This is a genomic window from Bradyrhizobium sp. 160, from assembly GCF_023073735.1.
Lineage (GTDB): Bacteria > Pseudomonadota > Alphaproteobacteria > Rhizobiales > Xanthobacteraceae > Bradyrhizobium.
This window is the reverse complement of sequence record NZ_JADPKD010000008.1, coordinates 277,860-392,243: the sequence shown is the minus strand read 5'-3', so window position 1 is coordinate 392,243 and position 114,384 is coordinate 277,860. Positions and strand designations below refer to the sequence as shown.

96 protein-coding genes, 3 tRNA genes and 3 pseudogenes (2 of these 102 running past the window's edge) are annotated in these 114,384 nt (G+C 64.2%); 46 read left to right on the top strand and 56 right to left on the bottom strand.

From position 1 onward, the window contains the following. The 4 genes from IVA98_RS04615 to IVA98_RS04600 all read left to right on the top strand — a co-directional run. Positions 1–1,841, top strand: the 3' portion of a protein-coding gene (locus tag IVA98_RS04615; protein ID WP_247354343.1) for a VTT domain-containing protein. Its footprint begins 307 nt before the window's first position; 1,841 of the gene's 2,148 nt are visible here — the last part of the coding sequence; its start codon lies beyond the left edge, outside the window; it ends in the stop codon at positions 1,839–1,841. After that, entirely contained in the window at positions 1,841–2,515 is a 675-nt protein-coding gene (locus IVA98_RS04610) for an endonuclease/exonuclease/phosphatase family protein (RefSeq protein ID WP_247297610.1), read from the top strand. Before IVA98_RS04615 ends, IVA98_RS04610 begins: the two co-directional genes overlap by 1 nt. Positions 2,516–2,890: 375 nt before the next feature. After that, complete coding sequence (locus IVA98_RS04605; protein ID WP_247281133.1) at positions 2,891–3,082, top strand: hypothetical protein; 192 nt, start codon at positions 2,891–2,893, stop codon at positions 3,080–3,082. Positions 3,083–3,328: 246 nt separating this feature from the next. Continuing rightward, on the top strand, positions 3,329–3,646 hold the full coding sequence (locus IVA98_RS04600) for a DUF1476 domain-containing protein (RefSeq protein ID WP_247297613.1): 318 nt from the start codon (positions 3,329–3,331) through the stop codon (positions 3,644–3,646). Between the two features lie 18 nt (positions 3,647–3,664). Here the strand turns inward: IVA98_RS04600 and IVA98_RS04595 are convergent, their stop codons facing one another. Further along, entirely contained in the window at positions 3,665–4,255 is a 591-nt protein-coding gene (locus IVA98_RS04595) for a TIGR00645 family protein (protein WP_247297615.1), read from the bottom strand. 187 nt (positions 4,256–4,442) lie between these two features. Continuing rightward, the gene (locus tag IVA98_RS36900) at positions 4,443–4,571 is read right to left on the bottom strand and encodes a hypothetical protein (RefSeq protein WP_256466438.1); all 129 of its coding nucleotides are present in this window, start codon (positions 4,569–4,571) and stop codon (positions 4,443–4,445) included. An 803-nt stretch (positions 4,572–5,374) separates the two neighbouring features. Here IVA98_RS36900 and IVA98_RS04590 point away from each other — a divergent pair. Then, positions 5,375–6,310, top strand: coding sequence for a septal ring lytic transglycosylase RlpA family protein (locus IVA98_RS04590; RefSeq protein WP_247297617.1), 936 nt, complete (start codon positions 5,375–5,377; stop codon positions 6,308–6,310). On the opposite strand, the gene IVA98_RS04585 is transcribed toward IVA98_RS04590, so the two are convergent. Further along, a complete protein-coding gene (locus IVA98_RS04585) occupies positions 6,304–7,260 on the bottom strand; it encodes an alpha/beta fold hydrolase (RefSeq protein ID WP_247332441.1) in 957 nt (318 codons plus the stop codon). The genes IVA98_RS04590 and IVA98_RS04585 overlap by 7 nt on opposite strands. 154 nt (positions 7,261–7,414) lie before the next feature. On the opposite strand from IVA98_RS04585, the gene IVA98_RS04580 reads away from it, so the two are divergent. The 9 genes from IVA98_RS04580 (at position 7,415) to IVA98_RS04540 (ending at position 17,112) form a co-directional block, all read left to right on the top strand. Then, positions 7,415–8,677, top strand: a complete 1,263-nt coding sequence (locus IVA98_RS04580; RefSeq protein ID WP_247354342.1) for a D-alanyl-D-alanine carboxypeptidase family protein — start codon at positions 7,415–7,417, stop codon at positions 8,675–8,677. A 2-nt stretch (positions 8,678–8,679) separates the two neighbouring features. Further along, a complete protein-coding gene (gene tmk / locus IVA98_RS04575) occupies positions 8,680–9,366 on the top strand; it encodes a dTMP kinase (protein WP_247297623.1) in 687 nt (228 codons plus the stop codon). Continuing rightward, positions 9,363–10,409 carry a DNA polymerase III subunit delta' gene (locus IVA98_RS04570; RefSeq protein ID WP_247297625.1) on the top strand — a complete coding sequence of 349 codons (1,047 nt, stop codon included), beginning with the start codon at positions 9,363–9,365 and terminating at the stop codon, positions 10,407–10,409. The genes tmk and IVA98_RS04570 overlap by 4 nt, the downstream gene beginning before the upstream one ends. A gap of 47 nt (positions 10,410–10,456) precedes the next feature. Next, the gene (metG, locus tag IVA98_RS04565) at positions 10,457–12,421 is read left to right on the top strand and encodes a methionine--tRNA ligase (protein ID WP_247354341.1); all 1,965 of its coding nucleotides are present in this window, start codon (positions 10,457–10,459) and stop codon (positions 12,419–12,421) included. Between the two features lie 12 nt (positions 12,422–12,433). Further along, on the top strand, positions 12,434–13,210 hold the full coding sequence (locus tag IVA98_RS04560) for a TatD family hydrolase (RefSeq protein WP_247297629.1): 777 nt from the start codon (positions 12,434–12,436) through the stop codon (positions 13,208–13,210). 13 nt (positions 13,211–13,223) lie between these two features. Beyond that, positions 13,224–14,021 carry an MBL fold metallo-hydrolase gene (locus IVA98_RS04555; RefSeq protein ID WP_247332443.1) on the top strand — a complete coding sequence of 266 codons (798 nt, stop codon included), beginning with the start codon at positions 13,224–13,226 and terminating at the stop codon, positions 14,019–14,021. A 164-nt stretch (positions 14,022–14,185) separates the two neighbouring features. Continuing rightward, positions 14,186–14,779 (top strand): TRAP transporter small permease, encoded by a 594-nt coding sequence (locus tag IVA98_RS04550; protein ID WP_247297632.1) that lies wholly within the window; start codon positions 14,186–14,188, stop codon positions 14,777–14,779. A 2-nt stretch (positions 14,780–14,781) separates the two neighbouring features. Next, complete coding sequence (locus IVA98_RS04545) at positions 14,782–16,095, top strand: TRAP transporter large permease (protein WP_247354340.1); 1,314 nt, start codon at positions 14,782–14,784, stop codon at positions 16,093–16,095. A gap of 39 nt (positions 16,096–16,134) precedes the next feature. Beyond that, positions 16,135–17,112 (top strand): TRAP transporter substrate-binding protein, encoded by a 978-nt coding sequence (locus IVA98_RS04540; protein WP_247297636.1) that lies wholly within the window; start codon positions 16,135–16,137, stop codon positions 17,110–17,112. Positions 17,113–17,175: 63 nt separating this feature from the next. On the opposite strand, the gene IVA98_RS04535 is transcribed toward IVA98_RS04540, so the two are convergent. The 3 genes from IVA98_RS04535 to IVA98_RS04525 are packed head-to-tail and all read right to left on the bottom strand — an operon-like array spanning position 17,176 to position 21,771. After that, positions 17,176–18,825 (bottom strand): acyl-CoA synthetase, encoded by a 1,650-nt coding sequence (locus tag IVA98_RS04535; RefSeq protein WP_247297638.1) that lies wholly within the window; start codon positions 18,823–18,825, stop codon positions 17,176–17,178. A gap of 20 nt (positions 18,826–18,845) precedes the next feature. Beyond that, entirely contained in the window at positions 18,846–20,735 is a 1,890-nt protein-coding gene (locus tag IVA98_RS04530; RefSeq protein ID WP_247297640.1) for a TRAP transporter large permease, read from the bottom strand. A 16-nt stretch (positions 20,736–20,751) separates the two neighbouring features. Beyond that, positions 20,752–21,771: a TRAP transporter substrate-binding protein gene (locus IVA98_RS04525; RefSeq protein WP_247297643.1), complete on the bottom strand. Its 1,020-nt coding sequence runs from the start codon at positions 21,769–21,771 to the stop codon at positions 20,752–20,754. Positions 21,772–22,302: 531 nt separating this feature from the next. On the opposite strand from IVA98_RS04525, the gene IVA98_RS04520 reads away from it, so the two are divergent. The 8 genes and pseudogenes from IVA98_RS04520 to IVA98_RS04490 all read left to right on the top strand — a co-directional run bounded on the left by IVA98_RS04520 (position 22,303) and on the right by IVA98_RS04490 (position 30,803). Then, positions 22,303–23,241 carry a LysR family transcriptional regulator gene (locus IVA98_RS04520; RefSeq protein ID WP_249816779.1) on the top strand — a complete coding sequence of 313 codons (939 nt, stop codon included), beginning with the start codon at positions 22,303–22,305 and terminating at the stop codon, positions 23,239–23,241. Positions 23,242–23,494: 253 nt separating this feature from the next. Then, positions 23,495–24,448 carry a hydroxymethylglutaryl-CoA lyase gene (locus IVA98_RS04515; RefSeq protein WP_247354339.1) on the top strand — a complete coding sequence of 318 codons (954 nt, stop codon included), beginning with the start codon at positions 23,495–23,497 and terminating at the stop codon, positions 24,446–24,448. Between the two features lies 1 nt (position 24,449). After that, on the top strand, positions 24,450–25,685 hold the full coding sequence (locus IVA98_RS04510; protein WP_247332452.1) for a CaiB/BaiF CoA transferase family protein: 1,236 nt from the start codon (positions 24,450–24,452) through the stop codon (positions 25,683–25,685). 208 nt (positions 25,686–25,893) lie between these two features. Continuing rightward, positions 25,894–26,560 (top strand): annotated as a pseudogene (locus tag IVA98_RS36830) (MFS transporter). 20 nt (positions 26,561–26,580) lie between these two features. Further along, the gene (locus tag IVA98_RS36825) at positions 26,581–27,357 is read left to right on the top strand and encodes an MFS transporter (RefSeq protein ID WP_346657677.1); all 777 of its coding nucleotides are present in this window, start codon (positions 26,581–26,583) and stop codon (positions 27,355–27,357) included. 88 nt (positions 27,358–27,445) lie between these two features. Beyond that, a complete protein-coding gene (leuC, locus tag IVA98_RS04500; RefSeq protein WP_247354338.1) occupies positions 27,446–28,831 on the top strand; it encodes a 3-isopropylmalate dehydratase large subunit in 1,386 nt (461 codons plus the stop codon). After that, a complete protein-coding gene (leuD, locus tag IVA98_RS04495; protein WP_247332462.1) occupies positions 28,828–29,460 on the top strand; it encodes a 3-isopropylmalate dehydratase small subunit in 633 nt (210 codons plus the stop codon). The genes leuC and leuD overlap by 4 nt, the downstream gene beginning before the upstream one ends. Before the next feature lie 143 nt (positions 29,461–29,603). Then, complete coding sequence (locus tag IVA98_RS04490; RefSeq protein WP_247332466.1) at positions 29,604–30,803, top strand: M24 family metallopeptidase; 1,200 nt, start codon at positions 29,604–29,606, stop codon at positions 30,801–30,803. A gap of 139 nt (positions 30,804–30,942) precedes the next feature. Here IVA98_RS04490 and fsrB read toward each other — a convergent pair whose 3' ends face one another. The 4 genes from fsrB to IVA98_RS04470 form a co-directional block, all read right to left on the bottom strand. Continuing rightward, complete coding sequence (gene fsrB, locus IVA98_RS04485) at positions 30,943–32,235, bottom strand: siderophore utilization protein FsrB (RefSeq protein ID WP_247332469.1); 1,293 nt, start codon at positions 32,233–32,235, stop codon at positions 30,943–30,945. A gap of 56 nt (positions 32,236–32,291) precedes the next feature. Continuing rightward, a complete protein-coding gene (locus IVA98_RS04480; protein WP_247332603.1) occupies positions 32,292–34,286 on the bottom strand; it encodes a TonB-dependent siderophore receptor in 1,995 nt (664 codons plus the stop codon). 522 nt (positions 34,287–34,808) lie between these two features. Further along, positions 34,809–35,474: a methionine ABC transporter permease gene (locus tag IVA98_RS04475; RefSeq protein WP_247332471.1), complete on the bottom strand. Its 666-nt coding sequence runs from the start codon at positions 35,472–35,474 to the stop codon at positions 34,809–34,811. Then, positions 35,464–36,615 (bottom strand): methionine ABC transporter ATP-binding protein, encoded by a 1,152-nt coding sequence (locus IVA98_RS04470; RefSeq protein ID WP_247332473.1) that lies wholly within the window; start codon positions 36,613–36,615, stop codon positions 35,464–35,466. The genes IVA98_RS04475 and IVA98_RS04470 overlap by 11 nt, the downstream gene beginning before the upstream one ends. 335 nt (positions 36,616–36,950) lie before the next feature. Here IVA98_RS04470 and nthA point away from each other — a divergent pair, with 335 nt between their 5' ends. Genes nthA through IVA98_RS04455 form a run of 3 tightly spaced genes read left to right on the top strand, consistent with a single transcriptional unit; the run spans position 36,951 to position 38,619 of the window. Next, positions 36,951–37,583, top strand: coding sequence for a nitrile hydratase subunit alpha (nthA, locus tag IVA98_RS04465; RefSeq protein ID WP_247332475.1), 633 nt, complete (start codon positions 36,951–36,953; stop codon positions 37,581–37,583). Beyond that, on the top strand, positions 37,580–38,239 hold the full coding sequence (gene nthB / locus IVA98_RS04460; RefSeq protein ID WP_247332477.1) for a nitrile hydratase subunit beta: 660 nt from the start codon (positions 37,580–37,582) through the stop codon (positions 38,237–38,239). Before nthA ends, nthB begins: the two co-directional genes overlap by 4 nt. Then, positions 38,239–38,619 carry a nitrile hydratase accessory protein gene (locus IVA98_RS04455; RefSeq protein WP_247332479.1) on the top strand — a complete coding sequence of 127 codons (381 nt, stop codon included), beginning with the start codon at positions 38,239–38,241 and terminating at the stop codon, positions 38,617–38,619. Before nthB ends, IVA98_RS04455 begins: the two co-directional genes overlap by 1 nt. A gap of 145 nt (positions 38,620–38,764) precedes the next feature. Here IVA98_RS04455 and queC read toward each other — a convergent pair whose 3' ends face one another. Further along, entirely contained in the window at positions 38,765–39,481 is a 717-nt protein-coding gene (queC, locus tag IVA98_RS04450; protein WP_247332481.1) for a 7-cyano-7-deazaguanine synthase QueC, read from the bottom strand. A 126-nt stretch (positions 39,482–39,607) separates the two neighbouring features. On the opposite strand from queC, the gene mazG reads away from it, so the two are divergent. Next, positions 39,608–40,462 (top strand): nucleoside triphosphate pyrophosphohydrolase, encoded by an 855-nt coding sequence (gene mazG, locus IVA98_RS04445; RefSeq protein ID WP_247297670.1) that lies wholly within the window; start codon positions 39,608–39,610, stop codon positions 40,460–40,462. A gap of 59 nt (positions 40,463–40,521) precedes the next feature. Here the strand turns inward: mazG and hflX are convergent, their stop codons facing one another. The 4 genes from hflX to IVA98_RS04425 form a co-directional block, all read right to left on the bottom strand. Further along, complete coding sequence (hflX, locus tag IVA98_RS04440) at positions 40,522–41,919, bottom strand: GTPase HflX (RefSeq protein ID WP_247297671.1); 1,398 nt, start codon at positions 41,917–41,919, stop codon at positions 40,522–40,524. Positions 41,920–41,930: 11 nt separating this feature from the next. Further along, the gene (gene hfq, locus IVA98_RS04435) at positions 41,931–42,179 is read right to left on the bottom strand and encodes an RNA chaperone Hfq (RefSeq protein ID WP_007591126.1); all 249 of its coding nucleotides are present in this window, start codon (positions 42,177–42,179) and stop codon (positions 41,931–41,933) included. 247 nt (positions 42,180–42,426) lie between these two features. Then, positions 42,427–43,797 carry a nitrogen assimilation response regulator NtrX gene (gene ntrX / locus IVA98_RS04430; RefSeq protein ID WP_247297674.1) on the bottom strand — a complete coding sequence of 457 codons (1,371 nt, stop codon included), beginning with the start codon at positions 43,795–43,797 and terminating at the stop codon, positions 42,427–42,429. Between the two features lie 17 nt (positions 43,798–43,814). Then, positions 43,815–46,226 carry a sensor histidine kinase gene (locus IVA98_RS04425; RefSeq protein WP_247332483.1) on the bottom strand — a complete coding sequence of 804 codons (2,412 nt, stop codon included), beginning with the start codon at positions 46,224–46,226 and terminating at the stop codon, positions 43,815–43,817. A 174-nt stretch (positions 46,227–46,400) separates the two neighbouring features. Here IVA98_RS04425 and IVA98_RS04420 point away from each other — a divergent pair, with 174 nt between their 5' ends. Then, the gene (locus IVA98_RS04420) at positions 46,401–46,547 is read left to right on the top strand and encodes a hypothetical protein (protein ID WP_247281085.1); all 147 of its coding nucleotides are present in this window, start codon (positions 46,401–46,403) and stop codon (positions 46,545–46,547) included. A 166-nt stretch (positions 46,548–46,713) separates the two neighbouring features. Here the strand turns inward: IVA98_RS04420 and ntrC are convergent, their stop codons facing one another. Genes ntrC through dusB form a run of 3 tightly spaced genes read right to left on the bottom strand, consistent with a single transcriptional unit; the run spans position 46,714 to position 50,333 of the window. After that, positions 46,714–48,156 carry a nitrogen regulation protein NR(I) gene (gene ntrC / locus IVA98_RS04415; RefSeq protein ID WP_247281084.1) on the bottom strand — a complete coding sequence of 481 codons (1,443 nt, stop codon included), beginning with the start codon at positions 48,154–48,156 and terminating at the stop codon, positions 46,714–46,716. A 9-nt stretch (positions 48,157–48,165) separates the two neighbouring features. Beyond that, positions 48,166–49,335 carry a two-component system sensor histidine kinase NtrB gene (locus IVA98_RS04410; protein WP_247332485.1) on the bottom strand — a complete coding sequence of 390 codons (1,170 nt, stop codon included), beginning with the start codon at positions 49,333–49,335 and terminating at the stop codon, positions 48,166–48,168. Next, entirely contained in the window at positions 49,332–50,333 is a 1,002-nt protein-coding gene (gene dusB, locus IVA98_RS04405; protein WP_247332487.1) for a tRNA dihydrouridine synthase DusB, read from the bottom strand. Before dusB ends, IVA98_RS04410 begins: the two co-directional genes overlap by 4 nt. A gap of 281 nt (positions 50,334–50,614) precedes the next feature. On the opposite strand from dusB, the gene IVA98_RS04400 reads away from it, so the two are divergent. Further along, positions 50,615–51,796, top strand: a complete 1,182-nt coding sequence (locus IVA98_RS04400; RefSeq protein WP_247354337.1) for a bifunctional 2-C-methyl-D-erythritol 4-phosphate cytidylyltransferase/2-C-methyl-D-erythritol 2,4-cyclodiphosphate synthase — start codon at positions 50,615–50,617, stop codon at positions 51,794–51,796. Positions 51,797–51,800: 4 nt separating this feature from the next. Then, entirely contained in the window at positions 51,801–52,409 is a 609-nt protein-coding gene (locus IVA98_RS04395; protein WP_247332492.1) for a CinA family protein, read from the top strand. Between the two features lie 7 nt (positions 52,410–52,416). Here the strand turns inward: IVA98_RS04395 and IVA98_RS04390 are convergent, their stop codons facing one another. From IVA98_RS04390 to lipA, 3 genes are all read right to left on the bottom strand, one after another. Then, positions 52,417–53,193, bottom strand: a complete 777-nt coding sequence (locus tag IVA98_RS04390; RefSeq protein WP_247354336.1) for a mechanosensitive ion channel family protein — start codon at positions 53,191–53,193, stop codon at positions 52,417–52,419. A gap of 902 nt (positions 53,194–54,095) precedes the next feature. After that, the gene (locus IVA98_RS04385; protein WP_247332496.1) at positions 54,096–54,566 is read right to left on the bottom strand and encodes a type II toxin-antitoxin system RatA family toxin; all 471 of its coding nucleotides are present in this window, start codon (positions 54,564–54,566) and stop codon (positions 54,096–54,098) included. A 6-nt stretch (positions 54,567–54,572) separates the two neighbouring features. Then, the gene (lipA, locus tag IVA98_RS04380; protein ID WP_247300805.1) at positions 54,573–55,529 is read right to left on the bottom strand and encodes a lipoyl synthase; all 957 of its coding nucleotides are present in this window, start codon (positions 55,527–55,529) and stop codon (positions 54,573–54,575) included. 130 nt (positions 55,530–55,659) lie between these two features. Between lipA and IVA98_RS04375 the strand changes: the two genes are divergently transcribed. Next, positions 55,660–56,262: a DNA-3-methyladenine glycosylase gene (locus IVA98_RS04375; RefSeq protein WP_247332498.1), complete on the top strand. Its 603-nt coding sequence runs from the start codon at positions 55,660–55,662 to the stop codon at positions 56,260–56,262. Positions 56,263–56,351: 89 nt separating this feature from the next. Here IVA98_RS04375 and IVA98_RS04370 read toward each other — a convergent pair whose 3' ends face one another. The 7 genes from IVA98_RS04370 to IVA98_RS04340 form a co-directional block, all read right to left on the bottom strand. Then, the gene (locus IVA98_RS04370; protein WP_247332500.1) at positions 56,352–59,228 is read right to left on the bottom strand and encodes a valine--tRNA ligase; all 2,877 of its coding nucleotides are present in this window, start codon (positions 59,226–59,228) and stop codon (positions 56,352–56,354) included. A gap of 126 nt (positions 59,229–59,354) precedes the next feature. Beyond that, positions 59,355–60,107, bottom strand: a complete 753-nt coding sequence (locus IVA98_RS04365; protein WP_247332502.1) for a PopZ family protein — start codon at positions 60,105–60,107, stop codon at positions 59,355–59,357. A 303-nt stretch (positions 60,108–60,410) separates the two neighbouring features. Further along, positions 60,411–61,796 carry a TolC family outer membrane protein gene (locus IVA98_RS04360; RefSeq protein WP_247300809.1) on the bottom strand — a complete coding sequence of 462 codons (1,386 nt, stop codon included), beginning with the start codon at positions 61,794–61,796 and terminating at the stop codon, positions 60,411–60,413. A gap of 202 nt (positions 61,797–61,998) precedes the next feature. Next, complete coding sequence (locus IVA98_RS04355; RefSeq protein ID WP_247332504.1) at positions 61,999–62,661, bottom strand: protein-L-isoaspartate O-methyltransferase family protein; 663 nt, start codon at positions 62,659–62,661, stop codon at positions 61,999–62,001. A 150-nt stretch (positions 62,662–62,811) separates the two neighbouring features. After that, positions 62,812–62,991, bottom strand: coding sequence for a hypothetical protein (locus IVA98_RS04350; protein ID WP_247300811.1), 180 nt, complete (start codon positions 62,989–62,991; stop codon positions 62,812–62,814). 211 nt (positions 62,992–63,202) lie between these two features. Next, a tRNA-Asn gene (locus IVA98_RS04345) sits at positions 63,203–63,277 on the bottom strand. A 357-nt stretch (positions 63,278–63,634) separates the two neighbouring features. Then, entirely contained in the window at positions 63,635–63,895 is a 261-nt protein-coding gene (locus tag IVA98_RS04340) for a hypothetical protein (protein WP_247332506.1), read from the bottom strand. A 256-nt stretch (positions 63,896–64,151) separates the two neighbouring features. Between IVA98_RS04340 and IVA98_RS04335 the strand changes: the two genes are divergently transcribed. Together IVA98_RS04335 and IVA98_RS04330 are read left to right on the top strand one after the other, a co-directional pair. Continuing rightward, a complete protein-coding gene (locus tag IVA98_RS04335) occupies positions 64,152–64,346 on the top strand; it encodes a hypothetical protein (protein ID WP_247332509.1) in 195 nt (64 codons plus the stop codon). A gap of 208 nt (positions 64,347–64,554) precedes the next feature. After that, positions 64,555–64,707, top strand: a complete 153-nt coding sequence (locus IVA98_RS04330; protein ID WP_247354335.1) for a hypothetical protein — start codon at positions 64,555–64,557, stop codon at positions 64,705–64,707. A 263-nt stretch (positions 64,708–64,970) separates the two neighbouring features. Here IVA98_RS04330 and IVA98_RS04325 read toward each other — a convergent pair. The 6 genes from IVA98_RS04325 to IVA98_RS04300 form a co-directional block, all read right to left on the bottom strand. Then, positions 64,971–65,044, bottom strand: a tRNA-Cys gene (locus IVA98_RS04325). A 123-nt stretch (positions 65,045–65,167) separates the two neighbouring features. After that, positions 65,168–65,905, bottom strand: a complete 738-nt coding sequence (locus IVA98_RS04320; RefSeq protein WP_247354334.1) for a tRNA-uridine aminocarboxypropyltransferase — start codon at positions 65,903–65,905, stop codon at positions 65,168–65,170. Positions 65,906–65,941: 36 nt separating this feature from the next. After that, on the bottom strand, positions 65,942–69,046 hold the full coding sequence (locus IVA98_RS04315; protein WP_247332512.1) for an efflux RND transporter permease subunit: 3,105 nt from the start codon (positions 69,044–69,046) through the stop codon (positions 65,942–65,944). Next, entirely contained in the window at positions 69,046–72,195 is a 3,150-nt protein-coding gene (locus tag IVA98_RS04310; protein WP_247354333.1) for an efflux RND transporter permease subunit, read from the bottom strand. The genes IVA98_RS04315 and IVA98_RS04310 overlap by 1 nt, the downstream gene beginning before the upstream one ends. A 37-nt stretch (positions 72,196–72,232) precedes the next feature. Continuing rightward, entirely contained in the window at positions 72,233–73,624 is a 1,392-nt protein-coding gene (locus IVA98_RS04305) for an efflux RND transporter periplasmic adaptor subunit (RefSeq protein WP_247332517.1), read from the bottom strand. Next, complete coding sequence (locus IVA98_RS04300) at positions 73,614–75,065, bottom strand: efflux transporter outer membrane subunit (RefSeq protein ID WP_247332608.1); 1,452 nt, start codon at positions 75,063–75,065, stop codon at positions 73,614–73,616. The genes IVA98_RS04305 and IVA98_RS04300 overlap by 11 nt, the downstream gene beginning before the upstream one ends. 773 nt (positions 75,066–75,838) lie before the next feature. Here IVA98_RS04300 and IVA98_RS04295 point away from each other — a divergent pair. Beyond that, positions 75,839–76,873 (top strand): cysteine synthase A, encoded by a 1,035-nt coding sequence (locus IVA98_RS04295; protein ID WP_247332610.1) that lies wholly within the window; start codon positions 75,839–75,841, stop codon positions 76,871–76,873. Between the two features lie 16 nt (positions 76,874–76,889). On the opposite strand, the pseudogene IVA98_RS04290 reads toward IVA98_RS04295, so the two are convergent. The 5 genes and pseudogenes from IVA98_RS04290 to IVA98_RS04270 form a co-directional block, all read right to left on the bottom strand. Further along, positions 76,890–77,077: pseudogene (locus IVA98_RS04290) on the bottom strand (hypothetical protein); the annotation flags it as partial. Positions 77,078–77,116: 39 nt separating this feature from the next. Next, positions 77,117–77,854 carry an amino acid ABC transporter ATP-binding protein gene (locus IVA98_RS04285; RefSeq protein ID WP_247300820.1) on the bottom strand — a complete coding sequence of 246 codons (738 nt, stop codon included), beginning with the start codon at positions 77,852–77,854 and terminating at the stop codon, positions 77,117–77,119. Between the two features lie 11 nt (positions 77,855–77,865). Next, positions 77,866–79,386, bottom strand: a complete 1,521-nt coding sequence (locus tag IVA98_RS04280) for an amino acid ABC transporter permease (RefSeq protein ID WP_247354332.1) — start codon at positions 79,384–79,386, stop codon at positions 77,866–77,868. Continuing rightward, positions 79,383–80,588: an amino acid ABC transporter permease gene (locus tag IVA98_RS04275; RefSeq protein WP_247332521.1), complete on the bottom strand. Its 1,206-nt coding sequence runs from the start codon at positions 80,586–80,588 to the stop codon at positions 79,383–79,385. The genes IVA98_RS04280 and IVA98_RS04275 overlap by 4 nt, the downstream gene beginning before the upstream one ends. A 24-nt stretch (positions 80,589–80,612) precedes the next feature. Then, positions 80,613–81,629, bottom strand: coding sequence for an amino acid ABC transporter substrate-binding protein (locus IVA98_RS04270; RefSeq protein WP_247281058.1), 1,017 nt, complete (start codon positions 81,627–81,629; stop codon positions 80,613–80,615). Between the two features lie 397 nt (positions 81,630–82,026). Here IVA98_RS04270 and metC point away from each other — a divergent pair, with 397 nt between their 5' ends. After that, a complete protein-coding gene (gene metC, locus IVA98_RS04265) occupies positions 82,027–83,211 on the top strand; it encodes a cystathionine beta-lyase (RefSeq protein WP_247332523.1) in 1,185 nt (394 codons plus the stop codon). Positions 83,212–83,365: 154 nt separating this feature from the next. Then, on the top strand, positions 83,366–85,057 hold the full coding sequence (locus tag IVA98_RS04260) for a Na/Pi cotransporter family protein (protein ID WP_247332524.1): 1,692 nt from the start codon (positions 83,366–83,368) through the stop codon (positions 85,055–85,057). A gap of 9 nt (positions 85,058–85,066) precedes the next feature. Here the strand turns inward: IVA98_RS04260 and IVA98_RS04255 are convergent, their stop codons facing one another. The 6 genes from IVA98_RS04255 to IVA98_RS04230 form a co-directional block, all read right to left on the bottom strand. Then, positions 85,067–85,405: a lipid-A-disaccharide synthase N-terminal domain-containing protein gene (locus IVA98_RS04255; protein WP_247332526.1), complete on the bottom strand. Its 339-nt coding sequence runs from the start codon at positions 85,403–85,405 to the stop codon at positions 85,067–85,069. Further along, on the bottom strand, positions 85,402–86,139 hold the full coding sequence (locus IVA98_RS04250) for a glycosyltransferase family 2 protein (RefSeq protein ID WP_247332528.1): 738 nt from the start codon (positions 86,137–86,139) through the stop codon (positions 85,402–85,404). The genes IVA98_RS04255 and IVA98_RS04250 overlap by 4 nt, the downstream gene beginning before the upstream one ends. Before the next feature lie 63 nt (positions 86,140–86,202). Then, a complete protein-coding gene (locus IVA98_RS04245) occupies positions 86,203–87,048 on the bottom strand; it encodes a phosphatase PAP2 family protein (RefSeq protein ID WP_247332531.1) in 846 nt (281 codons plus the stop codon). After that, the gene (locus tag IVA98_RS04240; protein WP_247332534.1) at positions 87,049–88,791 is read right to left on the bottom strand and encodes an ArnT family glycosyltransferase; all 1,743 of its coding nucleotides are present in this window, start codon (positions 88,789–88,791) and stop codon (positions 87,049–87,051) included. Between the two features lie 50 nt (positions 88,792–88,841). Further along, positions 88,842–90,896, bottom strand: coding sequence for a penicillin-binding protein 1C (pbpC, locus tag IVA98_RS04235; protein WP_247354440.1), 2,055 nt, complete (start codon positions 90,894–90,896; stop codon positions 88,842–88,844). 144 nt (positions 90,897–91,040) lie between these two features. Continuing rightward, on the bottom strand, positions 91,041–96,245 hold the full coding sequence (locus tag IVA98_RS04230; protein WP_247354331.1) for an alpha-2-macroglobulin family protein: 5,205 nt from the start codon (positions 96,243–96,245) through the stop codon (positions 91,041–91,043). 289 nt (positions 96,246–96,534) lie between these two features. On the opposite strand from IVA98_RS04230, the gene IVA98_RS04225 reads away from it, so the two are divergent. Next, a tRNA-Arg gene (locus IVA98_RS04225) sits at positions 96,535–96,611 on the top strand. 55 nt (positions 96,612–96,666) lie between these two features. Here IVA98_RS04225 and IVA98_RS04220 read toward each other — a convergent pair. Beyond that, the gene (locus tag IVA98_RS04220) at positions 96,667–97,950 is read right to left on the bottom strand and encodes a hypothetical protein (protein WP_247332538.1); all 1,284 of its coding nucleotides are present in this window, start codon (positions 97,948–97,950) and stop codon (positions 96,667–96,669) included. Between the two features lie 124 nt (positions 97,951–98,074). On the opposite strand from IVA98_RS04220, the gene IVA98_RS04215 reads away from it, so the two are divergent. Next, a complete protein-coding gene (locus tag IVA98_RS04215; protein ID WP_027574503.1) occupies positions 98,075–98,302 on the top strand; it encodes a DUF2171 domain-containing protein in 228 nt (75 codons plus the stop codon). Positions 98,303–98,730: 428 nt separating this feature from the next. Here the strand turns inward: IVA98_RS04215 and IVA98_RS37460 are convergent, their stop codons facing one another. Together IVA98_RS37460 and IVA98_RS04205 are read right to left on the bottom strand one after the other, a co-directional pair. After that, positions 98,731–99,069 (bottom strand): hypothetical protein, encoded by a 339-nt coding sequence (locus IVA98_RS37460; protein ID WP_524536344.1) that lies wholly within the window; start codon positions 99,067–99,069, stop codon positions 98,731–98,733. A gap of 123 nt (positions 99,070–99,192) precedes the next feature. Beyond that, a complete protein-coding gene (locus tag IVA98_RS04205; RefSeq protein ID WP_247332539.1) occupies positions 99,193–99,381 on the bottom strand; it encodes a hypothetical protein in 189 nt (62 codons plus the stop codon). A gap of 245 nt (positions 99,382–99,626) precedes the next feature. On the opposite strand from IVA98_RS04205, the gene IVA98_RS04200 reads away from it, so the two are divergent. Next, entirely contained in the window at positions 99,627–99,788 is a 162-nt protein-coding gene (locus IVA98_RS04200; RefSeq protein ID WP_247332541.1) for a hypothetical protein, read from the top strand. A gap of 282 nt (positions 99,789–100,070) precedes the next feature. Here the strand turns inward: IVA98_RS04200 and IVA98_RS04195 are convergent, their stop codons facing one another. From IVA98_RS04195 to IVA98_RS04185, 3 genes are all read right to left on the bottom strand, one after another. Continuing rightward, on the bottom strand, positions 100,071–100,832 hold the full coding sequence (locus IVA98_RS04195; protein ID WP_247332543.1) for a hypothetical protein: 762 nt from the start codon (positions 100,830–100,832) through the stop codon (positions 100,071–100,073). 195 nt (positions 100,833–101,027) lie between these two features. Beyond that, positions 101,028–101,240, bottom strand: coding sequence for a hypothetical protein (locus tag IVA98_RS04190; RefSeq protein ID WP_247281046.1), 213 nt, complete (start codon positions 101,238–101,240; stop codon positions 101,028–101,030). 76 nt (positions 101,241–101,316) lie between these two features. Next, positions 101,317–101,544 (bottom strand): hypothetical protein, encoded by a 228-nt coding sequence (locus IVA98_RS04185; RefSeq protein ID WP_247332544.1) that lies wholly within the window; start codon positions 101,542–101,544, stop codon positions 101,317–101,319. Positions 101,545–101,807: 263 nt separating this feature from the next. Between IVA98_RS04185 and IVA98_RS04180 the strand changes: the two genes are divergently transcribed. Further along, the gene (locus IVA98_RS04180; RefSeq protein WP_247300834.1) at positions 101,808–102,155 is read left to right on the top strand and encodes a DUF6481 family protein; all 348 of its coding nucleotides are present in this window, start codon (positions 101,808–101,810) and stop codon (positions 102,153–102,155) included. Between the two features lie 157 nt (positions 102,156–102,312). Here the strand turns inward: IVA98_RS04180 and IVA98_RS04175 are convergent, their stop codons facing one another. Next, positions 102,313–102,555 carry a pentapeptide MXKDX repeat protein gene (locus IVA98_RS04175; protein WP_247332546.1) on the bottom strand — a complete coding sequence of 81 codons (243 nt, stop codon included), beginning with the start codon at positions 102,553–102,555 and terminating at the stop codon, positions 102,313–102,315. A 324-nt stretch (positions 102,556–102,879) separates the two neighbouring features. Between IVA98_RS04175 and IVA98_RS04170 the strand changes: the two genes are divergently transcribed. Genes IVA98_RS04170 through IVA98_RS04160 form a run of 3 tightly spaced genes read left to right on the top strand, consistent with a single transcriptional unit; the run spans position 102,880 to position 105,808 of the window. Beyond that, positions 102,880–103,902, top strand: a complete 1,023-nt coding sequence (locus IVA98_RS04170; RefSeq protein WP_247332548.1) for a TRAP transporter substrate-binding protein — start codon at positions 102,880–102,882, stop codon at positions 103,900–103,902. Then, positions 103,899–104,453: a TRAP transporter small permease gene (locus tag IVA98_RS04165; protein WP_247300836.1), complete on the top strand. Its 555-nt coding sequence runs from the start codon at positions 103,899–103,901 to the stop codon at positions 104,451–104,453. The genes IVA98_RS04170 and IVA98_RS04165 overlap by 4 nt, the downstream gene beginning before the upstream one ends. Continuing rightward, the gene (locus tag IVA98_RS04160) at positions 104,450–105,808 is read left to right on the top strand and encodes a TRAP transporter large permease (RefSeq protein ID WP_247281040.1); all 1,359 of its coding nucleotides are present in this window, start codon (positions 104,450–104,452) and stop codon (positions 105,806–105,808) included. Before IVA98_RS04165 ends, IVA98_RS04160 begins: the two co-directional genes overlap by 4 nt. A gap of 136 nt (positions 105,809–105,944) precedes the next feature. Here the strand turns inward: IVA98_RS04160 and IVA98_RS04155 are convergent, their stop codons facing one another. After that, on the bottom strand, positions 105,945–106,637 hold the full coding sequence (locus IVA98_RS04155) for a GntR family transcriptional regulator (protein ID WP_247332550.1): 693 nt from the start codon (positions 106,635–106,637) through the stop codon (positions 105,945–105,947). A 226-nt stretch (positions 106,638–106,863) separates the two neighbouring features. On the opposite strand from IVA98_RS04155, the gene IVA98_RS04150 reads away from it, so the two are divergent. The 4 genes and pseudogenes from IVA98_RS04150 to IVA98_RS04135 all read left to right on the top strand — a co-directional run bounded on the left by IVA98_RS04150 (position 106,864) and on the right by IVA98_RS04135 (position 110,746). After that, positions 106,864–107,472, top strand: coding sequence for a TRAP transporter small permease (locus IVA98_RS04150; RefSeq protein ID WP_247332617.1), 609 nt, complete (start codon positions 106,864–106,866; stop codon positions 107,470–107,472). Continuing rightward, entirely contained in the window at positions 107,472–108,737 is a 1,266-nt protein-coding gene (locus IVA98_RS04145) for a TRAP transporter large permease (RefSeq protein WP_247300839.1), read from the top strand. The genes IVA98_RS04150 and IVA98_RS04145 overlap by 1 nt, the downstream gene beginning before the upstream one ends. Before the next feature lie 23 nt (positions 108,738–108,760). Further along, a complete protein-coding gene (locus tag IVA98_RS04140; RefSeq protein ID WP_247332552.1) occupies positions 108,761–109,744 on the top strand; it encodes a TRAP transporter substrate-binding protein in 984 nt (327 codons plus the stop codon). A gap of 75 nt (positions 109,745–109,819) precedes the next feature. Next, positions 109,820–110,746, top strand: a pseudogene (locus IVA98_RS04135) (dihydrodipicolinate synthase family protein). 6 nt (positions 110,747–110,752) lie between these two features. Here the strand turns inward: IVA98_RS04135 and IVA98_RS04130 are convergent. The 3 genes in view from IVA98_RS04130 to IVA98_RS04120 are tightly spaced (at most 4 nt apart) and all read right to left on the bottom strand, a layout consistent with a single transcriptional unit that may run on beyond the window. Continuing rightward, complete coding sequence (locus tag IVA98_RS04130; protein WP_247332558.1) at positions 110,753–111,664, bottom strand: hydroxymethylglutaryl-CoA lyase; 912 nt, start codon at positions 111,662–111,664, stop codon at positions 110,753–110,755. A gap of 1 nt (position 111,665) precedes the next feature. Then, positions 111,666–113,669 carry an acetyl/propionyl/methylcrotonyl-CoA carboxylase subunit alpha gene (locus IVA98_RS04125; RefSeq protein WP_247332561.1) on the bottom strand — a complete coding sequence of 668 codons (2,004 nt, stop codon included), beginning with the start codon at positions 113,667–113,669 and terminating at the stop codon, positions 111,666–111,668. A 4-nt stretch (positions 113,670–113,673) separates the two neighbouring features. Next, positions 113,674–114,384: the 3' end of a carboxyl transferase domain-containing protein gene (locus tag IVA98_RS04120; RefSeq protein ID WP_247332564.1), read on the bottom strand. 894 nt of this gene lie beyond the right edge of the window; only the last 711 of its 1,605 coding nucleotides appear in the window; its start codon lies beyond the right edge, outside the window; its stop codon occupies positions 113,674–113,676.

Genomic DNA, 114,384 nt, shown 5'->3' with positions numbered 1-114,384 from the left:
CCGCCCTGTGGATCAATATTCTGACCTGGGACTTCGTCTCGTTTTACGCGTCCGAAAGGGAATGGAATTCCGCAGCAAAATTCACCGCCGGAACATGTGGCCGCGTCCGATTTCATCTGGATTCCACACTTCCGTTTGGTTCGGCCCAACACCAGAAGATCGTCTGCGTCGACGGTTCATTGGCGTTCGTTGGCGGGCTCGACCTGACGATCAGGCGCTGGGACACGAGCGACCATCGCGCCGATCACGCGTTGCGCTGCGACCCTGCGGGTAAGCCATACCCGCCGTTTCATGATGTTCAATGCATGGTCGACGGGGATGCTGCGGCATGGCTATCCGACCTCGCGGAGGAACGCTGGCGTGCGGCAGGTCAACAGGTTCATCCTCGGCGCGCGCTGAAGAGCATTCGGTGGCCGGCGAATGTGCCGGTTGAGGCGGAGCACGTGCCGGTGGGTATCGCCAGGACAGAGATCGTGTGTCCGGCAGGTTCGAGGATCAAGGAGGTCGAGCGCTCACTGGTTGCAGCGATCCGGTCAGCGACGAGCTTCGTTTACATCGAAAACCAGTTTACCAGCGCTATCAAGATAGCGCGGGAATTGGCCGAGCAGATGCTTCGCGCGCCTTCGCTTCGGGTTCTCGTCGTCACTCCCAAACTGCATTCGTCCTGGGTAGAATCCCAAGCCATGCAAAACGGCCGTGGTGCCTTCATCGACTGCTTCAATCAGGCCGGAGTGGCAGATCGTATCCGCTTCGTCTACCCGGTCTCACGCAACGCGGATACCGAAGCTGCCGTGATGGTGCACAGCAAGCTGATGACCGTCGACAATCGGATCTTGAGGATCGGCTCGGCTAACCTGAACAATCGGTCGATGGGTGCCGATAGTGAGTGTGACCTTATTTTTGAAGCTGCATCCGACGAGCATAGAAACTTCATCGCTTCGGTCCGCCGTCGCCTGATTGCCCATTTCTGCGATCTCGACGAACAGACCATAACGCGAAATGAGGATCGTCTTTTTGCCCTCCGGGACGACCTGTCGAGAGCTGATGGGGCGAAGGCGCTGCGGGAAGTGGAGTCCTCGGTTCTGACCAGTACTCTGGCCACAATGGTTCAGCCGGTGGCCGACCCTGAGCGGCCTCTTCATCTCGAGCGGGCGGCATCTCGCATGTGGAGCACGAAGACTCTAATAGGGATCGTATCGATAGCCGTGGCGCTTTTTGGACTGGGGGTGGCTTGGTCGTACACGTCTCTGAGCGATTTCGCCGACGCGAGTCGTATTTCGACGTTCCTGTCTGCCTACTCGCAGTCTATCTGGGGGCCGCCATTCGCGATCGCAGCTTTCGTCGTCGGCGGGCTGGTCGTGTTTCCGGTTCTCGTACTCATTGCAGCAACTGCTGCCGCGCTTGGGCCCTGGCTAGGCTTCATCACCGCAATGGCCGGCGTCTTGCTCAGCGCGCTCGTGCTTTTTGCGATCGGGCGGGCACTCGGACGACAGCGACTCCAGCGTTTACTCGGACGACGTGCAGCGCGCATCCAGGAACGCGTCGTAGGCAAGGGTATTCTGGCTGTCGTCGTCATCCGGATGATTCCCATAGCACCGTTCTCGGTGGTGAATGTCGTGGCTGGTGCGAGCACGCTGCCTCTTCGCGACTTCATGGTTGGAACTCTGCTGGGCATGATGCCCGGTATTCTCGCCATGGCAGTTCTGGGGGCTCAAATCGCAGATTTGGCCAGGGATGCATCCTGGAGCAACATATTGCTATTGGTCTTGGCGTTTTTGGGCTGGCTCGGAATCTGCGTGGGCGCACAATTCGTCGCGACCTGGCTCGCCGGGAGGCGCTGATGGCGGCGATGCGTTTCATGACATGGAATGTGCATGGCACGTTCAATCTCAATACGAAGTTCGATTTGGAGGGTGTTTGCTCGATCGTTCGCAGGTGGGCCCCCGATGTCCTCGCGCTTCAGGAGGTGGATTCGCGATCGCGGTCAGACGATCCATTCGCGAAGTTGGCGATTGCTGTCGGCGACCACCGCGTTCACGCGAAGTCGATTGTCACTCAGGATGGCGACTACGGTCAGATGCTCCTGAGCCGCTTTCCGTTCTCTGATGTGCCCGAGATCGTCGACGTGTCGTATCGGGAGCGGGAGCCCCGTAGGGCGATTGCCACGGGACTGCTGACACCTGTCGGCGATGTGCGCGTGGTGGCTACTCATCTCGGCTTGAGTATCCATGAGCGGTATGCGCAAGCTCAAGCCCTGGTCAGCCTTGTGAAGCCCGGAAAGACCGTCGTCCTCGGCGACTTCAATGACTGGTTTTGGGTCAAATCGGTGCGGCGCGTGCTCGCGCAGGTTTGCCCAAACCGGACACGCTTGCGGACTTTCCCGGCGCGTTTGCCCGTTCTACGCCTTGATAGAATCTATGCGACGCCCGACAGCCGGTTCGGGAAAGTGTGGACCGACCGGGAGGCAGGAGCCTATTCAGACCATTTGCCGGTGATTGCAGAAATAGAGATCTGAATATTTCCCCGAGGGAAGCTGATCTTCTCGCTCGCCGCTTGCCCCAAAGTGCGATGAGATTAGGATGAATCGTCATCGCGCTTTAGGTTGTTGTCTCGAACATGAGCTTTTCGGAAATCCGCTGCGCACTTTTCCGGATTATTCTCTAGCGTTCGAGAAGGGATCCAGATCAGCCTTCTTGCCGATTTTCCGAAGATGGCAGAATGCCACTGTTTTGCCCGACGGGTCAACCGGCTTTTGCGCGAATGCAAAAGGCGTTGTGCCAACAAGACTTAGCTACGGTGCATGGGGTTGTTTTCGCAAACTTTGATGGTCAGAGCCTATGCTTCAGCTCAGGCATGCGGAACTTTTTCCTCGCCGCCACGTTGTGTTGCCATGACTGAAGACCTTTCCTTCCGACGCAAACCTCTGACCCCCGAGCAGCGCCAGGCACGTGATGCAGCGCGCCGGCTCGAGGCCGAAAAGGCCATGCGCGATCATGAGGCGGCGCAGAAGGCGTTTTACGCCAACAAGGAACGGCTGAAGGCCGAACGCCTCGCGCGGGAAGCGGCCGCGGCGAAGGGCTGACCGAGCGCGGTCGGCGCCAACAATCTCTCATACCGATCTTTCAAACCGATGCCGCCGGCGTCTCACGGCGGTTGGCGTTCCCCGCTCAAGACCAGCTTGCGCGCGCCCGGTCCCACGCCCATCGGCGGGCTTGACGGCGTTTGCCTTCCGGGAGGAAGTTTAGGGTGATCCTCACCTGACGTGAACCACGGAGACGTTCGCTCCCAGCCAGTATGTCGCATCAGCGAAACGAGAATGGAGCTGACCATGACCACGTTCGACAAGCGCGAGCACGGCTTTGAAGCAAAGTTCGTCCACGACGAGGAGCTGATGTTCAAGGCGACGGCCCGGTCCAACAGGCTGCTCGGGCTTTGGGCCGCAAGCCAGCTCGGCCTCAGCAACGACGAGGCGGCAAGCTACGCAACAGCGCTGGTCACGGACAATCTGGAGAGACAGACCATCGACGACATCGTGAGCAAGGTGTCCGGCGATCTCGCCGCCAAGGGGGTGACGCGCGAGCAGGTCGCGCAGAAGCTTGTGGAATACCTGCGCCAGGTCATGCAGCAGCTCGAAGCTGGCACATGAGAGGCTGGTCGTTGTGCCTCATTCGGCGTGCTTGCGCGCCCCGGCATCGCTGAGCTTGTCGACATAGGCGATGCCGATCGCCGAGATGACGAAGGTGAGGTGGATCAGCACCTGCCACATCACGCCAGTCTCGGTAAAGCCGGCGCGGTTCGAGCCGAGATTGCCGGCCTCGATGAAGGTGCGCAGCAGCGCGATCGAGGAAATGCCGATGATGGCCATGGCGAGCTTGATCTTGAGAACGCTGGCATTGACGTGGCCGAGCCATTCCGGCTCGTCGGGATGACCCTGGAGATCGAGCCGCGAGACGAAGGTCTCGTAGCCGCCGACGATCACCATCACCAACAGATTGGAGATCATCACGACGTCGATCAGGGCCAGCACGCTCATCATGATCTGTTGCTCGGTGAGATCGAGCGAGTGCCAGGACAGATGCCAGAGCTCCTTGAGGAACAGCGCGATGTAGACGCACTGCGCCACGATCAATCCGAGATACAGCGGCAGCTGCAGCCAGCGCGAGCCGAAGATGATCATCGGCAGCAGGCCCAGACGCGGCAATGGCCGTCGGGGTTCGGTGCGGCGTTCGGACTGGAATCCAGGCTCAACCGACATTCAGGCAGCATCCTCGCATCGAGATGATCTTGCTGCCATGTAGCCCGGCAAGATGGCCGGCGGAAGACGCGGCGCAACCGGTCATTTTCCAGGGATCGCGCCGTTTCGTGCTAACGTGCTGGGCGGGCGTCGCGCGCTCGGCCAGCACCGGAATCAGAGCGGCGGGTGACTGGGAAAGGCGAGCGGGCTATTTCTGGCTCGGCAGCTTCACCGGTACGTGCGGGGAGGTGCTGATGACCCTGGGGCTTCCGTCCGGATAGGTGCGATCGCCACGGATCAGGGATTCAAGGACAAGGAAAAACTTCTCGGCAAGCATGTGACTCACCCAGGTTGGTGATGGCCTCTTGAAATTAAGTCGAGGCGCCGAATGCGGAAATTCAATCAACTAAACGGGAGCGGGACAATCCCCGGGCAAACACTGTTTGCAGCGCAGTGTGGTCGTTGTCGGGAAAGCGAAGATTGCGCCCGAGATCAGCCGAAGGCCAGTGCCACGAGGCTCGAGCAGAGCAGGACCAAGCCGCCCGCGGTCAATGCCAGGAAGCCATCGGATACGAGGTCATGGTTGCGCATGGGACACCTGCCGCTCTCGTCCTCGATGCTCGATCGGATCGATTGAAATTGTCCGAACGTGCCGCCTTGAAAGAGGTGAATGCTTGCCGTCCCGCGCGAGTGCCTTCAGGCCCTCGTGCGGTAACCTTCAAACGCATGGGCAAGGAAGATCGCCGCGCTTACCAGACCCATCAGTGCCGAAACCGTCTCGATCATCGCTAAATTCCAAATCCCGCCCTGCATCCGAGAGAACGCGTGCGGCCTTGCACAGTCAAAAGAATTTCCGTGAGCGGCGTGACAATGGGGATGGAGTGAGGATTTGGCGCAACAGAATGTCCAGCCTTGGCACAGAGCAGGGCGCCTGCGCTCCGTAGATCGACGGGGGAAGCGAACGTCCCGTTTACCATGCCGGCGTGATCGCTGTGGGCTCCCCATTTCCGCCGTGTTCGGGTTGCGTTATCGTTACTGCTTCCGATGCGGTGGTGGGCCGCCTCGGATCAAAGGACCGGACGGCGCTCCCGTAGCCAATGCGGGTTGGGCATGCCGCCGGCGGAATGGTATTTGGGGCAAATGGGGATCCGACGGTCAGATTCGGTTTTGCGGGCCGCGCGCGGTGTTGCGGCGGTCGCGACCTGCCTTGCGCTCGCCAATTGCGCCTCGTCGAACAAGTTCGCCAGCCGCGTCGATCCGAAATATGGCGTGTCCTCAAGCCCAAGGGTGGTGGCCTGGGGTGATCCGGTCCCGAAGGGTGGCGGCACCTACCGCGTCGGTAAGCCCTATATCGTGGCCGGCCGGACCTACGTGCCGGAGGAGGACGTCAACTATCGTGCCGAGGGCATGGCGTCCTGGTATGGCGATGATTTCCACGGCCGCCTGACCGCCAACGGCGAAGTGTTCGACATGACCTCGCTCACGGCGGCGCATCCGACCCTGCCGATGCCGTCCTATGCGCGGGTGACCAATATTTCCAACGGCAAGTCGCTGATCGTGCGCGTCAACGACCGCGGGCCCTACCACGGCAACCGGCTCATCGACGTCTCGAACAAGGCCGCCGAACTCCTTGAATTCAAAGGCAATGGCGTCGCCAAGGTCCGGGTCGAATATGTCGGTCGGGCGCCGCTCGAAGGCTCCGACGATCGCCAGCTGATCGCGACCTTGCGTACCGGCGTTCCGGCGCCGACCCCCTCAATGGTCCGGGTCGCTTCGGCCAAGCCTTTCGTGCCGGAATTACCCTCGTCGAGCCGCGGTGCCATTCGCGGCGAGGTTCCGATGCCGGAGGGGCGGCCCTACAATCTCGGCAACAGCTCGGCTGACATGGCCTCGCTCAACGCGACCTCGGAAATCTCGGCTTCGAGCCGCAGCCGGGGCCGGGCCCTCCAGAACGCCCGTGCGGTGTCCTATGACGAGGACGGCCGCTATGCGACCGAGAGCGCGCCTTCCGGCGCCTACGCCTCGGATGGCGCGGCCGAGGCCCGCAGCATCCTGAGTGGCCGCGGCCTCTACTGAGTTGGGCTCGCCGTCAGGAATTTCACCAGCGCCGCGTTCACCTCCTCGGGCCGCTCCTGCTGCACCCAATGGCCGGCGCCCTCGAGGATCAGCTTGCGCTTCAGATTGGGCAGCACGCGCTCGAGCTCGTTGACACGCTTGGCCCCGATCAGGCCGGTGATGACGGCGTCCTTCGAGCCGGCGATGAACAGCGACGGCTGGTGGATCTGCGCATCCTGCCAAGGCGCCGTCAGCTCCCAATTGCGGTCGATGTTGCGGTACCAGTTCAGCCCGCCGCGGAAGCCGCACTTTCGAAAGCTTTCGGTGAAATAGGCGAGGTCAGCCTCGCTCAGCCAGCGGGGCAGTGGCTCCTCGGCGCCCGCATGGCCGAGAAAGCCCTTGCCCTCCTGCACGAACATGGCCGCGGAGGGATCGGCGAGGCCGCGGCCGCCGAGCACGATGCGCATGGTGCGGGCGACGTCGCGCTCGAGCTCGGCCTCGGCGACGCCCGGCGTCTGGAAATATTGCCAATAGAAATTGGTGATGCCGCCCTGGCGCAGCAAATCGAGCGGCTTGCCGCGGCCACGGAACGGCGGCGGCACGCTCAGGCCCGCGACCGCCGTGAAGATGTCGGGGCGGAACAGCGCCGCGTGCCAGGCGACCGGAGCGCCCCAATCGTGGCCGACCACCATTGCCTTGCTCTCGCCCAGCGTCTGCACCAGGCCGACGACATCGCCGACCGTGTCGAAGATGGAGTAGGCGGCCGCATCAGGCGGCGCCGCGCTCTGGCCGTAGCCACGCATATCAGGAGCGACCACGTGAAACCCGGCGTCCGCGAGCGCGGGGATCTGGTGGCGCCAGGAATAGGACAGTTCCGGCCAGCCATGGCACAGCACCACCAGCGGACCTTGGCCCTGCTCGCGGATGAAGAGCTCGATCCCGTTGGCCTTGATCATACGGCTGGAGGACATTCGCTTTTCCGCCTTGTTTCAGGGGTTTGGTCGGGAAATATAAGATGCCACGATAGGGGCGCGAGGAGAATCGTGCAATCTCAGGGACAGGCGTCCACCTCCGTGTTGTTCGCATCTGTTCCAACTGGTAGAACGCCGCTCTCAGGGCTTGACCATGGCAGTTCGTCCTTCTTTGCTTCGTCGCCCCCGGTTCACCGCCGGTGCGCTGGGGCGCGGGCTGATCGCGGCGATTCTGGTCGCGGCCATCGGCTGGGGCGGGGCGCTCTACGCCGCCAACCAGAGCGTGCAGGGTGCCAAGAAGGCGGAAGACACCGGCTTCGACGGCGACGCCCCGACTGCGATCCTGATCGAGGCCTCCTCGGGCAGCGTGCTGTTCGAGAAGAACGCCGACGAGCTGCGCGCGCCCTCCAGCATGATGAAGCTGATGACCGCAGAGGTCGTCTTCAACGCCATCAAGAAGGGCGACATCAAGCTGACCGACGAATATCGGATCAGCGAGAACGCCTGGCGCCGGGGCGGCGCGCCCTCCGGCGGCTCGACCATGTTCGCCGCCATCAACAGTAAGGTCTCGGTCAGCGATCTCCTGCATGGCGCGATCATCCAGAGCGGCAACGATGCCTGCATCGCGCTCGCGGAAGGCATGGCGGGCAACGAGCGGATTTTCGCGGCCGAGTTCATGACCAAGCGTGCACGCGAGCTCGGCCTCACCAGATCGACCTTCGCCAATTCCAACGGCTTGCCTGATCCCGGCAACAAGATGACGGTGCGCGAGCTCGGCATCCTCGCCCGCCACATCATCCTGGACTTCCCCGAGTTCTACAAACTGTTCGGCGAGAAGGAGTTTACCTGGAACAAGATTCGCCAGCCCAACCGCAATCCGCTGCTCAATTCGATGGAGGGCGCCGACGGGCTCAAGACCGGCTACACCAAGGAAGGCGGCTACGGCATGGTGGGCTCGGCCGTGCAAAACGGCACGCGATTGATCGTTGTCGTCAACGGGCTCGATGATCCCGAGGACCGCGCCACGGAAGCCAAGAAGATGCTGGAATGGGGCTTTCGCAATTTCGAGACCCGCACCCTGATCGCAGCCGAACAGCCCGTCGGCTACGCCAAGGTGTTCGGCGGCGAGAGCCGCTCGGTCAAGCTCGTGGCCAAGACGCCCGTGAAAGTGATGGTGCACAAGAACGGCAGCGACAAGCTGATCGCCCGCATCGTCTATCGCGGCCCGGTGCGCGCGCCGGTCGAGGCCGGCCAGCAGGTCGGTGTGGTCAAGGTCTGGCGCGGCGGCACCATCGCGGTGGAGACGCCGGTCTATGCCGCCGAAGCGATCGGCACCGGCTCGACCATGCGCCGCGCAATCGACGGCGCCAGCGAGCTCGTGATCGGCATGTTCCGCGCAGGCGCCGAGAAGCTCTGATCATGAGTGAAAGCGCGGTACGGTGGCCGTCGGGACGCGGACGCTTCATCACCTTTGAAGGTGGCGAAGGGGCGGGCAAGTCGACCCAGATCAACAAGCTCGCCGACCGCCTCAAGGCGGCAAGGATGCGCATCCTCGTCACGCGCGAACCGGGCGGCTCGCCTGGCGCCGAGATCATGCGACATCTGGTGCTGTCAGGCATGGGCAAGCTGCTCGGCCCCGAAGCCGAGACGTTGCTGTTCGCCGCTGCCCGCGACGACCACGTCCGCACCGTGATCCAGCCCGCGCTCAGCCAAGGCGTCTGGGTGCTGTGCGACCGTTTCGCCGACTCGACGCGGGCCTATCAGGGCAGCCTCGGCCGCGTGCCGGACGGCCTGATCAACGCGATGCAGCGGGTCACGATCGGCGATCTCAAGCCGGATCTCACCATCATCCTCGACCTGCCGGTCGAGATCGGCTTGCAGCGAGCAGCCACGCGCCGCGGCAGCGCCGCACCCGACAGGTTCGAGGGCGAGGATCTCAAGTTCCACCAAGGCCTGCGCGACGCCTATCGCAAGATCGCCGCGGAAGATCCCGCGCGTTGTGCGCTGATCGACGCCAATTCCGATCCTGACACGGTTGCCGGGCGCGTCTGGACGGCGCTGCGCGAACGTCTCCTTCCCACGCCCGCATCGGTGATTTCCGCATGAGCCCGCGTCGGACCGAGCGCGAAACCGCCATTCCGCATCCGCGCGAGACATCGAAGCTGTTTGGGCACCGCGAGGCCGAGACCGCGCTGCTCGCAGCCTATCGCAGCGGGCGCATCCCGCATGCCTGGCTGATCGGCGGACCGCAAGGCATCGGCAAGGCAACGCTGGCCTACCGCATGGCGCGCTTCGTGCTCGCCCACGGCAAGCCGCTGGCGCCGTCCGTGCAGCGCGCCGAAGACCTTGCGATCGATCCCGACAATGCCGTGGCGCGGCAGGTTGCGGCGAGTTCGCATGGCGGGCTGTTGACGCTGGAGCGCACCGCGAATGATCGCGGCGTGATGCGCACCGTGATCACCGTCGACGAGACGCGCGAGACGATCGGCTTCTTCGGCTCGACGGCCGCCGCCGAAGGTTGGCGCGTCTGCATCGTCGACACTGTCGACGAGCTCAATCCAAACGCGGCCAACGCGCTTTTGAAGATCCTCGAAGAACCGCCGCAGCAATCGCTATTCCTGTTGGTGAGCCACGCGCCGGCACGCGTGCTCGCCACCATCCAGTCGCGTTGCCGCAAGCTGCGCTTGCGCCCGCTCGCCACCGATGACGTGATCAGTGCGGCGGCTTCGGCCGGCGACCTCGATCCGAATGATCCGGCGCTGCACGAAGCGGCGGAGGCTTCCGAGGGCAGCGTGGCGCGGGCACTGACGCTGCTCGGCGGTGACGCGCTCAAGCTCCAGCAGCGCACGGCGGCACTGCTCGCGCGTCTGCCGCAGGTCGATCCGCGCGAACTGCACACGCTCGGCGATTCGCTCGGGACCAGCGACCGTGTCGCGCTTGCCGCCTTCATCGACGGCATCGATCGCTGGATCGCCGAACGCCTGCATGCGGACGAAGCCAATACGAACCAGAATCTGCCGCGCCTTGCGCGTCTAGCTGAGGTATGGGAAAAGATCGTCCGCGCCGCGCGCGACACCGAAACCTACAATCTGGAGCGCAAGCCCTTGGTTTTCTCGGTGTTCGGCTGGCTGGCGGACGCAACGCGCTAGGCGCAGGTTCGTTTCCAATTTTCGAGAAGCCGGTAAAGGAATTCGTGGTGGCAACGCGAGCTAAAAAAACCGCCAAGGGCAAGAAGAAGGCTGCGAAGAAAGCCGTCAAGAAAGCCACGAAGAAGGCTGTGAAGGCGCGTGCGCGCAAAGGTGCCAAGACGGTCAAGAAGACCAAAAAGGTTGCCGCCAAAAAAGCCGTGAAGAAGAGCGCAGCGAAGACGGCAAAGAAGGCCGGCCGGGCGGCGAAGAAGCAGGTCGCCACCAACAAGGCTTCGAAGAAAACCGCCGTCAAAGCGCCGGCCAATGCTCCGGCGAAAAACGTAGCCAAGAAGGCGAGGGTGACTGCGCCTGCCGTGATCGCCGCGCCAGCTCATGTCGCCGCCCCGCAAAAAGCTGCCAAGCCGAAGGCGCCGCGCGCGCCAAAGCCCGTCGCAGCGCCACAAACGGCCGCGCCCGTTGCCACCCCCGCGCGCGATAACGTCTTCTACATCACGACCGCCATCGCCTATCCCAACGGCAGCCCGCATATCGGCCACGCCTATGAGGCGATCGCGACCGACGTGCTGGCGCGCTTTGCGCGGCTCGATGGCAAGGACGTGTTCTTCCTGACCGGCACCGACGAGCACGGCCAAAAAATGGTGCAGACGGCGGCCGGTGAAAACATGTCCGTGTCCGCGCTCGCGACCCGCAATGCCGGCCGCTTCAAGGAGATGGACGAGCGCCTGAACGTGTCGTTCGACCGCTTCATCCGCACCACCGAGGAGCAGCATCATCGCTCCAGCCAGGAGATCTGGCGGCGCATGGAAGCGAACGGCGACATCTATGCCGACACCTATTCGGGCTGGTACTCGGTCCGTGACGAGGCGTATTACGCCGAGGACGAGACGCGCCTGAACGATGATGGGTTGCGGCTCGGACCGCAGGGCACGCCGGTCGAATGGGTTGAGGAGAAGAGCTATTTCTTTCGCCTGTCAGCGTACCAGGACAAGCTGCTCAAGCTTTATGCGGACCATCCCGATTTCATCGGGCCGGACTCCCGCAGGAACGAGGTGGTGAGCTTTGTCAGAGGTGGCCTGCGCGATCTCTCGATCTCGCGCACGACCTTCGACTGGGGCGTCAAGGTGCCCGGCGATGAAGAGCACGTGATGTATGTCTGGGTCGACGCGCTGACCAATTACATCACCGGCGTAGGCTTCCCCGACGAGAGCGACGAAAACTGGCGCTACTGGCCGGCCGACGTGCACATCATCGGCAAGGACATCATCCGTTTCCATGCGGTGTATTGGCCGGCGTTCCTGATGTCCGCGGGCATTCCGCTGCCGAAGCGGATCTATGCCCACGGCTTCCTGTTCAACAGGGGCGAGAAGATGTCGAAGTCGGTCGGCAACGTCGTCGATCCCTTCAACCTCGCCGACCAGTATGGCGTCGATCAGATGCGCTATTTCTTCCTGCGCGAGGTGCCGTTCGGCCAGGACGGCAACTACAATCACGAGGCCATCGTCGCGCGCATTAACGCCGATCTCGCCAACGATCTCGGCAACCTTGCGCAGCGCTCGCTGTCGATGATCGCCAGGCAGCTCGGGGGCGTGCTGCCGGAGCCCGGCGAGTTCAGCGACAACGACAACGCAATCTTGGCGATGGCCGACGGCATGATCGCCACGTCGCGTGAAGCCATGGCGACGCAGCAGATCCACCAATGGCTCAACGCCGTGTGGGCCGTGGTGGCGGAGACCAACCGCTATTTCGCGGGCGAGGCGCCGTGGGCGCTCGCCAAGACCGATCCCGCCAGGCAGAAGACGGTGCTTTACGTCACTGCGGAAGTCGTGCGCCAGATCGCGATTCTGACGCAGCCGGCGATGCCGACCGCCTCGGGATTGCTGCTCGACAGCCTCGGCATCCCGGAAGCCGAGCGCAGCTTCGCCGCCCTGGGTGGCACCTCGCGCATCGCGCCGGGCTCGACGCTGCCGGCGCCGAAACCGGCGTTCCCGCGCTACGTCGAGCCGGCGGCCTGAGGCGGACGCGCGATGCTGGTCGACAGTCATTGCCACCTGGATTTTCCGGACTTCGCGGAAGATCTCGACGGGATCGTGTCGCGTGCGCGTGCAGCCGGCGTCAAACGCATGGTCACGATCTCCACGCGGGTGCGGAAGCTGAACGATCTTGTCGCCATCGCCGAGCGCTACGACGATGTCTATTGCTCGGTCGGCACTCACCCGCACAATGCGGATGAGGAGGACGGCATCGCGTCGGACGAGCTGATCGCGCTGACGCAGCATCCCAAGGTCGTCGCGCTCGGTGAAGCCGGGCTCGATTATTTCTACGACAACAGCTCACCGGAGGCGCAGGCGAGAGGCTTTCGCGCCCACATCGCCGCCGCCCGCGCTACCGGCCTGCCGCTGGTGATCCACACCCGCGAGGCGGACGAGGACTGTGCCAGCATCCTGGAGGATGAGGCCGCACGCGGATCGTTTCGCGCGGTGCTGCATTGTTACACCGGCGGGCGCGAGCTGGCGCTGAAGGCGGTCTCGCTCGGGCTGTATATCGGCTTCACGGGTATCCTGACCTTCAAGAAGTCGGAATCCCTGCGCGCGCTTGCGGCCGAACTGCCGCCCGATCGTATTCTGGTTGAGACGGACTCGCCTTATCTTGCACCGGGAAAATTCCGGGGCAAACGCAACGAACCGGCCTATGTGGTCGAAGTCGCAAAGGTGCTCGCCGAGACACGCAGCGTGTCGACCGAGGAAATCTCGCGCCAGACCACCGAAAACTTCTTCCGTCTATTCTCGAAGGTGAAAGCTTGAGACTGGGAGCCGCATGACACTGACGCTGACGATCCTGGGCTGCGGCTCCTCCGCCGGCGTGCCGCGCCCGGCGCTCGGCTGGGGCGCCTGCGATCCCAACAACCCCAAGAACCGCCGTCGCCGCTGCTCGCTGCTGGTCGAACGAACGTCCGAGCACGGCACCACACGCATCTTGATCGACACCTCGCCGGACCTGCGCGAGCAATTGCTTTCGACCAACGTCGACCACATCGATGCCGTGTTCTTGACCCACGAGCATGCCGACCAGACCCACGGCATGGATGATCTGCGTTCGGTGGTCATGCACATGCGACGGCGCATCCCGACCTACTTCAACCAGTCGACAGCGAAGGACATCCTGTCGCGGTTCTCCTACTGCTTCATCTCGCCGGAGGGCAGCGACTATCCGCCGATCCTGACGCGGCATTCGATCGAGGCGGGCGAAAGTCAGACGATTTTGGGGAAGGGCGGCGCGGTGACGATGACCGCCTTCCTGGTGCAGCACGGCAATATTCCCGCGCTCGGCTACCGCATCGGGGATGCCGCCTACACACCCGACCTCAACGACATCCCGCGCGAGAGCTGGGGCGCATTGGAAAATCTGGACCTCTGGATCGTCGACGGCCTGCGCTACACCAGTCATGTCAGCCATTTCAGCATCAACGATGCGCTGTCGTGGATCGAACGTTTCAAGCCGAAGCGCGCGGTCATCACCAACATGACCGCTGACGTTGATTACGAGGTCATCAGGCAGTCGCTGCCCGCGGGCGTGGTGCCGGCCTATGACGGGCTGCGGCTGGAGACGCACTAAACCCGCGGTGGAAATTCTCCTGCCAGCCGGCATATACCTTGCTTGCGCCGGCCCCATCATGTTGATCTAACGTCTGAAAGACAGGCGTTGGACTGGGCGATATTCAAGCAGGACCAGCACCTGACGTGCAATCGCCGGGGTCGGTTGAATCGCCTCGTGTGAAGATGGGGATTGCGTTGGCAGCGGACGATCTAGCGACTCGAGGACTGGTGCGACGCGCTCTGGACCTCCTTTATCTCGGCGCGGGCTACGCCGCGGGCGTCTTCCTGGTTGCGATCTTTGCAATCATGATGGTCATGTCGGTCGGGCGTCAGTTTGCGATCAACATTCCCGCCGGCGACGATTTCGCGTCCTGGTGCATGGCCGCGATGGCTTTCCTCGGACTCGCGCACACTTTCAAGCGCGGAGAGATGATCCGGGTCGGCCTGCTGCTGGAGCGCCTGCACGGGCGGACCAAGCAGGTGGCCGAGATCGTTGCGCTCGGCATTGCCGCGGCATTCATCCTCTATTTCACCTGGCACGCCGTGCAGATGACCTACGATTCCTGGCGCTTCAACGACGTGGCGCAGGGCGTCGTCGCGCTTCCGCTCTGGATTCCGCAGCTCGGCTTTGCCGGCGGCCTTGCGATCCTGTCGATCGCGCTGATCGATGAAATGGTCAATGTCGTCGGCGGCAACCGGCCGAGCTACGAGAAGGGCTCGCCGGACGAGACGCCCGACGAATTCATCGAGCGCATCTCGCAGGGCGGCGGAGGTTGAGCATGGCCAATCTCGGCATGATCGAGCTGTCGTTCATCCTGCTCGGCGTCATGATCCTGCTGCTCGGCAGCGGCGTCTGGATCGCGGTCTCGCTCGGGCTCGTCGGCTTTGTGGCGATGGCGCTGACGACGAGTTTGCCGCTCGGTACCGTGCTCGCCACCACGACCTGGAGCGCGAGCGCGTCCTGGACGCTGGCTGCACTGCCGCTGTTCATCTGGATGGGAGAGATACTTTTCCGGACAAAATTGTCGGAAGAGATGTTCCGCGGTCTGTCGCCTTGGGTGCAGTGGCTGCCGGGACGGCTGACGCATGTGAATGTGATCGGCTGCGGCATCTTCGCGGCGGTGTCGGGCTCGTCGGCCGCGACCTGTGCGACCATCGGCAAGATCGCATTGCCGGAGCTCGACAAGCGTGGCTACGACAAGGGTCTGAGCCTCGGATCGCTCGCGGGCTCCGGCACGCTCGGCCTCTTGATTCCGCCCTCGATTCCGATGGTGGTCTATGCGGTCACGGCGAACGTCTCCGTGCTCCAGGTGTTTCTCGGCGGCTTCCTGCCGGGCGTGCTCGTGATTGTGCTCTATTCCGGCTACATCATCATCTGGTCGCTGCTCAACCCAAAGAAAATTCCCACGCGCGATCCGCCGATGCCGTTCCGGCAGAAGCTCCGCGAGTCGGCCAAGCTGGCGCCCTGCCTGCTGCTGATCCTGGCGGTCTTCCTGTCCCTCGTGCTCGGCTTCGCGACGGCGACGGAATGCGCGGCGTGGGGTGTCTCAGGCGCGCTGCTGCTGGCGTGGTGGAGCGGCACGCTCACGCGCAAGAACTTCCTCGAGAGCATCATGAGCGCGACGCGCCTGACCTGCATGATCATGTTGATCCTGGCAGGCGCGGCCTATACGACAGCTGCGATGGCCTATACGGGTATTCCGGCGGCGCTCGCCACCTGGGTCCAGGGGCAGCAGCTCACACCCGGCATGCTCGCCCTCTATCTCAGCATCATGTACATCATCCTGGGATGCCTAATCGACGGCATCTCGATGATCGTCCTGACCGCCGTCATCGTACTGCCCATGGTCAGGCAGGCGGGCCTCGATCTGGTCTGGTTCGGCGTCTATCTCATCATCCACGTCGAGATGGCGCAGATCACGCCGCCGGTCGGCTTCAATCTGTTCGTGCTCCAGAACATGAGCGGCCGCGATACGTTCACCGTTGCACGGGCGGCCTTCCCATTCTTCGTCCTGCTGCTGGCCGCCGTGTTCATCATCACGGAGTATCCGCAGATCGTGATGTTCTTGCCGAAGCTTGCTTTCCCAGACTGAGCATACCCGTTTTTCAGATTGACCTTAAGGAGAAGCCCGATGATGTCTCGTTTAGTCCGCGCGTCCCTGATCGCCGGCGTCGTGATGGCCGCGGCACCTGCTTTGGCCCAGACCAAATGGAATTTGCCGGCAGCCTATCCTGCCGACAATCCGCACTCCGAAAATCTGATCGCCTTCGCCAAGGACGTCGAGGCCGCCACGTCCGGCAAGCTCCAGATCACCGTTCATCCGGGGGCCTCACTGTTCAAGGCGCCCGACATCAAGCGCGCGGTGGTGACCGGGCAGGCGCAGATGGGTGAGGTGCTGCTGTCGATCCACGAGAACGAGGACCCGCTCTTCGGCGTCGACGTCGTGCCGTTCCTCGCGACCAGCTTCCCTGACGCGATGAAGCTGTATCAGGCCTCCAAGGCCGCGATCGCCAAGAAGCTCGATGCGCAGGGCCTCAAGCTGCTGTTCGCCGTGCCGTGGGCGCCGCAGGGCGTCTACGTCAACAAGCCGCTCGCGACGATCGAAGACATGAAAGGCTTGAAGTGGCGCGCCTATAATGTCGGCACCGCGCGCATCGGCGAGTTGGTCGGCGCACAATCGGTCACGATCCAGGCTGCCGAACTGCCGCAGGCACTTGCGACCGGCGTGGTGAACTCCTTCATGTCGTCGGGCGGCACGGGTTACGATGCGAAGGCCTGGGAGTCGCTCAAATACTTTTACGACGTGCAGGCCTGGATTCCGAAGGACTACACCTTTGTCAACAAGGCCGCGTTCGAGGCGCTCGACAAGCCGACGCAGGAGGCGATCCTCAAGGCGGCTGCGACGGCGGAAACCCGCGGGTGGAAGGCCTGGCAAGACAAGAGCAGCTGGTATCTCGATCAGCTCAAGGCGAAAGGCATGAATGTCGAGCCGCCGAGCCCGGCACTGAAGGCCGGCTTCCAGAAGATCGGCGAACAGCTGACCGCCGATTGGCTCAAGAAGGCCGGCGCTGACGGGCAGGCGATCGTCGACGCCTACAAGAAGATGTGACGACCGCGAAGCTTCCGCCCGCCACCTTCAGGTGTGCGGGCGGAAGGTCTTCCACAGTCAGCCTCAGGCCGAGATCGCCTTGGCTGATCCGACCTCGTTGCGCAGCAGGAATTTTTGGATCTTGCCGGTCGAGGTCTTCGGGATCGGTCCGAACACGACGGCCTTCGGCGTCTTGAAGCCACTCATCTGCGAGCGGCAGAACGCGATGATGTCAGCCTCGCTCGCGCTGGCGCCGTCCTTCAGCTCGACGAAGGCGCAGGGCACCTCGCCCCATTTCGGATCGGGCTTGGCAACCACGGCGGCGAACAGCACGGCTGGGTGCTTGTAGAGGATGTCCTCGACCTCGACGGATGAGATGTTCTCGCCGCCGGAGATGATAATATCCTTGGAACGGTCCTTGATGATGACGTAGCCGTGCTCGTCGAGCACGCCGAGGTCGCCGGTGTGAAACCAGCCGCCCTCGAAGGCTTCCTTGGTCGCCTTCTCGTTCTTGAGGTAGCCCTTCATCACGATGTTGCCGCGGAACATGACCTCGCCGATGGTCTCGCCGTCGCGCGGCACCTCTTGCATCGTCTGCGGATTGATGACGGTGACGGCTTCCTGAAGCGGGTAGGGCACGCCTTGCCGGCGCTTCATGCGCGCGCGTTCGGCGGGCGGAAGCTCGTCCCACCCGGGCTGCTCGGCGCAGACGGAGGCGGGGCCGTAGACCTCGGTCAGCCCGTAGACATGCGTCAGCTTGATGCCGATGCTTTCGGCGCCTTCGAGCACGGCGACGGGTGGCGCCGCACCTGCGATCAGGCCGACGACGCGGCGCGCGGCCTCGCCCTTTGGCGCGTCGGGCGCATTGATCAGCGTGTTGTAGACGATCGGCGCGCCGCACATGTGGGTGACGCCGTGCTGCCTGATCAGCTCGAAGATTTTGGTCGGCTCGACCTTGCGCAGGCAGACATTGGTGCCGGCCGAGGCAGCGATGGTCCAGGGGAAGCACCAACCGTTGCAATGGAACATCGGCAGCGTCCAGAGATACACCGGGTGCTGACCGAGATTGCCGGCCAGGATGTTGCTGACGGCATTCAGATACGCGCCGCGATGATGGGTGACGACGCCCTTGGGATTTCCCGTGGTGCCCGAGGTGTAGCTCAGCGCGATCGCATCCCATTCGTCGGTGGGCAGGACGGCCTCGAAGTTCGGATCGCCTTGCGCGACGGCGTCCTCGTACTCGATCTCGCCGATGCGCTTGCCGCCCTTGAAGGCGGCATCGTCGACATCGATCACGAACGGCTTTGGCCCGGTCATCTGTGCGAGTGCGTCACTGATGACACCGGAGAATTCCGGGTCAACCAGGATGATGTTGGCCCCGCCATGGTCGAGCTGAAACGCGATGGAAGGCGCATCGAGGCGGATGTTGAGCGCATTGAGCACGGCGCCCGTCATGGGGACGGCGAAGTGCGCCTCGTTCATCGCCGGAACGTTCGGCAGCATTGCAGCAACGGTGTCACCGACGCCGATGCCCTTGCCCGCCAGATAAGAGGCAAAGCGCCGGCAGCGCTCGTGCGTCTGCGCCCAGGTGAAGCTGCGGCCCTCATAGACAGTGCTGACGTGATCGGGATAGACGGCGGAGCTTCGCGCGAGGAAGCTCAACGGGCTCAGGGGCACATAATTGGCGGGGGTCTTGTCGAGGCCGATATCGTACTTGTTCTGCCGCTTACTCATCGACACCTCCTGAAAACGCCTCAAAGGAATCCGATCGATATCCAGGGGAAGATCGCGACGATGATCAATCCCACCAGCAGCGCCAGCAGATAGCCCCAGATCGGCCTGATGCCTTCGGCCGGGTCGACGCGTCCAATGGCGCAGGCGGCATAATAGCCGACGCCGAAGGGTGGGGCGAATAGCCCGATACCCATGGCGAGAATGATCACCATCGCATAGTGCACCTCGTGCACGCCGACGGCGCGGGCGATCGGGAACAGCAGCGGCCCGAACAGCACGATCGCAGGGATGCCCTCCAGCACGCTGCCGAGAATGGTGAAGGCCAGGATTGAGACGGCGATGAAGGTCGCCGCCCCGCCGGGCAATCCCGTCATGGCCGCCGCCAGCGAGCGCGAGAAGCCGGATTGGGTCAGGCCCCACGCCATACCGGTCGCGGTGCCGATGATCAGCAGGATTGCGCCCGACAACGCTGCGGTCTCGACCAGCATTGGAAACAACCGCCGCCAGTCGAAGCGGCGGTACACTAGAACGCCGACCAGGGCGCCGTAGACGATGCCGATGGTGGAGACCTCGGTGGCGGTCGCGATGCCCTCGACCACGGCGTAGCGGATCACGAAGGGCAGCGCGAGCGCGGGCAGGGCGATGATGAAGGTCCTGCCGATCTCGGATGCCTTGGCGCGGCGGACGTGGCTCATGTCCTCGTGGCGGTAGCGCCACCACACCAGCATGCAGAGCGTGATCGCCAGCACCACGCCGGGCAATAGACCGCCGGTAAAGAGGGCGGCGATCGACACGCCCGTGACCGAGCCGATCGTGATCAGCACGAGGCTCGGTGGAATGGTCTCCGTCTGGGCCCCCGTCGCCGCAAGGAGCGCGACGAGGTCGCCGGGCTTGGCGCCGCGCTGCTTCATCTCCGGGAACAGCACCGGTGCGACCGCGGCCATGTCGGCGGCCTTGGCGCCGGAGATGCCGGAGACCAGGTACATGGCGCCGACCAGTACATAATGCAGGCCGCCGCGGACATGCCCGAGCAGGCTCGCCAGGAACGCCACCATGGCCCGCGCCATGCCGGTCATCTCGATTAGCAGCCCCAGAAAGACGAAGAGCGGCACCGAGAGTAGGATGAGGTGGCTCATGCCCTCGTCCATCCGCCCGACCAGCACCATCACCGGCGTGCGCGTGGTCAGCGCCAGATAGCCGAAGATCGCAAGGCCAAACCCGAACGCAATGGGAACGCCGGCAAAGACGCAGAAGCCGGCAACGCCGACGAAGAAGATGACGAGGTTGAGATTGCCGAGGGGGCGCAGCGACGGCTCCGCCAGCCAGAATGCGCCGATCAGGACTGCAACCGACAGCACGGCGGCCGCGACCATCCGGTAATCGGCGGCGCGCAGCAGCCGCAGCAAGGCGAACGCCGCCATCAGGCTGATGCCGGCCGGCAGCGCCGCAGCGCGCCACATATTCGAGATCTGGAGCGCCGGTGTGGTGATGTAGCTCTCTTCGTAGGCATAGTCGCAGGACGGCCAGACGATCAGCACGAGGAACGCCAGCGCGGCCGATGTCGCGACCAGATCGAGATAGGTCCGCAACGCGGGCCGGGCACTGGCGACGACCGCGGTCATGCGCATGTGCTCGGAGCGGCGGAACGCGACTGCCGCGCCCAGCATGGCGAGCCACAGGAACAGGATCGAGGCGAGCTCGTCTGACCAGATCAGCGGCCGATGCAGCCCGTAGCGCGCAACCACGCCGGCAAACAGGATCACGATCTCGGCGATGACCAGGATCGCCGCCGGGATCTCCACAAGAAGGCCAAGTGTGCGCTCCAGCGAAGCCAGCAACGAAGGTCGGCGAGGGGACTGAACAGTCGCCTCGCCCGCCACTTCGATCACCTCGACTTCGACATGAGCCATGACGCGGCCTAACGCGTTACGACAGCTTGCCCACGGCTTTTTCCAGGAGGTCCCAGGCTTGATCGCCGTACTTGCCCTTCCATTCGGCATAGAAGCCGGCGGACCGCAGCTTGTCGCGGAACGGGGCCACCGCCGGCTGGTTGAAGGTCAGGCCCTTGCCCGCCAGCTCCTGCTGGAGATTGGCGTTGAGCTTGGCGGTATCCTCACGCTCCTTGACGGCGGCGGCGTTGATGTTCTTGGCGACGACAGTGCGCACGTCCTGCGGCAGTTTTTCCCAGGCACGGCGGTTGGCCAGGAACCAGAAGCCGTCCCACATGTGGTTGGTCAGCGAGCAGTACTTCTGCACCTCGTACAGCTTTGCGGTCGAGATGATCGCCAGCGGGTTCTCCTGGCCCTCGACGATCTTGGTCTGGAGCGCCGAATAGACCTCGGCGAAATTGATCGAGGCGGGCGCTGCGTCGAATGCCTTGAACATCGAGGTCCATAGCGGCGACACCGGCACGCGGATTTTGAAGCCCTTGAGATCGTCCGGACCGGCGATCGGCTTGGTCGACGATGTGGTCTGGCGGAAGCCGTTGTCCCAGATCTTGTCCATGACCTCGAGCCCGGCCTTCTTGATCTCGCCGCGGACGAAGGCGCCGAGGTCTCCATCCATGGCCTTCCAGACCGTGCCGTAGTCCGGGAACGCGAAGCCGATGCCGTTGATGGACGCGGCCGGCACCAGGGTCGAGAGGATCAGCCCCGACAGCGTGAAGAACTCGACGCCGCCGGAGCGGATCTGGCTCAGCATGTCGGTGTCGGACCCGAGCTGGTTGTTCGGGAAGATCTGGAGGTCGAACTTGCCGTTGGTCTCGCTCTTGATGGCCGCGGCCATCTCCTTGGCGCGCACGTTCAGCGGATGGCTGTCCGGCAGGTTGTTGGCGTATTTGTAGGTGAACTCGGCGCTCTGGGCGCGGGCCACATGGGGCGCACTGAGGCCGCCCAGGACCGCGGTCGCGGCGGAGGCCTTGAGAAGCGTGCGTCGGGAAAAGCTCATGGGTCTGCTTCCTCGGAAGGTTTGTTGTTGTTCTGAGATGCAAACCTATACGGACGTCAGGTCAGAAGGTCATCTGCGATCTCGCGAAGCCTCGCTTATTGCAGCCGGACAACGTCGCGGCAATATCGGCTTTCGGAGAGATGGCCGCACAAAAAAATGCGAAAACAACCCCATGCACAGTAGCCGTCAAAGAGCTGGGACGGCGGCCCGGCGTAAGCCCAAAAACGGCTTGGAGCGAAGGTGCAGTGGCAGGAATTTCATCTAAATGACTGATCAAATTGCACATAAAAATATTCCATAATATACCTTATGCGAATTACGGATATGGGGCGAGCCGGCCATCTCAGTGTGCTCGGCACCGTTCTCCAGGGGTTGGACTCGACTCTGACAACGCCTGCGGGCAACGAAGATCTTGCCCGCGACGTCCTCTTCGGCTGGGCCCTCACCCAGCGGCCGCATTGTCCGGGCGTTGAGTGGCCCGCAACGTCGGGATCTGAGGCGCGGTCCTGAAATTGGCTAGGCGTAATCGATATGACTCTGAGCCTCAGACAACTCCGATACTTCGTGGCCATCGCGGATGCAGGTGCGCTCGCGAGAGCCGCCGAAATCCTGAACGTCGCTCAATCGGCGCTGAGCCATCACGTGTCGGAGATAGAGGCCGTCCTTGGGGTCCAGCTCCTACATCGGCGTCCGCGCGGAATATTGCTGACACCTGCCGGGGAACGTCTTTACGAGCATGCCACTGCGATCCTAGCTGCGGTGGTGAAGGCGGAGACCGACGTCAAGGCATTCACCGAGGAGGCGACCGGGGCGATTTCGGTCGGCCTCACGCACACGGTTGCTGCAGCCTGCGGGCTTGAGATCATGCAGGCTGTCGGGACCGGCACCCCGGCAGTGCATCTGACGCTGGCCGAGGGTTTGAGTCCTGGACTGACAGATCGGCTGATTGCGGGCGAACTCGATTTCGCGCTCGTTTTCAATCCCCCCGTGGATGCCAGACTGATCCGTGAGCCCCTGCTCAGGGAGGAACTATTCCTCGTCGGGCGTGCGGACGTCATCGGTCCCCCCGATACGCCGATTGCCTTCGCCGAAATCCCGCAGGGTACGGTTCTCGGCTTAATCCCGTCACGAGCCATCATTCAGGCGCAGATTCTGCGCAACAAGGTCACGCGCAGCCCAAAACTTGAGATCGACTCGCTTGGCCTGATGCGGCGGGCGCTGGAGGCCGGGCTTGGCTGCGCCATTCTGGCGCGGTCGACCGTAGCAGCGGATCTGCCGAACAAACGCATCCGCGCCCGGCAGATTGTCGAGCCGACCATTACAAGAGATCTCAATCTGATCATGCGGTCCGACCACCCGCAAACGCGTGGCTTCACCGAGGTGCGCCGCGTCCTGAATGAGGTGTTTTTTCAGGAGGTGGTCAGCGGACGCTGGCCAGCGGAGTCGCTGGCCAAAGCGACGCAGAGCTGAGCCGAGCACGACGCTGTAAGAGCCCTGAACGGCAATGCAGCCGGGTACCGGCTTCGGCGGCATTGGTTGGCTCGGGCGAAACAGGCCTCCCCGACATGCCCCGCATGGGTCGAGCCAAATCAACGCGTTGAACTATCTGGTCGCGAGATAGCTGCGTTAGGAAAGGTGTAATTGTCACTTTCCGCAGGCGCGAGCATCGTCTGGCGGCAAACAGCAGGCAAACTGCCGACGCGATGGGAGCGCACGTGGAGAGATGAGCAATTTCCCCACCTCGGTGGAGATCGTCGAGGAAGGTCCTCGCGAGGGCTTCCAGATCGAGCCCGGGCCAATTTCGACCGCTGCAAAGATCGAGCTGATCGATGCCTTGTCACAGACAGGCGTCAAGACGATCCAGGTCGCTTCGTTCGTCAACCCGAAGGCCGTGCCGGGCTGGGCTGACGCCGAGGCGGTCGTTCGGGGATTCACGCCGTCTCCGGGCGTCGCCTATACGGCCCTCTGGTTCAATGAGCGCGGAATGGAACGCGCCCTCTCCCATCGCGATCGTCTCGTGAATGCCGCAGCCATCGCCTTGAGCGCCTCCGAGGCGTTCTCTCTGCAGAATCTCCGGCGAGATCGGCAGGGCCAGATTGAAGCCATGAGATCGACAGTGGCGGCTCATCTCGCCGCGAACGTGCCGGTTGATCGAGTGATCGTCATGGCGGCATTCGGATGCAATTTCTCCGGAGAAGTGCCGCTCAGCGCGGTGATCTCCACCATCAAGGATGGGCTCGGCATCGCCGAGGAAACTTGGACCCGCATTTGCGCCATCGGGCTCGGAGACAGTATGGGCTGGTGCACGCCGAGGAGGATTCAGGAGACCGTCACCGCTATCCGCGAGCGCTGGCCGGAGTTGGAGCTGTCACTGCATCTGCACGATACACGGGGTCTCGGCATCGCATCTGCTTATGAGGGGCTGCGGCTCGGTGTATCCAAGTTCGACGCCGCCGTCGCCGGCCTGGGAGGCTGCCCCTTTGCTGGGCAACCTGGAGCGCCCGGGAATATTGCCACGGAAGAGCTGGTGCTCCTCTGCGAACAACTCGGCATACCGACCGGCATCAATCTTGATCGGCTCATTGACGTTGCTCGGCTCGCCGAGCAGATCGTCGGGCACCGCCTGCCAAGCGCGCTGCTCAGATCGGGGCGACCGAAGATGATAGGGACCCAATGACATGACCGCAGATGCTGCAAAGCCGCTCCAGAACATTCGCGTTCTGGATTTCGGTCACACCATTATGGGCCCCTGCGCCGGACTGATCTTGGCCGATCTCGGCGCCGATGTGATCAAAGTCGAACCCTACGAAGGCGACTCCACACGTCGAATGCCCGGCTTCGCCGCGGGATTCTTTGCCACGTTCAATCGTAACAAGCGCTCGATCGCGCTTGATCTGAAAACACCCCGTGGCCAGGCAGCTCTTCACCGCCTGGTGGCTGGTGCAGACGTGCTACTGGAGAATTTCGGCCCCGGCACGATCGAGCGTCTTGGCTGCCGGTGGGAAGACCTCGCGAAGATCAATCCGCGTCTGATCTTCCTGTCGATGAAGGGATACTTGAAAGGACCCTATGAGCACCGAGGAGCTCTGGATGAAGTGGTCCAGATGCAAAGCGGCATCGCCTATATGACCGGCCCGCCCGGCCAGCCGTTACGGGCCGGCGCTTCGATCATCGACATTCTCGGCGCCGTTTTCGGGGTCGTTGCCGTGCTCGCAGCCATCAATGAGCGCGCGATCACCGGACAGGGCAAGCGGGTCGGCTCCTCCCTGTTCGAGAGTGCGGCATTCCTCATGGCGAGCCACATTGCCGGCGGCGCAGTAACCGGCGAACCAATGCGTCCGTTTCCTGCGCGCACCAACGCCTGGGGGGTCTACGACGTTTTCGAGACGCGAGACGGGCAGGTTTTCATAGGCATCACCAGCGACGCCCATTGGAGTCGGTTCTGCAAACAATTCGGCTTGGCGGAGCTCGGGGGCGATCCGCGCTTGCAATCAAATACCGATCGCTGCGCCAACCGCCACTGGATGCTGCCAGTTCTCAAGCGGCTATTTGCCGAGCAGGCAATGGCTGACGTTCTCGCCGCCTGCGACACGGCCATGCTGCCTTATGCCAAGGTGGGACATCCCGACGAGCTTCCACAAGACCCGCATCTTGCTGCAGGAGGGCTGGTCGAAACTGCGATCTCCGCTCTGGGCAAGCATCTTATCGCGCGCCTGCCCGGCCTGCCCATGGAGTTCGGCGAGCTCAGGGAAAGAACAAGGCTGGAGCGGCAACCGCCCGGCATTTCGGAGCACGGCGAGCAGGTCCTTAGGGAGGCCGGGCTGAGTCCGGCCGAAGTCGAGGCTTTGGTGCAGGATAGAATTCTGCGTCGACCAGACGCTCAGGTCGCGGCACGCGACGAGAACGTTGCCTGAGATGCCAAAGCGCCTGCCGCATGGGGCGTCGGGGTCTGGCTTGACGCTGCGCGCACGTCGCCTCGCCTTCTCGCTTCCAGAACGATCCCATCGCTAAGTTCTACTGGTGCCCTTCACGTCATTCGGAGAACCTTTCGGCAAGCTGGCGTGCTCGCGCGGTAAAGCGCGTTGTTCCGCACAAAAACGTACGAGAAATCGGGAGGGATAGATGACCACTGCGGATCTGGCCGGCTCGACAGCCGATCAATTGGACGCTCCTAGCGCCGCAGCCAGGGACGCTCGTTCCTTGTCGGTCGACCATGCCGTTGCCGAGGTTGCAGCCCGCCTCGAGCGGCTTCCCGCAAGTCGCTATTTCTGGAAGATCATTATCCTCGTTTCCCTCGGCGGCTGGTTCGAATACTACGATCTCATCTTCACGGGTTATATCGCGCCCGGCCTGACGAAATCGGGATTGCTGACCACCACAACCACGACTTTCTTCGGCTACACTGGAATTGCCGGCTTTATCGCCGCAACTTTTGCCGGGCTCTTCGTAGGAACTTTCTTCTGCGGCAGATTGATCGATCGGTTCGGCCGACGCGCGGCCTTCACCTGGTCGATGGTGTGGTATTCTTTCGCCTTGCTCATTCATGGCGTTTCAGCACACGCCTGAGGGCCTGCTGGTCTGGCGCTTCGTCGCCGGGATTGGCATCGGGGTCGAGATCATCACGGTGACGACCTTCATCATCGAGCTGGTCCCCGGCCATATGCGGGGCAAGGCCATCGCACTGAACCAGGCAATCATGTTCACGGCGGCACCGATCGCCGCCCTCCTTTCATCCTGGCTCGTTCCGGAAACCTATTTCGGCCTGGACGGCTGGCGCTGGATCGTCTGATCGGATCCACCGGCGCAATCGTGGTCTGCTTCCTGCGCGCCCGCCTTCCCGAAACGCCGCGATGGCTTGCACAGCATGGCCGATCGGAAGAAGCTCTTCGCGTCGTCGAGCGTATCGAACAGCAGATTATACGCGAGACCGGAAATTCCTTGCCCGAGCCGGCGCGCATCCGGAACGCCGCTCCCGAGCGAGAGCCTCACTTCTTTGAACTATGGACGGGCCCCTGGCGCTCGCGCGTCTTGATGTTGCTTGTCTTCAATCTGTTCCAGGCAATCGGATATTACGGTTTCACGAACTGGGTGCCTTCCTTCATGATCGCCAAGGGAGTCCTGGTCACCAAGAGCCTGCTCTATTCTTCGGCGATTGCGATCGCCAGCCCTGTCGGACCACTGTTAGCCATGATGATCGCCGATCGCATCGAGCGCAAATGGCTCATCGTGATTGCCGCTGCGTCAATCTCCGTCTTCGGGCTGGCGTTTGCTCAATCATCCGCGCCCTTCTTGCTCATTACGTTTGGCCTCCTGGTCAATCTCGGCAACTCAATCATGTCGCTCAGTTTCCACACCTACCAGAACGAGGTCTTCCCGACTCGAATCCGGGCACGAGCAGCAGGCACCGTCTATTCGGTCAGCCGATTGACCGCCATGTTCTCCGGCTTCCTGATCGCCTTTCTGCTTCGAGACTACGGTGTGACGGGCGTGTTCGGTGCGATCGTGGGAGCCATGGTCGTGGTGATGATCGTCATCGGCGTATTTGGGCCGACAACGAACAACAAGCCGCTCGAAGAGATCGCCTAGGGCATCTCGCGCCACGCTGCAGCCGTTGCTGCCGAACGTCGAAGATCGAGAAACCAATGGCAACGGACCTAGCGGGTAGACCCAAACATTGTTCGAAAAGATCTGGCGACCTCACGTCGCCACGCGGCGCGGCACGCGAAACCTGCTGACCATCGATCGCATCTTCCTGCACGATATGACGTCGATTCCGGCGTTCGAGCAGCTTCGCGAGCGCAACCTCTCCGTCGCGGAGACAGCGCGTACCCTCGCCGTTATCGATCACGCGGTCGCGACCGCGCCCGGTCGAACGGAGGAGACCTATCCGGTCATGGCGCCGATGGTAAGGTCGTTTCGCCGGGAGGTGACTGAGCGCGGAATTCCGCTGTTCGGTCTTGGAGATCCGCGGCAAGGCATCGTGCACGTCGTTGCCGCGGAGCAAGGTGCCATCCTGCCGGGAATGACGGCTGTTTGCGGTGACAGTCATACCTGTACAAACGGCGCTCTGGGCGCGATCGCCTTCGGCATCGGAAGCACCGAGATTGCGCACAGCCTCGCCTATCAGGCGCTGTGGCTTCCTCAACCAAAGACCCTACGCGTGACGATCGACGGCGTACTCGATCCCAGGGTGAACGGTAAGGACATCGCGCTTGCGATCATTTCCCGCTTCTCGACCGATGGCGGAACGGGCTGCGCAGTAGAGTACGCCGGCACCGCTATCCGCAGCCTTCCCTTGGAACAGCGCATGACGTTATGCAACCTGTCCATCGAGTTCGGATCGCGGATTGGGTTGATTGCGCCCGACGAGGCGGTCTTCACCTACCTCAACGGCCGGCCGCAAGCACCAAAGGATTCGGCGTTTGACGCAGCCGTTGCATCGTGGCGCAGGCTTGCAAGTGATGACGATGCAATTTTCGACAAGGAGTATTCGCTACCGGCAAGCACGATAGCACCGATGGTGACCTGGGGCACGAGCCCGGAAGACGCGATCGCCGTCGACGGAACCATTCCACGCTTGTCCGACGCCCGCGATCAGGCGCAGAGATCGCGCTGGGAGCGTGCATTTTCCTACGTCAACTTGCGGCCCGGCGAGCCTATCGCGGGCACGCCGGTCGATGTCGCCTTTATCGGCTCCTGCACCAATTCACGTCTATCCGACCTTCGGGCCGCCGCCCGTGTTGTCGACGGACGAAAGGTTGCAGGAAGTGTGCGTGCGCTAGTGGTCCCCGGCTCCAGCGACGTAAAGCGACGGGCCGAGGCAGAAGGTCTCGATCGGATCTTCCGCGATGCAGGCTTCGAGTGGCACGAATCTGCATGCTCGCTTTGCGTTTCGCTTGGACCCGATAACGTCGGCCGCGGAAAAAGGTGCGCGTCGACCTCGAACCGCAATTTCGAGAATCGACAGGGTCCCGGTGCGATCACGCACCTGATGAGTCCGGCTATGGTGGCGACCGCGGCGATCACCGGCGAGATCACCGATGTCAGGACCCTCGCATGAGCGGGAAAATCACAATTATTCGTGGGATCGCCGCTCCCCTGCTCTGGGACAACGTCGATACCGACGCCCTCACCCCCGTTGCCCCTTACAAGCGGCTTGGCGGAGGACGTGACTGCTTACGTGAGGTTCTGTTCTACGAGTTCAGGTTCACCGCAGACGGCACACCAAAGCCTTACTTTGTTCTGAACGAGCCGCAATTCACAGGCGCCGCCATTCTGGTCGCGGGCGAGAATTTCGGCTGCGGCTCGTCGCGCGAGGTAGCGGTGTGGTCGCTGATTGACTACGGCTTTCGCGCGGTGATCGCACGCAGTTTTGCCGAGATATTCGAGCAAAATGCCTATAAGAACCACCTCCTGCCCGCGACCGTCGATGCCGAGACACATGCACGGCTGGTACGATCCCTGGATTGCCCGACCCCTCCGGTCACGGCGATCGATCTCATCCGGCAATGCATCACGATCAATGACCACAATGTCGGAGCATTCCGAGCCGACGAGATGGGTTTGGAGATGATCGTCAACGGCATGGATGAATTTGCGCTCACCGCCCGCTACGTGCCCGACATCCAGGCTACGCAGCGCCGGCTGGATGACGCATTCCCTTGGCTCGACCCATACAAAAGGTCCTGAACGAATCTCACCGGCATCCTCATCGCATGCGTTCGCCACGAAATTTGGGCTAGCCAAAACTCTGCTCCCGGCTCAGAGTTGTCTGCCGCAAGCGAGACAACAGAACGCCGGCTTTCAAGCCGCGCCAGCCTTGGGAGATCATCATGCAGGAGCACGCCCCCCGCGGAGCGGGGTCCCGCGCCATTCCGTTCGATGCCGCCAAGCTCGACCGTCTCATGGAGATCGCCGGCCTCGACGTCGTGATCGCGACCTCCAAGCACAATGTGCAGTATCTGCTGGGCGCCGAGCGCGCGATCTTCTTCGACTACATGGACGCGCTCGGCGTCAGCCGCTATTTGCCGGTCCTGATCTATCCCAAGGGCGCACCTGAGAAAGCGGTCTATGTCGGCCACCGGCTGGAGACCCATCAGCGCGCGGTCGCCCCGCCCTGGGTGCCGCAGGTCCGGACCGAATCCAATGGTTCGGTGGACGCCATTGCGCAGGCTGCGGACCTGATTCGGCAGGCCGGCGTGCCATTGAAGCGGATCGGGATTGAGATGCCGTTCATGCCGATGGACGCCGGGAGGGCGCTGGCCGACGCCCTGCCCGGTGCCGAGCTCAAGGATGCGGTGCTGGTGCTGGAGCGGCTGCGGGCAGTCAAGTCGGCGGAGGAATTGGCGAAGCTGAAGACGGCGTCCGAGCTCGTCGTCGCATCCATGCTGGCGGTCATCGCCGGGCACGGTCGGGGCACGACCAAGCGGCAATTGTCGGAGGCGTTGCGCCTTGCCGAAGCCAACCGCGGCCTGACCTTCGAGTATTGCCTGCTGGCCTGCGGCAGCAGCCACAACCGGGCGCCATCGGCGCAGCATTGGGAGCAAGGCGAGGTGCTGTCGCTGGACTCCGGCGGCAATTATCACGGCTATATCGGCGACGTCGCGCGCATGGCCGTATTGGGCGCGCCGGATGCGGAGCTGAAGGATTGTCTGGCCGAAATCGAAGCGGTCCAGCGCGCCGCCTTCGCGGCGGTCCGGCCGGGCGCCTTGGGCGGCGACATCTACGTCGCGGCCGAACGCCAGCTCGCCCAGATCACCCAGCGCGACTGCACCGATTTCCTCGCTCACGGCATGGGGCTCGTCAGCCACGAAGCCCCTCGCCTGACCGCCAAGGGTCCGATTCCCTACGACGACACCGACGCCCGTCAACCGCTCGAAGCCGGCATGGTGGTCTCGATCGAGACCACCATGAAGCATCCGAGGCGCGGCTTCATCAAGCTCGAGGATACAGTTGCGGTGACGTCGACGGGCTACGAAATTTTCGGCGAAGGTGGCCGCGGGTGGAATCTTGGCGGCAGCGCCTTAGGGTAGCGGCAGTTGATCGAGCTGGCGCTGCGCCTCTGACGACCGCCGCGAACCAGCTCTGGCTCGGCGTTTCCTTGGCGCAGCATTTCGCGCAGATCGAGATAATGCCGCTCGGCGCGGCCGCATAGGCGGGTGATGCCACGCCCTACTCTGCTGGCGTGAGCTGCTGCCCGCCGAGGCGCATCGCCGCGGTCTGGCGCGCGCGGACGCGGGCACGGCGCTTGCGCCACCAGATCACGACGCCGGTGACCGAGAGTGTCGCCACGACGAGGCCCATGATCGAGATCAGGATGCGGCCGAACAGCCCGACGATGCGGCCCGAATGCAGCGGGAATTGCGCCTGCACGAAGATGTCGGCGGCGGTGCCGACCCAGGGCAGCCGTTCGCCAATGGAGCGGCCATCCTCGCTGTCGTAATAGAGCTGGGCCGGGCCGACGCCGCCGGCGCCGTGATCGTCGCCAGGATGGAAAAAGGCGGCGGCATAGACGCCATGGGCCGGGCCGTAGCTGATCGCGCCGACCGGGGTGGTCCACCCTCGCCCCTTGCCGTCCGCCGCCGCGCGCGCCGCGATCTCGGCAAAGGTGACCTTGGGCTCGATGGGATCGTCGAGATCGCGATAGGGCCGCTGCTCATAGGGCGTCGGGGTGTAGTTCGACACCATCTTCATCAGCGGCGAGAACACCTCGAAATAGAGGTTCAGCGAGAAAGCCGTAAAGGCGATGACGAACAGCACGCCCCAGGTCCACAGGCTGAAGGCACGGTGGATGTCGAAATTGATCCGGTAGGCGCTGCCGGAGGTCTTGATGGTCCAGGCCGGCGCCCAGCGCGCCCAGAAACCGCGCTCGAGCTGGCGCGTGACTTCCGGGGCCCGCGCCGCCCTGGCGCGCCTGCGCGAGGGCAGCGTCAGATAGAAGCCGACGAAGCAATCGATGGTCCAGATGATGGCGATCACGCCGAGCACGCGCATGCCCCAGCGGTCGCTGCCCCAGAATTCCGGGATGTGCATGGTGTAGTGCAGCTTGTAGAGGAAGGAGACGAAATTCTCCCGCGTCACCGGCCATACCGCGCCCCAATAGCGCCGGCCGAGCTCCGCGCCGGTGTTGGGATCGAGGAAGACCTGATTGTAGTCGAGCGGGTAACGCTTGCCGGTTGCGGGATCGATCCGCGGCATGACGAAGAACCAGAGCGAGTGGCCTTCCTCCGGCGTCATGAAGAGATAGACGACGCGCGCGCGGGGATCGCGCTGCTCGATCATCTTGGCGAGCTCGATCGAGGGAATCGCCGGACCCTTGCTGCTGACGTCGAACAAGCGGCTGTTCAGGACGTCATCGATCTCGTGATCCCAGGAGATGATCGCCCCGGTGATGCCGGAGAAAAACAGGAATCCGGCCGTGAGCAGTCCCGCCCAACGATGCAGCCTGCCGAATATCGCCCTCATCGTGTTGCACTCTCATCAGCAGGGTCCGACTTCCCATCGCCGGACCGTCCTCGATTTCACCAGCGGTAGGTCAGCTTGCCGATCGCCTTGCGTCCCTCCGCATACATGCAGCCCGACAGGCCGTAGCACGCCGCGACATAGCGCGTGTCCGCGAGGTTGGTGACGTTCAGCGACAGCCGCCAATTATCCCTGGTGTAGGCAAGCAGCGCGTCCAGCACCGTGGCTGATCCAACCTTGAACGTGTTGGCATCATCGCCCCACGTCGCGCCGACATAGCGAATGCCGCCGCCGAACTGCAAGCCCGCCAATTGCCCGGTCTGAAGCGTGTAGTCGCTCCACAGCGACGCGCGGTTGAGCGGCACCGTGACCGGCGCCTTACCGACATTGACCGGATCCTGCGTAACCATGGCATCGACATAGGCATAGGCCGCGCGCAGGTTCCAGCCGTCGGCCAGCGACATCGTACCTTCGAGCTCGATGCCGCGCGACTTCACCTGCCCGATTTGTTCGTAAAAGGTGGTTGCAGGCACGTACACAGCGACATTGTCACGCGTCAGGTCGAAGGCGGCGAACGTGAACAGCGCATTCCAGCCCAGCGGCTGGTACTTGACGCCCACCTCGTATTGCACGCCGGTCTCGGGATTGAGCATCTGTCCTGACGGACTTGTCGCGAGCTGCGGCAGAAACGACTCGGAATAGCTGAAATAAGGCGCGATGCCGTTGTCGAAATTGTACATCACGGCGGCGCGGCCGGTGAACGCCGATGCGTCCTTCGACGTCGATGTATCGGCCGGGGGCAGATTGGTATCGAGCTGCGTCGTCACGAAATCCTGGCGGCCGCCGAGCTGGAACGACAGCCGGCCGAGCTTGATTTGATCCTGCGCATAAAGGCCGAGCTGCGACTGCTTGACACCCTTGTTGTCGTACATTCCGCCGATGGCCCAGTCATAGCTGTAGACCGGATTGAAGACGTTGATCTCCGGCGCCGATGTGGTGACGGCAAACGCCGTGTCGCGGAACGTGGTGTTGCGATAGTCGATCCCGACCAGCGTGGTATGGCTGAGGATGCCGGTGGTGAACTTGCCCTGGAGCTGGTTGTCCACCGCGAAGGAATTGATGTAGGAGTTGCTGTAGCTGCCGAAACGCCCCAGCTGCCCCGCCGCCTCGTCGGTGTACCCCGTGCCGTAGAAGGTCTTTTCCTCGTTGTGCTGATAGGCGTAGCGCAGGTTCTGCCGGAACGTGATGTTGTCGGTGAAATTGTGCGACAGCTGATAGCCGGCGGTCGCAATTTCGGTGTTGAACGCATTGAAGCTCGGCACGCCCGCGAAGAACGAGACCGGGATGGTGCGGCCGTTGTTCGGCCACACCGTGCCCGAAGCCGGCAGGAACTGAAGGCCCCACCCTGCCCGATCCCTCTGATAGTTGGCGAGCAGCGTGATCGTCGTGTCCTCGTTCGGCTTGAACGTGACACCGGGCGCGATGAAGACGCGGTTGTCCTTGGTGAAGTCGACCTGGGTCTCGCCATCGCGGATGACGCCGGTCAGACGCCATAGCACGGTGCCCTCCTTGTTGGCGGCGCCGCCCATGTCAAACTGGCCCTGATAACGGTTGAAGCTGCCGCCGGAGATTGAGACTTCGCCGAACTGCTGCGCGGTCGGCAGCTTGGTCACGTAGTTGAGGATGCCGCCGGTACCGCTGCCGCCATACATCGCCGACGAAGGCCCCTTGAGAATCTCGAGGCGCTCGGCCCCGTAGGGATCGAGGCCGTTGAAGTGCACGTAGTTGCTGGATGGAATCCGCAAGCCGTCGACGTAGAGGCCTGACATGGTCGTGTCGAAGCCGCGGATCTGGAGGGCGCCGAAGCGGGTGTCAGAACCGCCATTGACGTCGCCGCTGACGCCTGCGGTGTAGCGCAATGCCTCGCCGATCGAGACGGCGCCCTGATTCCTGACCTGGTCGGTGGTGACGACGGACACCGACTGCGGGCTTTCGATCAGCGGCGTATCCGTCTTGGTGGCGGTGCCGCTCCTCGTGGCAACGAAACCGCGCACCGGGCCATTGGCGCGTTCGCCGGTGCCGCCGTTCGATGCCGATGCCGACTGGGTTGGCGCAGCCTGTTGCGCCGGACCGCGACGATTGGCACGTGCGGTGCGTGTCGCCGACGACCGCCGGGACGAGGCAACCGCGGCCGGACGGCCGCGCTGCGCCGGCGCGTCGACAGTGACAGGTGGAATCTGCGTCTGGGCTTGCACGTCAGCGAACGGGACGGAGAGAGCAAATGTGCTGACTGCACCGAAGAAAAGAAGCTGGATCTGTCGGCGACGCGTGTCATCACGCGAAGAAGGTTGGAAATCGGTCACGTCTTCGAGGCCCCACGCACTGCCGGCTTTGCCGGTACCGTTTTTTGATGCCCCGGCCTAACTCAGGCGGTTTCGGAGTGCGATAGGAACAGCGTTAGAATCTCTCCAGACGTGTGCGCAGCAAGTGCGGCGAATGCGCTCAGTCGCGATTCGGAATTTGGAATGTTTCCAGACAGACAAGAATCTGCCTGCCGGCAATATCTCGAAACGGCGTCAGCGATGCCGCAGCCGCCGGTTGACGCGGCGCGCCAGATAGTCGCCCGCGCTCTGAACGAGCTGTACCAACGCAATCAGCACGACGACGACGGCGAGCATCATCTCCGGCATGAAGCGCTGATAGCCGTAGCGAATGCCGAGATCACCTAAACCTCCGCCCCCGACGGCACCGACCATGGCGGAATAGCCGAGCAGGCCGACCACCGCGAGTGTCAGCGCCAGCAGCAAGCCGGGCAGCGCCTCGGGGATCAGCACCTTGAGCACGATCTGGATTGGCGAAGCGCCGAACGAGGACGCCGTCTCGATCAGGCCACCATCGACCTCGCGGATGGCGGCTTCGACGAGGCGTGCGATGAACGGTGTCGAGGCAATCGTCAGCGGCACGATCGCCGCGGTCGAGCCGATCGAGGTGCCGGCGACGAGGCGCGTGAACGGGATGATGGCGACGACCAGGATGATGAAGGGCGTGGAACGCGTCGCGTTGACAATGACGCCGAGCACGCCGTTGATGGCAGGCGCTGCAAACAGCTCCCCCTTCCGGCTGGTCGCGAGAAAGACGCCGAGTGGCAGCCCGAAGATGGTGCCGAGCAGCGCCGCGGTGCCGACCATGAACAGGGTTTCGCCCGTGGCCTGGATGATCAGGTTGATGAGTTCAGGCGACATGGCCGAGACGCTCCGCCGGGAATTGATATCGAGAAAGCCAGGCGAGCGTCCGCGTCACCGTGTCCTCTCCGCCAAAAATGCCAACGGGAATGCCGAGAACGAGTGAGCCGACGTGCTGACCGCTGATCTCGTCGATGCGCGCCGAGAGCAGTGCAACGTCGAGGTCGAGCTCACGGGCAAGCCGCGCCACCAGCGTATCGCCGGCGCCGGCGCCGCGCACCTGGACTCGGATCACGGCCTGCCCGCCTACGACCGGCTCCGGAACAATGCGGCTCGCCAGCGACACCGGCAGGCTGTCGCCGATCACCTCCGCAAGGAAGGACTGCGTGATCGGGTGCCTGGGATGGGTGAAGATGTCGGCGACGTGGCCGCTCTCGACCACATGGCCGGAATCGAGCACCACCACTTGCTTGGCGAGCTGACGCACCACCGACATTTCGTGCGTGATCAGCACGATCGTCACGCCTAGCTCGCGATTGATGCTCGCGAGCAGGTCGAGGATCGCGCGCGTGGTCTGCGGATCGAGCGCGGAGGTCGCCTCGTCCGACAGCAGCACACTCGGCCGCGTCGCCAGCGCCCGCGCGATGCCGACGCGCTGCTTCTGGCCGCCGGAGAGCTCCGAGGGATAGCGATCGTGCTTGTCGGCGATGCCGACCAGCGCCAGCAGCTCGGCGACACGGGCCTTGGTATCGGCCTTGCCCCAGCCGGCGATTTCGAGCGGCAGCGCGATATTATCGGCAGCGGTGCGCGACGACAGCAGGTTGAAGTGCTGGAAGATCATGCCGATCGAGCGCTGCGCCAGCCGCAGCTCGCGCCCTGCAAGCGCCGAGATGTCTCTGTTATCGACGATGACGCGGCCCGTGGTCGGCTTCTCCAGCCCATTGATCAGCCGGACCAGGCTCGATTTGCCGGCGCCGGAGCGGCCGATCACGCCGGTGATGGAGCCGCGCGGAATCGCGAAGTCGATGTCTTGCAGCGCCTTGACTCCGGGCTTGCCGCGATAGGCCGGATAGGTTTTTGAGATGCCTGCGAACCGGACCATCGCGTCCGGCTCGGTCATGGCGGGTGACATCGCTTCAGGCGTCTGGATCGGCTGTCCGATCGCAGGCGATTGGTGGGCGTTCATGGCGGCGGCCTTCATGCACAATGGTCGCTTGCCCGCAAAAGCGCGCGGGAAGCCGGGTCGCATCACGCGACGGGAGATGGAACCGCGATGAGGGCTCGGAAAGCGCGCTGCATCGCAGCACGCACCATCGCCCTTTCAGACCCTTCTTGCAATCTCAGATATTGGCGGGCAGTTGGACGAAGTTTTCCCGATCGCTCCTTGGCGAAGAAAAATCATCTGCCGGGCTGTCGGCTGATCCGAGCACGGCGGATCCGCACCTGCGGCCCTGGCATCGACCTCACTTTGCGTCCTACTGTGGCGCCAGCACGCATCCTCGACAGGCGGGGACCTTTGCGCCTATCTTTCGTCCCATGAGCCACGATCACGACCACCATCACCACGATCACGATCATTCCGAGCTATCGGAAACCGAGCTGCGGGTGCGCGCGCTCGAGACGATCCTGACCGAAAAAGGCTACGTGGAGCCGGCCGCGCTCGATGCCATCATCGAGGCCTACGAGACCAAGATCGGGCCGCATAATGGCGCGCGCGTCGTCGCCAAGGCCTGGACCGATCCGGCGTTCAAACAGGCGCTGCTGGAGGACGGCTCAAAAGCCATCGGCACGCTCGGGCATGTCAGCCGCGTCGGTGACCATCTCGTGGTGGTCGAGAACACGCCGCAGCGTCACAACATGGTCGTGTGCACGCTATGCTCCTGCTACCCCTGGGAAATGCTGGGATTGCCGCCGGTCTGGTACAAGGCCGCGCCCTACCGCTCGCGTGCGGTGAAGGACCCGCGCGGCGTGCTCGCCGATTTCGGCGTCACGTTGCCGAAGGAGATCGAAATCCGTGTCTGGGATTCCACTGCCGAGACGCGCTTCCTGGTGCTGCCAATGCGCCCCGAAGGTACGGAAGGTTGGAGCGAAGAGCAGCTCGCCGAGCTCGTCACCCGCGACTCCATGATCGGCACCGGCTTTCCCAAGACGCCGGGAGCGCCGTCGTGAACGGCGTGCACGACATGGGCGGCATGGATGGGTTCGGCAAGGTCGAGCCCGAGCCGAACGAGCCGGTGTTCCACGCAGCGTGGGAAGCACGCGTGCTGGCGATGGTGCGTGCGATGGGGGCGGCCGGCGCCTTCAACATCGACACCTCTCGCTTTTATCGCGAGACGCTGCCGCCGCACGTGTATCTCTCGAGCTCCTATTACAAGAAATGGTTCCTCGGGCTCGAGGAGATGCTGATCGAGAAGGGCTATCTCACCAGGGAGGAGGTTGCCGCCGGCCACGCGATGCAGCCCGCAAAGCCGCTCAAGCACGGCAAGTTCGATCTCGCCAATGTCGAGCGCGTGATGGTACGCGGCAAGTTCGCCCGCCCTGCTCCAGCCCCGGCCAAATTTGCGATCGGCGATCGCGTGCGCGCCAAGAACATTCATCCGGCAACGCATACACGGCTGCCGCGCTATGTGCGCGGCCATGTCGGCGTCGTCGAGCTCAACCATGGCTGTCACGTGTTTCCTGACACGGCGGCGATGGAGCGCGGCGAAAATCCGCAATGGCTTTACACGGTCGTGTTCGAGGGCCGCGATCTCTGGGGGGCGGATGGCGATCCGACCTCGAAGGTATCCATCGACGCGTTCGAGCCCTATCTGGATCCGGCGTGATGAGCCGTACGCTTGCGGCCGCCGCGACGGCGGCCATTCCGAGCATTCCCCGTGACGACGACGGCCCGGTGTTCCGCGCGCCCTGGGAGGCGCATGCGTTTGCGATGGCGCTCACCCTGCACGAACGCGGCGTGTTCACCTGGCCGGAATGGGCCGCCGCACTGGCCGACGAGATCAAGCGCGCGCAGGCGGCCGGCGATCCCGATACGGGCGAGACCTATTACCTGCACTGGCTCGCGACACTTGAGGGCTTGGTCGCAAGCAAGGGCGTGGCGTCGAAGGACACGCTGCACTGTTATCGGGATGCCTGGGACCACGCGGCGGATCGCACGCCGCACGGCAAGCCGATCGAGCTCCGGCCGGAGGATTTTAAGGGTTAGTGCTTCGTGCGTGGCGCGGGCAGTGCTTCCCAAACACAGCTGTCATCACCCGCGAAGGCGGGTGTATGACGCTTGTGGGAACGGAGAAGCCGCGGCGTACTGGACTCCCCGCCTTCGCGGGGAATGACAGTGGTGCTCGGAGCCGCTATTTGCGCCCCGCCGCAAACTCCCGCCACCCCTTCGCGCGCAAGCTGCAGGCCGGGCACTCACCGCAGCCATAGCCCCACTCATGCTGCGCGCCGCGTTCGCCGAGATAGCAGGTGTGCGACTGCTCGCGAATGAGATCGACGAGGCCGTCGCCGCCAAGATCGTGGGCCAGCTTCCACGTCGCGGCCTTGTCGATCCACATCAACGGCGTATGCAGCTCGAAGGCTCTCGCCATGCCGAGCGCGAGCGCGGCCTGCATGGCCCGGATGGTCTCGTCGCGGCAATCGGGATAGCCGGAATAATCGGTCTCGCACATGCCGCCGACGATGTGGCTGATACCGCGCCGGTAGGCCAGCGCCGCGGCGAAGGTCAAGAACACCAGATTGCGCCCGGGTACGAAGGTGTTGGGCAGCCCGTCGGCGCCCATCGCGATCGCGACGTCCCGCGTCAGCGCCGTCTCGGACACGGCCGCCAGCGTCGGGATCGACAGCGTGTGGCTGTCGCCGAGCCTTGCGGCCCAATCCGTGCGCAGGCCCTTGATACCCTCGAGCAGGCGGTCGCGACAGGCGAGCTCGATGGCATGGCGCTGGCCGTAGTCGAACCCCAGCGTCTCCACGCGGGCGAAACGGCTGAGTGCCCAGGCGAGGCAGGCGGTGGAATCCTGGCCGCCGGAAAACAGCACCAAGGCGGTCTGTGATGAAAATGCGTCACTCATGGTCCGCGCTTTAGCACTGCGCAGACCACTCGCCAATCGGTGGAAATCGGCCTGTTCCGCCGTGCTCCGCTGGGAACGGGCGCCCGCTTTTGGCATAAGGTTTGGGAGCCAGGAGACTGCCCCGCAATGACCCCTTCCCGCGACATCTCCCGCCTGATCGAGATCATGGCGGCGCTGCGCACGCCGGTGACCGGCTGCCCCTGGGATCTCGAGCAGGATTTCGCGACCATCGCGCCCTACACGATCGAGGAAGCCTATGAGGTGGTCGACGCCATCACCCGGGGCGACCTCGACGATCTGCGCGAGGAGCTCGGCGACCTCCTGTTGCAGGTCGTGTTCCACGCCCAGATGGCTGAGGAGCAGAATGCGTTCGCGTTTGGTGACGTCGTCGAAGCCATCACCCGCAAGATGATCCGCCGCCATCCTCATGTCTTCGCCGACAAGAACGGAAATCTCGCCTCCTCTCACGTCAAGGAAGTCTGGGACCGCATCAAGGCCGAGGAGAAAGCCGAGCGCGCCGCGCGCCGGCCGCCGGAGGACGGGCCGGCGCGCAAATCACTGCTGTCGGGCGTGAAGGCCGGCCAGCCCGCACTGACGCGCGCCATGGAGCTTCAGCGCAAGGCCTCCACCGTCGGCTTCGACTGGAACGATCCGCGCGCGGTCTTGCAAAAGATCCGCGAGGAAGCCGACGAGATCGAGGCCGCGCTCGACCGCAACGACAAGCAGGAATTGGCGGAGGAGACGGGCGACCTGATGTTCGCCCTCGTCAACCTCGCCCGCCATGTCGATGCCGATCCGGAAAGCGCCTTGCGGGCAACGAATGCAAAATTCGAGCGGCGCTTCGCCTATATCGAACGCGCGCTCGAGGCGCAGGGGCGCACGCTGGAGCAGGCCTCGCTCGCGGAGATGGATGCGCTATGGAACGAGGCGAAGGTCGACGAAAAGCCGGCGCCGGAGGGACGCAAAGAAGTTCGCCGTTAACCCAAATGTCGTCCTGGACAAGCGCGCCTCAAGCGCGCGCAGATCCGGGACGACAGCGTCTATGCGGAGAGATGCGGCACCGCATCGAACCTGGACACCACGATATCCCGCTTGGTCTCGTCGACCCGCACGGTCATGTCGAAGCGGCCGTCGTGCAGCTCCTTGGACAGCACCTCGGAATTGCGATGCAGCCAGGAGATGCCGGCGCCGTCGGCGGCGTCGATGGAGAGATCCAGGGTGGTGCGTTTGGCCGCGAGCCGTTCCTCGATCGCGGCGAGCAGTGCTTCCACCCCTTCGCCCGACACGGCCGAGACCAGCATCGCCGGATGGTCTTCCGGCCTGCGTGCGGCGATGTTCAAAAGCTCTTCGCGCTGTTCGGCATCGTAACGGTCGATCTTGTTCCAGACTTCGATGATGCGGCCGGAATCATCAGGGTTGATGCCGAGCTGGCGCAGCACCGCGTCGACGTCGCTCTGCTGCGCTTCGGCATCCTCATGCGAGATGTCGCGGACATGCAGGATGACGTCGGCCTCCAGCACCTCCTCCAGCGTAGCGCGGAAGGCGGCGACGAGCTGTGTCGGCAGATTGGAAATGAAGCCGACCGTGTCGGACAGCATCGCCTTGCCGCCGTGCGGCAGGTTCAGCGCCCGCAGGGTCGGATCGAGCGTCGCGAACAGCATGTCGGCGGCCTGCACGTCGGCGCGCGTCAGGCGGTTGAACAGCGTCGACTTGCCGGCATTGGTGTAGCCGACCAGCGCGACGACGCGATACGGCACGCGCTGGCGCCCGGCCCGGTGCAGGCGGCGCGTCGCCTGCACCTTCTTCAGTTCGCCCTCCAGCTTGGAGATGCGCTCCTGAATCAGGCGGCGGTCGGCTTCGATCTGCGTCTCGCCCGGACCGCCCATGAATCCGAAACCGCCGCGCTGGCGTTCGAGATGGGTCCATGAGCGCACCAGGCGCGAGCGCTGATAGTTGAGATGCGCGAGCTCGACCTGGAGCGAGCCTTCCCTGGTCTTGGCACGGCGGCCGAAGATTTCCAGAATGAGCCCGGTGCGGTCGAGCACCTTGGCGTGCAGCTCCTTCTCGAGATTGCGCTGCTGGATCGGCGCCAGCGCGCAATCCATCACCACGAGCTCGACATCGAGGCTTTTGATCAGCCCCGCGATCTCCTCGACCTTGCCCTTGCCGATATAGGTCGCCGGCCTGATCTGGCTGATCGGCGCGATAATGGCGTCGGCAATGACGAGATCGATCGCGCGCGCGAGGCCCGCGGCTTCATCGAGCCGGGCCTCGGCGTTACGCAGGACTTGATTAGACAAGCCATGGTTTTCCGATTGCACGTCGGCACTGCCCGCGCGCATACGCAAGTAGGGGCCGATGACAAGCACCCGCCCCGTCTGCTTAGCCCCTGCCGGCCGCGGACGGTCGGCATCCCCGTCGAAATTCCGGGGTTCCAATCAGATCACTCTCAAGCCGGCTGATCCTCGCCGCCTTCGAACAACTGGATCGGCGCACCCGGCATGATGGTCGATATCGCATGCTTGTAGACAAGCTGCGAGTGACCGTCGCGCCGAAGCAGCAGACAGAAATTGTCGAACCAGGTCACGATGCCCTGGAGCTTCACTCCGTTGACCAGAAAGATCGTCAGTGGCGTCTTGGTTTTGCGAACGTGATTAAGGAAGGTGTCCTGCAGGTTTTGTGCGCGGTCTGCCGCCATTGTTTTTATCTCGCTTTGAGTTTCTTTTTATTGCGCCGGTTGCGGCCCTCTTTTGAAATTCGGAGCCTCTCCCGGTTGCCGTGCCTCATGAGATCCCCCTCGGAAGGAACAGCTGTGCAATTAGAGGACAGGTGGGCCTATTAGGCAAGCCGCTTCACGCGGCAGCCCCAGCCGTATTGCCCCGAAAAACTACGGAAATCGATGATTTTCCTCGCTTATCTTGATCTCTGCCCGCCACCTGGCCGCGCTAGCCGACACCAAGCGCCTTCAGCTTCCGGTGTAGCGCTGAACGTTCCATGCCAACAAACTCGGCCGTGCGAGAAATATTTCCCGAGAAACGGCTGATCTGTGCAATCAAATAGTCGCGCTCGAATACTTCGCGCGCCTCGCGCAGCGGCAGCCCCATGATGTGCTCGCCATTGTTGCTGGTCGGCATCGCCGGGACCATGGAGCCGACGTCCTGCGGCAACATGTCGGCCGTAATGATGACCTCGGGCCCGCCCGCAGCCAGAATCATGACTCTCTCAACATTGTTGCGGAGCTGGCGCACATTGCCCGGCCAGACGTGCGATTGCAGCACCGCCATCGCATCCTGCCCGATCTGACGCTTCGGCAGGCCGCTGCCGGCCGAGATCTGCTCCATGAAGTAGTCGATCAATTCCGGAATGTCCTCGCGCCGCTCCGACAGCGCGGGCACGCGGATCGGCACCACCGAGAGCCGATGATAGAGGTCCTCGCGGAAATGACCGGCCGCGATCTCCTCTTCGAGATTGCGCGCGGTGGAGGAGATGATGCGGACGTCGACCTGCACCTTTGCGGTGCCGCCGACGCGCTGGAACGACTGCTCGACCAGCACGCGCAGAATCTTGTTCTGGGTCTCGCGCGGCATGTCCGCAATCTCGTCGATGAACAGCGTGCCGCCATGGGCTTCCTCGAGCGCACCGGCCTTGCGCGGCTGTTCGCCGTTGGGCTGCTCGACGCCGAACAGCTCATGCTCCATCCGCTCGGGCGTGATGGCGGCTGCGTTGATGACGACGAAGGGTCCGTCGGCGCGGCCCGAGGCCATGTGCAGCGTGCGCGCCGTCAGCTCCTTGCCGGCGCCGGCGGGGCCGACGATCAGGATACGGCTGTTGGCCTTGGCCGCGCGCTCGATGGTCTGGCGCAGCTGGTTCATGCTCGGCGAGCGGCCGACGAGCTGGCTGGCGCTCGGCGCGAGCTGCTTCAGCTCCTTGACCTCGCGCTTGAGGCGCGAGTTCTCCAGCGCGCGGGTCGCGACCAGGATCAGCCGGTCGGCCTTGAACGGCTTCTCGATGAAGTCATAGGCGCCGCGCTTGATCGCCGCGACCGCGGTCTCGATGTTGCCGTGGCCGGAGATCATCACGACCGGCAGGTCGGCGTTGTCCTTCTTGACCTGCTCCAGGAGCTGCAAACCGTCCAGCTTGGAGCCCTGGAGCCAGATGTCGAGGAACACCAGATGCGGTCTGCGGTTGGCGATCTCGGCCAGGGCCGTATCGCTGTCGCGCGCAGTCCTTGTGACGAACCCCTCGTCTTCGAGTATGCCGGCAACGAGATCCCGAATATCGGCCTCATCATCGACAATCAGAATTTCACTTGCCATGCGTCGCGCCTGCCTTGTCAGCTACCTGTTGAGGCTTCGATTTTCGTTGAATCATTGGTCTTTTCAGTCGGCTCTTTGGTTCCGGCGACCGGACCGTTTGTTTGCGGGTCCTTGATGGATTCCGTAACGGCGTCCTTGTTGTCCGACTTGGTTGCTTCCTTGGCCGCGGCCGCCGGCTCGGCTGTCTCGGACTTCGCAGGTTGCCCGGAGATCGCAAAGCGCAACCGCATCCAGGCGCCGCGCTGGCCTTCGCGGAAGTCGGAAGCGTCCTTCAGCTCGATTCGTCCGCCGTGGTCTTCCAGCACGCGGCCGACGATCGCCAGCCCCAGGCCGGTGCCCTTGGCGCGCGTCGTGACGTAGGGCTCGAGCAACCGCGAGCGCGCGACCTTGGGCAGGCCGATGCCGTTGTCGATGACGTCGATCAGCACGTCCTCGCCCTCGCGCGACACCACGACGTCGATGCGGCCCTTTCCGTTTTCCTTGCCGAGCTCCTCCGGCGGGACCTGCTCGATCGCCTCGGTTGCGTTCTTGACGATGTTGGTGACCGCCTGGGAGATCAGCCGCCGGTCGAACTGGGCGCGCAGCGGATCCTCTTTGAACTCGGCCTCGATGTCGATCTCGGGATGGGCGACCTTCATCAGGAATACCGCCTGCCGCACTGTGTCGGCGACGTCCTCGCCTTCCATCACCGGCTTCGGCATCCGCGCGAAGCGGGAGAACTCGTCGACCATGCGCCTGATATCGTCGACCTGGCGCACGATGGTGTCGGTGCACTGGTCGAAGACCTGCTTGTCCTTGTCCTCGGTGATGGTCTTGCCGAACTTGCGGCGGATGCGCTCGGCCGAGAGCTGGATCGGCGTCAGCGGGTTCTTGATCTCGTGGGCAATGCGGCGCGCCACGTCGCCCCAGGCCGAGGTGCGCTGCGCCGACACGAGCTCGGTGATATCGTCGAGCGTGATGATGTAGCTGTCGCGCGGCTGGCTGGTCTTCTCGGCGCTGACGCGGACCGAGAGATTGCGCTCGGTGCCGTCGCGGGTGATCGTGATCTGGCCCTGCACCAGGCGCTGGGTCCCTTCCCGTGCCGCCTTCATCATTTCGTCAAGCTCGGGCAGCACGTCGGAGAGCGGGTGGCCGAGCGTCTCCGCTTCGGAGTGCCCGATCAGCTTCTCGGCGGAACGGTTGAGGATGCCGACGCTGCCGGAGGTGTCGACGCCGATGATGCCGGCGCTTGCCGATGACAGCACGGCCTCGATGAAGCGGCGGCGGCTGTCGATGAGGTCGCTGGCGTTGACGAGCTCATCGCGCTGGCTGCGCAATTCCTGCGTCATCTTGTTGAAGGTCTCACCGAGCTGGGCAAGGTCGCCTTCCGACTGGTGCACGGGCACCTGGACATGCAGATCGCCGGTCGAGACCGTGTGGGCTGCATTCATCAGCCGCCGGATTGGCGAGACCAGCGAGTTGGCGAAGTTGAGGCCGATCAGCACCGAGGCCATCAGGATGGTCAGCGCGATCACCGCAAACATCAGCGCAAACGCGACCTGGATACCGAGCCGTCGCGACTCGATCTGAGCGTATTCGGCGACGCTGACCTCGGTCTGCTTGAGCTGGTTGACGACGTTCGGATCGAGTGGCCGGGCGACGTAGAGGAACGTGTCGCTGAAGGCGCGCAGGCGGATCACCGCAGCGACGAAGCTCGCGTCCGGCAGCACCGCGATCTCGGGCTCGGACTCGTTGACGTTGCTGAGAAAGTCGGGCGCCGGCGGCGAATAGGCGAGCCGCATGCCGGTGTCGGCGGATTCCAGAATGTTGGTGTTCTTGTCGATGATCATCGCGCCCGGCAAATTGCGGGAGCCGGCGCTGGCGGTCAGCATCTCGCGGAACGAGCGGCGGTCCTGGTCGTAGAGCGGCCGGGCGTGCGCGATGTCGTTGGCCATGCCGAGAATGTCGCCCCGAATCAGCTGCGCATGGTCCTGCATGTAGGCCCGCGCGATCGTCAGCGAATTCTGGATCACCTCCTTGGTCGGCCCCGAGAACAACCGGTCGAGGCCGCGCTCGATGGTGACGTTGGCGACCACGGCGACCAGCACCGCTGGCAGCACCGCCACGATCGAGAACAGGCTGACGATCTGGACATGGAGGCGCGCTGCCGCCCTGCCCCGCCGTCGCGCCAGGATCAGTTGCCAGAGTTCCCGGACGATGATCCCGACCAGGAGCAGGATCGTGGCCGCATTGATCAGATAAAACGAGCGGACCACCTCCGGCGTCGGCTCGATCTTGGTGAGGCCGGTCAGAACCAGGAAGGTCAGGAGGGCCGACAGCAGCGCCAGGGCCACGGCGAAGGGTGCCAGCCAGCGCCGCAGCGACCAGCGCTTGGGCTCTTCGGCTGGGGCCGTGTCAAAGGATGCGGCCGAGGTATCTGCGCTGGTCATTCCGGCAATGGGTTGCTGAAAACGGGTCCGCGGGCGGGCGGATACTGATGTATTCGTACCACATTGTTGCCGAATTGCGACAATTCCGCGGCGTCTCCGCCGCGACGGACGGCACATCCACAAGGAGATTCCGGTTGGACGGGAACGGATTCCCGCCGTCCCGGCTTGACGGGAATGGATAGATTTTTTCTCGCGACGATGGTCTCGGCCGTGCTTCTGCTGATCGTTGCCGCCGACCTCCTGGTTAACGGGCTCGGCCTTCAGCAGCCGCTGGTGAATGTCGCCAGCGTGATGCCGGCATCCAGCCGACTTGTCAGGTAGATGATGCAGCGCCTTGCGGCCGAATGACCAATTTGTGGGTGCGAGCGGAACATTTCAGTCCGATACGGACTTCTGCCCACCGCGTCAGCCACAACGGCCAGCGCGATCCGGACAGGCTCAGCTCTGCCTTGGTAGGGGGAGCTGAGCCACCGTCCGTCCAGAACGACTATGCCCCGCTGCGGTAGACCTGGATGTCCAGATCCCGGATCTTCTTGCGTAGCGTGTTGCGGTTGAGGCCGAGCAGGTCTGCGGCGCGGATCTGATTGCCGCGGGTGGCCGCGAGCGCGGCCGTGAGCAGCGGCACCTCGATCTCCTTCAGGATGCGGTGATAGAGACCCGGCGGCGGCACGCCGTTCGGGAAGCCCTGGAAGTGCGAGGATAGATAGGCCTCCACCGCGCCGCCCAGATTGTCGACGCCCTGCTGGACCGCCGCACCCGGGCTGACCGAAGGCGGCGCGAGCTCGCCGTCGATGACGGAGGCCGTGATCACGTCCTGCGGATAGAGCGCGGCCAGGCGCCGGGCGAGGTTTTCGAGCTCGCGCACATTGCCCGGCCAGCGGTGCTGCTTCATCCGCTCCAGCGCCAGCGCGTCGAGCTTCTTCGGCGGCAATCCGTCCTTCTCGGCCAGCGTGAAGAAGTGCCGCACCAGATCCGGCAGGTCCTCGATACGCTCGCGAAGCGGCGGCAGCCGCAGCGGCACGACGTTGAGGCGGAAGAACAGGTCTTCGCGGAACAGGCCCTGCTGGATCAGGACGCGCAGATCCTTGTTGGAGGCCGCGACGATCCGCACGTCGGTCTTGATCGGGGTGCGGCCGCCGACGGTGGTGTATTCGCCTTGCTGGAGCACGCGCAACAGGCGGGTCTGCGCCTCCATCGGCATGTCGCCGATTTCGTCGAGGAACAGCGTGCCGCCCTCGGCCTGCTCGAACCGGCCCGAGGCGCGGGTGTTGGCGCCGGTGAAGGCGCCGCGCTCATGGCCGAACAGCTCGGATTCGATGAGGTCGCGCGGGATCGCCGCCATGTTGACGGCGACGAAGGGGCCGTTGCGCCGCTTGCCGTAATCGTGCAGCGCGCGTGCCACCAATTCCTTGCCGGTGCCGGACTCGCCCGTGATCATCACGGTGAGGTCGGTCTGCATCAGACGCGCCAACACGCGATAGATCTCCTGCATCGCCGGCGAGCGGCCGACCAGCGGGATCGCTTCCATCTCGGCGTCGTCGTCCGGCGTCGAGACTCGCTCCTTCGGCTCGGCGAGCGCGCGGCCGACGATGGCGATCAGCTCCTTCAAATCGAAGGGCTTTGGCAGATATTCATAGGCGCCGCGCTCGGAGGCGCGGATCGCCGTCATGAACGTGTTCTGTGCGCTCATGACGATGACGGGCAGATTCGGCCGCATCTTCTTGATCCGCGGCAAGAGGTCGAAAGCGTTCTCGTCAGGCATCACCACGTCGGTGATGACGAGATCGCCCTCTCCCTGGCTGACCCAACGCCATAAGGTTGCGGCATTGCCGGTGAGCCGCACTTCGTAGCCGGCGCGGGACAGTGCCTGATTGAGAACGGTGCGGATGGCGGTATCGTCATCAGCTACGAGAATGCTACCTGCGGGCATCGTTAATCCTCATGTTGCCCCCTGTGATGCAGGCGACGGCTTCCCGGCAGAGTCGGCGCGACTGCTTTGATCGGCATGTTTCGCCGATGTGGAATACATCGGCATCAGCACGCGGAAGGTGGTCTTGCGCGGCTGAGATTCGCATTCGATGATGCCCCCGTGATCGCCGACGATCTTTGCGACCAGCGCGAGGCCCAGCCCCGAGCCGGTCTGCTTGGTGGTCACGAAGGGATCGAACAGGTTGGGCAGAAGGTCGTCTGGCACGCCTGGTCCGTTGTCTCTCACGCAGAATTCCAGCGGCAGGGATACCCGGGATTTTTGACCGGGGACTGACAGGCGCACGCCGGGGCGGAACGCGGTGGTGAGCTGGATCTCGGCGTCGGGCGCGTCGATCAGGGCTTCGGCGGCGTTCTTGACGAGATTGAGGAACACCTGGACCAGCTGGTCCTGGTTCGCCAGCACCGGCGGCAGCGAGGGATCGTAATCCTCGATGAAGCGGATGTTGCGGGCAAAGCCGGACTGCGCCAGTCGCTTCACGTGATCGAGCACAGAGTGAATGTTGACGGGACCGCGCACCACGGGGCGCTCGTCGCCGAACACCTCCATGCGGTCGACCAGCGTCACAATGCGGTCGGCCTCGTCGCAGATCAGGCGCGTCAGCATGCGGTCCTCGGACGAGGCCTGCTGCTCCAGCAATTGCGCCGCGCCGCGGATTCCCGAGAGCGGATTCTTGATCTCGTGCGCCAGCATCGCGGCGAGCGCGATCACCGAGCGCGCGGCGCTGCGATGGGTGAGCTGGCGGTCCATCTTGTCGGCGATGCTGCGCTCCTGGAGCATCACCACGATGTGGCCGGGCCGCTCGGTGAGCGGAGCCACATGCAGGTCGACCTGGCGGTCGCCGCCCATGCGCGGTGTGCCCAGATCAACCTTGTATTCGTTGACCGGCGAGTTCGACGAGCGCACCTGGTCGATCAGTGCCAGCAGCGGGCTACCGAACGGCACCAGCTCCTTGAGCGATTGCCGCTTCAGGAACTGCGTCGAGATTTCGAAGAAGGCTTCGGTCGCGATGTTGGCGGCGACGATCTTGCCGTCCGGCCCGATCATCAGCACGGGATTGGGCAGCGCATCCAGGATCGCATCGCTGTCGGACGCCCGGCGATGTTCGGCGGCTGAGCTCATGCAGCGGCCCTCCATGCGAAGTCGTCGAAGGCGTCTTGCAGCGATTGGTGAACGCGGCCCGGATCCTCCGAGGTGAGTATCTTCTGGCGCCACGATTTCAGCGTCTCGGCCGGCGCGCCGCTGACCTGCGCCGCGACGTCGAGCGCCCAGCCCAGATGCTTGCGCGCATGCCTGAGGCCAATGCGCAAGCCGTATAGTGCGCAAACTCCTTCATAGAGCGTGCGGACATAATGCAGCTGCGTCTCGAGCGCCGGCGTTGCTTCCTCTGCCCCGCCCTTCAGGCGGCGGCCGATCTGGCCAGGCAGCCAGGGCTGGCCCTGCGCGCCGCGGCCGATCATCACGGCATCGGCGCCGGAGGCCTCTAACGCCGCGAGCGCCTTCTCGTAGGACGTAATGTCGCCATTGACGACGAGCGGAATGGAGATAGCCTCGCGCACGGCGCGGATCGCATCCCAATCGGCCTCGCCCTTGTAGAACTGGCAGCGGGTGCGGCCATGCACGGTGACGAGCTTGATGCCTGATGCTTCCGCGCGCCGCGCCAGTTCCGGCGCGTTGCGGCTGCGGTCGTCCCAGCCGAGCCGCATCTTCAGTGTCACCGGCACCTTGACCGCGGCGATCGTCGCCTCGATCAAGCTCACGGCATGGTCGAGGTCTCGCATCAGGGCCGAGCCGGACTGGCCGCCGGTGATGTGGCGGGCCGGACAGCCCATGTTGATATCGATGATGTCGGCGCCTTCGGCCTCAGCGATCCGGGCGCCTTCGGCCATCCAATGCGCCTCGCAGCCGGCGAGCTGGACCACATGCGGACCGATTCCCGTAGCTTCGCAACGCAACCGGGACATCCAGTGACCGTTGGCGAGCTCATCACTGGCTGTCATTTCCGACACGACGAGACCCGCCCCAAGCTCCGCAGCCAGCCGCCGAACGGGCGAGTCAGTCACCCCCGACATCGGCGCCAGGAAGACCGGGGTGGCGACATCAATATCGCCTATTTTCAACGGCTTAGAGCCAGGTATTGCCGAGCCGGTCACATGGGTCTCATTGACTGGACAGGGCCTCATCGCGCCTGCCATGATCTATCTTGCGCACAATTCTTGTGCAGTCAAGCGTCATGCCTACAGTTTAGACAGTTCTGCAAATCTTTCAAGTGCAGTGCAGCAAGATGCTGTTGCCCACAAAGCGCGGAAACCCCTTTTTTTGCGGGCCTGCCGTGCTAGAGGCATGCCATCAAATCATCCCACTCCCCGACTCGTGATCATCAGCTGAGTATTTGAGTCCTATGGCGAAATCACAACGCACCGCGGCCGTCCTCGTCGCAGCCGGACGCGGCTTGCGCGCCGGCGCCGGCGGGCCGAAGCAGTATCGCGAGATCGGCGGTGTGCCCGTGATCCATCGCGCCATGGAAGCCTTCAGCCGCCACCCCGAGGTGTTTGCGGTGCAGCCGGTGGTGAATCCCGACGACACCGCCATGTTCACGGCAGCGGTCGCAGGTCTCAAGCACGAGCCGCCGGCCAACGGCGGCGCCACCCGCCAGGCTTCGGTGCTCGCCGGCCTCGAAGCGCTCTCACGCCACAAGCCCGATATCGTCTTGATCCATGACGCCGCCCGCCCCTTCGTCTCGGAAGGCGTGATCTCCCGTGCGATCGAGGCGGCGAGCCGCACCGGCGCAGCGATCCCCGCCATTGCCGTCACCGACACGATCAAGCTCACCGGCGAGAACGGCCATGTCGAGGGCACGCCGGACCGCGCGCGGCTGCGAATCGCGCAGACGCCGCAATCCTTTCTTTTCGACGTCATCCTCGAGGCGCATCGTCGCGCGGCAAAGCAAGGACGCTCGGATTTCACCGACGATGCCGCCATTGCCGAATGGGCAGGATTGACGGTTGCAACCTTTGAAGGCGATGTTGCCAATATGAAGCTCACCACTCCCGAGGATTTCGTGCGCGAGGAAGCACGCCTGGCCGCCCAGCTCGGCGATATCAGGACCGGCACGGGCTATGACGTGCACGCCTTCGGCGACGGCGACCACGTCATGATCTGCGGCGTGCGCGTCCCTCACACCAAGGGGTTTCTGGCCCATTCCGACGGCGATGTCGGCCTGCATGCGCTGGTCGACGCCATTCTCGGTGCGCTCGCCGACGGTGACATCGGCTCGCACTTCCCGCCGAGCGACGCGAAGTGGAAGGGTGCTTCCTCCGACCAGTTCCTGAAATATGCCATCGAGCGCGTCGCGGTACGTGGCGGCCGCGTCGCCAATCTCGAGGTGACGCTGATCTGCGAACGGCCGAAGATCGGTCCCTTGCGCGACATCATGCGCGCGCGCATCGCCGAGATCTCCGGCGTCGAGATCTCCCGCGTCGCGGTGAAGGCGACGACCAGCGAGCGGCTCGGCTTCACCGGCCGCGAGGAAGGCATCGCGGCCACCGCGAGCGCCACCATCCGCCTGCCCTGGAGCCTGTAGGACCATGGGCGGCAGCGACGCACGCGCCCTCTCCCGCTCGCTGCTCGATTTGTGCCGGATGCGCAAGCTGACGATCGCGACGGCCGAGTCCTGCACCGGCGGCCTCGTCGCCGGCGCGCTGACCGACATCCCCGGCTCCTCCGACGTGATCGACCGCGGCTTCGTCACCTATTCCAACGACGCCAAGCGCGCGATGCTCGGGGTCGAGGCGAGCACGCTCGCCAATTTCGGCGCGGTCAGCAGGGAGACCGCAACCGCCATGGCGATCGGCGCCCTGGAGCGCGCCGATGTCGATCTCGCGGTCGCCATCACCGGAATTGCCGGCCCCGGCGGCGCCACGCCCGGCAAGCCGGTCGGCCTTGTGCACTTCGCGGCGGCGGCGCGCGACGGCCGCATCATCCATCGCGAGCACCGCTTCGGCGCGATCGGCCGCAGCGCCGTGCGCGCGCGCTCCGTGGTCGAGGCGCTGCGCATGCTGATGGACCTCGCCCGCGGCCCGCAAGTCCAGGTCAAGCCGCGCCCCGCAGCCGCAAGCCGTCTGCGTCCCCGCGTCACCCGCTCGCCACGCCGACACGCGGTGAAGCGCAGGCCGCCGCGCTCGCCGCGGGGCTGAGGCGCTCTCAGGCCGCCGACAGCAGCGCACTCGCACGATCGAGCACGCGCTGCCTAACCGCATCGGCATCTGATGGATTGACCTTCGCGCTCACCGTCAATTCCACGACGGGTGCTGCGGGATCGGCAGCGATCACCTTTGACACATTGACCGAGGGCGCGGTGCTGTCGTCGATGCGGGGATCATCACGCAGCTCCTTCAGGATCTGGTCGGCCAACGCATTGGCCGCGCCTGCCCTGACCGGAAACGCCACCTTGACTTCCCCCGTACCTGGATAGGCGCTGTGGTTGATGATGGCCGCGCCCCACACCTGCCCGTTCGGCAACAGGATCTGCGTGTTGTCGAGCGCGACCAGCTCTGTCATGAACAGCGACAACGACTTCACCTTCCCTGCCTTGCCGGCGACCTCGACGTCGTCGCCGATGTGAAAGGGACGAAACAGCAGCAGCATCACGCCGGCGGCGAGGTTGGAGAGCGTGCCTTGAAGCGCAAGGCCGATGGCGAGTGAAGTCGCGCCCAGCACGGCAACGAGGCTCGCGGTCTGGATGCCAAAGAGCTGCAGCACGGCGATGCCGATCACCGCGAGCACGGCATAGCGGGCCACACTGGCGACAAACAAGGTCACCAGCGGATCGACGCGGTGCGTGACACTCAAGACGCGCGTGACGAAACGCTGCATTGCGCCGGACAGATACCAGCCGATCGCGAACAGCAGGATCGCGTAAATCGCGTTCAAGCCATACAGGACGAGCGATGCTTTCAATGTATCGAAATTGATGGTCATGGCAGCTCCAACCCGGTCGAATCCGTTGAGAACTCGCGGCGGCGCGAAATGATCCCGGCGGATGTCGATGGGAACGCCAACCCGGTCGCCCGGATTGCGCTGCTCTCCATCTGGGCTACAACCCTTTGTGTTGCCAGACGGCAAAACACGCAACCGCGGGGTCAATCCGCACGCAACAAAATATTCGCCTTTACAGAAATTCTGTTTAAGCGCATTTTTCGGCCACCTCATCCCAGTCAGAGGGGCGTATCGCGATCGTCACGAAACGCGGGATGGGCCGTGGTGGGCGCTGGCAGCACCGGCGCGAAGGGCATCGCAGGGCGGGCAACCGTGAGCGATCGCCGCGCGCAAACGACCGATGCTATCAGCGTACGGCAAAACCGTGTCGTCCTGACGCCCGGGGCCTGTGCGTCAAGTCCTGCGGTGATGCGTTTCGTCCAACCGGGCGCGCGCATCAGCGATCCGCAAGGCGACGGGGGCAATAGTGCATCGCTCCCCGGGGAGAACTCGGCATAAGCCGTCAAACCACTGCGCAGGGAAGGCCGGTTGTTTGGCTTCACCTGTATGCCGCTGTGCAGCTCTTCGTAGCGCAACTTCCGCACAGTGGACCGCGGGTGCCCAGCCGGCATCCGGTCTTCCCTGCGCCCTCTGACTTCAAGAGGGTGTCGCGACGAAGCAAAGCTCGGGCGAGAGAAAGCCGCGAGGACGCGCAGGTGTGTCTGCGATTGAGATGCCAATTGGAAAAGCTGCCTGGATGCTCATGCTCAGTCATTTCCCAGCGGCTTGTCCGCCGAAGCTCGGAGAGCGAAGGCGGAAGCGAAGCAATCCAGAATCTTTCCTCAGAGGGATTCTGGATTGCTTCGTCGCAACAGCTCCTCGCAATGCCGGTGGAAAGAGTGCGCCTACGTCGATGCCAATTTCGGCCGGCCGTAGATCGCATCCGCGCGTTTTTCGAACGCAGTGGAGAAGCGCGCGAAGGCGGCATCGAACATCGAGCCCATCAGCATTGCGAGCATGCGGCTCTTGAATTCATAGGCGAGGAAGAAACCGACGTCGCAGACGCCCTCACCCTTGGGCTCGAACGTCCAGCGGTTTTCAAGATTTCTGAAAGGACCTTGCAGATATTCGACCAGGATTTTCAGATTGGCGCGGTCGAGTGTCACCCGGCTGGTGAAGGATTCCTTGACCAGTTTGAACGACACCGTCATGTCGGCGACCAGCACCTCGGTGCCATCAGGTTTCGCCATGCGCTGACGCACTCTCAGCGCGCTGCACAAGGGCACGAATTCCGGGTAGCGCTCGACGTCGGCGACCAGATCAAACATCTCGGATGCGCTGTGATTGACACGGCGCTTGCTCGAAAATTGGGGCATAGCGGTTCAGCGGGCGTTAGCTGCCCGCGCGGCCTTCAGTCTCGCAAAATCCTCGCCGGCATGATGGGACGAGCGGGTCAGGGGGCTCGCCGATACCATCAGGAAGCCCTTGGTGTAGGCGACCTTCTCGTAGGAGGCGAACTCGTCGGGCGGCACGAAGCGCATCACGGCGTGATGCTTACGTGTGGGTTGGAGATACTGGCCGATGGTCAGGAAATCGACCTCGGCGGAGCGCAGATCGTCCATGACCTGAAGCACCTCGTGGCGCTCCTCGCCAAGGCCGACCATGATGCCGGACTTGGTGAAGATGGTAGGATCGAGCTCCCTAACCCGCTGCAGCAGCCGGATCGAGTGGAAATAGCGCGCGCCGGGCCGCACCGTGAGATAGCGCGACGGCACGGTCTCGAGATTGTGGTTGAACACGTCGGGCTTCGCCGCAACGACGACCTCGAGTGCCCGCTCCTTGCGCAGGAAGTCCGGCGTCAGGATCTCGATCGTGGTCGAAGGACACGCGGCGCGGATCGCACGGATGGTCTGGGCAAAATGCTCGGCGCCGCCGTCGGCGAGGTCGTCGCGGTCGACCGAAGTGATGACGACGTGGGCCAGCCCCAGCTTGGCCACGGCCTCGGCGACGTGCTGCGGTTCGGACGTATCGAGCGCGTTGGGCAGGCCGGTCTTGACGTTGCAGAAGGCGCAGGCACGGGTGCAGGTGTCACCCATGATCATGAAGGTTGCGTGCTTCTTGTCCCAGCACTCGCCGATATTCGGGCAGCCCGCTTCCTCGCACACCGTGTGCAGGCCGTTGGCCCGCACGATGTTGCGGGTGTCGGCATAGCCGCGGGTATTGGGCGCGCGCACGCGAATCCAGTCCGGCTTCGGCGGCGAAGCGGAATCGGGCCGGTTCACCTTTTCGGGGTGGCGCGGGCGCAGCGGGTTCGTGATGGTATCGACAATAACGACCATAGGGTGTCCGGTCTGTTCAGGTCCTACCTAGTCGGTCTGGCCTGGCATCGCAACCCGGCTCGCCTCGCTTCAGAGAACATGGCAGATATGGGCAATATCCTGCTCTGTTCTCAGGCGATTCTCACCTCGAATGGCTCCAAGATCGAATGCCTCTCCGTTGCGGCTTGGCAAGCCGCTGAAGCGGACCTTTTTCGGCCGCAGCGTCCACGAGGTCGCGCCCGACCTGATCGGCGCCACCTTGCTGGTCGACGGCGTCGGTGGAATCATCGTCGAGGTCGAGGCCTATCATCATACCGACCCGGCCGCACATTCCTATCGCGGGCCGACGCCTCGGAACCAGGTGATGTTCGGCCCGCCCGGCTACGCCTACGTCTACCGTTCCTACGGCATCCACTGGTGCGTGAACTTCGTCTGCGAGGAGGAAGGCTCGGCCAGCGCCGTGCTGATCCGCGCGCTGGAGCCGACCCATGGCTTGGCTGCGATGCGACGCCGCCGCCATCTCCAGGATTTGCACGCGCTGTGCTCGGGCCCGGGCAAGCTGACCGAAGCGCTCGGCATCACCATCGCGCACAATGCGCTGCCGCTGGACCGGCCGCCGATCGCCCTGCACGCGCGGACGGAGGATGTCGAGATCGCTGCCGGCATCCGGATCGGCATCACCAAGGCGGTCGAGCTGCCCTGGCGCTATGGCCTCAGGGGCTCGAAGTTTTTGAGCAAGCCGTTTCCGACGTAACGGTCATTCCGGGATGGTCCGAAGGACGAGACTCGGAATTTCGAGATTCCGGGTTCGGCTCTTCGAGCCGCCCCGGAATGACGACCAGATTAAGACGCCTGCTTGAGCCGCTCCAGCGCCTCCAGCAGCTTGGCCTTGCGGGCCAGCGCCGCCTCGCGCTTTTCGCGCTCCTCCTCGACGACCTCCTCGGCCGCGTTGGCGACGAACTTCTCGTTGGCCAGCTTGGATTCGGCGCGCTTGATGTCGGCGTCGGCCTTGCCGATCTCCTTGTCGAGGCGCGTGCGCTCGGCGGCGATGTCAATTACGCCCTTCAGTGGCAGCGCGGCCACCTCGCCGCGCACAAGCAGTTGAACGGCGCCGTCAGGTGCACGGTCGGCGAAAGAGATGTCGGAGAGCCGCGCCATGCGCTTGATGACGTCGGTCCAGCGCGGCGCGCGCTCTTTCGTCTCTGCCGAAACGCCCACGAGCACCAGCGCCGTCAGCGTCGCCGGCGGGATATTCATCTCGGCACGCACCGAACGGATCTGGGTGACGAGATCGATCACCCAGCCGATCTCGGCCTCGGCCGCGGGATCGGTGAAGTCGGCATGGTCGAAGATCGGCAGCACCCAGGCCGGCGAGACGAGCGGATCGGTCGGTCCCGTCGTCGCCGCGAGCATCGCAAGCTGCTCCGGCGTCGGCTCAACCGGCTTGAGCGGCCACGGCGCCAATGCGAGCAGGCCTTCGCGTTTCGCCGTCACCTCCCACAGCTCTTCGGTGATGAAGGGCATGAAGGGATGCAGCAGCTTGAGGATCTCGTCGCGCGCCCAGGCGACCATGGCGCGGGTTTCGTCCTTGGCGAGACTGTCGGGACCGAGCAGCACGGGCTTGGCGAGCTCAACATACCAGTCGCAATAGACGTTCCAGACGAAGCGGTAGATGCTGCCGGCGGCATCGTTGAAGCGATAGGCTTCGATCGCCTCGGTCACTTCGCGCGTGGTGTGCGCGGTCTCATGTGCGATCCAGCGGTTCAGCGTCTGCTTCGCCTTCGCCGGCTCGAAGCCGTCGGGAACGGCACAGCGATTCATCTCCGCGAAGCGACAGGCATTCCAGAGCTTGGTCGCGAAATTGCGGTAACCCTCGACGCGGCTGGTGGCGAGCTTGATGTCGCGGCCCTGCGCCGCCATCGCGGCCAGCGTGAAGCGCAGCGCGTCCGCACCATATTCGTCGATTAGATGGAGGGGATCGATGACGTTGCCCTTCGACTTCGACATCTTGGCGCCCTTCTCGTCTCGGACGAGGGCGTGGATGTAGACCGTCGAGAACGGCACCTCCCTCATGAAGTGCAGGCCCATCATCATCATGCGGGCGACCCAGAAGAAGATGATGTCGAAGCCGGTCACCAGCGCATTGGTCGGATAGTAGCGCTGCACCTCCGGCGCATCTTCGGGCCAGCCGAGCGTCGAGAACGGCCACAGCGCCGAGGAGAACCAGGTGTCGAGCACGTCCTCGTCGCGGGTGATGAAGCCTTCGCGCTTGTTGCGATCGAGCGCCATCTCACGCCCCTGCTCCGGCGTGATGACTTCCTGCTCGACGTAATAACCGAGCGCGTGGCTGACGGCCTCCTCCTCGGTCTCGGCGACGAACACCTTTCCATCCGGACCGTACCAGGCCGGGATCTGGTGACCCCACCAGAGCTGGCGCGAGATGCACCAGGGCTGGATGTTCTCCATCCACTCGAAATAGGTCTTTTCCCAATTCTTCGGCACGAACCTCGTTTCGCCCGAACGCACGGCCGCGATTGCCGGCTTGGCCAGCGTCTTGGCATCGACATACCATTGATCGGTCAGATACGGCTCGATCACGCTGTTCGAACGATCGCCATGCGGCACCATGTGGGTGTGCGGCTCGATCCGCTCGACGAAGCCGAACGATTCCAGCCGCTCGACGATGCGCTTGCGTGCGACAAAGCGGTCGATCTTGTGAAATTCCTCGGCGAATTGCGCGGCGCCTTCCGGCAGGTCACGCAGATAATCCTCGTTGTCGAGGAGATCGAGACAGCCTTCCCTGTCGAGGACGCTGATCCGGCGCAGGCCGTGGCGATTGCCGACCTCGAAATCGTTGAAGTCGTGCGCCGGCGTCACCTTGACCGCGCCCGAACCCTTGTCCGGGTCGGAATACTCATCGGCCACGATCGCGATCTTGCGGCCAACCAGCGGCAGGATGACGTGCTTGCCGATGAGCTTCTGATAACGCTCGTCCTCGGGATGGACGGCCACGCCGGTGTCGCCGAGCATGGTCTCGGGGCGCGTGGTGGCGACGACGATGAAGCTCGAGGGATCCTCGGGGCTGAACGTCTTGCCCTCGATCGGATAGCGCAGATACCAGAGGCTGCCCTTGACCTCGACCTGCTGCACTTCGAGATCGGAGATTGCGGTCAAGAGCTTGGTGTCCCAGTTCACCAGCCGCTTGTCCTTGTAGATCAGCCCCTCGCGATGCAGCTCCACGAACACCTTGACGACGGCTTTCGACAGGCCCTCGTCCATGGTGAAGCGCTCGCGGGTCCAGTCGCAGGACGCGCCGAGCCGCTTGAGCTGGTTGATGATGGTGTCGCCGCTCTCGGCCTTCCACTGCCAGACCCGCTCCAGAAACTTCTCCCGGCCCATCTCGCGGCGGCCGGGCTCTTGACGCTCCATCAGCTGGCGCTCGACCACCATCTGGGTCGCGATGCCGGCATGGTCGGTGCCGGGCTGCCACAGCACGTCGCGGCCGCGCATGCGCTCGAACCGGCACAGGATGTCCTGAAGCGTGTTGTTGAGGGCGTGGCCCATGTGCAGCGAGCCCGTCACGTTCGGCGGCGGGATCACGATGGTGAACGGCAGCGCGTCGCGGCGGTCGGGGCGGCCGGCTTTGAAGGCAAGGCTGTCCTCCCACACCACGGACATGCGGGTTTCGATATCGGCGGGCTGGTAATTTTTCTCGATCATGGGGCTGTTAGAAAGCCGCGCGCGCGGTTCAAGTCAACGGGAAGCTCGACGACAGGCGTTTTCGGCCCGGGCCGCAGGCCGAATATGACGCAGGAGCAGGGCTTTATCTTGGCCGCACGGCCCTTCTCAGCGGCCGCCGCGCGAGACTCGCTCGATTTCGGCCTTCACGATGCGTTCAACCAGGGTCGGCAGATTGTCATCGAGCCAGGACTTCAGCATCGGACGCAACATCTCCTTGACCAAATCCTCCAGCGTCCGCGCATTGCTGCTCAGAACCGTGTGGGCCAGCGAGTTGAAGGCAGATTCGACCGCGGAGACCGTCGATTGCGCGAGGATCGGCTGTTGCGACGGCACCGGCGGCGCATCGTAGTCCACCGGCGTGTAGGACGGCGGCGCGGGGCGCGGCTGCGGCGATTCGGTGAACTCGAGATCGTCGCGCGGCTCGACCTTGTGGAAGCTGGGTGGTGGCGGAGGCGGTGTCGGATCCATCGCCATCTCGTCGGTCAACTCGAGCACGTCGGGCTCCGGCTCCGGCTCGGAAGCGCGGACCTCCGGAGCGGGCGTGGCTGCGTCGAGCCCGGCCAGCAGTGCGTCGATGTCGTCCTGGCTGTTGGATGCGTCCGCCGCAGCTGCGGGTGGCGGCGCCGGCTTTGCGGCCGGCGGCGGTGCGGGCTTCTCGGCAGCGGACTTGGGCGGAGCGACCTTGGATGGCGGAATGTCGTTCATCGCCTGCGGCTTTGGCGCGGCGGGCGCCGCAGCCTTCTCCGGTTTGGCGGCTTCTGTCGGCGGCGGCTTGGCCTCATCGTCGGCAATGATGCGCCGGATCGAGGCCAGAATCTCCTCCATCGAGGGTTCTGTGACCTTTGCAGGCTGCGTCATCTCCGACTCCACATCATCAACGCCCTCGCATGCGTTGTTTTACACCAAGCACGGCAGGATTGGCCGGTTCCGGACCGGCGGCCCGACAATTTTCGTCGCAGCAGCCCGACTTGTCCCCAGATCACGGCTCAACGTGCGGCGGTGCGCCCCTGCCCCCGGCACTCAAGCTTTACGCACACGGCATCGATACGGGCGAATCGACCCGCATCTTCTTGGCAAGGCTATGTCAGGGATTTTGATGATTGCAAGCAAAGCGCCAGTCGGCCTCGGCACTTCGCGAGACCGACCGGATCACTACGGACATCAGCGTCCGTCAGGCGTGCGTACGCCGGCCCAGCTGTCGCGGACCTGCTGGTAATGCACGGAGGGATCGTAGACCGTGGTCGCGAGGCCGAGCACCTGCGGCGACAGGCGGCCAACAGCCGCGAGGACGTTATAGGATGCAACCACGCGGTCATGCTGCGCAGTGACCAGCGCGACGCGCGCGTTGACCAAGGCCTGCTGCGCGTTGAGGACGTCGAGCGTGGTGCGCTGACCCGCCTTGGCTTCTTCGCGAACGCCGTTCAGCGCGATCTCGGATGCCGCAACTTGCGCTTGGGCGGACTGCACCTGCGCCTTACCGGCCTGCAACGACCCCCACCACTGCACCACGGTCGCACGAATCTGGTCGCGCGTGGTTTCGAGATTGAGACGCTGCTGCGCCAGGTTTTCTTTGGATTGACGGATCAGCGCATATTGGTTGCCGCCATCATAGAGCTGCCACGAGGCCTGCGCGACCGCGGCTGCGCTAAACGACCTGTATTGAATCAGCGACTGTTCATTGGCCTGCGTTGCGCTGGCCTGCAACGTGACTGTGGGCAGCAGCGCGCCTTCGGCGACCTTGACCTGCAAATAGTTGACGTCGATGCCGAACATTGCGGCCGTAACGTTGGGATGCTCGACCAAGCTGAGCTCAACGGCCGAAGCGAGCGTCGTGGGCAGGAACCGGTCGACCGGCGAGCCCGGCGCGAGGTTCGTCGGTTCGTTGCCGATGATGCGACGGAAGTTCGCGCGCGTCGTGGTGAGATTGGCTTCGGCGGTAAGCGCCTGCGTCTTGCCGGCGGCGAGTTGCGCTTCCGATTGGGCGACGTCGGTACGCGTCACTTCGCCGACATTGAAGCGATCACGGGTCTGCTTCAGCGTCTGCTCGAGCACACGCACGTTGCTGCGCTGGACTTCCAGCGTAGCGGCATCGCGCAGATAGTCCATGTAGGTCGTTGCAGCCTGAAGCAACACGCTTTGATCGAGGCTGCGCAGCGCTTCGCGAGCACCGGACACCTGGCTCTCTGCCGCGCGCGTCCTGTTGGCGGTCTGGTTGCCGTTATAAAGCGTCTGCGAAACGGTCAGGCCCGCGCTGCGGGGAACGGTGGTGCCATTGATTGGGGCGCTGCCCGGCGCGGTCAGCGTATCCTGATATTGATAACCGGCGCTCGCCGTCAGCGCGACTCTGGGCCGATATCCCGACAATGCCTGAGGCACGTTCTCGTCGGTCGAGCGCACCTGGGCACGCTGTGCGTTGAGCTGCGGATTGTTCTGATAGGCGCGCACCAGCGCGGACTCGATCGTGTCCGCTAAGGCAGGCGTCGGCCCGGCTAGCGACAGCAGCAGGACCGAAACCGCAGCTCCGGTGAAGAGCTTCACCCCATGCATCCCTGAAATTCCGTTCATTCTAACGCCCGGCTCGTGCCCGCGAGCTGGTTACCGTCTACCGAGTGGAGTCGTTGCCCCGCCGCAACATAGGACGGGGATTGTCGCGGCGGAACCACCTCAGGGTAGTTCTCGGTGGAAACTCTTCACGTGCAGCATCCCGGCCACACTTCTGATTCAGAACGGGATTTTTCGGCTCCGGGCCTCAGAAAACGAAGGCGGCGGCCCGTTCCAACCCGGGAAGGACCGGGGCGGCGGCGTCGAACAACGCCCGATGGCCGAATTCACCATGAGTCTTTGTCACGATCATGGCCCGCGGCGGCCTGGATTCGGCCGACACTCCCACGAGGCGCCCGCCTTCCTTCAGCTGCCCGAGCAGCCGCTCCAGGGGGACCTCGGCAGCGCCGTTGAGGACGATCACGTCATAAGGAGCGGTGGACGGATCACCCTCGCTGCAGGAGGCGACTTTGCAGGTGACGTTGGCGAGCCCAAGGGCAGCGAAGGCGTCCCTGGCCTTCGCCGCCAGAGCCGGATCACATTCCGTCGCCGTGACCTGGCGCGCGAGCTTGGCGGCGAGCGCGGCCAGATAGCCCGTGGCGCAGCCGACGATCAGCACATTGTCCGCTTCGCCGATTTCGGCGGCCTGGAGCAGCTTGCCGGTCAGTTGCGGCTTGATCAGGAACCGCTTGGCGCCGCCCTCGCTCACATCGAGGTCGAGGTCGAGATAAGCCAATGCCTGCCTGCTGGCCGGCACGAAGGCCTCGCGCGGAACCGTGAGCATGGCATCGAGAATACGACGGTCGGTAACGTCATTGGTGCGCACCTGGCCATCGACCATTTTTTGGCGCGCAGTCGAGAAACCGGACATTTGCGGACCCTGGAATGCGGACGATGCCGCGGAGAGTGAGTTGGCGGCATCTTTGAAACATGCCCGCCGAAAACGCAACATGGCCGTTGGCCGCGAGGAGCCCCCATGGCTTGCGCAGCTCACCGCATCAGGATCAGGGTGCGGGACGCATCATTCGATCGCCACCGCGAGGCGGCCGATCAGAGCGGCGACCTCATCCAGCCGTGCCAAATCGGGTGCCTCGACCGCACGCGCAAGACAAGCGATGCATTCGTCGTCGCTGAGTTCGGGAATGTCGGCCGGCAGGATCGAGGGGCCGATATGAGAACGGTCGACCTGGATGTCTGGCATGGGAATCAGCTCCGTAAGGATCCGGCACGGGGCAAGCTCGATTTGAATTGAGTCGTTTTGGCGCCGTCCTCATGGCGCCAAGGCGCTATTGCACACGTCTCGTTGAGTTTGATTGCGCGTCAGGATCGTGGAAGCAGTTCACATATTGCCGCAACGAAATCGCACGGCACCTGAAGGCGCCATCGCAACTCATTGAATTGGCGATAAAATTTGGCTCCCCGGGCTGGATTCGAACCAGCGACCATCCGATTAACAGTCGGATGCTCTACCGCTGAGCTACCGAGGAAAAGGCGAACCAATCGTTCGCGCGCGGCTGCGTATAACAAAGCCAGTTGCGCTTGCAAAGGACGAATTCGTCGTCCTTCGCAACGCGTTCGCAATATGGCAGGTGGCGAACTTCGGTTTCGCGTCCCCTCTGACTGGGATGAGGTGGCCGGACAATGCGCTAAGTCAGAATTTCTGTAGAGGCGAAGCTCCGATGGAGCACAGCGTAGTCGGAGACGTTCCGTCATTGGGATCGACGCGTGCGGACAGACGTTGGGTTTTCGATCGCTCAACAGCCTGTCCGCAGCATATTCACAGACGCGGATTCAACAGATTTGCGTGGCGCGCACGCCACTTGCTGCGCACAAATCCACAGAGACTACCCTCCGGCCTGGTCGAGCACGCCGCGGCACGCTTCGCTCAGGCTGGCCCGGTTACGTCGCAAGCACGCGGTGATGGCACGGGCGTTCGGGATTTCGCCGGCGCAGAGACGGTAGACGTCGGGCGTGCAGGCCCGGCGCTGCTCCGGCGTTCCCTGCGCATGGGCGGCGGAGGCAAACATCGTCAGGAAAAGCCCGACCGTCGAGGCGCGGCGCGCCCGGCTCTTCACAATTGCAAACCGCAAGAACCTCACCTTCATGACCGCTCTCCCGTTCTGCCCTGCCCGCCCGGCGGCGTTGGCCGGAGTCGCGACAACGTTTGCGAGAAATAAAGCCGCAGCGATGTGACTTCTTTCACACTGCGGGCAAGGCTGAGGAACCTAAGTTCCAAGCGATTTTCAGAACTCGCTAACCAATCGGGACCCGAGCGCCGGATCGTTAAAATGCGAACGACCGGGTCAATCGGGAAACAAGCCGGCTTTGCGATATTGGGCCGTCTGCTTTCCGGAGGGTGCGATGAGTGAAGCCGAATTCAACTTGCTGCTGGATGCCGTCGGGGGCGCCATGATTCACGAAGATTGCACGCCCGCGCCGAAGGAAGAATTAGTGCCCCGTTCGTGGTCGTGCGTCGCAACGCCCAAGGCCGCCAATGATAATGAGGGCGCCTGGCCTCTGCTCCCCTTTCCGGACGGCTGGTACGCAGCCTGCTGACCACCTTCATCGTAAACGGAAGCGTGCCGCCCTTGCGGGATTTTTGAACGATGCTGTTAAGCATTGCGCGCCCCCTCCAGCTCGGATTTCGGGATAGATCGGACGATGCCACCCACGATCTTTCCAGCGCTCGATTGATAGGTGTGGTTTTGCGGGACAGGCACGCTCCTTGCCTATTGGACCTGCCCAAGCATGGAGGCGTGCACTGATGGGACAGCGAGTTCGTATTTCAAAGCGTCCGAAGTCCAATTTGACACATGCTGCCCGCGACAAGCTGCTCGCGTTGTTAGACGCAATCGAGGAACTTGAAGTTCTGAGAGAGAAAGTCCAGCTCGCCGAAGCCGCCCGCGTGTTGCACTAGGATTAGGTGGAGAATCCATCCTCTTCGGGGGCGCTTCGGCGCGTCCTAGCCGGGGGTCACCGACTGACCGACACGCCCCTCGTCGCAGAGCCGTTTCGAACAGCAAGCTCGGCCCAGAGACACCAGCGGGCCGCCGTACTTTCGCGGATTTGATGGGAAAGGTCTTGCTGTGCGCGGCTACCTATAATTTGCAATCCGCTGGCAGGCCGGATCAGCGGAACTGAGGACGAATGAAGTCTACAAGCAGTTTCCGCAGCTTGTAATGGAGGCCACGACCAGAATTGAACTGGTGTACACGGTTTTGCAGACCGTTGCGTAACCACTCCGCCACGTGGCCCCGTAAGGCCGGAGCAATATAGGGGATGAAGGGTTTAGGCAACCCCGATGGGCCAGCTGTCCCTTTGCCCCACGGTCGCTTGGTAGATGCAGGCGAGAACGCACAGCACGATGTAGGCTTGGGTCAGGCTCGTTTGCGACGCCGGAAGTCGCGGCGGCCCTTCGGGGCAGGTTTGGGCGCCAGTTCCGGCATCTCGGCCTGGACCTCGCGGTAGCGTGTCAACAGTCGTTCAAAACTGGCGTGCAGGGTGTCGGCGATATCGGGCCGCCGCTCGACGGCCGCGAGGATCGTCGCGGCGGCCTCAATGGTCGAAAGACCGTCGCGGCGTGGCTCCTTGCGCAGACGGCCGTAGCGCGAGGGGTGCGCCGGGTTCAGGATCACGCGCTGGCATTTCAGCATCCAGGGATTGCGCCACCACAGCGCCTTGGCCTGGCTCCAGGTGCCGTCGAGCAGCACGACGCCTTCGAGCTTGCCGAGGATCGCCCGCTGGTTGTCCGCGATCTCACCCTTGCGGTTAAGCGCGACGACCTCGCCCTCGGCCTCGAAATCGGCGGCGCGAGCCGAGCCGAGATAGAGCACGGCCCACCGCGCGGCATTCTCGACCGGCCGGCCCAGCGCCTTGGACAGGCTCGGCCAGGACAGGCCAACGCGCAACGTGGCATCTACGAAATGCTTCGCGAGCAGCCGCGCGGTGCCGAGCGCCCTGTCCTGTTCCTGCGGATGCTGGAGGATCAGGAGCGACAGCCGATTTTCAATAGGCGTGACGGTGTCGCAGATGCACAGCGGCATCGGCTTCTGGCAGTGCGGGCATTCCGGGATCGGCTCGGCCGGCGCGGCAGCGGTGTCGGGCTGGTTGGACATGGCGCGGCTATACGCTCCAAGCGACGCTTCAACAACCTATTCCGCCGGCGCGGGCAGCGGGCGCGGCGCGGTTCGCCGCCGCAGACGGTCGATCAGGAGGTAGATCACCGGCGTCGTGTAGAGTGTCAGGATCTGCGAGACGAACAGACCGCCGATGATGGTGATGCCGAGCGGTCGGCGCAGCTCCGTGCCGGGGCCGGTCGCGACCACCAGCGGAATGCCGGCGAACAGCGCTGCCATCGTCGTCATCAGGATCGGGCGGAAGCGCGCCTGGCAGGCTTCGAAGATCGCCTCCGCCGACGATAATCCGCGCTGGCGCTCGGCATCGAGAGCGAAATCGACCATCATGATGCCGTTCTTCTTCACGATGCCGATCAGCAGGATGATGCCGACGAAGGCGATCACGGTCAGCGGCGTATTGGTCAGTTGAAGCGCAAGCAGCGCGCCGAGGCCGGCTGACGGTAGCGTCGAGATGATCGTGAGCGGGTGGGCAAGGCTCTCATAGAGCACGCCGAGCACGATATACATCGCAACCAGCGCACCCAGGATCAGGAGCGGCTGACGCCCGCTGGTCTTGGCGAAATCGCCGGCATTGCCGTCAAAACTGCCGCGGATGCCCTCGGGCATGTGCAATTCCTCGACCGCACGCTGGATATTTTGCGTCGCGGCCTGGAGCGGCACGTCGGGCAAGAGGTTGAACGAGACGGTCGTCGAGGGGAACGACTGCGAGTGATAGACCGCGAGCGCGGCAAGTCCGCGCGTTGCGTGCACCACGGCCGACAATGGGACCTGAGCGTCGCTGGTGCCGGCGACATAGATGCGATCGAGATTGGAGGGGTCGACCTGGAATTTCGGATCGATCTCCAGCACGGTCATGTACTGGTTGCGCTGGGTGTAGATGATTCCGATCTGCCGCTGCGCGAAAGCGTTGTTCAACGCATTGTCGATGTCCTGGACCCTGACGCCCAGCGCCGAGGCCTTCTGGCGATCGATGCTGAGCGTAAGCTGGAGCCCACCGGGATCGCGGTCGCTGGAGATATCGGTGATCCCCTCGATGCTCTCCATCCGTTTGGCCACGATGGGCGCCCATTTCTGCAGCAGGCCGAGATCGGTGCTGGTCAGCGTGTACTGGTAGTCGGAATCGCTTTGCCGCCCGCCGGCGCGCACGTCCTGGGCGGCGAACATGAACAGGCGGATGCCGGGCACGGGATACAATGCGCGCCTGAGACGGTCGATGACGACCTGCGTCGAGACGTGCTCGCGCTCCTCCGGCGGCTTCAGGCTGATGAACATGGTGCCGCGGTTCGAGGTCGCCGCCCCCGGCCCGCCGCCGCTGCCAACGGTCGAGCCGATGCCGGCAACGGCCGGATCCTGCATCACGATGTCGGCGAGCCGCTGCTGGAGGCCGAGCATGGACTGGAACGAGATGTCGGCTGAAGCGCGGGTCGCGCCGATGATGAAACCGGAATCATCTGTCGGGAAATAGCCCTTGGGGACCTTGATGTAGAGCGTCACCGTGAGGCCGATGGTGGCGAAGAATACCAGCAGCGTCAGCAGCGGAAATTCCAGCACGCTGCGCAGAGTGCGGGTGTAGAAGGCGACGATGCGCGACAGCGAGCCCTCGATCAGGCGGTCGAACAACGTCGCGGTGCCGGACGTGGTCTGCCGGATGTAATGGGCGCAGATCATTGGCGTGACCGTGAGCGACACCAGCGTCGAGACCAGGATCGCGAAGGTCAGTGTCAGCGAGAATTCGCGCAGGAGACGGCCGACGATGCCGTCCATGAAGATCAGCGGCGTGAACGCTGCGATCAGCGACAGGCTGATCGAGACCACGGTAAATCCGATCTGCTTCGCACCCTCCTGCGCCGCCCGAAACGGCCGCATGCCGTGCTCCAGATTGCGGAACATGTTCTCGATCATGACGATAGCGTCGTCGACCACGAAGCCGACTGAGATCGCCAGCGCCATCAGCGAGAGATTGTCGATCGAGAAGCCCGCGACCCACATGCCGGCGCAGGTGCCGGCCAGCGCCAGCGGCACCGAGATGCCCGCTGCGATCGTCGGCGTCAGCCGGCGTAGGAACACGAACACCACGACCATGACGAGGAGCGCGGTCGCCAGCAAGGTCCATTGCATATCCAGGACGCTGGCGCGGATCGTACCGGTGCGATCGACCAGGGTCGAGATCTCGACGCCGGCCGGGATCCACTGCTTCAGCGCGGGGATCAGCGCCTTCACCCGATCGACCGTGTCGATGACGTTGGCGTCGCCCTGCTTGGTGATCTGGATCAGCACCGCCGGCTGCTTGTTGAACCAGGCGATCGAGCGGGCGTTGCGGACGGAATCCTCGATATCGGCGACGTCGGACAGCCGCACGAAATTGCCGTTGGAGCTTTTGATGACGATGTCGCGGAACTCTTTCGCCGTACGCATCTGCCGATTGAGGGCCAGCGTCTCGCTCTGGCGCTCGCCGTTGAAGATGCCGACGGGACCGAGCGGGTTGGCGTTGATGATCGCGGTCCTGACGTCGTCGGTGGCGATGCCCGCATTCGACAGCGCAACGGGATTGAGCTGCACCCGCACGGCCGGCTGGTCGGCGCCGGAGACCGTGACGTCGCCGACACCAGGCACCTGTGAGATGCGCTGCGCGATGACCGTATCTGCGACGTCGTAGATCGCGCTGGCCGACAGCGTCTTCGAGGTCAAAGCGAGCACGAAGACGGGCGCGCCGGCCGTGTTGGCTTTGCGGAAGCGCGGCAGTGTCGGCAGGTCGCTCGGCAGATCGACGAGCGAAGCGTTGATGGCTGCCTGCACGTCGCGGGCGGCCTTGTCGATGTTGCGGCCGATGTCGAACTGGAGCTGGATGTTGGTCGTGCCGAGCGAACTCGTGGACGTGATCTGGTTGATGCCGGCGATCTCGCCGAGCCGCCGTTCCAGCGGCGAGGCCACGGTCGCGGCCATCACGGATGGATCGGCGCCGGGGCGACTGGCAGAGACGAAGATGGCGGGAAAGTCGACGTTCGGGACCGAGGCAACGGGAAGGAACTGGTAGGCGACGACACCCAGCAGGAACAACCCGATCGACAGCAGCGTGGTCGCGACCGGGCGGCGGATGAAGGGCTCCGAGATCGATGCCATCACTGCATCCCCTCGGTCGCGCCGGCGACCGGCGGACCGCCGGATTCGGCCGGCGGCAGCGCCTGCTCGAGGCGGCGGTTGATGCGGTCGAGCGCGAGGTAGATCACGGGGGTGGTATAGAGCGTCAGTAACTGGCTCAGCAGCAGGCCGCCGACGATGGAGATGCCGAGCGGAAAGCGCAGCTCGGCGCCGGTGCCGCTCTCGATCGCCAGCGGCAGTGCGCCGAACAGCGCCGCCAGAGTCGTCATCATGATCGGACGGAAGCGCAAGAGACAGGCCTGCACGATCGCCTCGTTCGGCGACATGCCCTGCCCGCGCTCGGCCTCCAGCGCGAAGTCGATCATCATGATCGCGTTCTTCTTGACGATGCCCATCAAGAGGATGATGCCGATCAGGCCGATCACCGAGAGATCCTGGCCGCACAGCACCAGGGCCAGGATAGCGCCGACGCCGGCCGAGGGCAGCGTCGAGAGGATGGTGATCGGGTGGATGTAGCTCTCATAGAGCACGCCGAGCACGATGTAGATGGTGATGACGGCGGCAAGCAGCAGCCAGGGCTGGCCGGCCAGCGCCTTGGCGAATTCGGCGGCATCGCCGGCATAGACGCCGACGATGCTGTTGGGCATGCCGATCCGGGTCTCGATCGTCTTGACGGCCTCGACGGCATCGCCGAGCGCCGCGCCCGGCGCAAGATTGAAGCTGAGCGAGACGGAGGGGAATTGCGCCTGGTGCGAGATCGCGAGCGGCGCCGTGGTGCGCTTCAGCGTCGCCACGGCCGACAGCGGCACCTGGGCGCTTGGCGCGCCGACGGTGGTGCTCGCGGCGCCCGGCAGATAGAGCTTTGACAGAATCGAAGGGTCGCGCTGGTACATCGGCAGCGCCTCCAGCACGACCCGATACTGATTGGCCTGGCCGTAGATAGTCGAGATCTGCCGCTGCGCGAAGGCGTCGTTCAATGTGTCGGTGATGGCCTGGAGGCTGACGCCGAGTTGCCCCGCCCGCGTGCGATCCACGTCGAGCTGCGCCCGCAGTCCGCCTTCCTGCGCCTCCGAGGAGACGTCACGGAACAGCGGATTCCGCCGCATTTCCGCCACCAGCTTGCCCGCCCATTCCGAGACCAGCGTCGCATCGGTGCCGGTCAGCGTGTACTGGTATTGCGAGCGGCTCGACTGGGTCGAGATCTGCACGTCCTGCACCGGCTGGAAATAGACCGTCATGCCGGGGATGCCTGATACCCTCTCCTTCAGGCGGATCACGAGCGCGGCGACATCGTCGCGCCGTTCGCCGCGCGGTTTCAAAGTCATGACGAGGCGCCCGACATTGGTGGTCGGGTTGACCGAGCCCGCCCCGATCACCGAGACCACGCCAACCACGTCGGGATCGGCCTTGATGGCGGCGGCGGCCTCGGCCTGCCGCTTCTGCATCTCCGCGAACGAAACGTCGGGCCCGGCCTCCGTCACCGCCGTGATCGAGGCGGTGTCCTGGAGCGGCAGGAAGCCTTTTGGCGCGACGACATAGAGGACGAGGGTCGCAATCAGCGTGGCGAAGGTCACGACCAATGTGGCGCGCTGGCGCTCCAGCACCCACAGCAGCGTCCGGTGATAGGCCTCGACGGTGCGGTCGATGAAACGGCTGACAGCGGCGAGACCCGGCACCGCCAGCTCCTCGTGGGCGGCTTTAAGCAGACGCGAGCACATCATCGGCGTCAGCGTCAGCGAGACCACCGCCGAGGTGACGACCGCGATGGTCAGCGTCAACGCGAATTCGCGGAACATGCGCCCGACGAGACCGGACATGAACAAGAGCGGGATGAAGACCGCGATCAGCGACACCGTCAGCGAGATCACCGTGAAGCCGATTTCGCTGGCGCCCTTCAGCGAGGCCTCCATCGCACTCTCGCCATTCTCCATGTGGCGGACGATGTTCTCGATCATGACGATGGCGTCGTCGACGACGAAGCCGGTGCCGATCGTCAGCGCCATCAGCGAGAGATTGTCGAGGCTGAAGCCGGCAAAATACATGATGCCGAAGCTCGTGATCAGCGATAACGGCAGCGCCACGCCTGCGATCAACGTAGCCCGTAGCGAACGCAGGAACAGCAGCACCACCAGGGTCACCAGCACGACGCTCAGGATCAGGGTGAACTGCACGTCATGGACCGAAGCACGAATGGTGACGGTGCGGTCGGAGACGATGGTGAGGTTCACGCCGGCAGGAATCGCGCGCTGCACCTTGGGGATCTCGGCGCGGATCTGGCTGACGACGTCGATGACGTTGGCGCCGGGCTGGCGCTGGATGTCGATGATGACGGCCGGCGTGCCCTGGTACCAGCCGCCGGTGCGGTCGTTCTCGAGGCCGTCGACGATCTGCGCGACGTCGGCGATGGTGACAGGCGAGCCGTTGCGATAGGCAATGATGACGGGCTTGTAGGCGTCCGCGGCGGCGATCTGGTCGTTGGCGGCAATGATGTAGGATTGTTGCGCGCCGTCGAGCGATCCCTTCGGCCCGGAGACGTTGGCATTGGCGATCGCCGTGCGCAGGTCCTCCATGGCGATGCCATAGGCGGCCAGTCGCGCCAGATCGGCCTGGATGCGCACGGCCGGCTTCAGCCCGCCGAGCACCGAAACGCGTCCGACGCCGGAAATCTGGCTCAAGCGTTGCGCCAGAATGGTATCGGCGATGTCGCTCATCGCGCGCAGCGAGATCGTCTCCGAGCGCAGCGCCAGCGTCATCACCGGCGCGTCCGCCGGATTCACCTTGGCGTAGGTCGGCGGATAAGGCAGCGTTTTGGGCAGCACACCGGCCGCCGCGTTAATCGCGGCCTGCACGTCCTGGGTCGCACCGTCGATGTCGCGGTTGAGGTCGAACTGAAGCGAGATCTGGCTGACGCCGAACGAGCTCGTCGAGTTTATCGCCGACAGCGACGGGATCTGGCCGAGCTGCCGCTCGAGCGGCGCGGTGATGAGTGAGGCGATCACGTCGGGGCTCGCGCCCGGCAGCTGCGTCGTCACCTGCACGGTCGGGAAATCGACCTGCGGCAGCGCCGAGACCGGCAGCGCGAAGTAGCCGAGCGCGCCGCCGATCAAGAGCGCGATGCCGAGCAGCGAGGTCGCAATCGGCCGTCGGATGAAGGGTTCGGAGACACCCATGGGCTACGCCTGCCGCATCAAGCGGCTGTTGTCGGGATCATGGCTGCTTGGCTCCACTTCCCGATGCGCCCGGCCCCGGTGCCGGTCCGGTCTGCCCCTTCTGATCGCCTTCGCTGCTCTTCCGCTTGGCGCGGAACTCGCCCTCGTTGCCTTGTCCCTCCTTCTGGCCTTCTTTGGCACCATCCTTCTTCTGAGCGTCCGGCCCGCGCGAGCGCTTGCGAGGGGCTAGATCGGCCGAGGGGGTCTGGTCGTCGCGGCCGACGATCACTTTGGAGCCGTCGGACAAATTGGCAAAACCCGTGGTGACGACCTTATCGTTCGGCGAGAGGCCGCTGGCGATCACGGCATCATGCTCGTTCTGCTGCATCACCGTCACGGGCTTGGCCGAGACGACGTTGTCCTCGCCGATGACATAGCTGAAGGTCCCGATCGGACCGCGCTGCACCGCAGAGGTCGGCACCACCAGCGCCTGCGTCAAGGTCTCGACCTTGAGGCGGACATTGACGAACTGGCCCGGCCAGAGCTGGTAATTGGCGTTGGGGAATTCCGCCTTGAGCTTGAGTGTGCCCGTGGTCTGGTCGACCTGGTTGTCGATGCCGGTGAGCTTGCCGGTATCGATCACCGTGATGCCGTCATTGCCGAACACGTCGACCGCGAGCGTTCCCTTCGCCGCGGCGGCGTTGACGCGCATGATCTGCTGCTGCGGCAGGCTGAACCACACCGCGATCGGCTGCAGCTGAGTGATCACCACGAGCCCTGTGGTGTCCGAGGCATGGATGATGTTGCCCTGGTCGACCTGGCGTAGGCCGGCCCGACCCGAGATCGGCGCCACGATCTTGGTGTAGCTCAGCGTCGCCGCTGCATTGTCGATCGCGGCCTGATCCGCCTTCACCAGCGCCTCAGTCTGGGCCACCAGCGCGCGCTGGGTGTCCGCCTGCTGCTTCGAGCCGGCATTGGAGGCGGCAAGCTGTTCGTAGCGTGCAAGGTCGATGCGCTGGTTGGCAAGCTGGGCTTGGTCCTGTGCCTTCTTCGCGACGGCCTGGTCGTATTGGGCCTGGTAGATCGCCGGATCGATCTCGCCGAGCACGTCGCCCTTCCTGACGTCCTGGCCTTCGGTGAAATTGACCGCAATCAGCTTGCCATCCACCTGCGAGCGCACGGTCACGGTATTGAGCGCGCGGATCGCCCCGACGCCATCGAGATAAACCGGCACGTCCTGGATGCGCGGGCTTGCCGCCAGCACCGGCACCGGCAGATCGGGTCGCTGGTTGCGGTTGTTTGCTTGCTGCTGATGCGTGACGGTCCAGCCGAGATAACCGAGGCCGCCGAGGATCGCGAGCGTGATCAGGGTCATGATCAGGCCGGGGCCGCGCGACTTTTTCGCCGTGCCCTCCGTCGCGTCCTTCTTAGTCTCCGGCTTAAAGAGCATTGACCGGTTTCTCCATCCTCGGCTCCCAACCGCCGCCGAGCGCCTGGTACAGGCTGACGATGGCGAGGAGCCGTGCGAGTTGGGCCTGCGACAGCGCGTCTTCCGCCTGAAACAGGGTCAGTTGGGTGTTGAGCACGGTCACGATGTCGGCAGTGCCGGCGCGCAATTGCTGCTCGGAGAGATCGAAGGCGCGGCGCGAGGCGGCAACGACGTCGCGCTGCAATTGCAGCTTGATCGTGGTCTGCTTGATCGAGAACAGCGCGTTGTCGACGTCGGCAAAGGCCTGGATGATGGTCTTGCGGTAAGCCTGGAGCAGCTCGTCCTGCCGCGCCTTGGCCAGTTCGAAATTGCCGAGGATCCTGCCGCCGTCGAAGATGGGCTGCGTGGCACTGCCGACGAGCTGGAAGAAGGTGGCATGCGGTTGGAATAGCGAGACCAGCGCCGAGCTCTGATAGCCGCCATTGCCGGTCAGCTGGATCGTCGGAAAGAATTGCGCGCGGGCATTGCCGATGTTTGCGGTGGCGGAGGCAAGCTGTGCCTCCTGCCGGCGGATGTCGGGCCGCTGCGTCAGGAGCTCCGACGGCAGGCCGGGCGTGACGCGAGGGATCGCGATCCGGTCGAGCGAGCCGCCGAGCACGCGCACGCTCTCCGGCGGACGCGATACCAAGACAGCCAGCGCATTGATGTTCTGGTCGAGCGTCTGGCGCAGCGGCGGCACCAGCGCCTTCTGATTCGCGAGCACGCTCTCCTGCTGGGCGACGTCGAGATCGGTGCCGGTGCCGGCCCTGCGCCGCTCCTTCACCGCATCGAGGATGCGCTGCGCGCTCGCGATGTTGCGCTGTGAGGTCCTGATGCGGTCCTGTGAGGCCAAGACCTGAAAATAGGCATTGGCGACGGCCGCCAGCGTCGTCAGCGCGACCGTGTCGCGGTCGAAGCGGTTGGCGTTCGCCGTCTCCTCGGCGGTTTGCAGCGCATCGCGGTTCTGGCCCCAGAAGTCGAGCTGGTAGCTCGCGCTCAGCGAGGCCGAATAGTTGACGACTTCGCGCCCGCCGATGGACAGGCCGGAGGCGCTGGAGCCGGAGGTGCGCGAGTAGGTTTCCGATCCAGCCGTGGACAGGCTCGGCAGCAGCGCCGCGCCCGCCTGCCGCGCCTGGGCGTCGGCCTGGACGATGCGCGCGACCGCAGCGGCGATGTCGAGGTTGACGGTCTGCGCCTCCTCCATGAGCTGCGTCAGCTCCGTGGAGCGGAAACCGCGCCACCAATCCAGCGATGGCGGCGCATCCCCTTTGCCGGCGTATCTGTATTGCGTGGGAACATCGAGCGCTGGATCGGGAAGATCCTGCGTCAGCACGCAAGCGCCCGAACTCGCCGCGAGGCACAGTGCCACAAGCCAGCGCGCTGCGCGCCGCGTCCGGGGCGCAGATCCTGGAGACCGCCGCATGGCGATCGCAGGAACATCCTGTGTCACATCCACCCCCCGCCGGGCAGATCGAGCCGCCACCACGAAGCCGGATTAACCGATTCGCGGCGGCAGAGTCGGGGAGCGTTGGACAACTCGTTCACAGCGTGATGCTTTCTGCGGAGCCTCAGACTCATACTAGCCGGGTGCGCAACGGCGGGACAGTGCCGCAGGTGCGAGATGGGCGGCCCGAACAAGTGTGTATCGGACCTGCCAAATGAGAAATGTCCCTGTCTGGCAGTGATTTCTTGAATTCGGGACCCCTCCTGGAGCGCGTTCAAGCTTACTAAGATTTCATGTGATATTGCCGCCACACCGGCGCGGCCCCGATCGGGCGCACCGCTGGCAATGGGCGTCATGCGGCTTCAGCTCAGTCTCGGCGCCTGGCCGGCTGGTCTCACGATGTCGTCATTTGCCGAAAACGAGCCCGTCTCCGCCGTGTAGATATCTCCTCAAGCTTCCACGCGCCATCGACGCTTTCGCGATCGAGCCATCCTGCCGAAGGCGAGGATTGACGCGGGAGCCGCTCTTGCGATCGTTGTCTTCTGCACTCTCATAGATGCCAGGAATATCCTTCCCCTGATATCGCTCTCACGTGTCCGAGCACATCATCGCCCGGTCTACCCTCCCAAGAATCCAGTGCTGCGACGAGCGCTTCGGATGGTTTCGCCGCAGCGCAAAAGCCTTTCCCTTTTGGCTCCCAAGCACTAGGTTCTGGCCACCGGATCAACCCTTTGCCAGTGATTTCCTCCGACATGACCATCAACAACGACGTTGTCGAAGCCATCGGCAACACCCCGCTCATCAAGCTCACGCGCGCCTCGGAGTTGACCGGCTGCACCATCCTGGGCAAGGCCGAGTTCATGAATCCCGGCCAATCGGTGAAGGATCGGGCCGGCAAATGGATGATCCTGGAGGCCGAGAAGCGTGGCGAGCTGAAGCCCGGTGGCCTCGTGGTCGAGGCGACCGCCGGCAATACCGGCATCGGTCTGGCGGTCGTTGCGAGCGCCCGCGGCTACCGCACGCTGATCGTGATCCCGGAGACGCAGAGCCAGGAGAAGAAGGATTTCTTGAAGCTGTGCGGCGCCGAGCTGATCGAGGTGCCGGCCCTGCCCTATGCCAACCCCAACAATTACCAGCATGTCGGCCGCAGGCTCGCCGACGAGCTGCGCAAGACTGAGCCCAATGGCGTGCTGTTCGCAGACCAATGGAACAATCTCGACAACGCCAAGGCGCATTACGAATCCACCGGTCCTGAGATCTGGGAGCAGACCGGCGGCAAGGTCGACGGCTTCGTCTGCTCGGTCGGCAGCGGCGGCACGCTCGCCGGCGTCAGCCGCTATCTCAAAGAGAGGAACAAGAGCATCCGTATCGCCTGCGCCGATCCGCACGGCGCCGGCATGTACGAATATTTCAGGACCGGCGATCCCAAGGCGACACCGGGTGGCTCGATCACCGAGGGCATCGGACTGAACCGCGCGACCGCGATCGTGGAGACCGCCAAGGTCGATGACGCCTATCTCATTCCCGACGCCGAAGCCGTCAGTGCGATCTACGAGCTGCTCCAGCACGAAGGCCTCTGCCTCGGTGGCTCGACCGGCATCAATATCGTCGGCGCGATGCGCCTTGCGAAGCAGCTCGGGCCCGGCAAGACGATCGTCACGGTGCTCTGCGATTCCGGCAGCCGCTACCTGTCGAAGCTGTTCAACGCCGACTTCATGCGCGCCAAGAACCTTCCAGTGCCCGAGTGGCTGGAGAAGCGCAGCAACATCAAACCGCCGTTCGTCTGATAGCGGCGCGGGCGGTCTACGCGACCTCGACGCGTTCCGAGGCTGCCGCACAATAATCGCGCCAGAACTGGCGATAACCCGCTTCGAGCTCACGCGTGTAGATCTCGACATTGCCGGCGGGCGATGCTGCCGGCAACTCCGCGCGCAACTTCGCCAGATGATCAGGCTGCGTCGCCAATTTGCGGCGATCTCGATGTAGCCCTCGGTCAGCTGGACCGAGGACGCCCCTGGGATTCCCCGGGGTCAGCGCAGGATCTGGCTCAAGAAAAGCTTGGTGCGGGCGTGCTGCGGGGCCGCGAAGAACTCGTTCGGCGTGTTGGCCTCGATGATCTGGCCGGCGTCCATGAACACCACGCGGTTGGCGACCTCGCGGGCAAAGCCCATCTCGTGGGTGACGACCAGCATGGTCATGCCCTCCTCGGCGAGATCGACCATGGTGTCGAGCACCTCCTTGACCATTTCGGGGTCGAGCGCCGAGGTCGGCTCGTCGAACAGCATTACCTTCGGGTTCATGGTCAGCGCACGAGCGATCGCGACGCGCTGCTGCTGGCCGCCCGACATCTGGCCGGGAAACTTGTGGGCCTGGTGCGGAATCTTGACACGCTCCAGGAATTTCATGGCGGTCGCCTCGGCATCCCTTTTGGGGATGTTGCGCACCCAGATCGGCGCCAGCGTGCAATTGTCGAGCACCGTGAGATGCGGAAACAGATTAAAGCTCTGAAACACCATGCCGACTTCGCGTCGCACCGCGTCGACATGCTTGAGGTTCGGCCCGAGCTCGATGCCATCGACGACGATCTCGCCCTCCTGGAATTCCTCGAGCGCGTTGATGCAGCGGATCAGCGTCGACTTGCCCGAGCCCGACGGCCCGCAGATCACGATACGCTCGCCCTTGTGGACCTCCAGATCGATGTCGCGCAGGACGTGAAAGTCGCCGTACCATTTGTTGAGGCCGGAAATCTTGACGATGGGGTCGGACATGGTGAGCTCCATCAGTTGCGGCGGTGAGCGTTGAGGCGGTGCTCGACGAACAGCGAATATCGCGACATTCCAAAACAGAAGATGAAGTAGACGATGCCGGCGAAGGCAAAGCCGGTAAACGCGGTCGACGGCGTCGACCATTTCGGATCCGAGAACGAGGCGCGGAGCGAGCCGAGGAGATCGAACAGCGCCACGATCGAGACCAGCGAGGTGTCCTTGAACAGCGAGATGAAGCTGTTGACGAGGTTCGGAATGACATGGCGCAGCGCCTGCGGCAGCACGATCAGCGAGGTCGTCTTCCACCAGGATAGCCCCAGGGCGGCCGCCGCCTCGCCCTGCCCCCGCGGAATCGCGGCCAGCCCGCCGCGGACGTTCTCGGCCTGATAGGCGCCCGTGAACAGCGCAATCCCGATCAGGGCGCGCACGAGCCCGTCGACGGTGAAATTGCCGGGCAGGAACAAAGGCAGCATGTAGGTGGCAAAGAACAGCACGGTGATCAGCGGCACGCCGCGCCAGAACTCGATGAAGGCGATCGAGAATATCCGGATCAGCGGAATGGTGGAGCGGCGGCCGAGCGCCAGCGCGATGCCGATCGGCAGTGAGGTCACAATGCCGGTAACCGAGACCACCAGCGTCACCAGAAGGCCACCCCACAAGTTCGTTGACACGATCGGCAACCCACCACGATCGAGCCCCATCAGCTTGATGACGATCGCGATGCCAATGAAGGTGGCGACACTGGATGCCAGAGCCCGCCCGCCGGTACGAACGCCGCCGCCAAGAAGGAAGGCGATCAAGCAGACAATCACGGCCGTGGTGGCGAAATCGGCCCAAACCGGCTCCCCCGTCCCCTGGACATGATCACGCAGCCAGACGAGCGGAAAGATCAGCCAGTAGATCGCCGTGCCGACCAGCACGATGAGGCTCCCGACGGCCCACAGCAGCGGTGCGACGGCTGACGTCTTGCTGAGATTGAGCATCGCCTGCCCCGCGCCGATGATGCTTTCATCGAACAATTGCAGCAGGCCAGCCGTCCAGCTCAGGCCCAATCCCTTGATGCCGCCGCCGTGCAGCAGGAAGAATGCGACCACCGGAAAGGCGATGAAGAACAGGCCGGCATTCAAACTCTTCGCCGGCAGCCTGGGAATGAGGAGCGGCACCAGCAGCACCACCGCCAAGACGAACGTGAGATTGACCCGCCAGCGCTCGGCCTCGGGATAGAAGCCGTAGATCAGTTGCGGCAGCTTGGCCTGGATGTAGGGCCAGCAGGCGCCGACCGCAAAACCGGCGTTCTCGGTGAGGCAAGCCGTGCGATCCTTGCCGGTCCAGACCGCATCGACCATCAGGAACTTGACGGAGGGAACGATGGTGAACCAGAGCAGCAGGGCGCCCACGATCGTGAGCAGGATGTTGGTCGGCGAGTTGAACAGGCGCGTGCGCAGCACGCCGATGAAGCCCGTGGTCTGGACCGGCGCGGGACGCTCAGCAACCAGGTCCTGACGGACGAAGGCGGACGTCGCCATATCGCTCATGCGCCCAGGCTCCGGCTGACGCGCCAACCGTAGACGCTCATGATCGCGCTGGTGACGAGTGAGATCAGGAGGTAGACGCCCATCGTCATCGCGATGATCTCGATCGCCTGTCCGGTCTGGCTCAGCGAGGTGCCGGCGAATACCGACACCAGGTCAGGATAGCCGATCGCGACGGCAAGCGAAGAATTCTTGGTCAGGTTGAGGTATTGATTGGTCAGCGGCGGCACGATGACGCGCATGGCCTGCGGCACGACGATCAGACGCAGGGTGGTGCCGCGGCTCAGGCCTAGCGAGGACCCCGCCTCCATCTGCCCCTTGTGGACGGACAGGATGCCGGCGCGCACGATCTCGGCGATGAAGGCGGCGGTATAGGTCGATAGCGCCAAGGTCAGCGCCACGAACTCCGGGATGATGCGCGAGCCGCCGGCGAAATTGAACCCTTTGAGCTGCGGCAGCTCGAAGGTGAAGGGCAAACCGAACACCAAGATGGTGGCGAGCGGCAGCCCGAACAGCAGACCCAGCACATAGGGCCAGATCCGGATCATCCGCCCCTCCTGAAACAGCGCGCGCCGCGCGTGGATGCGCAAGGCCAGCGCCGCGACGAAGCCGAGCGCCAGCATCGCCAGGAACGGCTCGAGACCGCTCTGGCCGATCGGGCTGGGAACGACAAGGCCCCGGTTGCTGAGGAAGGCAATGCCGAGCAGCGAAATGCTCTGCCGCGGATTGGGCAACGCCGCCAGCACCGCGAGGTACCAGAACAGGATCTGGAACAGCAGCGGCAGGTTGCGGATGATCTCGACATAGATCTCGCCGACGCGCGACAACAGCCAGTTCGGCGACAGCCGGCATAGCGCGACGATGAAGCCAATCACGGTGGCGAAGACGATGCCGACCACCGAGACCACGAGCGTGTTCAGAAGCCCGACCACGAACACGCGCAGGAACGTGTCCGAGCCGGTGTAGGAGATCAGAGTCTGGTTGACGTCGAAGCCGGCATTGTTCCGGAGGAAGCCGAATCCGGCGGCGATGTGCTGATTTTCGAGGTTGGCGCGGGCGTTGGAGACGATCTCATAGCCGATCCAGCCCAGGATCGCCGCGAAGGCAAACTGGACGGCAATGCCGTTCCAGCCTGCCTTGCCGCCCAGCACGCGCCTGATCTTCAGCGCAATCTGGGGCGGCGGTTTACGGGCCTCGGTGCTCATCCCGCGAGCTGCGGATCAGGATGATCAGCGGATCGGCGGCGCGTACTGTAGACCGCCCTTGTTCCAGAGATTGTTGAGACCGCGGTTGATGGCGAGCGGCGAGCCCGCGCCGACGTTGCGGTCGAACACCTCGCCGTAATTGCCGACGGCCTTCACGATCCGTACCACCCAGTCCTTGGTCAGACCGAGCTGTTCGCCGAAATTGCCGTCGCTGCCGAGCACGCGCTTCAGCTCCGGGCTTTCCAGCTTCGCTTTCTCGTCGACGTTCTTCGAGGTCACGCCGAGCTCTTCGGCTGTGATCATCGCAAACAGCGTCCATTTCACGATGTCGAACCACTGGTCGTCGCCGTGGCGCACCATCGGCCCGAGCGGCTCCTTCGAGATGATTTCGGGGAGCACCATATGGTCGTTGGGATTGGCGAGCTTGAGGCGATTGGCGTACAGGCCCGACTGGTCGGTGGTGAAGACGTCGCAGCGGCCGGCTTCATAGGCCTTGACGGTTTCGTCGTTGGTGCCGAACGCGATCACCTCGTACTTCATGTTGTTGGCTTTGAAATAGTCGGCGAGATTTTGCTCGGTGGTGGTGCCGGTCTGCACGCAGACCGATGCGCTGTTGAGCTCGAGCGCCGAGTTCACCTTGAGCGACTTCTTCACCATGAAGCCCTGCCCGTCATAATAGGTCACGCCGGTGAAGTTGGCGCCGAGCGAGGTGTCGCGCGAGATGGTCCAGGTGGTGTTGCGCGAGAGCACATCGATCTCGCCGGATTGCAGCGCCGTGAAGCGGTCCTTGGCGGACAGCGGCACGTACTTGACCTTGGTCGGATCGTTGAAGATCGCCCCGGCGATGGCGCGGCAGACGTCGACGTCGAGTCCCGTCCAATTGCCCTTGTCGTCCGGCGATGAGAAGCCCGGCAGCCCCTGGCTGACGCCGCAGGACAGCATGCCCCGGTCCTTGACGGTCTTGAGCGTTTGCGCATCGGCGGCCTGGGCCGAGAGGCCAGCGGCGAGAGCAAGAGTGAGAGCCAGGGTTACGCGTTTCATGGGCTTTGGGCCTTTCAAAATCGTCTCAAGGTCGGGAACGTTGTCTTTGGGGTCATCTCTGCCAGGGCTAATCGTACCTAGGCTAGTCTTGCAAGACTCATGCTGGAAAACCTAGCCGAACACCCGCCGATCCCGGGAGGCCATACCTTCGTCCCGCCGAAGAGGCGCCCGCCGTGATGGCTGTGACGCGAAGTCCGTTCAGGCGATGGATCGAAGGTCGCAGCAGGCCCCTCAACATGCGGCGACTGAATAGCACCTGCGCATCACAGAACGACTGGCGTGCCGGGTCAAGGGGTTGACGGGACTCTTCTGTGTTCTGTTATTAACGATGGCGGCCTTTCGGCCAGCCCGGCGGGCGCGACGCGCCGGGCGGAAACGCGGTTTTGAAAGCAGACGCATGGATTCCTCGCACCCCTTCCAGCAGCATGCCGAGACCCGGCTGGTCACCTCCGGCCGCGACACCAAGGCGCAGAGGGGGTTCGTTAATCCGCCTGTGTTTCACGGCTCGACCGTGCTCTATCCGACGGCCGAGGACCTGCACGCCCATCGCGGCGAGTTCACGTATGGCCGCCACGGTTCCCCCACCACCAAGGCGTTCCAGGAGACGCTGATGGCGCTGGAGGGGCCGCAATGCGCCGGCGTCGGCATCGTGCCGTCGGGGCTGTCGGCGATCTCGACCACCCTGCTCTCGGTGCTGAACGCCGGCGACCATCTCCTGGTCTGCGACAACGTCTATCGGCCCTCGCGCAATTTCTGCAACGGCATGCTCACCCGCTATGGCATCGAGACCACCTATTTCGATCCGCTGATCGGCGCCGGGATCGAGAAGCTGTTCAAGCCTAACACCCGCGCGGTGCTGGTGGAGGCGCCAGGCTCGCAGTCGTTCGAAATGCCCGACATCCGCGCCATCGCCGAGGTCGCGCATGGGCGCGACGCGCTCGTCATCGACGACAATACCTGGGCAACACCACTCTATCACCGCTCGCTCGAACAGGGCGTCGACATCAGCATGCAGGCGGCCACAAAATATATCGGCGGCCATTCCGACATCATGTTCGGCACCATCTCCGCCAACGCAAAGACCTGGCCGATGGTCGCCGAAGGCATTCGCCTGCTCGGCGTCTGCGCCGGCCCGGACGACGTGTTCCTGGCGCTACGCGGCCTGCGCACGCTGTCGGTGCGGCTGGCGCAGCATCATCGTTCGGGACTCGACATAGCGCGCTGGCTGGCTAGCCGGCCGGAGGTCGCGCGCGTGCTGCATCCGGCACTCGAAACCGATCCCGGCCATGCGATCTGGAAGCGTGACTTCACCGGCGCGTCCGGCCTGTTCAGTATCGTGCTGAAGCCGGCGCCGCAGAAGGCAGTCGACACCATGCTCGACACCCTCAAGCTGTTCGGCATGGGCTTCTCCTGGGGCGGCTTCGAGAGCCTCGTGATTCCGTTCGACTGCGACAGCTACCGCACCGCGACCAAATGGGCGCCCGGCGGTCCGACGCTGCGTCTGCACATCGGGCTCGAGAGCGTCGATGATCTCAAGGCCGATCTCGATCGCGGCTTCGCTGCCCTGAAAGCGGCAATGTGAGCCTGCTCACAAGCCATCGTGCCGGTGGACGCGCCATCGCGCGCCGGGGATCGTGCACGCGCCGTAAACGTTAACGCCGACGCGCCAACAAATGGTTTGATCCGCCGACGTTTGGCGCTAGCCTCACCAATCGACTCCAATCCGGACACGGAGCATGGGAACGTTGGTTCTGCTCGATCTGATGGGCGGCGTGGCGCTGTTGCTGTGGGGCCTGCACATGGTCCACAGCGGGATCTTGCGCGCCTTCGGTCCCGACCTTCGGCGCCTGCTCGGCAAGGCGTTGAGCAACCGCGTCAGCGCCTTCGCTGCCGGCCTCGCGCTCACCGCCCTGCTCCAGAGCAGCACGGCGACGGCGCTGATCACCAGTTCGTTCGCGGCCGAGGGCCTCGTCAGTCTCGCCGCCGCTCTCGCCATCATGCTCGGTGCCAATGTCGGCACGACGCTGATCGTGCAGGTGCTATCGTTCAACATCGCAGCCGTTGCGCCGGTGCTGTTCGTGCTCGGCCTGGTCGCCTTCCGCTCCGGCCCGCGATCGCGGATCAAGGACATCGGCCGCGTCTGCATCGGCCTCGGCCTGATGCTGCTCTCGCTGCACATCCTGCTCGACACGCTGGCGCCGGCGGAGAACGCGCCCGGCGTGCGCGTCGTGATGTCGGCCATAACGGGCGACCCCATTCTGTGCATCTTCATCGCCGCTCTCGTCACCTGGGCTGTACATTCGAGCGTCGCCAGCGTCCTGTTGATCATGTCGCTGGCCTATTCGCAGTTCATCTCGCCTGCCGCGGCTCTGGCGCTGGTGCTCGGGGCCAATCTCGGCAGCGCCATCAATCCGGTGTTCGAGGGCGCCAGGCGCGACGATCCCGCGAGCTACCGCCTGCCGATCGGCAATCTCATCAACCGCGCGATTGGGATTGCTCTCGTCCTGCCCTTCCTCGGCGCGATCGCCGAGCACATGCACGCCTGGCAGCCCGATCTCGCCAAGCTGACCGCGGCCTTCCACATCGCCTTCAATGTCGGCACCGCCGTCCTCTTCATCGGTCTGCTCGATATCATGTCGCGTCTGTTGACCCGCCTCTTGCCCGATCGCGTCAAGGAGGCCGATCCGGCCCGACCGCGCTATCTCGATGAGACCGCACTGGAGACACCGTCATTGGCGCTGGCCGACGCCGCCCGCGAGACCTTGCGCATGGGCGACTTCGTCGAGGTCATGCTGCGCAAGGTGATGGCCGCGATGATGACCGGCGACCGTGCACTGGTCGACCAGGTCTCGAAGACGGACAATCTCGTCGACGGCCTGGACGAGGCCATCAAGCTCTACGTCACAAAACTCATGCGAGGCAGCCTCGACGAGAGCGAAGGACGGCGCGCGATGGAGATCATCTCCTTCGCCATCAACCTCGAGCATATCGGCGACATCATCGACAAGAGCCTGAGCGAGCTCGCCACCAAGAAGATCAAGCGGCGCTTCCAATTCTCGGCCGAAGGGGCTGAGGAGCTCGCCGCTTTCCACAAGCGCACGATGGATTCGCTGCGGATCGCCTTCGGGGTCTTCATGTCGGGTGACGCCAACGAGGCGCGCAAGCTGCTGGTGGAGAAGACGGCGCTGCGCAACACCGAGCTTGCCGCGGTCGAGCGCCATCTGGACCGGCTGCGGAAGGGCCGCCCCGAGACCATCGAGACCACGTCGCTGCATCTGGACGTGCTGCGTGATCTGCGTCGCATCCACTCGCATATCTGCTCGGTCGCCTACCCCGTGCTGGACGCGGCGGGTGAGCCCTATCGGAGGAGTGCGGCCGAAGCAGCTGCCCTGCCCGCGTCAGGCGCGGCCTCGGCCCTGCCGCGCTAGCGTGTCCCGTCAGCGATCCAGCGTCTTCGAGGCGCTGCCGCGGTTCTTCCAGATCAGCATGATGTTTCTGACGTAGATGATGGTCGCGAGCGACTGTCCGAGGATGATGACGGGTTCGCGCTTCACAACGCCATAGACCAGCGTCATCAGCCCGCCGCCCATCGAGCAGAACCAGAACGCCATCGGCACCACGCTGTTGCCGGCGCGTTCGCTCGCGATCCACTGCACCAGGAAGCGCGCGGTGAAGAATAATTGCGCGACGAGGCCGAACGCGAGCCAGAAATCGAACTTGGCGACGAAGACGTCGTAGAGATAGTTGCTCAGCGCCTGACCGTATTGGATGATCATGCGTTCACCTCGGTCACATCTGGCGTCGGCTTCTTCCGCCGGATCAGCCACCACACGCCTGCGAGATCCATGATGCCGATCCACAGCCGGTCGAAAAAGCCATAATTCGACACGCCGGAGCGGCGCGGCCGATCGATCACGTCGACATAGGCAATGTCATAGCCTTCGCGGCGGACCAGCGCCGGCAGGAAGCGATGCAGCCCGTCGAAATAGGGCAGCATCAGGAAGACGTCGCGCCGGAACGCCTTCAGGCCGCAGCCGGTGTCGCGCGTGCCGTCCTTCAGGATCGCGTTGCGAATGCCGTTGGCCACGCGCGACTGAAATTTCTTGAAGCCGGTGTCCTTGCGCCCGATCCGCTGGCCGGCGGCGAGCCCGACCCGCCCTGCTCCCTTCTCGACTGCCGCGATCAGGTCCGGCAGGAACGCGGGATTATTCTGGCCGTCGCCGTCAAGCGTGGCCACGATCATCCCGCGCGCCGCACGCACGCCACTGCGCACTGCCGCCGACTGGCCGCCCGATCGCGCATGGCGGAGCTGACGCAGATTGTCCCGCTGCTTCATGATGGCGCTGAGCCGCTCGCCGGTCGCATCCGTCGAGCCGTCGTTGACATAGATGATCTCATAGGCCCAGCGGCCATCGAGCGCCGCCGTGATCTCCTCGATCAAGGGCGCGATGTTCTCGGCTTCGTTGCGCACGGGAACGACGATGGATACCGAAGGCTGGGACGTCGACAAATCGAGGCTCGTGGTTGGAATTGGCCTGCCCCGTGGAACCGGCGGTCCGGCAGGCAACCGCTTTTATGGGCCGGATGTCCGACGGGCAACCCTTTTGAGGCGGCCGGAGACCATCCCCGCAATTGGCACGATGGTGCCGTCGGCCCGGATGGCGAAGCCCAGTTTTCGGGCCGCAAACCAGTAGCGGACGACCATGGCACCGACCAGGCCGACCATGGCGCCGGCAACGACATCGCTCGGGTGATGCGCGAGCAGCACCAAGCGGGTCAAGAGGATCACGATCGCGTAAGTGAACATGAATACGCGCAGGCGCGGCCACAATGCCGACACTGCAAACGCCAAGGCGAATGCGGCGACCGCATGGCCCGACGGCAGACTGGCGTAGGCACCCGTGCCCTCGAACGGGACGAAGTTGAACGGATCGGGCTTGCCGCCGACGAACGGACGTCCGCGCCCGATGAGATATTTCAGGATCTCGGCAGCGAACGCCGACACGGCAACCGACAGAAACATGAATTGCAGCCGCGTGCCGAGGCCGAGCAGCAGCGCGCGGCGGGTCCCGTGCAGTGCTGCCGCGACGAAGGCGACGACCACCAGCGCAGCCCCCAGCACACACAGCACATACTCGTCCTTGCCGAAATCGGTGAGGATACGGATCGGCCAGAGGCTTGGCGTGCCGCGCGCCGGCATCAGTTGGATCTCAGTCTGGTCGAGCCCGACCATCAGCACGATGACCAGGGCTGCGCCGGCTGCGCTGAGCCAGAGCGAATGCCGCGCCAGCTTCCGGGCGGCCTCGGCGCGGCGCGAATGCGAGGGCGTGCGCACGAGCTGCGCCAGCGCGCGCCAGGACACGGCGAGCAATTGCGCGGGATAGCCTGCAGGCGGCCCAATGTCGTTCGGGGCCCGCATCTATTCGGTGCCCTCCGAGCGGAAGATCGAGATCGAGATCGCGCGCCCTTGCGAGAAATTGTAGCCTTCGATGCGCGTGCCGACCTTGTAGCGCAGCCCGATCGCCTCGGCGCGCTGCACGAAGCTACGCTCCGAGCGTTGCTCGATCAGGGCGAAGCGACAGCTGCCCTGCCGCAGAAAGTCAGCCGCGCCCGAGCCGTCGGTGAGCAGTGTCTGCGTGCCCGTCAGGAACACCAGGCTCGGCTCGTGATAGCCGGCAGCAGCCGCCTTCGGTCCGACGCAGGTGACGTTGCGAAGCGCGCGCGCGATCTCGATGCTCGGAAACAGCGGGGTCAGCGACGGCAGCACGATTCCGTAGACCGTCACCGCCAACATGAGCGCGGCGACCAGCGCGTTGAGCAGCGAGCGCTCGGCGCGATTGTTGTCGTAGAGCCACCAGGCGAACAGGCCGAAGATCAGCGACGCCGCGATGAAAGGCCAGGCCACGAAGGCCGGCTGGCGCGTCAGCATCACGGCGCCGACCACGGCGATGATCGAGGCGGCCGCGGGGATCGCGAACCACCAGGCCGAGCCGCGCATCAGCCAGGACCGCGACAGCACACGCCGCTCCAGCGCGCCCGCGGTGAGGATCGCGATCGCGGGGTACAGCGGCAGCACGTAATGCGGCAGCTTGGTCAGTACGGCCTCGAACACGATCCAGGACGGGACCAGCCAGGCCAGCAGGAACTGCGCGCCGGGCTCGCGCCTAGCCCGCCACACTGCGGGCGCCGCCATGGCCGCGAGCGGCGCGCCCGGCCAGAACGTGATCCAGAACAGCGCGAGGTAAAGACCGGGCGGCGCGCCATGGGATTCCTGGGCCGCTAACTTGCTCAGCATGTCGCCGCCGACGGAATCGGCGAAGAAGGCCTCGCCCGCGCGCCAGAAGATCGCGACGAACCAGGGCAGCACCAGGACCAGCATCCACATCAGGCCCCAGACCGGGCGCAGCTTCCGCAGCCAGGAGGCGTCGCGGTCCTGGATCGCGAGCGCGACGATGGTGAGGCCCGCGAACATCAGGATCAGCGGGCCCTTGATCAGGATGCCGATGGCGAGCGCGCTCCAGAAGATCGCAGGCCAGCTCCAGGGCGGATGGGTCTCGTCCTCGGCGCGCTGCCATGACAGATAGGCCCGCGCCATCGCGCCCATCGCGGCCACCACGCAGAGCAGCAGCATCGCGTCGGTCTTGGCCAGCCGCGCCTCGACGCCGAGCAGCACAGAGGCGGACATCATCAGCGCCGCCAGCACCGCGGCACGCCGGGTGACGAAGCCGAGTGCGGCCCAATAGGTCATGAGCACGGCGCCGATCGCTCCAAGCAGCGACGGCAGCCGGTAGACCCAGATGCGCAATTCGGCCTTCGGCAGCTTGAGCGCCGCGGCGGTTTCGACCGCGGCCGATTGCAGCCAGTAGATGCCGACCGGCTTCTTGTAGCGGACATCCTCCTGGAAGCGGATGTCGACATAGTCGCCGCTCTCGACCATCTGCTTGGTGGCTTGGGCAAAGCGCGCTTCATCGCGGTCAATAGGCGGGATGGTGAAGAAGCCCGGCAGGAACAGCAGCAGCGCACTCAGCACCAGAAAGCCGACTGCACGGGCGTGACTGGCCGTGACAATATCGAGCATGCGCACGAGCCCGCTGCCCGGATTCACGGGCGCTTTCGGCTCGCGGGGTGCTCCAAAACGGGGGCTCGGGTAGGGCTCGGCCATTGGTTCCGCTTACGCTGAAACCGCCATCGCCACAACCGCTTGAGGCAGGTTCATTGAATTCGAATGACAACTGTGTCCGCGGCGCCCGTCGCATCCATGACGGTGAGTCGCGCAAAGCCCGGACCGGGCGGATCGATCAGGCGCTGGCGACGGCCGTCGATCTCGCCAAGCGCGGTTCCGTTAACCATGACGGTCATGGGCAGAACGCCGCCGGCGACCTTGACCGGCATCGCCGCGCCCTCCCGACCACTCGATCGATCGACGTCGATCCGCGAGCCGTTCAGCGGAAACTGGATGTGTAGCGCCTGCTCGCCGCCGGTGCGTACCAATTCCCCGACGGGACGGAACCGCTTCAGCGGCAGCGGCAACTTGGTGTTGCTGGAGACCAGGGTTCCCCTGGGGGGCTTCGGCAATGGAGCGAGTGTCTTGCCGGTTCGGGCGAAGGCGTCGAACAGGATCGGCGCGGCAGCGACGCGCCCGATCAGGCCGGGAACCGGGGCGCCGTCGGGCCGGCCGACCCAGACGCCGATGGTCATGCGGCCGTCGAACCCGACCGACCAGGCATCGCGATAGCCATAGGAGGTGCCGGTCTTGAAGGCGATCCGGTTGTGGGCGGCGTTCTCGGGCGGCGGTGTGCCCAGAAGCACGTTGCCGACCTGCCAGGCCGCGACCTGATCGAGCAGCCGCAATGGCTCGCGATCATCTCTGTCAGTCATGACCTCGCGCAGCGGCTTGGTGGTGCCGAGCCGGGCGAAACCCGTATAGAGCTGGACGAGGTCCTGGAGCGTGATGCCGACACCGCCGAGACCCATGGCAAGCCCCGGCGCCTCGTCCTTGGGCAACACGAGGTTGCCTCCAGCCTGTCGCAGCCGCGAGGCCAGCCGGCTGGAGCCAACGCGATCGAGTAGCACGATGGCGGGCACGTTCAGCGACAATTGCAGCGCCTTCTTCACGGGCACTGTGCCCTGGAACGTCATATCGAAATTTTCCGGCGCGTAGGAGCCGAAGCGAACCGGCCGGTCGTCGATCAGGCTCTCCGGATGCACGAAGCCATCTTCGAAGGCGAGCCCGTAAATGAAAGGTTTGAGCGTCGAGCCCGGCGAGCGGATGGCGCGAGTCATGTCGACCTGCCCTGCCCGGCTCTCGTCGAAATAATCGGCCGAGCCGACGCGGGCGAGCACGTCGCCGCTCTCATTGTCGACGACGATGATGCCGACCGAGATGTTGGGCCCGAGCGCAATGGCGCGATCACGTGCCAGCGGCTCCAGCACCTTCTGCAAGTTCGCGTCCAGCGTCAGCCTGATGACCGGCGTGTCCTTGACGATCGAAAGCGCGGTGTCGGAGGCATGCGGCGCCAGGATCGGCATCGGCTTGCGCAGCTTCGGAATGGCAACGGCCTTGGCCTGCTTCGCATCCTCCGCGCTGACCTGATGCTCCGAGACCATGCGGTCGAGCACGCGATCACGCGCAATGCGGGCTGTCTCTGGATGCCGATCAAGCCGGCGCATCTCCGGCGATTGCGGGAGTGCGACCAGCAGCGCAGCTTCGGCCAGCGAGAGCCGCTTCGGCTCTTTGCCGAGATACGCGATCGAAGCAGCACGGATGCCTTCGAGATTGCCGCCGTAAGGCGCGAGCGCGAGATAAAGGTCGAGGATCTCGTCCTTGCTCAAGCTCCGCTCGATCTCGATCGCACGAACTATCTGCCGCAGCTTGGCATAGAGCGAGCGCTGCCGCCGCGGCTCCATCAACCGCGCCAGCTGCATGGTGATGGTCGAGCCGCCCGACACGATGTGGCCGCGCGTTGCAAGCTGCAACGCGGCCCGGCCCAGCGCCAGCGGATCGATGCCGTCATGCGCATAGAAGCGCTGGTCCTCATAGGCCAGCAGCAGGTTTAGATAGGTCGGATCGACATTCGTCCTGGCATCGACCGGCAGCCGCCACCGCCCATCGGCCATGGCATAGGCGCGCAGCAGCTTGCCTTTGCGGTCGACGATGGTGGTCGAGACCTGCCGCGCCTCGTCGAGTGGCAGCGGACCGAGCGAATAGACCCAGGCGACGAACCCGACGATGGCGAGGATGAGTGTGAGTGCGAGGGCTGAGATGATATGCGTTGACGCCTGCCCTGCTCTCCCGCCGTCGTTCCGGGATGGTCCGAAGGACCAGACCCGGAACCTCGAGATTCCGGGTTCGGTGCTGCGCACCGCCCCGGAATGACGAAATACGTTATCGGCTTCGCTCACCTCACCACCTCACTTCGCCGCCCGCACCTCGACGGTGCCCGTCCCGGTGCGGCCGTAGCGCGAGGGATTATACATGTCCTCGACATAGGCCTGCGGCAGCACGTATTTGCCGGGCGAGACCGCACGCACGACATAGGCGACGGTGAACACTGACTTGGAGTCAGAGGCGCGGTCGATAGCCGCGGTGAAGCGGTCGTCGCGGAACTCGGTATGTTCGGGCTCCTCGCCGTCCTCGATCCAGTCCAGCGTACCGCTATCGCCGGACGAGACCAGCTTCGGATTGTCGATCTCGAGGCCCGCCGGCAGATAGTCCGACACCATGATGTGACCGTACTCGGGCTTGGCCTCGGTGATCTTCAGCACCACCGCAAAGCGCTGGTTCTGCTTGACCTTGCTGATATCGGCCGGCTTGCCGTCGAGCGTGAAGTAGTTGCGCTCGATCTTGAAGCCATTCGACGCCGCCGGCTCCGGCGTCACGGGCGAGCCCGACACCGAGACCACCGCCTGCACCGGCGCATCGCCGGTGTTGGTGATCTTCAGCGGCTTGCCCTCCAGCGTCGCGGCTTTGTAGCTGCGATAGAGCGCAGTCTTGACCGGCTGGCCGTCGACTTCCATCGACAGGTTCTCCTTGGCGAGCGCGCGCGCCGCCAATACCAGCCAGGCATTCTCCTGCGTGGAGGTGTAGGGCGTGAGCCCGCGCGCGGTCTCGACCCGCGACACCGCCTGCGTCAGCGTCGCCCTCGGCGCGTTGCCTTCACTGGCGAGCGAGACCAGGGCCGCAGCATCACGGAGCTGCGAACCGTAGTCGGTGCGGCCGAACTCGAGTGCGGGCTTCGGCGCGAGGCTGTCGAGCGCGGCGCCATAGACGCGTTCCGCGCGGTTACGGTCGCCGACCAGCGCGAGCGCCGCCGCGAGCTGCGACTTCGCAATCGGCGTCGCAAGGTTGGCGAGCTTGGTGTCGGCGAGATAGCGGAGGTCTCCGATGGGAGCAGCGCCGTTGCGTGCGAGCACGTAGAGGCCATAGGCGAGCTCGCGGCCGCCGTCTTTCTCAGGCTCGTCGGCATTGACGACGGAGTTGCGGATGCGGTCGAGCGCATTCTTGAACAGCACGTCCGGCACCGCAAAGCCCTTCTCGCGGGCGCGGGTCAGGAAGTCCGTCACATAGGCATCCAGCCAGGCATCGTCGCCCCCGGCCGACCACAGGCCGAACGAGCCGTTCGAACCCTGGCGCGCCAACAGCCGCTCGATGGCGTCGCGGATGCGCTGGTCGACCTCGCTGTCCATGGCGAGGTGCGCCCCGGCGGCGAGGTCATTGACGTAGAGCAACGGCATCGCGCGGCTCGTGATCTGCTCCGAGCAGCCATAGGGGTAGCGGTCGAGCGCTTTCAGGATCGTCGCCGCATCGAGCGCCGTCGACAAGCTGGCCGACACCGAGACGCTGCCGGTGCCCGGCACGAGATCGGAGAACATATCCGCGGTCAGCGTCAGGCTTTCGCCCTTCGCCAGCGTGCGGATCGAGCGCCGCGCCAACACCTGCGTCGCCGCCTTGACGTCGAGCGCATAGTGGCGCGCGAGCATAAGGCCGTTCGGTCCCTTGATGTCGACGTCGAGCGTCGCCTGCCCCGCGGCCGTTGCATCGATCGCCATCGAGAACGCGTTGCGCTGCTTGGCGGCAAGCTTGACCGTGGTGGCGGGATTGCCAGTCATCTTCACCGGACCGCCCGCCTTCACGTTGATGACATAGTCGCCGGCCTGGCCCTCGACATTGTCGATCTCCAGATTCACCGTGCCGCGATCACCATTGAGCAGGAACCGCGGCAGGGTCGTCGTCAGCACCACGGGATCGCGGATCACGACATCGGTGTTGGCGCGACCAAGTTTCGTGGCGGTCCACGCCACCGCCATCACGCGCGCGGTGCCGGCGAACTCCGGAATGTCGAAGCTCACTTCTGCGGTGCCGTCAGCGCCGACCGTGACGATGCCTGAATACAGGGCCAACGGTTTTTGCGTGGGCGGCGAGCCCTGGAGCTCGCCCGCACCGGCGTCGCCGCCGGACTTGATCTGGCCGCGGGTGCCCGACATGCCATCGATGAGTTGCCCGTAGAGATCGCGGATCTCGGCGCTGAGGCGACGCTGGCCGAGATAGTAATCATCCGGCGCCGGCGGTTTGTAATTGGTGAGGTTGAGGATGCCGACATCGACTGCGGCGATGACGACCTTGGCGTCCTCGCCCGGATTGAGCCCGTCGAGCTTGACCGGGATTTTCAGCGTCGAGTTCGGCCGGATCAGCGCCGGCGGCGTCAGCTTCACTTGCAGCGTGCGAGTCTGCTTGTCGATTCCGAACCATTTCAGGCCGATCGCCCGGCCCGGCATGCGCTGGGCGGCCGCATCGAGCGGACGGCGCAGCGTCGCCACGACGTAGGCGCCGGTGCCCCAGTCCTTGCCGATCGGAAGCTTGACCTGCGCGGTGCCTTCCTTGACGTCGATGGTCTGCGTCGTCAGCAGGCGATCGCCGAGCACGTTGATGGTCAGCTTGCCGGCGCTGCGCACATTGACCGACACCGTCATGGTGTCGCCGGAGGCGTATTGCGGCTTGTCGATCGAGGTCTCCAACAGGTCCGGCGTGTCGGCGCTGCCATCGGAGTACCAGCCGACGTCGAACTGCACGGAGGTCACCGGGCCGTCAGCGTCGTTCGACTTCACATCGAGCCGATAGCGGCCGGGCTGGGGGGTCAGCGAAATCCGCGACGGCTTATCGGCGGCGATCACGACATCGCCGTCGGCGACGCGCGAGGTCGACTTGACCGGCTCGTACTCCCAGTAATTATTCTGGCGATACCACTGATAGCGCGACTCCATCTTCAGGAGCTCGTAGCGGAGGCCGTCGCGGTGGAGCGTCTTGCCCTCGGGCGAGACGAACACGACGTCGAACTCGGCCTTGTCGCCCTCGGCGACGTTCTTGTCGCCGAACAGCGGCTTGATGCCGATCATGGCGGCCGCCGGCGCGATCGGCAGCACCAGCTTACGCTCGACGGCGCGACCGCCGGTCTCGACCATGCGGACGAAGATCTGCGCCTCCTGCGGCCGGGTCGAGGTCGGCTGCTTGTCCAGCGTCACCGGGAAGGTCGCAACGCCATTGGCGTCGGCGTCGGGCAGGTTCTCCAGCGGCGTGCGCTCGTTCGAGGTGGTCTCCTCGTCGGCGACGCCGAACTGGTAGCCGGCAAAGCCCGGACGCTCGCTCGCAGGCGCGACCAGCATGTCGCCTTCGAGCTGAAGGCCCGAGGCCGGCGCGCCATAAAGGAAATGACCGTCCGCCTTCAGCTCCACTGGAGCATTAGCTTTGATCAGCTTGTCCTTGGCGGACAAGTCGAATTCGATCCGATCGGGGACGTAATCCTCGACCATGAAGGTGGTCTCGCCGACCGAGGCGCCCTTCGGATCGGTGAAGGCGCGCGCCCGCCAGGTCCCGGTCGGGACGGCCGAGTTGAGCGGCACGGCCAGCGTGCGGCCGCCGGCGCCCTGGTCGGACAGCACGGCGCGGCGGAATCCGACGCCGTCGGGACGCTCGATCACCAGCGTGAGCGGCCCGCCGGTCACGGCATTGCCCTGCCCGTCGCGCAAGAGCGCAGTGAGATAGACGGTTTCGCTGGAACGGTAGACGCCACGCTCGGCATAGACGAAGGCGTCGGCGCCGGCCGGGACTGCGCGCCCCGAGACGCCGCGGTCGGAAAGGTCGAAGGCGCTCGTCTTGAGGCTGAGGAAGGCATAATCGGCGTTATCGCCAGTTACGGTCAGCAGCGCCGGCGACAGCCCGCCCTCACCGCGCGCGAGCCCCGCCTCAAACAGCACGTGGCCGCTGTCGTCAGTCTTGCGGGTAGCCAAGATCTCGTTGTTGCGGGCAACCAGCCGCACCTCGGCCTTGCCGACCGGATCGGTCGAGGCCAGCGAGTTGACGAAGACGTGGATGCCGTCGTTGCCGGAATAGGCCGACACGCCGAGATCGGAGACGATGAACCATTGCGTCGCGAGCTGGTAATCATCGTCGGAGCCTGGCCCCTTGGCCGCGGCAGTCATGACGTACACGCCAGGCTGAAGCTCGCCGAGCGCCTGATCGACTGGGAATGCGGTGGTGACGTCCTGGTTCAGCGTCGTCGCGGTCGCTAGCTCGCCGGACCAGACCTTGACACCGCGCTCGTCGCCGAGATCGGTGAGCTGATATTTCGACAACGTCTTCTGGAAGTCGCTGTCGACGACCGTGTTGATCAGGTTGCGGTCGCCGATCCGGAACACGTTGATGCTGACGGCGGGCGTGTTGACGCTGACCACGGGAATGCCGCGCTGGCCGGTCCTCGGCAGTACATAGGCGCGGCTGGTGAAGCGCACGAAGGGTTTGCGGTCGCGCACATAGACATTAAATTCCGCCGATTTCGGCAGGCCCTCCTTCACGGCCGAGGGCAGCCCGGCGCGCAGGTTGATGTTGTAGCGCTCGCCATGCTTCAGACCGTCGACGCAGAGCTGCTTACCCTCGGCCGACAGCGCCGGCTTGTCGGTGCCGGCCAACGCCAGGAACGGCGCGAAGTCGGTCCGCTTGGCCAGCTCTTCCGAGAACTGGAAGCAGGCGCGCGGGCTCGCCGAATCCGAGTCCACGGTATAGTCGAGCAGCCGAAAACCATGCTCGTCGCGCAGCTTTTCATACAGGCCGCGGACGTCGGCGACCTCGCGCATGTCCAGCGACAGCCGCATCGCATCCAGCGCCGGCCGCCACAGCTTGCGTTCGGCCAGCGACTTGCCGAGCGCGGCGAGCGCGTCGGCCTCCTCGCCCGGATTGCCGGCGCGCATATAGGCGATATAGGCGGCGGTCGAGGCACGCTCCCAGAGGAACGTCTGCTCGCTCGAGCTCTTCGGGGAGATCTGGAAGATGATCTTGGCGAGCCGCAGCCAGTTGCCGGCATCCTCCGGCGTGGTCGCCGCAATCTGCCCGAGCACGGAAAGGCCGGTGCGATGGTCGTTGCGCCGGAAGGCGGCGTCGGCGTCGGTGCGCAGCGTCGCAATGGACTTGGCGACCGGTCCCGCCTCGCTCTTGATCTGGGCTTCCAGCTTGATCGCGGAATCGCCAAGATCGTCGCGCTTGAACGCCTTGTCGGCTCCTTGCGCTGCGCCAAGGCCGAGCGCCAGCGTGGCGCAGAGTGTGACGGCGCGGATCAGACCGATCATGAGGGACTCCCGGAAATCGCGGACGAGCGCCGCGGCGGCAAATGAAGTGCGCGGAAAGGTGACGGACTCAAGGCGATGGAACCAAAGGTGCAAATCGTCGCATTCGCCATCCGGAGATGTGATCCATCGTCCGTCGCGCTGCCGCTCGACCCGGCACCCTGACACGCCACCGTTCCGCTTTGTCGCCGCTCTGAGGAAAACGGTTCGGTTCAGACTTGGCGAAACGCCAGATTTTTCCTATTGGCATGGAGGTGAACAGCCGGCCCCCAAAACCGGGGCGGCTGAAGACGGTCCCGTAGCTCAACTGGATAGAGTAGCGGATTTCTACTCCGCGGGTTGCAGGTTCGAGTCCTGCCGGGATCGCCAACCGACGCTAAAAGGGGCTAGTCTAGATCGGCCACCCGCGGCGCCGCAGCCGCGTTCATCTTCCAACCTCGGCCTGATGCGCCCGCCACCACGACGCAATGGCCGCGGCCAGATCATTCCAGAGCTCCGTCGGAAGATCGGGAATGGCCACCCGGACGCTATACTGGTCCGTGGTGGCATCGTGAAACCACTCGGTCGCGGCGAAGTCGAAACCGAAGCTGCCGGCGTGACGGATGGGAAAACCCTCTCGGCGCAGTTCGTTGCTCATGTCTTCGGCGGCCCACCGCGCGCTCGCCTCGTCGAGCGGACGCCTGCTCCGAAGCGTGACGTAGAGGCCGTGGGTGAAATGGAGCTCGGCTGACAGCGCCGGGAGCCGTGCGGCAAAATATCGGGCCGTGCTTCGTCCGTTGCGCAAGATCGCCGCAACGCGCCTTTTCGTCAGAGCCCAGTAGGTTGCACTGCCCGCAAAGGGCGGGAAGTGCGCCGGCAACGCCGCGCCGCCGAGCAGCCGTACCGCGTTACGCGTTGCGGCGGCGAGCCCTTTGCAGTCAAGGCGCCCTGCCCGCCGCTCGTGCTCCTTGCCATAGACGAAAACCGCCGAGCCGAGTCGGCCATATTCCGCTCCGAGCGAATCGAGCTTGTTGTGGCTTCGCACCAGCACCAGCGGAATTCCGTATCGCCGGGCCCATCGCAGCACGCGTCTGATCCGCACGGATCTGCCGGCGAAACAGGTCGTGTCGAAGACCAGGAGATCGAGCCCCGAGCCGTCACTGCGGAGCGCCGCCTCGAAAGCGCCGGCAAAGGAGCAGGAATCGAGCAACAGAATTTGCGGAGAATTCCCCCGGGCAAACGCATCGCCCAGCGGCGGCTTCAAGCCGACGAGTTGCAGGTGCGGGACAAAGCTCCGGATCAGCTCCAGCGTTTCGCCGTAGGTGCTCGGGAGCACCAGGATGTCAGCCTTGTCGATGATCTGTGCGGAAGCAAGGAGCACAGCGGAGATCGCGGCCATGCCTGACGCGGTATAGATCGTCTCGCTCGTGCAGCCGCACGCGAGCTCATAGAACGAAGGACCGCGTACGCTAAGATCGGCCCGCTGGTAGTCATAACTGAACTGGAACGGCCCGCTGGCGGGATCGGCCGTGTGCGACCAGGCCGTCTCCGTCGCCTTCCACTCATGCAGCTCATGCTCCGCTCTCAGCGCCGCAGTGATCTGGAATTTGGACCTGACGACTTCGTCGACGGATCGCGGACGTGCCAAATCGAGCCGGTTTCTCAGACAATCATTCAATAGCCTGAGTTCCTGATGCTTTCGTTCCAGATAGGCTTCAAGCGTCTCCATGCGGATCTTGGATATGTGCCATCCGCAATTCAACGTCTGCGCCCTGCGTTGGGTTCAGTATCTGCCCGCGCGGCCTGCAACGAAGGCCGCTCTTCGCAGTTAACGACTGTGCAAGGAGGACCATATGGCTGATATCAGAGAGCACATGAAGATCATCGGCAAGGACGGCGCCCATGTCGGCACCGTCGACCGCGTCGAGGGCAACCGCATCAAGCTGACCCGGAAGGACAGTCCCGAAGGTCACAAGGACCATCATCACTACATCGACACGAAATATGTCGGCGCCGTCGAAGGCGATGTCGTCAAGCTGTCGGTGAACGCCGACGCCGTGCCGAAGACGGAAGCGGCATAACACAGCAAGCCCCTTCGGGGGCTTTTTCCGTGTTCACGGACCCGTTTCGGGGTTCGCCGATTCGTGTCGAGCGCAACATCGCTAAGCAGCAAACTTCGCAAATCTGTCGCACTTCAAGAAAGCGTGCGCAGGCCTGTCCAGCGGACAGCAGAGCCCTACCTATCCGGCATGCAAAAGAGCTGTCGAAGGTTATTGCGATGCCGCCATCCGATTGGACAAGAATCGCCATCACATCCGGAGTTGCCGCCACCGCCATGGCATTTTTGGCGATCGACGCTGCCGTGGACGTGAGCCCGGGCGGAATCGCGAAGCGCCTCGAAGTTGTGCAAGCTTCTCTGACGGATGTCGCGGTTGGTCACCATCAACTGGCCTTCGCCGTTCGAGCCTGGGCGCGTGGAGGCGACCAGACGCACCCGGCCGCGTATCGATCATGCATCCAGCGTCACGAGCAGAGGCCGCAGCCGGTAGGCATCGATCGCGGCGTTTGACAGTAGCAGTCTGCGCCGCTCGCCGCGCAGCATCATGCGGTCGATCCTGTTCAGGATGAAGCGGGCTGAATCCTTGGGTTCACCGGTTAGCAGACCGGATTGGTCGAGATATCTCCAGGCGATCTCGAAGGACTGTGCGCGCAATTCGGGGCCGGTCATGGCCGCCAACGCTGCTGCGGATCGAATGTTCCGAGATCTGAGCCGAGGTGGACCGCGCAAGCCGGCGGGCGACGGCGCGATAAATTTCTGCGCGTCATGGAACGAGATCACCACCGGCACGTTGCATCTGACGAAACAGGTGGTGCCGACCTACCAGCCCCGGTCGGCTTTGAAGAACCCCGTGCTTGTCCCCCGAGCACGGGGTTTTTCTTGCCACGGAAGGGGCTGTCGGCGGGAATGCGGCTAATCCGTCCGCTCCTCACGCCGGTCGCGGGCGAGCTGATGCCAAGCCAGGGCCAGCTGGATCAGGCGCTGCCGATCAGCGCCTTCGGACGCAGCGGCCCGCTTCATCGCGGCCTCGGCCTCGTGCTGTGGATCGTACTTGCTGCACATGTTGCCGACCGTATAACCGGCCGATCTGGACAAGCGCATGGCAATTTCGTCCGTATCATTGCGGAGAAACGCCGGCGTCTGGCGGAATTGTCACGTGAGACTCCGGAGATCGCTTCGACGCATGCAGGCATCGTGACGCCAGGGCCGAGATTCATTCAGACTGGTGTGTAATTCATGGTCTGTGAATTGCCTCACAGGCTGCGGACGGCATCTCCGATAAACACCACTTGGCGCTCCCTGGGCGCGAGCGCTTGCACCAGCGCAGAGGGCAGGATGGTCCGGTCATGACACACAAAGCAGCAGCCGAGGTGGTCGTCCCGACCCAACGACAAGGGTCCGCCCTGCTCGGCATCGCCTATCTCGGCACCATCACCATCTTAATGCTGGCCTGGATCGGCGGTCTGGTCTGGGCCGCGATGGCGTTCTTCAACTGGCTGGTATCTTGAAGCGCAAAGGCGATTTGGTCCGCCCGCTTGGGGGGCCGCCGCCGATGGTGCGCTAGAAAGATAATGCAGCACCTGCGAGAGCACGATCATGGCCCACAACGCCATTGCTGATCTGGATGGAATCCAGCATGAGCTACACCCCGCGAATCGTCCCGACATTTCTTTCGAGACTTGCGTGAGTGGCAGCGAGCGCCAGCGCTGGATTTCATGCCATCGCGGGGCGCCAGACGAAAGAGGCGGGCCAGAAGCCCGCCTCTTTGCTTCAAATCCGGCTGGGAAAACTCAGTAGCATGCGCGGGGATCGGCCTGCACATACTGACCGTTGGGATAGCGGTAGTAGCAAACGCCCTGAGCCAGATAGTAGCCGGGTTGCGAGGCGGCCGTAGCGCCGGCGATCGCGCCGGTCGCCCCGCCGAGAACCGCGCCTGCGGCAGCCCCCGTTGCGTTGCCGGAGAGCAGGCCGCCCAGCACGCCACCGACGATGGCGCCGCCCAGCGCGCTTGCACCGGGATCGGCTGGCGGCGGAGGCGGAGGCGCGTACGCCACCGGCGGCGGCGCGTAAGCCACCGGCACGTCGTCGATATACTCCTCGGAGATGTAGGCCGGCGGTCCGGCCATGCGCTGCGGATAATAATACCAGACGCCGCGGACATCCCACCACCAGCCGGAGCGGCCGTTGCGGACCTCGTGGCGCCAGCGTCCGCCCTCCCAGGCGCGGTTGCCGCGATAAGCGTGACCGCCCCAATCGCGCGCCGGTGCGGGGCCGCGGGCATAATTGCGCCCGGGCGGGCCGCCGGCATTGTGCGAGCCGGGACCTGCATGAGGCTGATCGGAAGGCTGCGGCGCGAGGCGGGCCGCCTGCTGCGGCGGAGGCCCCCTGCGCATGGTCTGATTGTCCTGGGGCGGCGCGCCGGCTCGCGACCCTGCCGGCTGTTGGCCGGCCTCCTTCGGCGGTCTGGCCTCCTGCGCCTGCGCCGACAGCGCGAGCAACGACATGGCCGAAACCAAGGGAATGATGACCTTCATGCGGCTGGACGCACTCATGCGTGTTTGACCCCCTACTCTCTCGATTGCCGTGCTCAATTGCCGTGGTTCCTGGCGCGATAGACGATTCTCTCACGCCGAGCTGATGCCGGCTGACATAACTGACCTGCTTGATCGGCCAAGTCCCGTTAAAAATGATTAAGATCAGAGCAATTTGTGGCCCGAAATGCTGCAGCGCTGCGCGCCGGACCGCTCCTAGCGCGCCGGCTCGATCACGTTGCAGTTGCTCCGCCCTGACATCAGGCAGTCCTGCATCTTGCTGGCGGCCGTGAGATCACGCGCGAGCCACCAGCCGACGCCCAGGATTACGATCGCAATAATCAAGCCGGCGACCGCGCCGCGGCGGTTGTCGCCCGATGGGGACTTTTGGGAGGATTTGGGCTTCGGGCCCGATTCGGGCTTGGACATGGCTACCAGACTCGGTCGGCAAGGCGCCTTTAGCACCTCTGCGACGTGGCGTCACATCCCGATCGTCCGGTCCAGTTCAGCCCCGGGTCGGCCGGATTGCATCCTTGCGCGAGGTCTCAACCGCCGGCGTCGTCCGCGGTGCACAGGTGGTGAGCACGAATGCGGTCCGGGTGCACTCCCAATCGGTGCCCAACACGGCGCTCTCGATCGGCTGCGGACGAGCTAGCAGCAACGCGGCACCGGCCAGCGCCGCCACCACGAAGGCAGCTCCGAGCGCCTTCAGGCTCAGTCGGAAGATCGTCATGCCCGTGCTCCGTCTCGTTGGGGCGGACGCTAGGCGCCGCTCCGCGTGCTCCCTTATGAGGGACATCACAATTCGGCAGTTTTTCCGGGCTACGAGAGCTCGTCGGGAGGCGATTTTTCGTTGACCTGATCGGCTGCGATTTGGGTGGCGTTGCGACGCGCGTCGATGTACACGCATGTGCGTCGCGTGGCGCCTGCTATGCCCAGCCGACGTACCAACAGGCAGTGATGTAGGATCGAAAGCGAGGAAGACAAGGCTGGTCGATGAGTGGATTCAGGGAACCCGGTTTCGCAGACCGTCAGAAGGCGGCGCAGGACGCACGCAAAAATCTTTTGAACAAATTCAAATCCCAACCCGGGCCGGATGATCCCGCGGTTGCGGCGAAGCGTGCCGAGCGCGAGGCTCTCGCAGCGAAGCGCGCCGAGGCAAAGGCCGCGCGCGAGGCGGAGAAGGCTGAGCAGAGGCGCCGCGAGGAAGAGGCGAAGGCAGCCGAGGCCGCGCGGATTGCACGCGAGGCTCAGGAAGCCGCCGAAAGGATGGCTGCGCTCGAGGCCGAGCAGAAGGCAAAGCGCGACGCCCGCTACGCGGCCCGCAAGTCCAAGCGGAAGTAGCGTTCAAACCAAATTGAACTGAGGCACGCCTCAGTTCACTTCTCCCATCGAGATGGCCCACCGGAGCGCGCGAATCCGCCGCCCCGATGGTCGATTGCGGAGGGCATCCGAAGCGCGCCTTCGCCTCGGCGAGGCGCTTCGCGACGACCGCGGATGATCAATTCTTCTTCATCATCCCGTCGTCTTTCTTCATGCCGTCTTTCGACATGTGATCCTTCTTCATGCCTTCGTCCTTGGACATGGTATTCTTCTTCGTGCCGTCCTTGGACATGGTGTCCTTCTTCATCATGCCCTCGTCCTTGCCGATCTTGTCCTGAGCAAAGGCGGCAGGCATCAGCGCGAGGCCGAGCGACAGAGCGGCAGCCGAAACGCCGAGCACGATGCGGGTGCGAATGGTCATGAGCAGTCTTCCCTTCGAGATGGTGTTTGTCAGCGACGGATGCCGCTTTCCTGTCGACGGAGTGCCACGTGGTGTTGTTACGCGCCGGCCGATAAATTTCTGCGGGCCCGCTGCCGTCCTTCGTCTGGCGTAGTCCCACGCAGATCGGAAGTGTGCAGCGCAGCACGACCGGCACTTGCCGCGGCATTCGGTCTCGAACTATCAGATGAGAGATCATCGGGTGTAAGACCGGCTAGGATGGGCCTATGCGCCGGGCTCGAAAACCCGGACCCAAATTCACGCCAAACAAGAACCGTGCAAAGAACCGCCCAAGGGGATCACACCATGCTCACGCGCCGTCATCTGCTCGCGACCGCCGTCGCCGCACCCGCCATTCTTCGCTTCGGCACCGGGACGGCGCAGGCCGCCACCACGCTGAAGATCTCGCACCAGTTCCCAGGTGGCACCATCGACAAAGGCGATTTCCGCGACCGGCTCTGCCGCATGTTCGCTGCCGAAGTCGCCAAGCGCAGCAATGGCGACATCGCCGCTGAAATCTATCCGAACTCCTCGCTCATCAAGACCAACGCGCAGTTCTCCGCGATGCGCAAGGGCGCGCTCGATATCAGTCTCTATCCGATGCCCTATGCCGGCGGCGAGCTGCCGGAGACCAATATCGGCCTGATGCCCGGCCTCGTGACCACCTACGACCAGGGCTTGCGCTGGAAGAAGGAACCAGTCGGAAAGGCGCTGTCCGACTTCCTCGCCGACAAGGGCATCATTCTGCTCACCTGGGTCTGGCAGGCCGGCGGCGTCGCCAGCCGCTCCAAGCCGATCGTCGCGCCTGAAGACGCCAAGGGCCTGAAGGTACGCGGCGGCTCGCGCGAGATGGACATGGTGCTCCAGACCGCCGGTGCCTCGGTGCTATCGGTGCCGTCGAACGAAATCTACGCGGCGATGCAGACCGGCGCCTGCGATGCCGGCATCACCTCGTCCACCAGCCTGATCTCGTTCCGTCTCGAAGAGGTCGCGAAATCGCTGACATCAGGGGCCGGCACCTCCTATTGGTTCATGCTCGAGCCGCTGATGATGTCGAAGGCAATCTTCGACAAGCTGCCGAAGAACCATCAGGACATCCTGCTAGCGGTCGGCACCGAGCTCGAAGCCTTCGGCCGCAAGGGCGCGCAGGACGACGACGTCGAGGTCGCCAAGGTCTACGAGAAAGCCGGCGCCAAGGTCTCGGTGCTCGACGCCGCGACCGTCGGCAAGTGGCGCGACATCGCCCGCGACACCGCCTGGAAGGACTACAGCGCCAAGACCGCAACCGCTGCGAACCTGCTCAAGCTCGCCACCGACGTCGCGGCATGAGCCACGGTCCGCTTCCGGATCGTGATGACCTGCCGAACGCTGCCGCAAGGACAGGCCTTGCGGCGGCGATCGATCGTGGCCTCGCAGTCCTCAACAGCATCATCGTCGTGTTCGCCGCGATCGCGCTGGTCGCGGCCTGTACGATCCTGAGCTACAGCGTGCTCAGCCGCGCGCTGTTCAAGGCCGCCAATTACTGGCAGGACGAGGCCGCCGTGTTCCTGCTGGTCGGCGCCACCTTCATGACGGCGGCCTATGTGCAGCAGAACCGCGGCCACATCGGCATCGAGGCCTTCGTCGGTCTGCTCTCGCCGTTCGCGAACAAGGTCCGACTCTGGCTGGTCGACGCCGCAACGTTCTTGTTCTGCGCCTTCTTCACCTGGAAGTCCTGGACCCTGGCCCATGAAGCCTATGTCGACGGCCAGGTCTCGAACTCGATGTGGTCGCCGCCCCTCGCCATTCCTTATTCGCTGATGGCACTCGGCATGAGCCTGCTCTGCATCCAGATCCTCGTGCAGCTTGCGCTGCCCTTCACCGGAGCCCGGCGGCCATGAGCGTCTTTGGTATCGGCCTCGCCTATGGCATCGCGACGCTGCTCGTGATGTTTTCGGGCATGCCGATTGCGTTCGCGCTTGGCGCAGTCGCAGTCGTGTTCATGGGCATCTACATGCCCGCCGCTTCGCTCGATACGGTGACGCAGAACGTCTACGAGGAAATGGCCTCGATCACGCTCTTGTCGATCCCGCTCTTCATCCTCAAGGGTGCCGCGATCGGCAAGTCGCGCGCCGGCCAGGATCTCTATTCGGCGCTGCATGCCTGGCTGCATCGGGTGCCGGGCGGCCTCGGTGTTGCCAACGTCTTCGCCTGCGCGCTGTTTGCGGCGATGGCGGGCTCCTCGCCCGCGACCTGCTCGGCGATCGGTTCGGCCGGCATTCCCGAGATGCGCAAACGCGGCTATTCCGGCGGCTTTGCTGCCGGCATCATCGCTGCCGGCGGCACGCTCGGCATTCTGCTGCCGCCCTCGATCACCATGATCCTGTTCGCCGTCGCCGCCGAAAAGTCGCTCGGGCGGCTGTTCCTCGCCGGCATCGGGCCCGGCCTCTTGCTGGTCTCGCTGTTCGGCGCCTATGCCGTGATCCGCTTCCGCCAGGAATATGCCGCCGCCGAAGCGATCTACAAGAACGGCGGCGCGGAAGCTGCGATCCTGCAGCGCGACGAGTATACGCTCGCCGAACGCTTCAGCGTGCTGCCGCGGGTGATCCCCTTCGTGCTGCTGCTCACGGGCGTCATGATCGCGCTCTATGGCGGCTACGCCACGCCGTCGGAAACCGCCGGTCTCGGCGGCCTCTTGGCGCTGGCGCTGATCGCAGCGATCTACAGCGTGTGGCGGCCGAGCGATCTCGCTCCGATCATGCGGTCGACGATCCGGGAATCGACCATGCTGATGATGATCATCGGCATGTCGCTGCTCTATTCCTACGTGATGAGCTATCTGCACATCTCGCAATCGGTCGCCGAATCGATCGTCGCGATGCACCTGCCGCGCTGGGAGCTGCTGTTCGCGATCCTCGTCATGGTCGTGGTGCTCGGCTTCTTCCTGCCGCCGGTCTCGATCATCCTGATGACGGCGCCGATCATCCTGCCGCCGCTCCGCGCCGCCAATTTCGACATCATCTGGTTCGGCGTGGTCATGACCATCGTGATGGAGATGGGCCTGATCCACCCGCCGGTTGGCCTCAACATCTTCGTCATCCGCAACGTCGCGCCCGACATCCCCTTGCGCGAGGTGATCTGGGGCACGCTGCCCTTCGTGCTGCTGATGATGCTCGCAGTGCTGCTGCTGTGCCTCGTGCCGGAGATCTCGACCTGGCTGCCGGATCTCGTGATGGGGCCGGACGGGAGCAGGTAGAGGGAACCGAACTGCCGTCGGGCGGGCAAAGCGACTTGTCCGCCGTAGCTCGAAGAGCGAAGGCGGAAGCATGCCCACCACTTCTGTCGCGATCATGGACAGATCGTGGGCACGGCGCTGCGCGCTTTGCCTCGCCTTACGATTTCTCCTTCCGCCGTGACTTCGGCGCGATCGCGCTGCCGGCCACCACCTGCAACAGATCCTTACGCACGGCTTCGATGTGCCGCTCGAGGAAGCGGCAGGCCTCATCGACCTTCCGTGCGCGGCAGAGCGCGATCAGATGGGCGTGCTCCTTCTCGGCGATCCCCATCGCCTTGGTGTTGGAGAGCTGCAAGCGGGTGTAGCGGTCGCTGGTCTGGAGCAGTGACAGCACGATGGCTCTTGTGCGCGGCTGCGGCGCATGAACGTAGAGTGCCATGTGGAAGTCGGCATTGAGCTGCCCCCATTCGCTGACGTTGCGCGCCTTGATCGCCTTCTCAAAGCTCTTGTGGATGTCGTCGAGCCCGTCGAAATCATCAACGGTGAAACGTGGCGCCGACTGCGCCAGCAATCTCGGCTCCAGGATGCGGCGCAAATCGAACACGTCGTTGATCTCGTCCAGCGACAGCTCGGAGACGATGGCGCCCTTCTGCGGCACGATGCGCACCAGCCCTTCCGCCTCCAGCTGAAACAGCGCCTCCCGCACCGGGATGCGGCTGACGCCATAAGCCTCGCCAAGCGCATCTTGGCGCAGCTGCGATCCCGCCGGATAGGTGTCGTCGAGGATCGCCTGCCTGAGCTGGTCGACGATCGCAGCCGACAGCGTGCGATGCTTCAGAGGCTGTTTCATCTGACCTTCTGTCTTCCTTCGCGATTCATCCGGCCGAAGCGGTCCCTCTCTTGCATGTTGAAGGCTTCAGCGAAAGCTAGAGTCCAGCAAAAGCCAGTGCCCAGCAAAAGCGCGTCCTGCCGCCGAAGTGACCGCAATCTCTGTTTGACAGCGCAAATGTATAAATTATACATTTGGCGATAGCACGACAAATCTCGAGGTTGGGGCCTCCATGATCGAACAGACGATGCTGGCCACGCGCGCATTCAGTGTTCGACGCATGATCGTCCGCGCGTCCAGCGCCCTGCTCGCGGTCGAGCGCCTCGCGCTGATGGGCCTCATGTACCTGCTCACCGGATTGATCCTGGTGAACGTCGTCACCCGGTACTCGCATTTCCCGATCTACTGGATCGACGAATCCGCCGTCTATTGCGTGGTCTGGCTGACCTTCATCGGTGCCTCCGCAATGACCCGGCTGCGGCTCGATTTCGCGGTGACCATGCTGACGGAGCGTCTTTCGGCGCCGCACCAGAAGCTCGCCAAAGTGATCTCGACCGGCCTCGTGGTCGTGTTCGGCGCCGCACTGATCGTCACCTGCGTGCTTTGGATGGACCCGATTGGTCTCGCCCGCGCCGGCTTCGACGGGCGCAAGCTCGCCGCCGAAACCTTCAACTTCCTCTACACCGAGCACACCCAGACGCTGAACTGGCCGACCTGGGTGCTGTATCTGACGCTGCCGATCTTCGCGGTGTCGATGACCATTCACGGCCTCGCCAATTTGCTGGAAGATCTCGAGCTGGTCCCGCGCACCTCGCCAAAGGGCTTTCAGCTCTCCGAGCTGGACGGGGTCAACTGATGATCACGTCAGCCGCCTTCATGGCTTTCATGCTGGTCGGCGTGCCGATCGGCCTCTGCCTGTGCCTCGCCGGCCTCGTCTACATCGCCGCATCCGGCAATCCCGTGCTGTTCCAGTCTTACCCGCTCCAGCTGTTCGGCGGCGTCGACAGCTACGGCCTGATCGCCATTCCGCTCTTCATCCTGATCGGCGAGATCATGAATGGCGGCGGCATCACAAGGCGCATCGTCGACATGGCGATGGCGTTCGTCGGCTCGTTCAAGGGCGGGCTCGCCTACGTCAACATCCTCGCCAACATGTTCATCTCGTCGATCCTGGGCTCTGCGACTGCGCAGGTCGCGATCATGGCCCAGATCATGGTGCCAGAGATGGAGAAGAAGGGCTACGACAAGACCTTCGCCGCGGGACTGACCGCCTATGGCGGCATGCTCGGCCCGATCATCCCGCCATCGGTGATGTTCGTGGTCTATAGCGTGCTCGCGCAGGTCTCGGTCAGCGACATGCTGATCGCCGGCATCGTGCCTGGCGTCATCCTCACCGTGATGTTCTGCCTCGTCATCGCGCTGATGGGCTATGTCTACAACTATCCCCGCGCAGACTATCAGACGCCGCGTCAGCGCATCATGACGATCCTGCGGACGTCTCCGACGCTGCTGATCCCCATCGTCATCGTCGGCACCATTCTCGGCGGCCTCGCCAACGCGACCGAATCCGCTGCCGTCGGGGCTGTCGCAGCAGCACTGGTCGGAAAATTCTGGACCAAGGAGTTCGAATTTTCCCAGCTGCCGCAGATGATGCTGCGCAGCGCCATCTACTCGGCAATCGTGCTGTTCCTGGTAGCAGCCGCGGCGGTGTTCTCCTGGGTCCTGATCTTCGGCAAGGTGCCGCAGGAGACTGCGGCCTGGATCCAGACGGCCGCCAAGGACCCGGTCAGCTTCATGCTGATCTGCAACGTCATCCTGCTGGTGATCGGCACGGTGATCGACGGCATTCCCGGCCTGATCATGACGGTGCCGATCCTGCTGCCGGTCGCGACCGACGTCTATCATATCGACCCCCGGCATTTCGGCGTCGTGGTCGTGATCAACCTCGTGCTCGGCCTGCTGTCGCCGCCGGTCGGACTTTGCTTCTTCGTTGCGGCCGCTGTCACCGGTGCCAAGCCGGGCAAGATGTTCATGGTGACGCTGCCCTTCTTCGTCATCTCCTGCGTCCTCCTCGTGCTGCTCTCGCTCTATCCGTCGCTCTCGCTGATCCTCGTCAAATAGGCCCATCCGAAAGGAGCCCGACCATGCCGCTTTCACGTCGCCGCTTTCTGGCCGCCAGTGCCGCCGCATCGGTGTTCGCGCCGTCACTGGCGCTCGCGCAACCCAAGGAATTCCGGCTCGGCCTGATCACGCCCAACGGCCATTCCTGGAACAAGGCCGCCCTCAAATTCGGCGAAGATCTCAAGGCGGCCACGAGCGGCCGCTTGAGCGTCAGCGTGTTCCACTCCGGGCAGCTCGGCAACGAGCCCGCGATGATGCAGCAATTGCAATCCGGCGCGCTCGACATGGGCTTCATCCAGGCCGCCGAGCTCGGCTCGCGCGTGCCGCACATCGCCGCGATCAATGCGCCCTATATCGTCCGCTCGACGCCTGCGGTCGCGAAATTCGTGCGGCATCCGGCGGCGGTGAAGCTGTTCGAAGTGCTGCCGCAGGAGACCGGAACGATCGGACTCGGCTGGGGCATCACCGGCATGCGCGCCGTGTTCTCCTCCAAGGATCTGAATACGCTGGCCGACATTCGCGGCATGAAGCTGCGCATCAATCCGACGCCGGTCTATCGCGATTTCTATTCCTCGCTGGGCGCTGCGCCGACTCCGATCCCGACGCCGCAGGTGTTCGACGCCATGGCCAACGGCCAGGTCGACGGCCTCGAGGCCGATCTCGAATTCTCCTGGAACCAGCGCTTCGACAAGGTGTCGAAAGTGATCCTCCAGATGAATGCCGTCTTCATGCCGATGGCGGCGGTCGTCTCGGGCCGGGTCTGGCAGTCGCTCCCCGCGGCCGACCGCGAGCTGATCACGAAGACGATCAAGTCGACGCTGGATGTGCAGATCGACGAGCTCGCCGGCAACGAGCCCGCGCTGATCGAGAATTTCAAGAACGCGCCGATCCCGATCCGTCAGGTCGACGCCAAGGACACCGAGGCCGTGATTGCCGAGTTCGACAAGATCTGGCTGCCAAAAGCCCCTGTCCTCGCCGAGCTGCGCAAGGTCGGCGCGACGCTCTGATCCCACTCTCGCCCTCACCGTCAATGCCCGGCGGATCGAACCATCCGCCGATCCAATTCCAATCGGAGCCAAGCAATGAGCCCACGCATTTCCTGGGAAGGCGTCTTCCCGGCCGTTACCACGCAATTCAATGACGACCTGTCGCTCAATATCGATGCGACAGCCAAGGTCATGGATGGGCTGATCCGCGACGGCGTTTCCGGTCTGATCGTCTGCGGCTCGGTCGGCGAAAACACCTAGCTGGAGCGCAAGGAGAAGGTCGCGATCATGGAGGCCGCGAAGTCGGTTGCGGCCGGCCGTGTGCCCGTGCTGTGCGGCATCGCCGAATTCACCACGGCGTTTGCAGTCGAGACCGCCAAGGAAGCCGCGCGCGCCGGTGTCGACGGTGTGATGGTGATGCCGGCGCTGGTCTATTCGTCCAAGCCGCACGAGACGGCTGCGCATTTCCGCGCCGTTGCCAGCGCCACCGACCTGCCGGTGATGCTCTACAACAATCCGCCAATCTACAAGAACGACGTCACCCCGGACATCCTGGCCTCGCTCGCCGATGTCGACACCGTCGTCTGCTTCAAGGATTCGTCCGGCGACACGCGGCGGTTCATCGACACCCGCAACATGGTCGGCGACCGCTTCGTGTTGTTCGCAGGTCTTGACGACGTCATCGTCGAGAGCGTCGCCATGGGCGCGGTTGGCTGGGTCTCCGGCATGTCGAACGCCTTCCCGCGCGAGGGCGAGACGCTGTTCCGTCTCGCCAAGGCAGGGCGTTATGCCGAGGCGATGCCGCTCTACGAATGGTTCATGCCGCTGTTGCATCTGGATGCACGCCCGGACCTCGTCCAGTGCATCAAACTGTGCGAGCACATCATGGGCCGCGGTACCGCGCTGACGCGCCCGCCGCGCCTGGCTCTGCTGCCGCAAGAGAAGGCGGAGGTCGAGGCCATGATGGCCAAGGCGCTCAAGAACCGGCCGCGCCTGCCGGATGTGGGCTTGAAGGCGGCGTAAGCGGCCTTAACTCGCCGCGCGCCTCCGCTTGGCGTTCAGCGCGGACGCCACGCGGCTCACCGGCGGCTTGCCCAGCACGGCACTCATCTCGTTGGTCGCCGCCAGCAGCCGGTCCATATCGATGCCGGTCCTGATGCCCATACCTTCGAGCATGTAGACGACGTCCTCGGTCGCGACATTGCCAGTTGCTCCGGGGGCGTAGGGGCAGCCGCCGAGGCCGCCCGCGGCGGCGTCGATGACGCGGACGCCCTCCTCCATCCCGGCATAGAGATTGGCGAGGGCCTGGCCGTAGGTGTCGTGGAAATGCATTGCGAGATTGGCGGGAGGAATGTTGGCGGCAACGGCGCGCAGCATCTCCCTTGCCTTGCTTGGCGTGCCGACGCCGATTGTGTCGCCCAGCGAGATCTCGTAGCAGCCGAGCTCCCATAGCGTGTTGGCGAGATCGGCGACCGCCTTCGGCTTGATCTCGCCGTCGAACGGGCAGCCCAGCACGCAGGAGATATAGCCACGCACTTTGACGCCATCGGCTTTGGCGCGCGCGAGCACCGGCTTGAACCGCGCGATGGAGTCCGCGACCGAGCAATTGATGTTGGCGCGCGAAAAGCCTTCCGAAGCTGCCGCGAACACCGAAACGACCTTCGCGCCCGCAGCCCGCGCGGCGTCATAGCCCTTCTCGTTCGGCACCAGCACATGGAATTCGGCGCCCTGCACATGGCTGACGCCGCGCAGCACGGCGTCCGAGCTCGCCATCTGCGGGATCGCTTTGGGCGAGACGAAAGCGCCGACCTCGACTGTGGTGAGTCCAGCCGCGACCAGCGCCTCGATGAAGGCGATACGGGACCCGACACTGACGGCCGTCTTCTCGTTCTGAAGGCCGTCGCGTGGCCCCATCTCGATGAACCGGATTTGGTCGCTCATCTCACTCTCCCGAAGGCTCGACCACAGCGAGTTCGACCCCCTCCTGCACGATGTCGCCGACCTTGCATTTGACGGACTTCAGCACGCCGGCATAGGGCGCGCGCAGCGTCTGCTCCATTTTCATCACTTCGAGCGTGAGGATCGGCGCGCCCTTGTCGAGCTTGGCGCCCTCCTCCGCCAGCACGGCGACGACGGTACCCGGCAACGGCGCCGCGATCTTGTCCTCGCCGGCATGCTCTTCGCTCTCGCCGCCGAACGGATCGACCCAGTGCAGATCGAAGCGGCCGTTGCGCGTGCGCAAATATAGCTCATGGCCGTCAATCACGGCCGCAACGGCAGATTTCAAGCCATCAAGCGTCAGATCGAATCCGCCGTCGCGCGGCGCAATCGCGAACGCCAGCTCGCGTTCGCCGATCACCAGCGTCGAGGCGCCGCTCCCGTAGTTCAGCGTAATCTTCTGCTCTGGCCCATGGCCGACGCGAAAGGCGAAGATGCGCTGGCGGCAGCCGACCGGCTGCCAGCCGAATGTCTGCCAGGGCGAATTCGCATCCGCCTGCGCTGCTTGCCGTTCGTCGTTGACGATTGCAGCCACCGCGGCGCACAGCTCGAGCTCGCCGGGCGCCGGCGCGGCCTGCGTCAGGACCGCCAGCTCGCGCTCGATGAAGCCGGTGTCGATCGCATTGGTCCGCACCTTCGGATGCGTCATCAGCGCCGACAGGAACGGAATGTTGGTGACGATGCCGCGGACGTCGGACTCCTGCAGCCCGCGGTTGAGCCGCTCGATCGCGACGTCCCGCGTCGGCGCCCACGCGATCATTTTTGCGAGCATCGCATCGTAATAAGGCGACACGCTGTCGCCCTCGCGATAGCCGGCATCGATGCGCAGTCCGCCGGTCTCGGCGGGCAAACGCCAGGTCGAGATCCTGCCGACCGATGGCATGAAATTCTTGGTTGGATTTTCCGCATAGACGCGCGCCTCGACCGCATGGCCGTTGAGCCGGATCTCGTCCTGCTTCAAAGGCAGCGCCTCGCCGAAGGCGACGCGGAGCTGCCATTCGACGAGGTCGATTCCGGTGATCAGCTCGGTCACGGGATGCTCGACCTGGAGGCGCGTGTTCATCTCGATGAAGAACACGTCCTTGCCGTCGGAGACGAACTCGATCGTACCCGCCCCGACATACTTGACCGCGCCCGCCGCCTTTCGCGCGGCGGCGCAGACGGTCTCGCGTTGGGCAGGATTGAGCGTCGGCGACGGTGCCTCCTCGATCACCTTCTGGTGCCGGCGCTGGAGCGTGCACTCGCGCTCGAACAGGGACAAGAGATTGCCGTGGCTGTCGCCGATCACCTGCACCTCGATGTGCCGGGGATTGTCGACATATTTCTCGATCAGCATGCGGTCATCGCCGAACGCAGCCTTGGCTTCGCGTTTGGCGCTGACGATCGCAGGCCCGAGTTCGGCCGCCGAGCGCACGATCCTCATACCGCGGCCGCCGCCGCCGGCCGACGCCTTCACCAGGATGGGGAAGCCGATCCTGTCCGCAGCCTTCGAAAGAGTCGCCTCGTCCTGGGCTTCGCCGTGATAGCCGGGCACCAGCGGCACGCCAGCCTTCTCCATCAGCGCCTTGGAGCCGGATTTCGAGCCCATCGCATTCATCATCTCGGCGGTCGGCCCGACGAAAACAAGGCCCGCATCGAGGCAGGCCCGCGCGAAGTCTGCATTCTCCGACAGGAAGCCGTAGCCGGGATGCACCGCTTCCGCCCCGGTCTTGCGCGCGGCCTCGATCAGCCGCTCGACATTGAGATAGCTGTCGCGTGCCCGCGCCGGCCCGAGCAGCACGGCCTCGTCGGCGAGCGCGACATGCATCGCGTCGCGATCGGCCTCGGAGTAGACCGCGACCGTGCGCAGGCCCATGGCCCGCGCAGTGCGGATGACGCGGCAGGCGATCTCGCCGCGGTTGGCGATCAGGAGCGTGCGAAATCGCCGGTAGAGCTTTGAGCGGTCCATCGCGTCACATCCTGAACAGGCCGAATTTCATCGGCTCGATCGGCGCATTCGACGCCGCCGAGAGGCCGAGCCCAAGCACCAGCCGCGTGTCGGCCGGATCGATCACGCCGTCGTCCCAGAGGCGCGCGGTCGCGTAATAGGGATGCCCCTGGCTCTCATATTGCGCGCGGATGGGGCTACGGAATTTCTCTTCCTCTTCCTTGGACCAGCTATCGCCCTTGGCCTCGATATTGTCGCGCCGGACCTGGCTCAGCACCATCGAAGCCTGCTCGCCCCCCATCACCGAGATGCGCGCGTTCGGCCACATCCATAGGAAGCGCGGCGAGTAAGCGCGGCCGCACATGCCGTAATTGCCGGCGCCATAGGAGCCCCCGATCACGACGGTGAATTTCGGCACCGAAGCGGTGGCAACCGCCGTCACCAGCTTGGCGCCGTCGCGCGCAATACCGCCGGCCTCGTATTTCTTGCCGACCATGAAGCCCGTGATGTTCTGCAGGAAAACCAGCGGGATGCCGCGCTGGCAGCACAGTTCGATGAAATGTGCGCCCTTGAGCGAGCTCTCGCTGAACAGGATGCCGTTGTTGGCGATGATTCCGACCGGATAGCCCCAGATATGAGCGAAGCCGCACACCAGCGTCGTGCCGTAAAGCTTCTTGAACTCGTCGAACTCGGAGCCGTCGACGATGCGGGCGATGATGTCGCGCACGTCGAATGG

Excerpts from the sequence above, each read along its gene's own strand:
- mazG (WP_247297670.1), top strand. The coding sequence starts at position 39,608 with ATGACCCCTTCCCGCGACATCTCCCGCCTGATCGAGATCATGGCGGCG.
- IVA98_RS04410 (WP_247332485.1), bottom strand. The coding sequence starts at position 49,335 with ATGAGCTCAGCCGCCGAACATCGCCGGGCGTCCGACAGCGATGCGATC.
- IVA98_RS04215 (WP_027574503.1), top strand. The coding sequence starts at position 98,075 with ATGGCTGATATCAGAGAGCACATGAAGATCATCGGCAAGGACGGCGCC.
- leuD (WP_247332462.1), top strand. The coding sequence starts at position 28,828 with ATGAGCGGGAAAATCACAATTATTCGTGGGATCGCCGCTCCCCTGCTC.
- IVA98_RS04560 (WP_247297629.1), top strand. The coding sequence starts at position 12,434 with ATGCTGGTCGACAGTCATTGCCACCTGGATTTTCCGGACTTCGCGGAA.
- IVA98_RS04205 (WP_247332539.1), bottom strand. The coding sequence starts at position 99,381 with ATGCGCTTGTCCAGATCGGCCGGTTATACGGTCGGCAACATGTGCAGC.
- IVA98_RS04545 (WP_247354340.1), top strand. The coding sequence starts at position 14,782 with ATGGCCAATCTCGGCATGATCGAGCTGTCGTTCATCCTGCTCGGCGTC.
- IVA98_RS04305 (WP_247332517.1), bottom strand. The coding sequence starts at position 73,624 with ATGCTCTTTAAGCCGGAGACTAAGAAGGACGCGACGGAGGGCACGGCG.
- IVA98_RS04370 (WP_247332500.1), bottom strand. The coding sequence starts at position 59,228 with ATGATCGAGAAAAATTACCAGCCCGCCGATATCGAAACCCGCATGTCC.
- IVA98_RS04375 (WP_247332498.1), top strand. The coding sequence starts at position 55,660 with ATGGCTCCAAGATCGAATGCCTCTCCGTTGCGGCTTGGCAAGCCGCTG.
- IVA98_RS04125 (WP_247332561.1), bottom strand. The coding sequence starts at position 113,669 with ATGGACCGCTCAAAGCTCTACCGGCGATTTCGCACGCTCCTGATCGCC.
- IVA98_RS04425 (WP_247332483.1), bottom strand. The coding sequence starts at position 46,226 with ATGACCAGCGCAGATACCTCGGCCGCATCCTTTGACACGGCCCCAGCC.
- IVA98_RS04335 (WP_247332509.1), top strand. The coding sequence starts at position 64,152 with ATGAGTGAAGCCGAATTCAACTTGCTGCTGGATGCCGTCGGGGGCGCC.
- IVA98_RS04245 (WP_247332531.1), bottom strand. The coding sequence starts at position 87,048 with ATGCGGGCCCCGAACGACATTGGGCCGCCTGCAGGCTATCCCGCGCAA.
- IVA98_RS04170 (WP_247332548.1), top strand. The coding sequence starts at position 102,880 with ATGCTCACGCGCCGTCATCTGCTCGCGACCGCCGTCGCCGCACCCGCC.
- IVA98_RS04185 (WP_247332544.1), bottom strand. The coding sequence starts at position 101,544 with ATGACGATCTTCCGACTGAGCCTGAAGGCGCTCGGAGCTGCCTTCGTG.
- IVA98_RS04490 (WP_247332466.1), top strand. The coding sequence starts at position 29,604 with ATGCAGGAGCACGCCCCCCGCGGAGCGGGGTCCCGCGCCATTCCGTTC.
- IVA98_RS04300 (WP_247332608.1), bottom strand. The coding sequence starts at position 75,065 with ATGCGGCGGTCTCCAGGATCTGCGCCCCGGACGCGGCGCGCAGCGCGC.
- IVA98_RS04515 (WP_247354339.1), top strand. The coding sequence starts at position 23,495 with ATGAGCAATTTCCCCACCTCGGTGGAGATCGTCGAGGAAGGTCCTCGC.
- IVA98_RS04220 (WP_247332538.1), bottom strand. The coding sequence starts at position 97,950 with ATGGAGACGCTTGAAGCCTATCTGGAACGAAAGCATCAGGAACTCAGG.
- IVA98_RS04270 (WP_247281058.1), bottom strand. The coding sequence starts at position 81,629 with ATGAAACGCGTAACCCTGGCTCTCACTCTTGCTCTCGCCGCTGGCCTC.
- IVA98_RS04395 (WP_247332492.1), top strand. The coding sequence starts at position 51,801 with ATGGGCGGCAGCGACGCACGCGCCCTCTCCCGCTCGCTGCTCGATTTG.
- IVA98_RS04315 (WP_247332512.1), bottom strand. The coding sequence starts at position 69,046 with ATGGCATCGATCTCGGAGCCCTTCATCCGCCGCCCGGTCGCGACCACG.
- IVA98_RS04420 (WP_247281085.1), top strand. The coding sequence starts at position 46,401 with ATGGATAGATTTTTTCTCGCGACGATGGTCTCGGCCGTGCTTCTGCTG.
- ntrC (WP_247281084.1), bottom strand. The coding sequence starts at position 48,156 with ATGCCCGCAGGTAGCATTCTCGTAGCTGATGACGATACCGCCATCCGC.
- IVA98_RS04570 (WP_247297625.1), top strand. The coding sequence starts at position 9,363 with ATGAGCCCGCGTCGGACCGAGCGCGAAACCGCCATTCCGCATCCGCGC.
- hfq (WP_007591126.1), bottom strand. The coding sequence starts at position 42,179 with ATGGCGGCAGACCGCGCACAAAACCTGCAGGACACCTTCCTTAATCAC.
- IVA98_RS04475 (WP_247332471.1), bottom strand. The coding sequence starts at position 35,474 with ATGTCGCCTGAACTCATCAACCTGATCATCCAGGCCACGGGCGAAACC.
- IVA98_RS04140 (WP_247332552.1), top strand. The coding sequence starts at position 108,761 with ATGCCGCTTTCACGTCGCCGCTTTCTGGCCGCCAGTGCCGCCGCATCG.
- IVA98_RS04240 (WP_247332534.1), bottom strand. The coding sequence starts at position 88,791 with ATGGCCGAGCCCTACCCGAGCCCCCGTTTTGGAGCACCCCGCGAGCCG.
- IVA98_RS04295 (WP_247332610.1), top strand. The coding sequence starts at position 75,839 with ATGACCATCAACAACGACGTTGTCGAAGCCATCGGCAACACCCCGCTC.
- IVA98_RS04510 (WP_247332452.1), top strand. The coding sequence starts at position 24,450 with ATGACCGCAGATGCTGCAAAGCCGCTCCAGAACATTCGCGTTCTGGAT.
- IVA98_RS04130 (WP_247332558.1), bottom strand. The coding sequence starts at position 111,664 with ATGAGCGACCAAATCCGGTTCATCGAGATGGGGCCACGCGACGGCCTT.
- IVA98_RS04360 (WP_247300809.1), bottom strand. The coding sequence starts at position 61,796 with ATGCATGGGGTGAAGCTCTTCACCGGAGCTGCGGTTTCGGTCCTGCTG.
- IVA98_RS04275 (WP_247332521.1), bottom strand. The coding sequence starts at position 80,588 with ATGAGCACCGAGGCCCGTAAACCGCCGCCCCAGATTGCGCTGAAGATC.
- IVA98_RS04260 (WP_247332524.1), top strand. The coding sequence starts at position 83,366 with ATGGGAACGTTGGTTCTGCTCGATCTGATGGGCGGCGTGGCGCTGTTG.
- IVA98_RS04230 (WP_247354331.1), bottom strand. The coding sequence starts at position 96,245 with ATGATCGGTCTGATCCGCGCCGTCACACTCTGCGCCACGCTGGCGCTC.
- IVA98_RS04590 (WP_247297617.1), top strand. The coding sequence starts at position 5,375 with ATGGGGATCCGACGGTCAGATTCGGTTTTGCGGGCCGCGCGCGGTGTT.
- ntrX (WP_247297674.1), bottom strand. The coding sequence starts at position 43,797 with ATGGCAAGTGAAATTCTGATTGTCGATGATGAGGCCGATATTCGGGAT.
- IVA98_RS04400 (WP_247354337.1), top strand. The coding sequence starts at position 50,615 with ATGGCGAAATCACAACGCACCGCGGCCGTCCTCGTCGCAGCCGGACGC.
- IVA98_RS04320 (WP_247354334.1), bottom strand. The coding sequence starts at position 65,905 with ATGTCCAACCAGCCCGACACCGCTGCCGCGCCGGCCGAGCCGATCCCG.
- IVA98_RS04195 (WP_247332543.1), bottom strand. The coding sequence starts at position 100,832 with ATGAGTGCGTCCAGCCGCATGAAGGTCATCATTCCCTTGGTTTCGGCC.
- IVA98_RS04385 (WP_247332496.1), bottom strand. The coding sequence starts at position 54,566 with ATGCCCCAATTTTCGAGCAAGCGCCGTGTCAATCACAGCGCATCCGAG.
- IVA98_RS04600 (WP_247297613.1), top strand. The coding sequence starts at position 3,329 with ATGACCACGTTCGACAAGCGCGAGCACGGCTTTGAAGCAAAGTTCGTC.
- queC (WP_247332481.1), bottom strand. The coding sequence starts at position 39,481 with ATGAGTGACGCATTTTCATCACAGACCGCCTTGGTGCTGTTTTCCGGC.
- IVA98_RS04340 (WP_247332506.1), bottom strand. The coding sequence starts at position 63,895 with ATGAAGGTGAGGTTCTTGCGGTTTGCAATTGTGAAGAGCCGGGCGCGC.
- IVA98_RS04160 (WP_247281040.1), top strand. The coding sequence starts at position 104,450 with ATGAGCGTCTTTGGTATCGGCCTCGCCTATGGCATCGCGACGCTGCTC.
- IVA98_RS04145 (WP_247300839.1), top strand. The coding sequence starts at position 107,472 with ATGATCACGTCAGCCGCCTTCATGGCTTTCATGCTGGTCGGCGTGCCG.
- metC (WP_247332523.1), top strand. The coding sequence starts at position 82,027 with ATGGATTCCTCGCACCCCTTCCAGCAGCATGCCGAGACCCGGCTGGTC.
- lipA (WP_247300805.1), bottom strand. The coding sequence starts at position 55,529 with ATGGTCGTTATTGTCGATACCATCACGAACCCGCTGCGCCCGCGCCAC.
- tmk (WP_247297623.1), top strand. The coding sequence starts at position 8,680 with ATGAGTGAAAGCGCGGTACGGTGGCCGTCGGGACGCGGACGCTTCATC.
- IVA98_RS04150 (WP_247332617.1), top strand. The coding sequence starts at position 106,864 with ATGCTGGCCACGCGCGCATTCAGTGTTCGACGCATGATCGTCCGCGCG.
- IVA98_RS04605 (WP_247281133.1), top strand. The coding sequence starts at position 2,891 with ATGACTGAAGACCTTTCCTTCCGACGCAAACCTCTGACCCCCGAGCAG.
- fsrB (WP_247332469.1), bottom strand. The coding sequence starts at position 32,235 with ATGAGGGCGATATTCGGCAGGCTGCATCGTTGGGCGGGACTGCTCACG.
- nthA (WP_247332475.1), top strand. The coding sequence starts at position 36,951 with ATGAGCCACGATCACGACCACCATCACCACGATCACGATCATTCCGAG.
- IVA98_RS04165 (WP_247300836.1), top strand. The coding sequence starts at position 103,899 with ATGAGCCACGGTCCGCTTCCGGATCGTGATGACCTGCCGAACGCTGCC.
- IVA98_RS04610 (WP_247297610.1), top strand. The coding sequence starts at position 1,841 with ATGGCGGCGATGCGTTTCATGACATGGAATGTGCATGGCACGTTCAAT.
- IVA98_RS04255 (WP_247332526.1), bottom strand. The coding sequence starts at position 85,405 with ATGATCATCCAATACGGTCAGGCGCTGAGCAACTATCTCTACGACGTC.
- IVA98_RS04455 (WP_247332479.1), top strand. The coding sequence starts at position 38,239 with ATGAGCCGTACGCTTGCGGCCGCCGCGACGGCGGCCATTCCGAGCATT.
- IVA98_RS04470 (WP_247332473.1), bottom strand. The coding sequence starts at position 36,615 with ATGAAGGCCGCCGCCATGAACGCCCACCAATCGCCTGCGATCGGACAG.
- IVA98_RS04595 (WP_247297615.1), bottom strand. The coding sequence starts at position 4,255 with ATGTCGGTTGAGCCTGGATTCCAGTCCGAACGCCGCACCGAACCCCGA.
- IVA98_RS04355 (WP_247332504.1), bottom strand. The coding sequence starts at position 62,661 with ATGTCCGGTTTCTCGACTGCGCGCCAAAAAATGGTCGATGGCCAGGTG.
- IVA98_RS04530 (WP_247297640.1), bottom strand. The coding sequence starts at position 20,735 with ATGGCTCATGTCGAAGTCGAGGTGATCGAAGTGGCGGGCGAGGCGACT.
- IVA98_RS04180 (WP_247300834.1), top strand. The coding sequence starts at position 101,808 with ATGAGTGGATTCAGGGAACCCGGTTTCGCAGACCGTCAGAAGGCGGCG.
- IVA98_RS04155 (WP_247332550.1), bottom strand. The coding sequence starts at position 106,637 with ATGAAACAGCCTCTGAAGCATCGCACGCTGTCGGCTGCGATCGTCGAC.
- IVA98_RS04365 (WP_247332502.1), bottom strand. The coding sequence starts at position 60,107 with ATGACGCAGCCTGCAAAGGTCACAGAACCCTCGATGGAGGAGATTCTG.
- IVA98_RS04190 (WP_247281046.1), bottom strand. The coding sequence starts at position 101,240 with ATGTCCAAGCCCGAATCGGGCCCGAAGCCCAAATCCTCCCAAAAGTCC.
- IVA98_RS04540 (WP_247297636.1), top strand. The coding sequence starts at position 16,135 with ATGATGTCTCGTTTAGTCCGCGCGTCCCTGATCGCCGGCGTCGTGATG.
- IVA98_RS04555 (WP_247332443.1), top strand. The coding sequence starts at position 13,224 with ATGACACTGACGCTGACGATCCTGGGCTGCGGCTCCTCCGCCGGCGTG.
- IVA98_RS04280 (WP_247354332.1), bottom strand. The coding sequence starts at position 79,386 with ATGAGCGATATGGCGACGTCCGCCTTCGTCCGTCAGGACCTGGTTGCT.
- IVA98_RS04175 (WP_247332546.1), bottom strand. The coding sequence starts at position 102,555 with ATGACCATTCGCACCCGCATCGTGCTCGGCGTTTCGGCTGCCGCTCTG.
- IVA98_RS04520 (WP_249816779.1), top strand. The coding sequence starts at position 22,303 with ATGACTCTGAGCCTCAGACAACTCCGATACTTCGTGGCCATCGCGGAT.
- IVA98_RS04285 (WP_247300820.1), bottom strand. The coding sequence starts at position 77,854 with ATGTCCGACCCCATCGTCAAGATTTCCGGCCTCAACAAATGGTACGGC.
- IVA98_RS04580 (WP_247354342.1), top strand. The coding sequence starts at position 7,415 with ATGGCAGTTCGTCCTTCTTTGCTTCGTCGCCCCCGGTTCACCGCCGGT.
- IVA98_RS04535 (WP_247297638.1), bottom strand. The coding sequence starts at position 18,825 with ATGAGTAAGCGGCAGAACAAGTACGATATCGGCCTCGACAAGACCCCC.
- IVA98_RS04310 (WP_247354333.1), bottom strand. The coding sequence starts at position 72,195 with ATGGGTGTCTCCGAACCCTTCATCCGACGGCCGATTGCGACCTCGCTG.
- IVA98_RS04350 (WP_247300811.1), bottom strand. The coding sequence starts at position 62,991 with ATGCCAGACATCCAGGTCGACCGTTCTCATATCGGCCCCTCGATCCTG.
- IVA98_RS04550 (WP_247297632.1), top strand. The coding sequence starts at position 14,186 with ATGGGGATTGCGTTGGCAGCGGACGATCTAGCGACTCGAGGACTGGTG.
- IVA98_RS04330 (WP_247354335.1), top strand. The coding sequence starts at position 64,555 with ATGGGACAGCGAGTTCGTATTTCAAAGCGTCCGAAGTCCAATTTGACA.
- IVA98_RS04525 (WP_247297643.1), bottom strand. The coding sequence starts at position 21,771 with ATGAGCTTTTCCCGACGCACGCTTCTCAAGGCCTCCGCCGCGACCGCG.
- IVA98_RS36900 (WP_256466438.1), bottom strand. The coding sequence starts at position 4,571 with ATGCTTGCCGAGAAGTTTTTCCTTGTCCTTGAATCCCTGATCCGTGGC.
- IVA98_RS04390 (WP_247354336.1), bottom strand. The coding sequence starts at position 53,193 with ATGACCATCAATTTCGATACATTGAAAGCATCGCTCGTCCTGTATGGC.
- IVA98_RS04200 (WP_247332541.1), top strand. The coding sequence starts at position 99,627 with ATGACACACAAAGCAGCAGCCGAGGTGGTCGTCCCGACCCAACGACAA.
- IVA98_RS04585 (WP_247332441.1), bottom strand. The coding sequence starts at position 7,260 with ATGTCCTCCAGCCGTATGATCAAGGCCAACGGGATCGAGCTCTTCATC.